Source organism: Shinella sp. GW821-FHT11G07 (genome assembly GCF_058808115.1).
In genome coordinates, this window is sequence record NZ_JBXARJ010000006.1 from 54,994 (window position 1) to 167,722 (window position 112,729).

Here is a 112,729-nt window from a genome sequence, read left to right on the forward strand (position 1 = left end):
GCCCGTCGTGTCGTCTTGTTGAAAGCATCGTGGCACTTGTTAAGAAATTATTCAAGCGTATAATAGGCCAATCGCTGACTTTTCCGGCAGCGCCCGCCCATGATCCATTTTCCAGCAGGAGCATTGAATGACCGCCTACGGTTCGCAGGAAATGTCGGCCCCCCTGATGCGCGTTCTCATGCGCCGCCCAGGCGCAAGCCTTAAGGCCGCCGATCCCGCCAAGTGGCACTATGGCCCGACCTTCGATGGCGCGCGCGCCGTTCACCAGTACAAGGCCTTCGCCGACCTGGTCGAAAAGTCCGGCAGCGAGATCATCTGGCTGGAGGATGAGGGCGATGGTCTCGCCGACGCCATGTTCACCCATGATCCGTCGCTGATGTCGGACTATGGCGCGATCCTCTTGCGCATGGGCAAGCCGCTGCGCGTCGCCGAGACCGCCCTGCACGAAAAGGCCTATGCCGAGCGCCAGATCCCGATCCTCGGGCGCATCGAGGGCGACGGCACGGTGGAAGGCGGCGATTGCATCTGGCTCGACGCCAAGACGCTGGTCATCGGCCGCGGCGTGCGCACCAACCAGGAAGGCATCGACCAGATCTCGAAAATCCTCGCGCCGCATGGCGTCACGGTACTTGCCTATGACCTGCCGCTCTGGCACGGCGAGGAAGCCTGCCTGCACCTGATGAGCGTGATGAGCCCGCTTGCCGACGATCTGGCGCTGGTCTTCGCACCGCTTCTGCCGGCCGCTTTCTACCAGCTGCTCAAGAAGCGCGGTATCCGCCTCATCGAGGCGCCGGCCGACGAATTCCATGCCAGCAACGGCCTGTCGCTAAACGTGTTGCCGACCCGGCCTTACGAGGTCATCATGGTGGAAGGTTTCCCGGCCACCAAAGCGGCGATGGAAGCGGCCGGCTGCACGGTCCAGACCTTCGAGGCCGACGCGCTCTGCATCGCCTGCGAGGGCGGCCCGACCTGCCTGACGCGACCGGTGCTGCGCCGCGCCGCCTGAGGCACCAACGAACGAGGGGGACCATGGCCCGCCGAACCTTCCACCGCGCCCCCGAGGCCGAACGCCGCCACGACCTGATCGAGGCGACGCTCGACTGCATCGCCGAATATGGCCTGCAGGGCGCGACGGTCCGGCAGATCGCCATCAAGGCGGGCGTCACGGCGGGGCTTATCCGGCATTATTTCCAGTCCAAGGAGCATATCCTCCAGGAGGCCTATCGCCTCGTCATCGCGCGGCTGACCGAAAAGGCCGAGCGGGTGACGGGCGATCCGGAAACGCGGCTGCGCGACTTCATCGTCATCAACCTGACGGAACCGGTCGCCAACAGCCGCAGCCTCTCGCTGTGGGCCTCGTTCATTAGCCGGGTCAGCGTCGATCCCGAACTCGCCGCGATCCACCGCGAAGGCTATCTGAGCTTTCGCGAAACGCTGGAAAGCCTGCTCGCCGATTTCCTCGCCGCCCGCGGCGAGGATGCCTCGCCGGAGCGCTGCCGAACGCTCGCCATCGCGGTCAACGGACTGCTCGATGGTCTGTGGCTGGAGGGTTGCCTCGCCGGCGAACTTTTCGGGGAAAGCGAACTTGTCGAGATCGCGCTGACATCCATCGAGGCGATTGTCGGAATACGTCTCAAGCCGGTCGACGCCGCGGGCGCCGATCGCTAAACCACACCCAAAATGAAATGCAGAGGACGGCCATGCGCTACGCATCCATCACAGACCGGCTTGCCAATCTTGGCTCAGAAAAATGGGCCATCCATGCCGAAGCCCGGCGGATGAAGAAAGAAGGCAAGGCCGTCATCGAACTCACCATCGGCGAGCCGGACGTGGCCCCTGACCCGATGCTGCTGAACGAAGCCGTACGCGCCATGCATGCCGGCCGCCACCGCTATTCCAACGGCCGGGGAGAGCCCTCCGTCGTGGATGCCCTTGTGCGGAAATACCGCAAGCGCCGCAGCGATGTGACGGCCGAAAACGTGCTGTGCTTCCCGGGAACCCAGACCGCTCTCTTTGCCGTCATGCTCGGCCTCGTCGAAGCGGGCGATGCCGTGCTCGTCGGCGATCCGCTTTATGCCACCTATGAAGGCGTCATCCGCTCCACCGGTGCGGACCGCATTGCCGTGCCGCTGCGCCCGGAAAACGGTTTTCACATGAAGGCCGCCGACCTTGAAGCCGCGATCACGCCGCAATGCCGCGTGCTGCTGCTCAACACACCGCACAACCCGACCGGTGCGGTGCTGAGCGCTGAAGAAATCGCCGAGATCGGCGCTGTCTGCCGCAAGCACGATCTCTGGATCGTCTGCGACGAGGTCTATGAACAGCTCGTCTTCGGCGCCACCTTCGCCTCGCCCTTTGACAATCCGGACCTCGCCGAGCGCACCATCGTCGTCTCCTCCATCTCGAAATCCCACGCCGCGCCGGGCTTCCGCAGCGGCTGGGCGATCGGGCCGGCCGAATTCTGCACCCGGCTGCTCTCGGTTTCCGAAACCATGCTGTTCGGTGGCCAACCCTTCATCGCCGACATGACAGCCTATGCGCTCGACAACCCGATCGCCACCGCCGCCACGATGCGCCGGACCTACCAGGCGCGCGCCACCCGGTTCGTCACGGCGCTCGCCAAGGCCCCCGGTCTGTTGCCGCTGCCGCCGGAAGCCGGCATGTTCATCGTCGTCGATGTCGCAGGAACCGGCTTGAGCGGCGAGGACTTCGCCTGGGCCCTGCTGCGCGAGGAACTGGTCGCCGTCATGCCGGGGTCGTCCTTCGGCGATGCGGCGGAAGACTATATCCGCCTGAGCCTGACCGTACCCGACGATCATATCGACGAGGCCTGCCGACGCATCGCTGCGCTCGCCGCCCGATCGGCAAGCCCCAAGGAGCGCCGTGCATGACCACGAAAACCGTAGGCGAAGTTCTCGTCGACCTGCTCGAAGCCAATGGCGTCGAGGTCGTGTTCGGCATTCCGGGTGTGCATACGGTCGAGCTCTATCGCGGGCTCGCCGCCTCGAAGATCCGCCACATCACGCCGCGCCACGAGCAGGGCGCCGGCTTCATGGCGGACGGTTACGCCCGTGTTTCCGGCAAGCCGGGCGTCGCCCTCGTCATCACCGGCCCCGGCCTCACCAACACCATCACGGCGATGGCACAGGCGCGGCAGGATTCCGTGCCGATGCTGGTCATCTCAGGCGTCAACCGGCGCGATTCGCTGGGTCACGGTCGCGGCCTGCTGCATGAACTGCCGGACCAGCAGGGCATGATGAAGACGCTGGCCCTCTACTCCCACACGCTGCTCAACCCCGCCGACCTGCCGCTTGTCGTGGAACGCGCCTTCGCGGTGCTGCTCTCCGGTCGCCCAGGCCCCGTGCATATCGAAATACCGACCGACGTGATGGCAAAACTAATCGAGACCGGCAGCTTCCCGGCTACCGTCGCGACCCGCCCGCGCGCCGATGCGGAAACGCTTCAGCGTGCCGCGATCCTCTGCACCAATGCCTCCCGCCCCGTCATTCTAGCGGGTGGCGGCGCGATCACGGCGGAAGAGGAAATTCGCGAACTCGCCGAACGGATCGGCGCACCGGTGGTCACCACAGTCAATGGCCGCGGCCTGCTTGGCGGCCATCCGCTGCGCATTCCGGCAAGCCCCAGCCTCAAGGCCGTGCGGCGGCTACTCTCCGATGCCGATCTCGTTGTCGCCTTCGGCACCGAATTCGGCCCGACCGACTACGACATCAATGTCGATGGCGGCTTTCCGCGCCTCAAGACGCTGATCCGCATCGATATCGACGCGGCCCAGCTCGCCCGCACGCCACAGTCCGGCCTGTCGATCTTCTCCAGCGCCAAGACGGCAGCGGCCGGCATGCTGGGTTTCCTGGAAGGCCACAAGCCGATCAGCAACGGTGCAGCACGCGCCGAGACTGTACGCAAAAATGCCTGGAACGAGTTGACTCCGAAGATGCAGACGGAAGTGCGCATCATCGATGCGATCTGGAAGACGCTCCCGAAGGCGATCATCGTTGGCGATTCCACGCAGGCCGTCTATGCCGGCAACTACTATTGCGATGCGCCGCGCGCGCGCAGCTGGTTCAATGCCGCGACGGGTTACGGCGCACTCGGCTTCGCGCCGCCGGCGGCCGTCGGCGCGGCACTTGCCGAACCCGATGCGCCGATCATCTGCCTGGTCGGCGATGGCGGCCTGCAATTCTCCCTGTCGGAAATCGGCTCGGCAGTGGATGCGGATGCCCGTGTCGTCTTCCTCGTCTGGAACAATGACGGCTACCAGGAAATCGAGAATTTCATGGTCGATGCCGGCATCACGCCGGAGGGCGTAAAACCCTCGGCGCCGGATTTCATCGCCATCGGCACCGCTTACGGCCTGCCCTCCGAACGCCTCGCCGACGTGCGCGATCTCCCGGCGTCACTGGAGCGGGCCGCGGCCCGAACGGGTCCGAGCCTCGTCGAAATCCACCAGACGAAAACAATCGGAGCGACGGCGTAATCTGCCCTCCTCCATGGACGGCAGCAGTGGGCAGCCGCCGTCCATGCGAGAGGACATGAACTCCTCAGGAGTGATCCGTGAAGGCGGGAAACCCTGTTGGTGGGTTCATCTGCGCCTTTGCAAACCGTGTTTTATTTGTCATGGATGCGGCACTGTCTGCCGCCCAACCGCGCGCGCGGTGATCGAAAGCAAGTCGGATACAGGGTTGGCCAACCAGTACACGTTTCCAGGACCCGTCTATCAACGGCTGCCGCCCGGCATGCGGCCGCCAGCGCCGGCGCTTGTCCGGCGTTTTCTCGACTGGATACCGGTGCATGATTTTCTGGCGGCGAAGTTCGGCTTTACCAGCCGCTTCAATCGAACCGTCGCGCACCTTGCCACGGAGGGCGGATCGGGGCTTTCCACCGCGCAGAGCCACTTCCATTTCGGCGATGCCCTGTTCCTGACGATCAATCCGAAAATTGTGCGCACGCGGCTGCGTGACAACTTTCTCGACCGCAATCGTCCACGGTGGATCGGCCGACATTTTCTCGATGGCGGCGACTGGAGACCGATCCTGCAGCCGATCGACAGATCCTTCTCCCATGGCGAGATCGTGGAAATCTGCCAGCTGCGGCGGCGTTTTCGCGAAGGTCGTCACTACCGTCACTACGCCGGCAGTATCAACAACGGCGTTGCGGTGCAGCGAAATCGCGTGGCTATCGATACGGTCGTCAAGCTGGACAGCTACTTCGAGTACTATCTCGCCCTTATCGAGAACATCGAGGAGAACGGGATCGTGTCGCGTGGCGATCTTGGCCTGAAGGACCAGACCGGGCAATGGCACCGCTGGACACGTTCGCTGTGGCAGGATCTGGCCGAACGCGATATCGGCGTTGCGATCAATGCCAGCGGGCGCCTTGTGCGCCACACGAGCGGCAAGCACCGCATGGCGGCAGCACTTGCCCTCGGCATCGATAGTGTTCCCGTCGAAATCCGCCTCGTTCACGCCGGCTGGTTGCTGCGGCGGTCCGAGCGCCTGGGACTTTCTCCGGAAGAAGCCCTGCTTGCAACAATCGAACGTGCCCGCCTGAAGGGCTGGGTGATAAAATAAAAGGCCCGACGAGCCGGGCCTTTCGTTCGAAGACAGGAGAGCAGCGCCTCAGACGGCTGGACGGCTCTTCAGCAAATCGCGAATTTCGGTGAGAAGCAGCACGTCTTCCGGCGGCGGTGCAGGTTCGGCGGCACCGGCAGCCTTTTCCTTCTCGAGCGACGCGCGCATGCGGTTCACACCCTTGATCATCAGGAAGATGATCCAGGCGAGGATCAGGAAGTTGATCAGGACGGTGATGAAGCTGCCATAGGCAAAGACCGCACCCTGTTCGCGAGCCGCCGCAAGCGACGTCGCCGTCACATTGCCCGACAGCGCAATGAAGTAGTTGGAAAAGTCGAAACCGCCGCCCGTCAGAGCACCGACAATCGGCATGACGAGGTCGTTGACGACCGATTCGACGATCTTGCTGAAGGCTGCACCAATGATGACACCCACGGCGAGGTCCATAACATTACCGCGGGCGATGAACGCCTTGAACTCATTGAGCATACGGGTCTCCTTTTGCTGCGACGCAGAAGCAACCTAGTTTAGTTTTTCGCGTTAGGAAACTGCGATCCATCAATATTTAGGGGTTTACACAGGGCGACTTTCACCCCCGACCTTAGCTGCAATTTCCTTCCGCAACGCTTTCGCCTATTCTGCCGAAAGACGGCCGAAGGACTGCGGGGGGAAGCATGCCGGGCTCACTGATATTCGCCTTGGCGCTCGCCTATCTGCTCCTGCTCTTCGCGGTAGCAAGTTACGGCGACCGGAAGGCCAAACGCGCCGGGCACACGTCGAAGGGCCGGCCGCTCGTCTATGCCTTGAGCCTGGCCATCTACTGCACCTCCTGGACCTATTTCGGCGGAGTCGGTCTCGCCACCACACATGGCCTTGAGTTTCTCGGCATCTATATCGGCCCGATCGTGATGTTCACGCTCGGCATGCCGCTCCTCCGCCGCATCGTCACGCTCGCCAAATCCGAACGCCTCACCTCGATTGCCGATTTCGTCGCCGCGCGCTACGGCAAGAATCCCGGCGTCGCCGCTGTCGTCGCCCTCATTTCGCTGATCGGCTACATTCCCTATATCGCGCTGCAATTGAAGGCGGTCTCCAGCTCCGTCTCGGCCATGGTCGACACGACGGGCTTCGGCATCGCCGCCTCGGGCGGGCTCATCGATCTACCACTCGTCGTGACGTTGTTCCTTGCCTGCTTCGCCATCGTCTTCGGCACACGCCACACCGACGCGACCGAGCACCAGGACGGTCTTATCCTCGCCATCTCGATGGAATCGCTGGTCAAGCTCATCGCCATCGCCTCGGTCGGCCTCTACGTCATCTATGTGATGTTCGACGGACCGGGCGACCTGTGGCAGCGCGCATCCGAAAACGAACGCATGATGCAGGCGCTGTCCTATGAGACGCCGATCGCGCGCTGGATCCTGCTGATCACGCTCTCCGCGTTCGCTATCGTCATGCTGCCGCGCCAGTTTCACGTCACGGTGGTGGAAAACCGCACGGCCGGCGAATTGCGCACAGCCGGCATTCTCTTTCCGCTTTATCTGATCGCCATCAACCTCTTCGTGCTGCCTGTCGCCATCGGTGGCGTGCTGACCTTCAACGGCACGGGCGATCCCGACCTTTACGTGCTGACCCTGCCCTTCGCGCTCGACCAGCCGCTATTGACGCTCATCGCCTTCATCGGCGGCTTCTCCGCCGCCACCGCCATGGTCATCGTCGCATCGGTGGCGCTTTCCATCATGGTGTCGAACGACATCGTCATTCCGGTGGTGCTGCGCCGCAACCTCATCGGCGGCGTCGAGCAGCAGGACGATCTTTCACGCATCCTGCTGCGCATCCGGCGCCTTGCCATCTTTTTCGTGCTGCTGCTCGGCTATGCCTACTATCGCGCGGCGACGGCGAATGCGGGGCTTGCCTCGATGGGCCTCCTGGCCTTTGCCGCCGTAGCGCAGGTGGCGCCTGCACTGCTCGGCGGCCTGTTCTGGCGCAATGCCAATGCGCGCGGCGCCATGGCCGGCATGATCTGCGGCCTCGTCATCTGGGCCTATCTGCTCTTCCTGCCGAGCATCGGCGTCGCGGACAATGCCTATGTCGCCGAAACCGTGCTCGGCTTCCTGTTTCCCGGCTCCACCATCTTTACCGGTGAGGCAGCCGATCCGCTGGTCAACGCGACGCTGCTTTCCATGATGGTCAATATCGGCGCCTATGTGATCGGCTCGCTGACGCGCAATCCGACCTCGCTGGAGCGCCTGCAGGCCGGCACCTTCATCCGCTCGAAACCACGCCTCGAACGCGCCTTTCGTGGTCGCCGCACGAAAGTGACCGTGCGCGACCTCAAGAGTACCATCGCCAAATATCTCGGGGAGGAGCGCATGCAGCGCTCCTTCCACACCTATGAGCGACAGGTCGGCCGCTGGCTGGAGGACAATGCGCCGGCGGATGCCGCCATCGTGCATTTTTCCGAACAGTTGCTCGGCAGCGCCATCGGCTCCTCTTCCGCTCGCCTCGTGCTCTCACTCGTGCTTCAGCGCATCGACGACACGCCGACGGATACGGACTGGCTGCTCGACCAGGCCAGCGAAGCCCTGCAGTACAATCAGGACATGCTGCAGACGGCACTTGGCCAGATGGACCAGGGCATCGCCGTCTTCGACAGCGCCGGCAACCTCACCGTCTGGAACCGCCGCTTCCGCCATCTGCTCGATTTGCCGGAATATGTCGGCCAGGTCGGCTTTCCGCTCTCCGATATCGTCGAAATCCTCGTGGAGCGCGGCGATATTGCGGATACCGATCGCGAGGCGGCGATCACCCGCACCATGACGTTTGACGAGCCTTTCGCGCTGGTGCTGGGCGGCGGCGAGCGCATCGTCGAAATCCGCACCAACGCCATGCCGGAAAAGGGTTTTGTTTCCACCTATACCGACATCACCGATCGGGTGGCCGCCGACCGGGCGCTAAAACAGGTCAACGAAACGCTGGAGCAGCGTGTCGCGCAGCGCACCGTCGAGCTTACCCGCGTCAACACCGAACTTGCCGAGGCCCGCGCGGCGGCAGAAGAGGCCAATATTGGCAAGACGCGTTTCTTCGCCGCTGCCGGCCACGACATTCTCCAGCCGCTCAACGCGGCGCGCCTCTACTCGTCCACGCTCGTGGAGCGGCTCGGCGAGACGGAGAACCGCGAGATGATCCACAACATCGATTCCTCGCTGGAATCGGTGGAAGCCATCCTCGGCGCAGTGCTCGATATTTCCCGCCTCGACACGGGCGCGATGAAGCCGCGCGTGCAGACGGTCCCGCTCAAGGATCTCCTGAAGCGCATCGAGACCGACTTCGCGCCGATGGCGCGCGCAAAGAACCTCAAGTTCACCGTGCTTCCGTCCTCGCTTGCCATCCGCACGGACCCGAACCTGCTGCGCCGTGTCGTGCAGAACCTGGTCTCCAACGCCATCAAATACACCAATTCCGGCAAGGTGCTGGTCGGTGTGCGGCGCAAGGGCGGCCATGCCATCATCCAGGTGCTCGATTCCGGCATCGGCATTCCTGCCTCGAAATTCCGCACCGTCTTCAAGGAGTTCGCCCGTCTCGACGAGGGCGCGCGCACCGCACCCGGCCTCGGGCTCGGCCTTTCGATCGTCGACCGCATCTCGCGCGTGCTGTCCCACCCGGTCGAACTGCAATCGACGCCCGGCCGTGGTACCAGTTTCAAGGTGCGCGCGCCGATCGACGCCGCCGCCAGCCGCCACGTGGCCGACAAACCCGCGGAGGTGCCGGCGAGCGACGAGCCGTTGAAGGGCCTGCGGGTGCTGTGCATCGACAACGAACCAAAAATCCTCGACGGCATGCGGCTGTTGCTCTCCGGCTGGGGCTGCACGGTCACGCTGGCCGAATCAATGGCGGCGGTCGAGGCGATGGTTGCGGGTGGCGCCCCCCCAGTCGATGCCGTCATTGCCGACTATCACCTCGGCGACGGCACCGGCATCGCGGCGATCGGGAAATTGCGCGCGGCGCGCGGCCGCGAGGTGCCGGCCCTGCTCGTCACCGCCGACCGCACACCAGATGTGCGCGCCGAAGCCGAACGCGACAATATCATCGTGCAGAACAAGCCCGTCCGCCCCGCCTCCATGCGGGCCTGGCTGACACAGCTTTCAACGATGCAGCGCGAGGCCGCGGAGTAGTCGAATCAGGCGGCCGCCTGTGCGGCGCCGATCTTGCCGAGCTGGATAACCGCCTGGGTGCGGCTGTCGACATTGAGTTTCAAGAGAATTGCCGAGACATGCGCCTTGATGGTCGCCTCGGAGACGCCGAGTTCGTAGGCGATCTGCTTGTTGAGCAGGCCCTCGGCGAGCATGGCAAGCACGCGGGACTGCTGCGGGGTCAACGTGCGCAGCCGCGCGATGAGGTCTGCCACCTCGCTGTCCTGCTCCGGCCCGCGTACATAGCCGCCGGGCGTATAGATATTGCCCTCCAGCACTCGGCTGATGCCTTCACGGATGTCCTCGATGGAGGCCGATTTGGAGATGAATCCGGACGCGCCGAGATCGAGCGCCCGGCGGATGGTGGCCGGATCGTCGCTTGCCGAAACGATGACGACCGGCAGGCTCTGGAACTCCGCCCTCAGCGAGATGAGGCCGGAAAGGCCGCTGACACCCGGCATGGCGAGGTCAAGCAGCAGCAGGTCGGCATTGGAATTGGCCTCGGCGGCCTTGCGCGCCGCCTCGAAATCCCCCGCCTCGACGATATCGGGATTGCCATCCATTCCGGTCAGCGCCTGTTTCAGCGCGCCGCGGAACAGCGGATGGTCATCCGCGATGATGATCGTGAGTGCCGATGCCATGCGCTCCCTCCCAAGAGTATATGGACCTCGTGACGGAGGCAGCACGGTCTCAGCCGGCGCGGAATACTCCGTCAGGTCTTCTGCGGGATCGTGTCTTTCCCGGGGGCGGTTTCCTCCTCGCCGTCCTCCAGGTTTTTCACGATGCCCATGAACCTTTGCATCATCTTTTCCATGATGCTCATCGTCCGGTCAATCTCTTCATCCGTCGGTAGTGCGGGTTTTGCATCGGTCAGTGCGGTTGCACCGCCTTTTTCCAAAGCTTCGACACGCTTGGTGAGCAGATCGAGTTCCTTCTCGAAGGCGGCACGCTCGTCTGCGGCCATCCGGCAGACGATCTGGCCATCCCGCTCGCGGCACAGCGAAACCTCGCCCGTCGCGGTGTCGAGACGGACAAAGCCGCCTTCGGTCTTGTCCATGCGATAGCGTCCCTCGCCCTCGGCCTGGGCAGAGCCCGCCAGGAAGGCAGCAATGACGATCAGGGGCAGAGCGTGAATTCGCATGCAAAATCCTCCAAGAGCCGGTTTCCGGGCCTGTCGCCGGTGGACATTCGCCGTTCTTTGCGGCAAGCGCTACCGTTGAATGCGGTAGCCATGGGAGAAACGGGCGAGATGGCCAAAACAATCTACAAGATCGTTCCGGCAAGTCTGTGGCAAAAAGCCAGGGAGACCGGAATTTTCGAGGGCGCCGCAATCGACCTGACCGATGGTTTCATCCATTTCTCCACCGCCCCGCAGGCGAAGGAAACCGCCGCCCGCCATTTCGCCGGCCAGAACGATCTCCTCCTCGTCGCCGTCGACGGAGAATCCCTCGGCGAAAAACTCGTCTACGAGACGTCACGCGGCGGTGATCTCTTCCCCCATCTTTATGGCGTCCTGCCGCTGTCCGCCGTACTCTGGGAAAAGCCCCTGCCGCTTGGCTCCGACGGCACCCACCAGTTTCCGGAGATGTCCCTCTGATGTCGCTGCTTTCGACGCTTGGCCGCAAGGGCCTCTTCCTCTTCGACCCGGAAACCGCGCACGGCATGTCGATCGCCGCGCTGAAGACCGGCATCGTACCGGCCTGCCCGGCAAAGCCCGATCCACGCCTTGCACAGACCATTGCCGGCCTCACATTTCCCAACCCGCTCGGCCTGGCCGCGGGATACGACAAGAATGCCGAGGTGCCGGAAGCGCTGCTGCGTCTCGGCTTCGGCTTCACGGAAATCGGCACGGTGACGCCGCGCGCCCAGGAGGGCAATCCGAAGCCGCGCATCTTCCGCCTCGTGGAGGACGACGCCGTCATCAACCGCCTCGGCTTCAACAATGCCGGCCATGCGGCAGCCCTCGAACGGCTGAAGGCCTGCCGGCGCGATGCGCTGATCGGCGTCAATATCGGCGCCAACAAGGACAGCACAGATCGCATCGCGGACTATGTTGCGGGCATCCGCACCTTCTACGACGTCGCCCGCTATTTCACCGCCAACATTTCCTCGCCTAACACACCGGGCCTGCGCGACCTTCAGGCAAAAGACAGTCTCCATGCGCTGTTGTCCGCCGTTCTGGCTGCCCGTGCGGAGGAGGCGGCCCGCAGTGGTCGCCATGTGCCGATCTTCCTGAAGATCGCACCGGATTTGACGGAAGAAGGCCTCGACGACATCGCCGAAGTGGCACTTGCCCATCCGCTCGACGGCCTCATCGTCTCCAACACGACGCTGTCGCGTGCCGGCCTTCGCAATACGAGCCATGCCGGCGAGGCGGGCGGCCTTTCCGGCAAGCCGCTGTTTGAAAAATCGACGATCGTGCTCGCCAAGATGCGCAGGCGCGTCGGCGAGAGCCTGCCGATCATCGGTGTCGGCGGCGTTTCCTCGGCCGAGACGGCAGCGGAAAAGATCCGCGCCGGTGCGAACCTCGTGCAGCTCTATTCCTGCATGGTCTATGCAGGCCCGACCTTGCCGGGCGAGATCGTGAGCGGCTTATCGCGCCTTTGTGATCGCGAGCAGATCGCCTCGATTTCCGTGCTTCGCGGCACGCGCTCCGCCCATTGGGCGGACCGTCCCCTCTGATCCCACGGGAACCAAAGGTCCCCCTCCGGGTTACCTCCCTGCGGGTGGAGTGTTCGGCAAAAGCCGATTCGCATCGACGGTAGCCTGCACCGATCCCGCCGAAACGGCCAAAAAGGCCGGGAAGGGACGATACGATGGATGATCACGACGAACGGATCCGGCAAAAAGCCCATGACATCTGGGAGGAAGAAGGCCGTCCAGAGGGCCGGGAATATTCGCATTGGCTGCGCGCCCGTGCGGAAATTCAAGAAGAGGACAGCAAGGTCAGCGGTCTTGTCCAGCGCCGGGACCAACCTTCGGGCGCGGCCATCGAGCGGACCAGCAAGGCTGATATCGCCCTCAATGCGCTTCCGCCAGGCACCGTGCCGGAAAATCCGACGGCGGAAAATCCCGACCGCATCGTCCGGCTGAAGCCGAAACAGGTGAAAAAGCCGCTGGATGCCCGGGACATCGACGCCCAGCTTGACGAGCCGTTCTGAATGGCAGGGGTCGGAGCCTAGCTCCGGCCCACCCCGGAAAACTGCCGCGCCGTCAGCACCGGCAGGCGCAGCGCAAGAAAAATCCCCCGAAACGCCAGGAACAGATTGAGCGCCAGCCAGAGCCCGTGATTGCCGAAGAGCGGCACGAAGACTGCAAGCGCGATCAGATAGCCGGCAAAGGCTGCGAGCATCATGTTGCGCATCGCCGACGACCAGGTCGCGCCGATGAACACGCCGTCCATCTGGAAGGCAAGTGCCCCGGTGATCGCCGTCAGCGCCGCCCAGGGCAGGTATTTTGCCGCCTCCGCCCTGACACTTTCCGTCGTCGTCAACAGGCCAATCACATCCGTACCGAAGGCGAGGAAGAGCGCCGTCGTGATCGCGCCGAGCCCGAACGACCAGAGCATGGTGAGCTTCACCGCGCGGTCAAAAGCCGGCCGGAAATTCGCGCCGAAGGCCCGGCCGACCAGCTGTTCGGCCGCATTGGCGATGCCGTCGAGATAGTAGCCGGCGACGAGAAAAATGTTCATCAGCACCGCATTGGCGGCAAGCACCAGCGGCCCCATCGACGAGCCGATGCGCGTCATGATGGCGAAGGCGCCGATCAGCACGAAGGTACGGATCATGATATCCCGGTTGAGCGAGAACAACGCCCGCAGCCGTTCGCGCGCGAAAATTTCGGCCCGCGCGGGACGATGGGCCCGGTCGAAGCGCGACACGACGATGAGGAGCCCCGCCAGCATGCCGATCGTTTCGCCGGCAAAGGTGCCCCAGGCGATGCCGTCAATGCCCCAGCCGAGCCCGAGGCCAAGGGTGATCGACAGCACGATGTTGATGCCGTTGATGATCGCCTGCAACATCAGCCCCGTCATGCCCTGCCCGCGGCCCAGCACGAAACCGAGCAGCGCATAGTTGGCGAGTGCCATGGGAGCGGCCAGAACGCGGATCGTGAAATAGGTGGACGTAACCTCCGCGACACCCGGCGACGGCGCCATCAGGAAGAGCCCCGCGGACAACAGCAGCGGGGAGAGCAGCGCGATGGCAAGCCCGCAACAGAGCGCGATGATCAGCGAGCGCCAGTAGACCGCCTGTTCCTCGCGCCGGTCGCCGCGGCCGAAGGCCTGCGCCACGAGGCCGGTGGTGGAGGCGCGCAGAAAATTGAAACTGCCGAGCAGAAGATCGAAGATCACCGCGCCGATGGCCATGCCGGCAAGCGCATCCGCCGAGCCGAGCCGACCGGCAACCGCCGTGTCGGTCAGCCCGATCAGCGGCGTCGTCAGAAAACCGAGCGTCATGGGAATGGCGATCGCCAGCACCAGCCGGTGTGTCACCTCGAAAGGGCCGGCGCCCTCGTTTTCGCCTGCTGCCGTCGCGCTCATGCCCTGCCCTCTACTTGGCACTGCTGCGCGGGATCGATTTCAAGCTCGGCAATCCGGACGATCTGCTGATCTCGATTTCGGTCCACGCGCCGCTCCAATTGCTACGAACATGGAAACTCAGCCCGAAAGCACCATCGCCCAGTAAGGCCGGTTGCCGGACGAGGGATTGGACACCACCGCGACGCCGAGGCCCTGAAAGCTTTTCCCCAACATGTTTTCCAGATGTTTTGGCGAACGATACCAGGCATCGAAGGCTTCTGTCGCACTATCCTGCCCCGCGGCGATGTTCTCCGCTGCCGGCAGCGCCACCTCCATGCCCCTCATGCGCTTGGCGAAATTGGCGCCGAAGCCGATATTGTGTTCCATCTTGCCGGCAGAGGCCATGCGGCTTGCCTGGTCCATCGCCGCACGCTGCGCCGCCTTGTCGATAGCGAGCGCCGGCAGGCCGCGGTCGGCCCTGAGCTTGTTGACGAGGGCAAGCGAGGTCGGCGTCTGGTCGCTGCCGGTGCCGGCGGACGGGCTCAGCACGCTGGTGGTGGAGCAGCCAGCGGCAAGCGCTGCGACGGCCGCGGCGGAGGCGGTGAGAAGAGAACGGCGGGACAGCATGATCAGCGGCGATAGCTCACGAGGCGGATGAGGATGAAGACCGGTATGACGATGACGGCACCGAGCAGCAGGTAATCACCGAGGCGCCCGAGCGTCTTGAAGCCGGTGTTCCACAGGTCGAGGAAGAAATCGCGCACGGCAAACAGAATATCGTCCGGGTAAAGCCCGAAGATCGACATCAGGAAGCCCACCGCCACCGACAGGATCAGGAGCTTGATGAGCACGCGCAGGGGGCTGTCGCCAAGAAACCCGTTTACGCCATTCGACATCCGCTGATTCTCCAAAAATTCGTGTCCTTCAGATAAGCGCTCAACCCTTGCGCCGCAAGCAACGGTCGCCGGTCCGAGAATTCGCTTGCCTTTTGCCGCGGCCCTGCCATGTAGCGTCGCAGTTCCCCGTTTCCGAGCCCCCCGACAAGCACCGATGACGAGCCCGCATTTCTCCTCCGGCGATCTCATCGCCGACCGTCGCGCCGACTATGCCCGCATGTTTGCGGAATCGGGCGAGTTCGCGGAGGCGTACGAGGTCATGGAACAGGCGCTCGAACAGGTACCGACCTGGGCCGCCGGCTGGTTCCGGCTCGCCGAATATGCCGAGAAATCGGGCCGCAAGGAGGCGGCGACCGCCGCACTCGAAAAAGTCGTGGCCCTCGACCCGACCGATATTTTCGGCGCCGGCCTGAAACTTGCCGTGCTGGGCGCCGCAGAAGCCCCCGCTACGCCCCCGAGCTCCTATGTCGAACGCCTCTTCGACGACTATGCCAACCGTTTCGACACGGCTCTCGTCGAGCGGCTGGACTACACCGTACCGCAGACGCTCGCTCGCCTCGTGCGCCAGCATGTCGGCGAAGATGCACGGTTCGGCCTCGTTTCGGATATCGGCTGCGGCACCGGCCTGTTCGGCGTGGAAATCCGTGCCCATGCCGGCCGCCTCGAAGGTTTCGACCTGTCCGCAGGCATGCTGGCGAAAGCAGGGGAAAAGGCGGTCTACGATCATCTGGCGCAGGCCGACCTGTCGCTGCCGGCGCAAACAAGCGGCCTCTTTGCCGCGGCAGGGGAAGCCCGCGCCGACCTCGTCAGCGCCGCCGACGTGCTGATGTATCTCGGCGATCTGGCAGAGGTTTTCCCGAGCGCTGCCCGGCTTGTCAAACCCGGCGGCCTCTTCGCCTTTTCGGTCGAGGATGGCGACGAGGGCGATGCGCCCCTGCTGCGCCCGTCGCTGCGCTATGCCCATCCGGAAGCCTTCATCCGCCGACGGATGGTGGAAAACGGCTTCGACCTCGTCGCGCTGGAAAAGAGCGTGATCCGGCGGGATGCCGGCCAGCCGGTGCATGGCCTGCTCTTCCTCGCACGGCGGCAGGGATAAGCTTGCACGGGCGGCGGCCCCCTATACAACACAAAGATCATCGGAGATCAGGCATGGACGTTGACAAGCGGCGTTACGGCTTCTGGAACCCCACCCCGACCCGCCATACCCCGCTGGAAGATGCGCAGGGCCTGTTTGCGAGCAGCATGATCGCCGCACTCGGCCTCGCCTTGATGAGCAGCGCCGGGCTGGTGGCAAGCGGCACGGCCGGCGTCGCCTTCATCCTGCACTATCTCACCGGCTACAGCTTCGGCCTCTTCTACACCGTCGTGAACATCCCCTTCTACGTGCTGGCGCTGAAGCGCCTCGGCTGGGCCTTTACGATCAAGACGATCATCGCCGTCTCACTCACCTCCGTCATCACCGAGTTGCAACCGCATTTCGTGCGCATCGAGAGCATCGACCCAATGTGGACGGCGGTGCTCGCCGGCATCCTGCTCGGCTTCGGCCTGCTCGGCCTCTACCGCCACCGCGCCAGCCTTGGCGGCGTCGGGGTGCTCGCGGTCTACCTGCAGGAGCGCTTCGGCATCCGCGCCGGCCTCGTGCAGCTTGGCTTCGATCTTTTCGTGCTGGCCGCCGCCTTCCTGGTCGCCCCGCCGTTCATCGTGCTCTGCTCGGTCGTCGGCGCCGTGGTGCTGAACCTCTTCCTCACCGTAAACCACCGCGCCGACCGCTACATCGCCATGTGAGCCTATTTTTACCGAAGCCGCTTCACATTCGGTTGGCCGTCACTAGCTTAGGCGCGTGAACACATTCGATTCTGCCGCCGGCCTTGCTCTTTTGCCAAAACCCTTCACCGAATGGTTTTCGGCCAAGGGCTGGCAGCCGCGTGCGCATCAGCTGGAGCTGCTCGCGCGGGCGGCGGGTGGCGAAAGCCTTCTTCTCATCGCTCCGACCGGCGCGGGCAAGACGCTGGCGGGTTTCCTCCCTGCCCTGACCGATCTCACGCGCCGCGGAAAAATCCCGCCAGGCAGTCCCTTCACCGGCATTCACACGCTCTACATCTCGCCTTTGAAGGCGCTTGCCGTCGATATCGAGCGCAACCTGATGAAGCCCGTTTCCGAGATGGGCCTGCCGATCTCGGTCGAGACCCGCACCGGCGACACGCCGCAGGCCAAGCGCCAGCGCCAGCGGCTCAGCCCGCCGGACATCTTGCTGACGACACCGGAACAGGTGGCGCTGCTGATCGCCAACGGCGAGGCGGAGCGGTTCTTTAAGGACCTGAAATACGTCATCTTCGATGAGCTGCATTCGCTCGTCACCTCCAAGCGCGGTCATCTGCTGTCGCTCGGCCTTGCCCGGCTGCGCCGTCTTGCACCGGGGCTGCGCACCATCGGGCTTTCCGCGACGGTCGCCGAGCCGATGGACCTTCGCCGCTGGCTGGTCGCGCAGCAACCGGACGGGGAAACCCATGCCGGCCTCGTCACCGCGCCCTCTGGCGCGAAGCCGATCATCACCATCCTCAAGAGCGAGGATCGCGTGCCGTGGTCCGGCCATTCGGCGAAGTACGCCATGCCGGAGGTCTACGAGGCGATCAAGGGGCACAAGACGTCGCTGCTCTTCGTCAACACGCGCAGCCAGGCGGAAATTCTCTTCCAGGCGCTTTGGAGTATCAACGAGGACACGCTGCCGATCGCGCTGCACCACGGCTCGCTGGATGTCGGCCAGCGCCGGAGGGTGGAGGCCGCCATGGCGGAAAATAAGCTGCGCGCCGTCGTCGCCACCTCGACGCTCGACCTCGGCATTGACTGGGGCGACGTCGATCTCGTCATCCATGTCGGCGCGCCGAAGGGTGCCTCGCGGTTGGCGCAGCGCATCGGCCGCGCCAACCACCGCATGGACGAGCCGAGCCGCGCGATCCTGGTTCCCGCCAACCGTTTCGAGGTGATGGAGTGCCAGGCGGCCCTCGACGCCAACTATCTCGGCGCGCAGGATACGCCGCCGGTCGGCCAGGGCACGCTCGACGTGCTCGCCCAGCACGTGCTCGGCATGGCCTGCGCCGCGCCCTTCGACGAAGACGCGCTGTTTGCCGAAATCACCTCCGCCTCGCCCTATGCCGATCTGCCCCGCGAAAAATTCGGCCGGATCGTGCAGTTCGTCGCGACCGGCGGCTATGCGCTGAAGACCTACGAGCGCTATGCCCGCATCCGCAAGACGGTGGACGGGCTCTGGCGCGTTTCCAATCCGGGCGTTGCCCAGCAATACCGCCTGAACCTCGGCACGATCGTCGAAATGCCGATGCTGAACGTGCGCATGGTCAAACGCAGCGCGCGCGGTGCCGTCGGCCGTGGCGGCGCCTCGCTCGGCAAGGTAGAAGAGTATTTTCTCGAAATGCTGGCGCCCGGCGACACGTTCCTGTTTTCCGGCAAGGTGCTGCGTTTCGAGGGTATTCGCGAGAACGAATGTCTCGTTTCCCAGGCCTTCTCGCTCGACCCGAAGGTGCCGGCCTATGCCGGCGGAAAGTTCCCGCTCTCCACCTACCTCGCCGATCAGGTGCGCAGCATGCTGGACGACCCGCAGCGCTGGGGCGCACTGCCCGAGCAGGTGCGCGACTGGCTTGCCCTGCAACGGGATGTTTCAGCCCTGCCGAAGCGCGACGAACTGCTCATCGAAACCTTCCCGCGCGGCAGCCGCCACTACATGGTCGCCTATCCTTTCGAGGGACGGCTGGCGCACCAAACGCTCGGCATGCTTTTGACCCGCCGGCTGGAGCGCGCCGGCCGCCGACCGCTTGGTTTCGTCGCGACCGACTATTCGCTCGCCATCTGGGCGCTCGACGATCTCGGCTACACATTCGCCGTCGAACGCCCGTCGCTCGAAAACCTCTTCGATGAGGACATGCTGGGCGACGACCTGGAGGCCTGGCTCGACGAAAGTTTCATGCTCAAGCGCACCTTCCGCAATTGCGCCGTGATTGCCGGCTTGATCGAGCAACGCCACCCCGGCAAGGAAAAGACCGGGCGGCAGGTCACCGTTTCCGCCGACCTGATCTACGACGTGCTGCGCAGCCATGAGCCGGACCATATCCTGCTTGAAGCTACACGCAGCGATGCAGCGGCGGGGCTTTTGGATATTCAGCGATTGGGCGATATGCTGATGCGAATCAAGGGCCACATCACGCACCGGCGGCTCGACCGCATTTCACCGCTCGCCGTGCCGATCATGCTGGAAATCGGCAAGGAACCGGTGGCGGGCGAGGCGCAGGATTCGCTGCTGGCAGAAGCAGCCGAAGACCTGATCGCCGAGGCGATGGGCGAGACACAGGTTTAGGAACAGGACGCGCATGCAGAGGTTGGCTCTGGCATCGATGGACATGCAGGATTTCGGCGCCGTCTCGGCGCGCACCGCCGTCGCGGGCGTGGAAGCCGTATGCGATCCGCTCGGCGCGCTCTACCTGCCGGAAACCCGGCTGCTGGTCGTCTCCGATCTGCACCTGGAAAAGGGCGCCGCCTTCGCGCGCCGCGGCATGATGCTGCCGCCCTACGATACGCTCGCCACGCTGACGGTTCTCGAAGCCGTCATCGCCCGGCACGATCCGGCAATCGTCGTCAGCCTCGGTGATAATTTCCATGACCGTGTCGGCTCCGCCCATCTTCCGGAGATTTTCCGCAGCAAGATCACGGACCTTGCACGCGGGCGCGACTGGATCTGGATCAACGGCAACCATGACCCGGATGGCACGGTGGACCTGCCCGGCCAATCCGCCGACGAACTGCACTATGCCGGCCTCGCTTTCCGCCACGAGCCGTCGCTGATTTCCCCCGCGGGCGAGATCGCCGGGCACCTGCATCCGGCCGCCACCGTCGTCCGCCGCGAGAAGGCGGTGCGCCGCCCCTGCTTTGCAACCGATGGGAAGCGGATGCTGATGCCTGCCTTCGGTCTCATGACCGGCGGCCTCGATCTACGCCACAAGGCGATGATCGGCCTCTTCGACCGACCAAACCTTATCGCCCACATGCTCGGCCGCGACCGCATCTATTCGGTGCGCTTCGCCAACCTGCGCGGTTGATTGCTTCCCGGCGCTAACTTGCCTTCACCAGCCTGAGGATCGTCGATTCCCCGCCACCTCGCCCTTCCGTCACCGCAAAGACGGTGCCGTCCGGCGCGACCTTCACGTCGCGGATGCGGGCGTCGAGCGGCACGCGTTCCTCGCGGGCCACCTTGTCGCCCTCCATGTGCAAGACGACGAGGCCCTGGCTGACGAGGCCGCCGATCAGGAAGGCGCCCTTCCATTCCGGAATGGCGTCGCCGTTATAGAAGGCCATGCCGGAGGGGCCGATTACCGGGTCCCAGTAATAGGCCGGCTGTTCCGTGCCCTGCAGCGTGGTGATGCCCTCGCCGACCGGGCTGCCGCTATATTCGATGCCATAGGTCACCTTCGGCCAGCCGTAGTTCTTACCGGCCTCCGGGCGGTTCAACTCGTCGCCACCCTTCGGCCCGTGCTCGACGGTCCACAGGCGGCCCTGGCCATCCAGCGTGGCGGCTTGCAGGTTACGGTGACCATAGCTCCAGATTTCCGGCAACGCGCCGTCCTGCTTGGCAAAGGGATTGTCGGAAAGCGCCTTGCCCTCCGCGTCGATACGGAAAACCTTGCCGAAGCCGCTGCCGAGATCCTGTGCGCCGACACGCGTCTCGCGGTCCGAGCGTTCGCCGACGGTCACGTAGAGCTGACCTTCCGGGCCGAAAACCAGCCGCGAGCCAAAGTGCTTGTCGCCGTCATAGGTCGGCATCTGCTGGAAGATCACCTTCACGTCCTGGAGTGCCAGCTTGCCATCCTCTTCGGTCAGCCGCGCTGAGGCGACCGAGGTGCCGTTGCCGCCCTCGCGCGGTTCGGAGAAGGAGACGTAGATGCGGTTGGAGCTTTCGAAATCGGGGGCCAGTGCCACGTCGAGCAGGCCGCCCTGCCCTTCGGACATGACCGCTGGAACGCCCTCGATCGGTGGGCTTGCCTCGCCGTTTTCCTGTGAGACGACATGCATGGCGCCATCCTTCGTCGTCACAAGGATGCGGCCGTCGGGCAGGAACTCCATGGCCCAGAGATGTGGCAGGCCTTCCGCCACGACATCGAAGCTGATCTCAGGCACCGCATCGGGAAGAGCCGCGCGGGTCTGGTTTTCGAAGGCCGGCTTCTGGTCAGGCGCGTTGGCATTTTCGGTTTCGGCCGTCTTTGCCGTCTGGGCGAAAGTCGGAGCAGCCAGAAGTGTGGCGGCGAGCATGGTTCCAGCGAGAAGTGCGTTCGTGCGCATGGTGGCTTCCCTTGTTCGATCGCAAACGAGACGACGGGCCGCGTCCGCAACCCACCCTAGCGCCGCAAGGGGTCAACACCGTGGTTTGTTTCAACACATCTCTTCAAGAAATGTTTATCAGACCGCAGCCGGCGCATAGCGCGCGAGAATTGCACCGTTCGAAAGCGGCTTGGCCTCGACCAGATCGAAATCGCGCCGCGCGCCTTCCTTGAAGAAGGGCGTGCCCTTGCCGAGCTGCACCGGCACGATCGCCAGCATCACCTCGTCGACGAGACTGGCCTTCAGGAGCGAATCCGTCAGGTCGGCGCTGCCGAAGACGTAGATCGTCTTGTCGAGCGCCTGCTTGCGCCTCGTGATCTCGCCGACAATGTCGGCCGTCATTTCGGTGTTGTTCCAGTCGGACGATGTGATCGTGCGCGAGGCAACAAGTTTCGGCAGGGCATTCATGTAGGCCTTCACCTCGCCCTCGCCCTCGTCCTCCGCCGTCGTCCAGTAGGCCTTCATGCCCTCATAGGTGACACGGCCGAAGACGAGCAGGCCGGCGGAAGCGCCGAAGTCGCTGCTGAGCTTTTCCAGCTCCGGTCCCCAGGCTCGGTTGTGAAAGTCGAGGTCCCATTTCTTCTCGCCCTCGAAGAAGCCGTCGAGCGTCACGAGGTTCCAGACGATTACCTTTGCCATCTCTATTTCCTCCGTGGTGGTGCCGCTTTTCTAACCAGTTGCGATTTGCAACTGGTTGATAGATAGCAAAACCGATTGTACTCTGCAAGCGGTTTTGGAGATCCTGATGAAAGACACCCACCGTTCCGGCTGCCCGATCAACCTGACGCTTGAAATTCTTGGCGACCGCTGGAGCCTGATCATTCTGCGCGACATGATGTTCGGCAACCGCCGCCATTTTCGCGAACTGCTGACGAAATCGGAAGAAGGCATTGCTTCGAACATCCTTGCGGACCGACTTCGCCGTCTTCTCGACGAAGGCCTGATCAGCAAGGCGGACGATCCGAGCCACAAGCAGAAGGCGCTCTACAGCCTCACCGAAATGGGCATCGCGCTGGTGCCGGTCTTCGCCATGATGGGCGCCTGGGGCCGGCGCTTCCTGCCGGTGACGGAGGACCTGTCGATCCGCGCGGAGCTGCTGGAGGATGGCGGCCCGGAGATGTGGGACGCCTTCATGGAGGAGCTGCGTGCCATCCATATGGGCAGCCCGCCGCCGGTCCGCTCGGTCTTCGGAGAATTGCAGGCCGCCTACGCGGCGACCGTCGCGCGCGGCGTCAAATCGACGGCGCCGGCTTGACGGATGCTCGCGTGTTGATTTCCATCAAGGCCACAACCGGTTCGCGCCCTAGATTGGGCAAAAAGGAGATCGCGTCATGTACAAGCATATTCTCGTTCCGACGGACGGTTCGGAACTGTCCTCGGCCGCCGTCGAGCAGGCGCTTCAACTTGCCAAGGCGCTTGGTGCGAAAGTGTCGGTCATGACGGTGGCCGAGCCGCTGCACATCCTGCCGATTACGCCCGACAAGGTGATCAACGTGCGGGCGGAATACGAGGAACAGGTGCGCCAGGAGGGCCTGCGCATTCTTGGCTCGGCGGAAGACAGGGCCGTCACGGCGGGCGTTTCGGCGGCGACGGTGCAGGTGACGGCGGGCGATGCCTGGCAGGCGATCATCGATACGGCCACGGAGCGCGGCTGCGACCTCATCGCCATGGCCTCGCACGGCCGGCGGGGCATCGGCGCCTTCCTGATGGGCAGCGTCACCACCAAGGTGCTCAGCCACTCGACCATCCCGGTGCTCGTCTACCGCTCCTGACCTCAATCCTTGCGGTAGACGACGCTGGCGAGCCAGCCTGTAAGAAGAGCGAGAAAGACGGAAAAGGCGCCATAGGCGAGCGAATTGTTGTAAGCGGCATTGGAGATCATCTGCTCGATGCCGGTCTTCATCACGCGCAGGGGCAGCGCCTTCTCGGCGATGAACACGCCATCACGGAAGAGATGCGCACGCACGACATGCGTACCGTTCGGCACGCTCGCCGGCAGCCGCACCGTCGCCTTGAACAGACTGGCGCTGATGAACTGCACGCCGCCCGGATCCTTCTGGTAGAACCCGCCGCTCTCCTTCAGCCGCCGGAACGCGTCGCGGAATTCGGTGAGGTTGCTGCCGTCGCCGAGATAGCCGACGGGCGACAGGCGGATATGCTGGATGCCGACACCGACGCCGTTCAGCATGGCAGGCTCGGCGATCGTCTCGACATCGCGCGTGCTCGACAGCGAATAGGATTCCGGCACCAGCTCGAAGGTCATCGAGCGGCGGTTGACCCAGATGCCGAAGATGCGCTCCTTCACACGCACCGTATTGTTGTCCTTCGGCCCTTCGAGCGCCACGACGATGTCGTACTTGCCTTGGGCCAGCAGGGCGGGATCATAGTTCTCGATCGCCCCGAAGATCGTCAGGTCGGCACCGCGGAAATCCGAGGAGATCGCGATCTCGTCCGTCGAAATGCCGATTTCGAGCTTTTCGGGAAACTCCACCGGCCTGTCTTCCAGCACCTGCGCGGCGGCGGGAAAGGCAAGACCAAGCGCCAGCAGGAGGGCTGCTATCGCTCTCATCGATAGACCCCCTCGCTGACGACGGAGTAGAGATCCCGCGGGGTGACGACGAGATCGACCGCCAGACGGGCGCCGACGGCAAGAACCAACAGCGCCAGCAGCGCGCGCAGCTGTTCGCCGCGCAGCCTCTGGCCGACCCGCACGCCATATTGCGCGCCGATCACGCCCGCCACCATCAGGATGAAGGCCAGGACGATGTCGACCGAATAGTTCGTCGTCGCCTGGACGATCGTCGTGTAGGCGGTGACGAAGATGATCTGGAACAGCGAGGTGCCGACGACGACGTTGGTCGGGATGCGCAGCAGATAGATCATCGCCGGCACCATGATGAAGCCGCCGCCGACACCCATGATGGAGGTGAGGATGCCGATGCCGAAGCCGAGGCCGATCACCGGAATGACGCTGAGATAGATCTTCGACTTCTTGAAGCGCATCTTCAGAGGCAGGCGGTGCACCCAGCTGTGCTGGCCGGGGCGGCGCAGCGAGACCGGCTGGTTGGTGGCCGCGCGGCGCAGCGCCCGGATGCTTTCGAGCAGCATCAGCGTGCCGACGGTGCCGAGCAGCACGACGTAGAGCAGCGAGATGACGAGGTCGAGCTGGCCGACGCTGCGCAAAGCCGCGAAGATCCATATGCCGACGGTCGCGCCCGCAAGACCGCCGGCAAGCAGCACCGTGCCGAGCTTGATGTCGAGCGTACCGCGCCGGAAATGCGAGAGCGCGCCGGATACCGACGAAGCGACGACCTGGTTGGCGCCGGTCGCAACCGCGACGATCGGGGGGATGTTGTAGAAGATCAGTAGCGGCGTGATCAGGAAGCCGCCGCCGACGCCGAACATGCCGGACAGAAAACCGACGGCCGCGCCCATGCCGAGAATAATGAAGATATTCACCGAGAGCTCTGCGATGGGCAGATAAACAGTCACAACGATACCCCGATCGGCAATTTTTCCCGCACGCGCGGGCTTATTCTCGCAGTCGCATTCACCTTCGTTACCTCCCGACGAGACACTCCATCGGCAAGCTGCGGATGCACGGAAGCGCCGCGCCGCGGGAAGGGAGCCCCCCTCCATCGGCCGGTCGCGCCTTGCATCGCGCAAGGATCGGTCCTGTCGGCGCAGCCAATGCGGCGTGCCGTTGCCGCCCTCTAGGATAAGACGTCTGACGGACGCGTATCATCTTGGAGCGACACATAATTTTTCTACTGCATAATTCCTGAAATCAGGGCCGATTTAAGGATAAGACGTGCAGCGCATACAAAATGCCACAGCGACCTTTGCGCATCATTAACGACGCGCGGTGCTGTGGTGAGCGTCATGCCCGTGAGGGTATGCTCAAGTCAACCGGAGAACCCGCTTGCGCGGGTTCCCGGCATGTGACCGATCAGCTCGGCTGCTTGTTGCGCTTCAGCAATTCCGTCACCAGCGCGTCGTCGATCTCGCCGGTTTCCTTCTGGCCGACCGACTTCTGGAAGGACTTGATCGCGGCAACCGTCTTCTTGCCCATTGCGCCATCCGGCGTGCCGGCATTGAAGCCATTGTTGTTGAGGATCGCCTGGATGTTGCGGATCGCCTTCTTCATATCGACGCTGGCGGTCTTCGTCGGCTTGCCGACCCATTCGTCCGGCAGGTCGGCGGAATTGGTCTTCTCGTCGAGCGGCTGCGGCTTCCAGAGTTCCATCTTCGCTTTGGCGCTCGTCAGCTGTTCCGGCCGCATGGCGTTCGCCACCTCGTCGCGCTTCTCGGCGGCATCCTTGTCGCCGTCACGGGCGGCGATGGCGAACCACTTGTAGGATTCTTCCAGATCCTGCTTCACGCCGTTGCCGCGCGCATAGAGGATGGCAAGGTTGAACTGGCTGTCGCGCACACCGAACTCGGATGCCTTCTGGAACCACTTTGCCGCGCCGTCGAAGTCGGGCTGCGCCGTGCCGATGCCGGTCGCGAGCAGAACCGCGAGGTTGTGCATGGCGCTCGCATTGCCCTTGTTGGCGGCGACTTCGTACAGTTCACGAGCGCGGGCAAGGTCGCGCTCGATGCCCTGGCCCTTTTCATAGAGGTTGGCAAGGCGGTATTCAGCCGGCGCAAAGCCGCGAGCGGCGGAAAGCTCGTACCAGCGGGCGGCTTCCGCGAGATCCGTGGCAACGCCACGGCCGTCCGTGTAGCGCGCGCCGATTTCGAACAGCGCCAGCGGGTCGCCCTCCGTCGCCGCCTTGGAGAGCGAGGCCGGGGTGATGACGTCGGGAACGACGATCGCCGCCGTCTGGGTCTGGTCGACCGGCGCGGTCTCCGTAGCAGCGCTGGTGTCCTTGGCGTCCGTAAGCGGCTCGGCTTCCGGCGTGGTGACCGGCTCGAAACCTGCGGTCGCATTGTCGTCGGTCGTGGCCGGAGCCGTCAGCGCGTCAGAGCCGGTCGCGGAGGTGTGCGTCGGCGGGGTCTCGATAACAGGGTCCGTGTCAGCGCTTTGCTCCATCTCGTTGCCAGCAAGGCCGCGCTCGTCGGCGCTCTCGACAGGTGCCGGATCGGTCACCGCCTCGTTGCCGACAACAGGTGCAGCGGCGGTGTTGGCCGTCACGGCTTCGCCCGAGCCCGTCGTGGTTTCGACCGGTGCAGCCTCGTTCGTGTTGATCGCGGTCTGCTCGACGACGACCGGTGCCTCGTCGCCCGTCACCAGCGTGCTGACCAGCGGATAGGACATGATCGCCAAAAGCACGGCGCCGACGGCAAGCAGGATCGGACGGCGGTGACGCGACAGGGCGGAGGCCGGCTTTTCGCCCTTTACCACCTTGTCGTCCTTCTTGGCCGGGGCAACGCGGGAGATCGCGTCGGTTTCCTCGGCGGCAACCTTTGCGGCACGGCGGGCGGCTGCGATCTGCTGGGCCGCCTTGTCGCCGTCGACGCCGGTTGCCGGGCGGTTGCCCGAAGCCTGGCCGGCACGCACGCGCTCCAGGATACGGCGGACGTCGGGCACGCCGGAGCCTGGCTCCAGCAGCTGGTTGGCTTCTTCAGGCGCCAGCTCGTCGGTGGGGTCGATCGACGGCGTCGGATCGATCTGGCGGCGCTCGGTCGGCGGCGTGGCGTCCTTGCGGCCCGGCACGAGACGGCGCTTCAGGCCGGCCAGCAGGCCGACCTTGGGCTGCACGTTTGCCGTCTCGTCACCGGTCGGCACAACAGCCTGTCCCGCGATTTCCTCGGCCGGTGCGGCGCGCTCGGGAACCGGGATGTTCTCGATCTCGATCTCGGCGTAGCGGCTTTCCTCGCGCGGCTCCTCGACTTCGGCCTGGCGGATCTCGCGCGTGCCGAAGCCGTCATCGTCAAAAGGGTAGTCGTTACCGTATAGGTTGGAGGCGCGCTCGTCGTCGCGGCCGAAATCCATGGCCGGCATTTCGGCGCGCGGCATTTCTGCACGGGGTTGGATGGCCTCTCGGCGGCCGAAGGTTTCGCGCGGCGCGTCGAGCTGTTCCAGGCGGCTGGCGATCTGCACCAGCGTGTCGTGCAGCGCATCGAACGTGCGGGCGGTGCGGTCCTCGCTCGACCGGGTCAGCTCTTCCAGAGCGCGCAGGTCGTCGGCAAGGCCGGCGATCGCGTCCATGTCGGTCGAAGCGGAGGCCGCGGGGCCGGCGTGACGGTAGGCTTCCATAACCGCTTCCGCGGCCTGGCGGGCGGCCTCGACGATATATTCGTCGTTGGTCGCCATATAGTCCTCGATCGTCGCAAGACGGTTCTCGACCTCGGCGGGCATGGCAGCAACCGTGGAAGACGGCGTGCTGATCAGCGTGGAGAGATGCGCGATCTGTGCTTCGAGGCCACGCAGCGCTTCATGATCGCCGACGGGGGCGACGCGGGTCGCATCCAGCCGGTCGGCGATTGCCGAGAGCCGGCCTTCGATATGCGAGAAGCGGTCTTCCTGGAACGGCGTGCCGACGGGCGTGTCGAGGCCATCGATGCGGCGGGCGAGTGCGTCCAGGCGCTCGGCCAGCAGGTCGTTGACGCTGCCCTGGTCGAGCGCATCGATCTTGCGGGAAATGTCGGAGAGATAGAAGGCGAGGTCTTCGTTCTCGCGAACCGGGGCAGCCTGCTGGCTCTGTTCCAGCATCAGCGAAAGCTGCTCGATGCGCTCTTCGAGACGCAGCGCCGCACGCTCGTTCGACAGCTCCTCAATACGGCCGGCGAGCGCATCCAGGCGCAGGCCAAGGCCCTGTTCCTGCACGGGCGCCGGGCGGTGCGCCATCACGTCGAGTTGGCTGGCGAGGTCGGCGATGCGGCTTTCGAGGCGTTGCATCATCGGGTTATCGGTAACCGACGACTGCTGCATGCGGCCTGCGGCGGCAATCGCGCGGCTGATCTCGTCGAGGCGCATATCCAGCCCCTCGAACTGCGTCGTGACGGCGGAGGCGAAACGGCCGTCGTCCGGCTTGGCCTGGCGCGCCAGCATGTCGATGGCGCGGGCGATGGTCTCCATCTTGCCTTCCAGCGCATGGATCGCCGGAGTGGCGCTGACCGCGCCGATCTGGTTCTTCAGCTCGTCGAGCCGATAGGCAAGCGCCACCAGTTCGTCGTCGCGGGTCTGGTCGAAAGCCGAGAGCTTCTTTTCGACGCCGGTCCAGCGATCCTCCATGCGGCGCACGGAATCCTCGCGGGCAAGCCCGTCGAGCACGGAGCGCAGTTCGTCGAATTCGACGCGTAGCCCTTCCGTCTGGCCCGACTGGCGGCCGAGCTGGTTGATGCCGGTGGAGAGCCTGAGCAGCTCCTCGCGCAGGTCGTCATTGTTGCCGCGGCCTTCTGCGCTCTGGCGAATACCGCGGATTTCCGAGCGCAGCGACTGCATCTCGCGCTCAAGGCCGTCGGCAATGTCCTTCTTCAGGTCCTGGCGCAGCGAAACGAGCGCCTTGGCGATGTCCTCGACAGAGCCTTCAGCGCGGGCGGGCGCGGCGGTCTGGTGGCCACCATAGGCGGCATGGGCCTGCTGGGCTGCGGCGTAGTGATCGCCGGAAACCGGGCGGCGCTCGACACGCTGGGCAACGCGCTCGCGGCCGCCTTCAATGGCGCGCTGGCGCTGCATGATTTCGGAGACCGGGTCTTCGCGTAGCGGAATGGTGCGCGAGGGTTCGTAACGCGCCGGTTCACCGCGCGGCGCAAGACGCTCCTCGCCCCGTCCGCGTGTGTCGCGGCCGTTTGCCATCAGTCCCTCGATGCGGGCCTCGAGCCCTTCGATCGTGCGATTGAGCGCATCCAGCGAGGATCTTTCGCCTGGGCGTTGCGGGTTTCGCGATCCGTTCATCTTTTGCCTCACTTTGGCGGCCGTCCGGCTGCCGGGAGATACCCTTGAAGGCACTGCCGCCCGGCTGCGCCCTTATTCCATTTTCAGCGGGAGGTTCGTCGCCGCCGTCAAACACCGCATGCGCAGTTGGAAACAGTATCGTCCCTGTCAAATCCGGACTTGCCGCCCGGGGTTCACAGAGGGAAACGAATGATTCCCGATCCCACGCCCTCAAGCGCCACAATTCATGAAACGTGGTAAACAAGGGGTTAACTATCCCGGAAATTTTTTAACGATTTACTCATAGAGTGCTCTTTGGAGGGGAAGACGGCCGGTTGCGGCACAGCAGCCGTCGTTGATGGGAGGTACATCCGGCGCGCTCGCGCCCGTCGCTCCCACCTCGCGTTTCGCGCTCCCGATGAAAAATTCGCCGCTCTTTGCGTTTTGACGTTTACGCAAACGTCAAAGTTTTATAGTATTCCTCGCCAAGGACCGGACTCATGTCCGTGGGATAGGTGAGGAACGCGAAAAATGCCGATCTACAAGGCCCCCGTGAATGACACGCTTTTCATCCTGAACGACGTTCTGGCGCTCGAGCGGTACAACAACCTGCCTGGCTTTGCCGACGCGACGGGAGACATGGTGGAGGCAATTGCCGGCGAGGCCGCGAAGGTCGCCGAGGAAGTGCTGTTCCCGGTCAATCTCTCGGGCGACCAGGAAGGCTGTGTGCGCAAGGACGACGCCACGGTGACGACGCCGAAGGGTTTCAAGGAGGCCTACGACCTCTACCGCCAGGGCGGCTGGATGGGTCTTGCCGTTCCGGAAGAATTCGGCGGCCAGGGCCTGCCCTATGTGCTGCACACCGCCGTCGGCGAATACATGTCGTCGGCCAACATGGCGCTCACCATGTATCCGGGCCTGACGCAGGGTGCCATCGCCGCGATCCTCGTGCACGGCTCCGACGAGCAGAAGGCCGCCTATCTGCCGAAGATGGTGGAAGGCACCTGGACCGGCACGATGAACCTGACGGAGCCCCATTGCGGCACCGACCTCGGCCTGCTCCGCACCAAGGCCGTGCCGCAGGGCGACGGTTCCTACAAGATTTCCGGCCAGAAGATCTTCATCTCCGCCGGCGACCACGACATGTCGGAAAACATCGTGCATCTCGTGCTTGCCCGCATCGAGGGTGCACCGGAGGGCACCAAGGGCATCTCCCTCTTCATCGTGCCAAAATTCATGCTCAAGGACGACGGCACGCCGGGCGACAAGAATGGCGTCTCCTGCGGCGCGATCGAACACAAGATGGGCATCCACGGTAACGCCACCTGCGTCATGAACTATGACGAGGCGACCGGCTTCCTCATCGGCGCGGAGAACAAGGGTCTCAACGCCATGTTCGTCATGATGAACGAGGCCCGCCTCGGCGTCGGCCTGCAGGGCCTGTCGATTGCCGAGGTCGCCTACCAGAACGCCGCGAGCTATGCCCGCGAGCGCCTGCAGGGCCGCTCGCTCTCCGGCGTGAAAAACCCCAACGGCAAGGCCGATCCGCTGATCGTGCACCCGGACATCCGCCGCACGCTGATGACCATCAAGGCCTGGACCGAGGGCGGCCGCGCCTTCACGCTGTGGACCGCGCTGAAATCCGACATCGCCCACCGCTCCGCCGACGAGACGGAACGCCAGGCCGCCGACGACATCCTCGGCCTGATGACCCCGATCCTCAAGGGCGTGCTCACCGACAAGGGCTTCGACCACGCCGTCATGGCCCAGCAGGTTTTTGGCGGCCACGGCTATATCGAAGAACACGGCATGAGCCAGTATGTGCGCGATGCGCGCATCGCCATGATCTACGAGGGCGCCAACGGCATCCAGGCGCTCGACCTCGTCGGCCGCAAGCTCGGCATGAACGGCGGGCGCGCCGTCATGACCCTCTTCAAGGAAATCGGCGATTTCTGCGAGGAGAACCGCAATGACGAAAAGCTCGCCACCTTCACCAAGAGCCTCAAGAAGGGCTTGAACGACCTGCAGGCCGGAACCATGTGGTTCATGCAGAACGCTATGGCCAAGCCCGACAATGCGGGCGCCGGCTCGACCGACTACATGCACCTCTTCGGCCTCGTCGTCGTCGGCTACATGTGGGCCAAGATCGCCAAGGCTGCCGAAGAAGGCCTTGCCAATGGTGCTGGCGAGCGCGAGGATTTCCTGAAGAACAAGCTGATCACGGCGAAGTTCTTCATGGAGCGCCTGATGCCGGAAACCACGCTGCGCAAGACCCGCATCGAGGCCGGCGCAGACACGACGATGGAACTGGCGGCAGAGGCATTCTGATGCTTCGCCCTCTCCCCCATTGCGGGGCGAGGGGCTAAAGTCGCAAGCCGCGAGCCACGAATTCTAAGGCGCTTCGCGCCGCTAGGGAGAAGAAATCAATGACCGAAGTCTTCATCTACGATCATGTGCGCACCCCGCGCGGGCGCGGCAAGAAGGACGGTTCGCTGCACGAAGTGCCGTCCGTCCGTCTCGCCGCCAAGGTTCTGGAAGCGGTGCGTGACCGCAACGGGCTCGATACGGCCAAGGTCGACGATATCGTGATGGGCTGCGTCGATCCCGTCATGGATGCGGGCTCCGTCATCCCCAAGGCTGCCGCCTTCGAGGCCGGCTATTCGACCAAGGCGCCGGGCATTCAGCTGTCGCGTTTCTGCGCCTCCGGCCTCGACGCCGTCAACCTTGGTGCGGCGAAGATCGCCCAGGGCGCTGATGATATCGTGATCGCCGGCGGTGTTGAAAGCATGTCCCGCGTCGGCCTCGGTATGTCGGGCGGCTCCTGGTTCATGGACCCCTCGGTCAACTTCCCGGCCTATTTCATGCCGCAGGGTGTCTCGGCCGACCTCATCGCCACAAAGTACGGTTTTTCCCGTGACGACGTCGACGCCTATGCCGTCGAGAGCCAGAAGCGGGCGGCGCACGCCTGGGAGAAAGGCTACTTCAAGAACGCCGTCGTGCCGGTGAAGGACATCAACGGCCTGACCATCCTTGCCCATGACGAGCACATGCGCCCTGGCACCGACATGCAGGCGCTCGCCTCGCTCACCCCCTCCTTCCAGATGCCCGGCGAGATGGGCGGCTTCGAAGCCGTCGCCATCCAGGCCCATCCCGAAATCGAAGGCATCAACTACGTCCACCATGCCGGCAACTCGTCCGGCATCGTGGATGGTGCCGCCGCCGTGCTGCTCGGCTCGAAGGAGGGTGGCAACATTCTCGGCAAGAAGGCCCGCGGCCGCATCAAGGCTTTCGCCAATATCGGCTCCGATCCGGCCCTCATGCTGACCGGCCCGGTCGACGTCACGGAAAAGCTGCTCGCCCGCGCTGGCATGACGCTTTCCGACATCGACCTCTTCGAACTCAACGAAGCCTTCGCCGCCGTGGTCCTGCGCTACATGCAGGCCTTCGACATCCCGCACGACAAGATCAACGTCAACGGCGGCGCCATCGCCATGGGCCATCCGCTCGGCGCCACGGGTGCGATGATCCTCGGCACGGTGCTCGACGAGCTGGAACGCCGCGACCTCAACACCGCCGTCGTCACGCTCTGCATCGGCGCCGGCATGGGCACCGCGACGATCATCGAACGGGTCTGAGCATGACGAACCCGACCCGCCGCAGCTTCCTCACCCTCATCGGGGCAGGTCTCATCGCGTCCTCCGCTGAGGCGAGCGATAGCTTCGTGCTGTCGGGCACCGTCACCAATGTGGCGAGCGGTCCGGTTCCGGTCGGCCGGCTGACGATCCGGCTCGAGGAGCAGGGCATCATGGATGTGGCCGCACGGCGCATCGCCCAGACCACGGTCATCAGCAAGGGCAACCGGCATTCCATCCGCTTTTCGATGCGGGTGAAGCGCTCGGCGCTCCGCAAGGCGGTCGCACCGGGCTTCACCATCCGCCTCGAGCGCGACGGCCGTCTCATTGCGATCAACACGACGAAACAGGCGTATGGCGGCAGAGGCAAGGCCTCGCTGCACATTGAACCCATTCTCTACTGAGCCCATTCTCTACCGAGGGGGAGAAAACCATGAGCGCATACAAGAATTTCACCATCGAGACCGACGCCGACGGCATTGCGCTGGTCACCTGGGACATGCCCGACAAGTCGATGAACGTCTTCACCATCGAGGTGATGGACGAGCTGGACAAGATCATCGACCAGGTGGTGGCAGACAGCACCGTCAAAGGCGTGGTCATCACCTCTGGAAAATCCTCCTTCTCCGGCGGTGCCGATCTCTCCATGATCAAGGCGAGCTTCGACCTCCTGAAGGACGCGAAAGCGACCGATCCGTCGACCGCCGTCGAAAAGCTGTTTGAAGCCACCGGCCGCATGACCTGGCTGTTCCGCAAGCTCGAAACCTGCGGCAAGCCGTGGGTTTCCGCCATCAACGGCACCTGCATGGGCGGCGCCTTCGAAATGTCGCTCGCCTGCCACGGCCGCGTCGCTTCGAATGCCAAGTCCGTCAAGATCGCGCTTCCGGAAGTCAAGGTCGGTATCTTCCCGGGCGCTGGCGGTACCCAGCGCGTGCCGCGCCTTGCCAATGCGCAGGACGCCCTCCAGATGATGACGACCGGCTCGTCGCTGACGGCCGCGCGCGCCAAGGCAATGAACCTCCTGCATCAGGTGGTCGAGCCCGACCAGCTCATCCCGGCTGCCAAGCAGCTCATCAAGGACGGCCTGAAGCCCGTCCAGCCGTGGGACGAAGAGGGTTTCAAGGCCCCCGGCGGCGGCATCTGGACGCCCGCTTCCGCCCAGCTCTGGCCGGCTGCCCCCGCCATCCTGCGCCGCGAAACCGCCGGCAATTATCCGGGCGCGCTCGCCATCCTCAAATGCGTCTATGAAGGCCTTCAGGTGCCCTTCGAGACGGGCCTGAAGATCGAGCAGCGCTACTTCACGCACATCCTCCAGACGACCGAAGCCTTCTCGATGATCCGGTCGCTGTTCATCTCCATGCAGGAGCTCGGCAAGGGTGCGCGCCGCCCGGCCGGCGTCCCGAAGTCGGAGATCAAGAAGGTCGCCGTCGTCGGCGCAGGCTTCATGGGCGCCTCCATCGCCTATGTCACTGCCGCTGCCGGCATTCCAGTCGTGCTTGTTGACCGCGACCAGGAGGCCGCCGACAAGGGCAAGGCCCATTCCGAGGGCCTCGTCACCGGCGCCATCGGCAAGGGCCGCCTATCGAAGGAGGACGGCGAGAAGCTGCTCTCCCTGATCACGCCGACGCCGGATTATGCCAACCTCGCCGATGCCGACCTCGTCATCGAGGCCGTCTTCGAGGACCGCAATGTCAAGAAGGAGGTCACCGAGAAGATCGAGGCCGTGCTGCGCGAAGACGCCATCTTCGCCTCCAACACCTCGACGCTACCGATCACCGGACTTGCGAAAAACTCGAAACGTCCGGAGCAGTTCATCGGCATCCACTTCTTCTCGCCGGTCGACAAGATGATGCTGGTGGAAGTCATTCTCGGCAAGGAGACCGGCGACAAGGCGCTTGCCACCGCGCTCGACTATGTCGCCGCCATCAAGAAGACGCCGATCGTCGTCAACGACACGCGTGGCTTCTACGTCAACCGCTGCGTCTTCCGCTACATGGCCGAAGCCTATGACATGCTGATCGAGGGCGTGCCGCCGGCAATGATCGAGAATGCCGCCAAGATGGCCGGCATGCCGGTCGGCCCGCTGTCACTCAACGACGAAGTGGCCGTCGATCTGTCCTACAAGATCTTCAAGGCCTCCATCGCCGACCTCGGTCCGGACTCCGTCGACCCACGCCATATGGAGCTGGTGACCAGGCTGGTGGAAGGCGAAGGTCGCCTTGGCCGCAAGGCCGGCAAGGGTTTTTACGACTACCCGCCGAAGCCGGCTAAGAAAAAGCTCTGGCCGGGCCTGAAGGACCTCTACCCGCAGCAGAAGGCGGACGATGTCGACATCAAGGTGATCAAGGAGCGCCTGCTCGTCACCATCGCGCTGGAAGCCGCCCGCACCATGGAAGAGGGCATCGTCACCGATCCGCGTGAGGCCGATGTCGGCTCCATCCTCGGCTTCGGCTTCGCGCCCTATACCGGCGGCACGCTGTCTTATATCGACGGCATGGGTGTCAAAACCTTCGTCGCGCTCTGCGAAAAGCTCGCCGCCAAATACGGCAGCCACTTCCAGCCGACGCCGCTGCTCAAGGACATGGCCGCCAAGGGCGAGACCTTCTACAGCCGCTTCGCCCCGCAGGAGAAGAAGGCGGCCTGAGCCGCCTTCCCGACACGATGACGCAGGACCTCTCGCCCCGGCTCCTGGAAATCGTCGATGCGCTGCCCCTTGAACCGGGGCAGCGCATCCTCGAAATCGGCTGCGGCCCGGGCGCCATGGCACGCGAGATCGCCCGCCGCATCGGCGACGGCCACGTCCTGGCGATCGACCGTTCCGAAACAGCCATCCGGCAGGCCGTTGCCGGATCGTCCGCCGAAATCGCCTCCGGCCGTCTCGCTTTTCGCTGTATCGCCGCCGAGGATTTCGTGCTCGAACCCGGCGAGATGCCGTTCGATCTTGCCGTTGCCATCCGCGTCGGTGCGCTTGACGGGCGCCACCCCGAGACCGGCCGTCGTGCCCGGGCTCGGATCGCAAAAGCCCTCGCGGCCGGCGGACAGCTCTTCATCGATGGCGGCAAGCCGCTGAAAACCGTTGCGCTCGACGACGCCTAGAAGGTGATCTTCACGGACGGCGCGCTGCGTTTTGCCTCGCCGTGATAGACCGCCTCTATATTGTTGCCGTCGGGATCGAGCAGGAAGGCGGCGAAGTAGCCGGGATGGTATGGCCGCTCGCCCGGTCCGCCATTGTCCTTGCCGCCGGCGGAGAGGCCGGCCTTGTAAAACGCCTTCACCATGGCTTGATCTCCTGCCTGAAAGGCCAGGTGATGCCGCCCGGTCAGCTTGCCGGCGGCCGCCTCGCTGTCGATGCTGGAGATGAACAACTCGTCCGCCCAGAAGTAGTCCTCGCCCGTGCCGCCGATTGGAATTTTCAGCGCGTCGAAGACCGCTTCGTAAAAGCGGCGGCTGGCGGCCAGATTGTGCACGACGAGTTGGATGTGGTCGATAAGGCGGCCGCGATGGAGTTCCTGCGTTTCCATGCCTGACGCTCCCTTGAAGATTAAAGCCTTCTAGCTAGGTCAGCCGCGCCGAGCGTCAACGGTGCCTGTTCCATGCGGAACAGCGCGGTGCGGGGCGATGTGGGAAAGTCTGATCACTGGATGAGAGAGGCTCATCCCCAACCAGAGATCAGGAGAGACCCCATGCGCAAGTTCATCGTTTCCGCCACCGTTGCCCTCGTCGCAGCCGTTTCCTTCGCTGCCCCCTCGCAGGCCGGCTATTACAGCTACGGCTACGAGCCCTACTGCTTTATCAAGAAGGTGAAGTCCTACGACTACTACGGCAACGTCGTCATCAAGCGGATCAAGGTCTGCAAATAAGCTGCATCCTTACTGACCTCCCTAAAGACCCGGATGTTCCTTGCATCCGGGTCTTTTGCTTGCAGGGCAAACAAACTCACGCCGCCCGGGAAGGCTCTCCCATGCGGACCAGCAATTCCGCCCGCGTGCCGGCAGGGCGATTGGCATATTCCAGCTTTGCGCCGAGGCTACCCGCCATCGCGCCGATGATCTTGGTGCCAAGACCGGTGCCGCGCACAGGCCCCTCGCCGCGCCAGCCGATGCCATCGTCCTCGACGAAGAGCAGCGCGTTTTGCGCATCGAGCCGGGTGAAGCCGACACGCACCTCGCCGCCCGTTTCGCCATAGGCATATTTGAAAGCATTGGTGACGAGTTCGGTGACGATCACGCCCAGCGAGACGGCGCGGTCGGTCGAAATATGCAACGGCTCCAGCATGCGGTTGAGGCGCACGTTGCGGCCCTGGCTCTTCATCGAGGTGTCGAGTTCGGACAGCAGCGTCGAGAGGTAGGCGCCCATGTCAACATTGCGCACATCCTCGGACGTGTAGAGCCGGCGGTGAATGCCGGCGATGGCGGTGATGCGAGCCTGCGTTTCGGCAAGCGCCTCCTTCACCGCCTCGTCGGACGCGCTCGACATCTGCAGCCGGATCAGGGCCGCGACGAGCGCCAGCGAATTGCCGACGCGGTGGTTCACTTCGGCGAGCAGCACTTCGGCCCGCTCCTTGGCGGTGCGGATTTCCTGCTCGGCCCTCAGCTTCGCACGCTTCAGTTCCGCATTCTCCAGCGCCTGGCCAAGCGCGTTGGCGAGCAACGGCATGAAGTCGTCGCCGACGGACTTGATGACATAATCCGCCGCACCCGCCTTCAGGGCCTCGACGGCGACCTGCGCATCGCTCGATCCCGTCACATAGACGACCGGAACCGCACCCGGCGCATCCGCAAGTTCCCGAAGAAAGGCAAGGCCGGTACCCGATTTCAGGAAATGGTCGAGCACGACCGTATCGAAACCGCCCTCGGCAAAAAGCGTGCGGCCGCGTTCCACATCCTCCGCATGCGACACCTCATAACCGAGGCGGCCGAGCGCGCGCTCCGCAAGCCGGGCAAGAATCGGGTCGTCGTCGATATAGAGGATGCGGACGGGGCCTTCCTTCATTTACTGCGTCTCGGGAATCTGGATCACGGAGAAGAACAGGCCGAGCTGGCGGATCGCATGCGCAAAGCTTTCGTATTCGACCGGCTTGGTGATGTAGACATTGGCGCCGAGATCGTAGCAGCGCTGAATTTCCCGCTCGTCGTCCGTCGTCGTCAGGATGACGACCGGCAGGCGCTTGGTGTGGGTGTTGGTCTTGATCTTCTGCAGGATGTCGATGCCCGACATGTCCGGCAGGTTGAGATCGAGCAGGATCAGTAGGAACCTGCCGGCGCTGGCGAGACCCGAGCGATCCTTGCCGAGCACGAAATCGAGCGCTTCCGTGCCGTTGGTGAAGGGCACGACCTCGTTGTGCACGCCTGCGCGGCGAATGTTCTTTTCGATGAGGCGCGCATGGCCCTCATCGTCCTCGATCATGACGATTGTGACTTCCTTGCCCAGTCCGTTCATGCCTGCATACTCCTGACAACTTTGCTGAGGTCGGGCGGCAGACGAAGCACGAAGGTCGTCCCCTGCCCGAGTTCGGATCTAACGACAATATCACCGCCAAGATTGCGCATCAGTGAACGCACATGCGCCAGGCCGATACCTTCGCCGGGCCTGTCCTGCGTGCCGGAGCGGCGGAACAGTTCGAAGACCCGCTCGTGATCTTCCGGCGCGATGCCGCGGCCATTGTCGGTGAACTCGATATAGAAGCCGGCCCGGCCCGCATTGCGCGCCTTGACGGAAATGCGCAGCGGCCGATCCGGCGCTTGATACTTGATGGCATTGTCGAACAGGTTGCCGAACACCTGCTCGAGCGACAGCCGGTCGGAAATGACGGTTGGCAGTTTTTCGTCGATGGTGATCTCGCCATCGGATTCGCTGACCTGATGGGTGAGCGCCGCAGCCCCCGTCTCGACGAGCGCCTTGATGTCCACGCGCTCGATCTTGAGTTCGCGCCGCCCGTCGCGCGAGATCTTCAGGATGGCATTGATCAGCCCGTCCATCTTCTTTGTGGAGGAGCGGATGAAGCCGATCGCCTCCGGCAGATCCTCGGAGACGGCCCGGCGCGCCTCGAGAATATCGTCCACGCTCGGCGGCTTTTCGTCGGCCAGCACGTAGCCCTGGATGGCGGAGAGCGAGGCCTGCAGCTCGCTGGTAAAGCCCATGATGTTGACGAGGGGCGCGCGCAAGTCGTGGGTGACGATATAGGCAAAGCGCTGGACTTCCTGGTTGGCGCGGATCAGCTCCTCCGTCCGCTCATCGACGCGCTTTTCCAGCGTGGCGTTCAGCGTCTCGACTTCACGGCGGGCGACGACGATGTCGCGCGTATACTGGGCGACAATGACGGCAGCGCCACCCAACACGCCGATGATGGCAATAGCGCCGATGACCGTCGTCCATTGCAGCGCGCCTGCGGACCACAGCGTATCGATGACGCCCTCCTGCAGGCGCCTGTCCGCATCGGCCATGATGTCGCCCAGCTGCGTGCGCAGCTCATCCATGATAAGGCGGCCGCGGTCCGTCTTGACCTGCGCCACGGCTTCGGCCGTGTCGCCTTGCGCGACCGCCTCGACCGTCTCGGCGAGTTCGACGAGCTTTTCCGAGACGAGACGCCTTATGTCAGGCGTGCGCTCGGCATAATGGGGGAAGCGCGACGCTTTTTCTTCAAGTGACCTCTGCCGCTCCGTAACGGCCTTCAGCGCATCATCGTAAGGCTTTCTGAAATTCGCCTCGCCGGTGATCACGAAGCCGCGCTGACCAGTTTCGGCGTCTTTAATGGTCGAAAGCAGGTCGGCAGCGGCGCTGCGAACTTCGCGCACCTCGATCAGTTCGGCAAAATAGGTCTGCACCTTGCTGACGAGCCAAAGCGACGTGCCGACAATGCCGAGCAACGAGATCATGCCTGCAATCAACAGGATGATAGTCGAGCGCACGAATGCGGCGTTCGATATCGGCATTCCACCCCCCGGTTAGCGCCGTCTACAGGACGGCGACAATATCGTTACAGTGCCCGCTTGCAACCGACGAAGCCGGAAAAGCAGGGAATCTTTTGGTTGTTTCACCCCTTAATGCTCATGTGCGAACCCGTAAACGCCCTGCGAACCGCTCAGTGGCGATGATGATCAAGCCGGCGGAAAAGATCAGCACCGCACCGGCGAAGACGTTCGAGCCGGGTACGTCGCTCCAGATGAGATAGCCGAGCGCGAAAGCCCAGACGAGCGAGGTGTATTCAAAGGGCGCCAGCACGGAAACCGGCGCGCGGCGCATGCCCTCGAACAGGGCAAACTGGCCGATGCCGGCAAGCACGCCCGTTCCAGCCATCAGCACGAGGTCAAGGCCCGACATCGGCTGCCAGACGAAGGGCACGACCAGGGCGGTGTAGAGGACGAACAGGCCGCTCGATATGGTCATCTGCACCTGCGTGCGCTCCTGCAGGGCCGTCTTGCGCAGAAGCACCGTCGCGATCGCCCAGAAGATGGCGGCCTGCAAGGCAAGATAGACGGGCAGCGACAGTTCGAGCCCCTTCACCGCGACCCCGCAGGCGACCACGACGCCGACGAAGCCGGTCGCGACGGCAAGCCAGCGGTAGCCCGGCACCTTCTCGCCGAGGATCGGCACGGAAAGGATCGTCATGACGATCGGCGAGGCATAATAGAGCGTCGTCAACTCGGCGAGCCCGAGATCGCGCGCCGCCGTATAGTAGGAAAGCCAGGCCGCCAGCAGCAGGAGATTGCGCAGGAAAAGCGGCTTCAGCACGGGCGAGTGGCGCGCAGCCGTGAGAATCGGGCGCCCGCCAAAGGCGAAACAGAGCGCAAAGATCGTGACGCTGCGCACGAAAAGGATCTGCCAGACCGGCAGGGCCACCACGAGCCATTTCACCGAAGCGTCCTGCACGGAAAACAGGAAATAGGCAAACAACGTCAGTAGAATGCCGGAAGAAACAGTCTTGTGCACGGGATGAACCTCGACGGCGCGGCAAAGGCGCGCCTCACCCTTGATAGCGCGCCGCTCGACGCCGCGAAAGTGGCAGGAAATCACGGGGAGGAAATTTTTCCCACCCACGGCGTCACGCCTCGTAAACCACCACGAAAAGTCCAGTGACGCGCAAGTTTACACGTGCAAGCACGGCGGGACGGGTATATGCGCGGACCATGGATTCCAAACGACTCGGCTACGCCTTCACCCTGCTTGCGATCCTGATCTTCAGCCTGCAGGACGCCATTTCGAAACATCTCGGCAGTGCCTATCCGCCTGTCTTTATCGCGATGCTGCGCTTCTGGGCTTTTGCCGCCTTCGCCATGGCGTTGGGCGCACGCAGTCCGGGTGGTTTGAAAGTCGTGGCGGCGACGAAGCGGCCGATCCTGCAAATCCTGCGCGGCATTCTTCTCGCCGTTCAGATCGTCATCACCATCACCGCCTTCACCACCGTTGGCCTTGCCCATTCGCAGGCGCTCCTGGCATCGGGGCCGATCTTCGTCGCGCTGCTGTCGATGCCGCTGCTCGGTGAACGCGTCGGCTGGCGGCGCTGGACGGCGATCGGCGTCGGCCTGTGCGGCGTGCTGGTCATCCTTAACCCCGCCGGCACCGACTTCGACCTCTCCGTGCTGCTGCCGCTCGCATCCGCGTTGATATTTGCGCTTTATGTAATCGCAACGCGCCTTGTCAGCCGGGATGATACGGCCTCGACAAGCTTCTTCTACACCGGCGTGGCGGGTGCCGCGGCGATCTCCCTCGTCGGGCCTTTCTTCTGGACCAATCTTGCCCCTGTCGACTGGCTCTGGATGGGGCTGCTCTGCATCACCGGCATGTCGAGCCACTACTTCCTGATCCGGGCCTACGACCTGCTCGACGCCGCGGCCGTCCAGCCGCTGACCTATCTCCAGGTCGTGCTGGCGGCGATCATCGGCGTCAGCATCTTCGGCGAAACGCTGAACATCAACATGGTTGCGGGCTCGGCCATCGTCGTGGCCGCCGGCATCTTCACCATCTGGCGCGAAAGCATCGTGGCGCGGAGGCGCGCAGCCGAAAATCAGGCGAAAAACGACACAGGAAAATAATCCTTTTTTCTTTACTCGCAAACTGTCCTTGGCTATGCTTCCGATCAATCGGACCGGCACTGGCCGGGCCGCCGCCTTGGCAGGGTTACACAACATGTTCTCCCATGACCGGATCTGGGCCGCGATCGACGCCCTTGCCGAACGCAACCGGCTCTCCCCGTCCGGGCTTGCCCGCCGTGCCGGGCTTGATCCGACATCCTTCAACAAATCGAAGCGGCAGGGCGCGGACGGCCGCCAGCGCTGGCCCTCGACGGAATCGATCGCCAAGGTGCTCGACGCGACGGGCGCCTCCATCGACGAGTTCTTTACCTATACCGATGCCGTGCGCGAGGCCGTCCTGCAGCAGGACAGTTTTCCTCCCCAGACCGGCACCATTCCCCTGCTCGGCTTCGCCCAAGCGGGTGCCGGCGGCTTTTTCGACGATGGCGGCTTTCCGGCCGGCCAGGGCTGGGACGTGGTGGAGTTTCCCGCCTCGCCGGCCCACAAGGCGGGCGTGTATGCGCTTGAAGTGCAGGGCGACAGCATGATGCCGCTCTATCGCGACGGCGACGTCTTGATCGTCGAGCCCGGCGCACAGGTGCGGCGCGGCGACCGCGTCGTCGTGAAGACCCGGGAGGGCGAGGTCATGGCCAAGGTGCTGCACCGCCAGAGCCCGCGCACGATCGAACTCGTCTCGCTGAACCCGGATCATCCCAACCGTAACTTCGACATGGACGATGTCGACTGGATCGCCCGTATCATCTGGGCGAGCCAGTAGCCGGCTGGAAATGCTCCAACTCAGCCGCCGTAGAGGTTGATCGGGAAATACCGCAAATAGATTTCCTGCAAACGTCCGTTGCGTGACAAGGCCAATAGCGCGTGATCAATCGCCTCGGCCAGCACGGCGTCTTCCTTGCGGACCATGATGGCCAACCCTTCGCCAAGAAACAGCTCGGACAGATAGGGGCCGTCGAAGAGGCGGCAGCAGCCGGCGGAATCCGTCCCGTTCGTCCAGAAGGCCAGTTGCAGGCCATCGCCGAACACCCCATCCACCTTGCCATCCTTCAAGGCCGCAAGCAGCGCCGCACGGTCGGGAAACGCCTCCGGCTGGATGCGTGGGAAGAACGTGCCCAGCATCGCCTGGTGCGCGCTGCCTGCGATGACACCCACCCGCTTGCCATACAGCGCCGCAGGGCTCTCCCCGGCTGGCGCCGTTTTCCTTGCCACGGCGAAGCGCGCGGGCAGGCGCATGAACGGCCGGGAGAAGACAAAACGCTCGCGCAGCTCTGCCGTGACGGCCACGCCCGCGGCAACCGCCTCGCCATTGCCGTCCACCAGCGCCTTCTCCAGTTCCGGAAAGGTCACGGCCTGGACCTGGCATTTGTCCGTCAGGGCAAGTTCGCGGCAGATTTCGCGAATGAGATCGACGTGAAAGCCGGCGAGCTTGCCTGTCTGGTCGATGAAATTGAAGGGTGGGAAATCCACGGTGGTCAAAAAGCGCAGGCGGACGATCCCCGAAAGGTCCGGGCGGGCGATGCGCTCGCGCGTGTCGAAGAGGATCGGCAGATCGACCGACGGCCGTTCCTGCGCAGCAGCGCTAGGCGGGCTCACCGCTATCAACAGACAAAGCGCAACAAGCCAGTGAAATTTAAAGGATGAAATTCCGCTATACACCATTACAATCAACTTGGGGTTTCAATGGGGCGCTGCCGTTCAAACGGCACCGGGGGCTGCATGCGACTGGCAGAATATCCCGATGACGTCGCTTTCGCCACTGCAATCGGCATTGCGCCGGCATGCCCGGCGCCGCAGGCCGAGTTGCACGTTCCCGCGTGCCTGATGTCGGAAGCCCGCCTTTTCCGTAGGCTGGGCCTCTCCAAAACCTTGATCTCGGCGATGCTGGTTCAGGCGGGCCGGCATGGCACGACCCTCGAGGCAGAGTTTCTCGCAAGCGGTGTGGTTTGCGAGGCGACATATTATGAAGCCCTTGCCGAAATCCTGGGCCTGCCCTTCCTGCCGCAACTGGACCCGGACCAGATCGAGGATATCCCCGACGCCGACACGCAGTTGATCGAGCCGACGATTATCAGGATTCGCCATCCTACCCAGGCTCCCCTCACGGTGATCGTGCCGAGCGCCGAAAGGCTCGCTTATCTGGGCGAAAGCTTGCATTTCTCTCCCGCCCTTCGCACGATGCTGGCTGCCACCACGCCCACCGCCCTTCGTGCAGCCTTGTGGGAGGCCGGCGGTTCGCGGCGCCTTCGCGAAACGGTCGACCAGCTTTTTCGCGGCATGCCCGAGGCCAGCGCCCGCATTACATTGTGGGGACAGCAGGGTTTTTATACCGGAGCGGCGGTATCGATCATGGTCGTGCTGACCATCGCCGCGCCGGAGATCACGCTGCTCCTGCTGCATATCGTGCTGAGCTGCTTCTTCTTCGCTTCGTTTTCCATACGCCTTGCGGCAATGCGCACCGGTGAACGCGCCGGAAACCGGCCGCTGCCCCGCCCCCCGGCGGTTCGGCGCCCCGTCTACTCCGTCTTCATCGCGCTCTATCGGGAAGCTGCCATTGTCCCGCAACTCATCGACACGCTGAACCGGCTGGAATGGCCGGTCGCTTGCCTCGACATCAAACTGATCTGCGAGGCCGACGACGAGGAAACCCTCGATGCGCTTGCCGCCGTCCGCCTCGGCCGGCAATACGAAGTGGTCAAGGTCCCACCCGGTCAGCCCCGCACCAAGCCGAAAGCGCTTTCCTATGCGCTTGGCGCGGCGCGCGGCGAATACCTGGTGATCTACGATGCGGAGGATCGGATCGATCCCCTGCAACTCGAGGAGGCCTGGCGCACATTCGAGGCGGGCTCACCGGATGTCGTCTGTCTTCAGGCGCCCCTCGTCATCACCAATGCGCGCGAGAGCTGGCTGAGCGCGCTCTTCGCCCTGGAATATGCCGGCCTGTTCCGCGTACTACTGCCGCGCCTAGCCGCCGCCCGTCTTCCGATGCCGCTTGGCGGCACGTCGAACCACTTTCGCACCCGCGTTCTAAAGCAGGTCCGCGGGTGGGATCCCTACAATGTGACGGAGGATGCCGATCTGGGCCTGCGGCTCTATCGGCTGGGATATCGGTGCGGCACGATCACCAGGCCGACCTATGAGGAGGCGCCCACCACGATGCAGGCCTGGCTCGGCCAGCGCACGCGCTGGTTCAAAGGGTGGCTGCAAACCTGGCTGGTGCTGATGCGCCAACCTGCGCAGCTGGTGCAGGACATGGGGCTCGGGCCGAGCCTCGTCTTCCAGGTGCTGATCGGCGGGCTTATTCTGTCGTCGCTGGCCCACCCGCTCATCGTCGGCTATCTCGGCCTCATCGCCTGGCAGCTTGCCTTCCAGCAGGCCTACATTGTCGGGCCGCTTCACCTGACCCTCTTTGCGATCGACATCGTCAACATTTTCGGAAGCTACGCCGTCTTCATCGCGCTCGGCCGCAGGGGCATGACGCCGCAGCAACGGGCTGCAGTCGGCTGGCGCTGGACGATGACACCCGTCTACTGGCTGCTCGTGTCCCGGGCAGCCTGGCGCGCCGTGGGCGAATTGCGCAGCAACCCCTTCTTCTGGAACAAGACGGCCCATCGCCCTACGCAAACGGTGCCGGAGCACCCATCCGCACCCGAAACCGTTTGAGAATGCAGACAGGATCGCGAACGGCAGGTGTAAAACACGCTGCAAAACCGTCCGAAAAACGATTGGCTTGAATGTCGCGCAACACCCTGACAAACCGCGCTGGAGCGGGTAGCGGGAATCGAACCCGCGCATTCAGCTTGGGAAGCTGACAGGCTACCATTACATCATACCCGCAAGGCAGCGCGACGGCGCAGTCATTCAACAGTTCGCCGGGCGTGTCAAGGCGAGGGACGATTCGTGAAAACACTTCCGAATTCCCGCGCGAGCTCTGTCGCATCAATCGCCCTGAAAGCTTGACGATGACGTCCTGTTCCATGCCTTCAAGCTTTTCGTAGATCGCCAAGGCAGTATCGATTTTGGATTTTCCAGCGTCGATCATTTTCCGTCCTTCCGCGATCGCTACTGCGATGACAGCCTTGTCGGTCGGGACGGTTGCTGGTTTTGCCTTGCTCATCTCGCCTCTCCTTGTTCGATGAGGCGAGGGTCCATTCTGTCACCGGCTTAGACAACGCGGATCGAGATGCGGGAGGGCAGGAATAAATCTCAAATCAGACCGCACTTGAACACGACCGCAGGCATTTTCAAAAACGCGATTTAAATCGCTCTGGAAAATCGAGGAAATTGGTCAGCACCCTCGCCTGGGAATTGGTCTCGAATGACGACTGTTCCTTTGGAAGACCATGCTGGAACGAGGTGGGCTATTCCTGGTGCCACTGGGGCGCACTGCAATTCATCACGACCAAGCGCAAGACCGTTTCGTAAACTTCGGCTTACAAGAGGTCCGTTCCTATCGAGAACTGGTGCGATTTCTGTGCCGCTCGCTCGCAAAAATTCCGAGGAAATTCGCGAGCAGGAACGCTCTTGAATCACTGATTATATTTGTAAATGAGTGATTACAACCAGCTTATGCAACCATTGCGAGCAGTCTTGGGAAGCTGACAGGCTACCGTTACATCATACCCGCAAGGCAGCGCGACGGCGGAGTCATTCAACAGTTCGCCGGGCGTGTCAAGGCGAGGCGCGCGGCATCGTTTAACAGAGGCGCAGGCGCGTCGCGCTCCGACAGTATTCGGAATTCCGCCGGGTGGCCTGGGCATGTCCCGAAGCTTTGTTGCGCGAATACAGGTAGGGGTATTGCTGTATGCTGCGGGAAACATCTTCGCGAACAGCTTTATCCGACGCGGAAATGCTTGGAGAGTTTTAGGCCTTGTGCCTGATAGTTCGATCCGAGACCGGAGCCGTAGAGGCCTTCCGGCGTATCGAGCATGTGCTCATAGACGAGGCGGCCGACGATCTGGCCGTGTTCTAGGATGAAAGGCACTTCATGGCTGCGCACTTCGAGCACAGCACGGCTGCCGGAGCCGCCGGCCGGGGCGTGGCCGAAGCCGGGATCGAAGAAGCCGGCATAGTGCACGCGAAACTCGCCGACGAGCGGGTCGAAGGGCGTCATCTCGGCGGCATAGAGCGGCGGGACGTGCACGGCCTCGCGCGAGACAAGAATATAGAACTCATCCGGATCGAGGATCAGTTCGTTGCGGCCGCGGCTGAACAGCGGCTCCCAGAAATCGAAGATATCGTGCTGGTTCTTGCGATCGACATCGACGACGGAGGTGTGGTGCTTGCCGCGGTAGCCGATCAGGCCCTCCGGGCCGGTGCCCTTGAGGTCGATCGACAGCGCGATGCCGCCGCCGGAAACGTTTGGCGTTTCGCTGGCGACCAGCGTATCGCTCACGTGCAGCGCCAGCAGTGCGCTCTCGCCGAGCAGGGCCTTGCCCTTGCGGAAGCGGATCTGCGACAGGCGCGAGCCGCGACGCACGACAATCGGGAAGGTGCGCGGCGAGATTTCGAGATAGAGCGGGCCGGAATAACCGGCCGGGATCTTGTCGAATTCCTGGGCGCGATCGGTGATGACGCGGGTGAAGATATCGAGGCGGCCGGTCGAGCTTTTCGGGTTCGCCGACGCGGCGAGTTCCGCCGGCAGGTCGAGGCTTTCCATCAGCGGCACGATATAGACGCAGCCGGTCTCAAGCACCGCGCCCTCGGACAGATCGATGACGTGCAGCTTCAGCCGGTCGAGCTTGTCGGCAACGAGATGGGACGGGCCGGGCAGGAAGCTGGCGCGCACGCGAAAGGCGATCGCGCCGAGGCGCAGGTCCAGGCTCGCCGGCTGGATCTGGTCGTCGTCGAGGGGCGATTCACTCGTCAGCCGTCCGCTGTCGAACAAGCCGCGAATGGCGTTGTCCGCCAGAATGCCCGTGCTGCGCACCGCAGAAGCCATCATCTTATCGTCCCATCAGAAGGTCCGCACAAAACCAAATGCCGGCAATTGACGCAAGCGCGGCCAGGCAGTATTAGCAAGGTTATCCCGTGGTGATTTGGCCGGCCGGCTTGCAGCCACGTAAAACAAGTAGCTAAAAAGGCCGGGTTTAAAACCGGCCTGCTTTTGCGGCCGGTTTTTTTGTTTGAAGGCGACGATCACATGAGCAAGTCCTGGCGCCCGGCCACCCAACTCGTTCACGGCGGAACCACCCGCTCCCAGCACGGCGAAACCGCAGAAGCAATCTTCCTCACGCAGGGTTTCGTCTATGACACGTCGGCTGCGGCCGAAGCCCGCTTCAAGGGCGAGACGGATGGTTTCATCTACGCCCGCTATGGCAGCCCGACCAACGACATGTTCGAAAAGCGCATGTGCCTACTGGAAGGCGCCGAGGATGCCCGCGCCACGGCCTCCGGCATGGCTGCCGTGACGGCTGCAATCCTCTGCCAGCTGAAGGCCGGCGACCATATCGTCGCCGCCCGCGCGCTGTTCGGTTCGTGCCGCTGGGTCGTCGAGACGCTCGCGCCGAAATACGGCATCGAATGCACGCTGGTCGATGGACGCGACCTTTCCAACTGGGAAAAGGCCATTCAGAAAAACACGAAAGTGTTCTTCCTGGAAAGCCCGACCAATCCGACGCTGGAAGTCATCGACATTGCCGGCGTTGCCAAGCTTGCCAACCAGATCGGCGCCAAGGTCGTCGTCGACAACGTGTTTGCAACGCCGCTCTTCCAGAAGCCGCTGGAACTCGGCGCGCATGTCGTCGTCTATTCCGCGACCAAGCATATCGACGGCCAGGGCCGCTGCCTCGGCGGCGTCGTGTTGTCCGACAAGGAATGGATCAACGAGCATCTGCACGACTATTTCCGCCACACCGGCCCGGCCATGTCGCCGTTCAACGCCTGGACATTGCTGAAGGGCATCGAGACGCTGCCGCTTCGCGTCAAGCAGCAGACGGAAAATGCCAGCCGCATCGCCGATTTCCTCGCCGAGCAGAGCCAGGTCGCCAGCGTTATCTATCCGGGCCGCAAAGACCATCCGCAGGCCGACATCATCGCCAAGCAGATGACCGGCGGCTCGACGCTCGTCTGCTTCGAGCTGAAGGGCGGCAAGGAAGCGGCCTTCGCGCTGCAGGATGCGCTGCAGGTCGCGAAGATCTCCAACAATCTCGGCGACGCCAAGAGCCTGATCACCCATCCGGCGACGACGACGCACAAGAACCTGACGGACGAGGCGCGTGCCGAACTCGGCATGTCGGCCGGCACGGTCCGTTTTTCCGCCGGTATCGAGGACAGCGAAGACCTGCTCGAGGATTTTGCCCGCGCGCTCTCCAAGGTCAAAGCCTGACCTTCAGCAACAGATGGACAAATACGGAGGCACCGGCCGATGCGGCCGGTGCCTCTTTGCTTATCCTTGACGAAACCACATTCCTGTAGAATAGCAGGAGCTAATCAGTTCAAGGCTTGCCCATGTATCGTGCGCTAACCCGCGACATCGAAGTGACCGTAGAGCCGTACTATCTGGCCGACCAGTCCGACCCCGATGATAGCCGCTATGTCTGGGGTTACCGCGTCGTCATATCCAACCATTCCGACATCGCCGTACGGCTGATGACACGCTACTGGCACATCACCGACCAGAACGGCCAGGTCGACGAGGTCAACGGTCCCGGCGTCATCGGCGAACAACCGACGCTGCGCCCCGGCGATACCTACGAGTACTCTTCCGGCTGCCCGCTCGAAACACCGTCCGGCATCATGTTCGGCCGCTACCGTATGGAGGCGGAGAACGGCGAAGCCTTCGACGTCGCCATTCCTGCCTTCTCGCTGGATACGCCGGGACAACCGCGCACCCTCAACTGAGGATGCGCTTGGGGGCCTACTGCGGCAGGACTTCCGTCGCGTCGAAGCGGTAGGTCGTCGAGCAGAACTCGCAAGTGACCGAGATATCACCCTTGTCGTCCGCCGTGTGCGCAATATCGTCGGCGCTGAAGCCGACCAGCACGCCCTTCAGCTTCTCGCGCGAGCACGAGCAGCGGTCAAAGACCTGTTGCGGCTGGTAGACGCGCACGCCGCGCTCGTGGAACAGCCGGAACAGCAGCCGTTCGGTGCCGACAGTCGGGTCCGTCAGCTCATCGGCGTCGATCGTCTCGACCATCGCCTTGGCTTCGGCCCAGTTGTCGTCGTCATCGATCTTGTGGCCGACATCGTCGCCATCGCCGCCGGGCAAATCCGGCTGGCGCATGCGTTCCGGCGCCTGCGGCAGGAACTGTGCGACCATGCCGCCGGCCCGCCAGCGGTGGCGCACCTTGCCGGCCTCGTCACGATCGAAGAGTTCGGCAACGCCGAGGCGCACCCTGGTTGGAATCTGCTCCGACTGGCGGAAATAGACGCCGGCAATCTGCTCCAGCGTCTCGCCGTCGAGCGGAACGATGCCCTGATAGCGCTGCGTGTGCGTGCCCTGATCGATCGTGAAGGCCAGAATGCCCTTGCCGAGCAACTCATGCGGCTCCGTCGTACCGGCGGCGATGGCAGCATCGAGGGCTGCCTGGTCGAAACGGGCATAGGCGCGCACGTTCTCCGGTGCTGAGAAATCGGCAACGAGCAGGTCGACCGGGCCGTCGCCCTTGGTCTGGACGATCAGCTTGCCTTCGAACTTCAACGAGGTGCCGAGCAGCACGGTAAGCGTTATCGCCTCAGCGAGCAGCCGAGCGACGGGGGCAGGATAATTGTGCCGGCCCAGAATGGTATCGAGCATGGGACCGAGCTGCACGGCACGACCGCGCACGTCGAGCCCTTCCACCTGAAACGGCAGGATATGGTCGTCGCCGGAATAACCGAGCTCACCGAGTTTCAAGGCATTGTCAGCCATCATCATTCTGCTCCTTGCACACCGGGAAGCCACCGGGCCATGGGCCCGGCTGCTTGCGACCGGCATTCTACCGTGATTCAGCGCGCTATCACCCGGATCATTCCATACCGGACGGGCATGCGCCAGAGAGGGCGCCTTCCAGCGCCCTGTGATGGCCCCTAGATCGTATCGGCCGGCGTGTTTTTCAAGACGCGCGTCAGACGGCGCCGAGGCACCAGGCGAGGATCGACTTCTGCGCATGCAGGCGGTTTTCCGCCTCGTCGAAGACCACCGACTGCGGGCCGTCGATCACCTCGTCGGTGACCTCCTCGCCGCGATGCGCCGGCAGGCAATGCATGAAGAGCGCATCGTCGTTCGCCCGCGCCATCAGCTGCTTGTTGACCTGATAGGGCTGGAAGATGTTGTGGCCGCGGGCGCGGTGTTCCTGGTTCATCGAGACCCAGCAATCGGTGACGACCAGATCGACGCCGTCGATGATCGCCTCGGGATCATGGCCGAGCAGGATATTGCCGCCATTGTCGCGCGCCCAATTCAGGATCTTGTCGTCCGGCTCGGAGCCCATCGGCACGGCCATCCTCATCGTGTAGCCGAAGCGGGCCGAGCCCTCGACGAAGGAATGCAGCACATTGTTGCCGTCGCCCGTCCAGGCAAAGGTCTTGCCCTTCGTCGAGCCGCGATGCTCCTCGAAGGTCATGATGTCGGCCATGATCTGGCAGGGATGCGTCAGGTCCGTCAGCGCGTTGATGACAGGCACGGTGGCATGTTCGGCAAGCTCCAGCAGACGGTTATGGTCGGTCGTGCGGATCATGATGGCATCGACGTAGCGCGACAGGACCTTGGCGGTGTCGCCGATCGTCTCGGCGCGGCCAAGCTGCATCTCGGTGCCGGACAGGAACAGCGTCTCGCCGCCGAGCTGGCGCATGCCGACATCGAAGGAGACGCGGGTTCGGGTGGACGGCTTCTCGAAGATCATCGCGAGCATCTTGCCGGCGAGCGGCTTTTCTTCCGTGCCGGCCTTGCGGGCGGCCTTGCGCGTGTGCGCATCGTCCATGATGACGCGGAGATCGCTTTCCGAAACGGCGGAAAGGTCGAGAAAATGCTTGGCCATGATGTGTCCTGTCTGTCTCGGTCCTGCTTATGCGGCTTTGGCCGCCGTCAGCTTTTCGGCTGCGCGCTCGATGCGGGCGAGCCCCTCGCGCGCCTCTTCCGCCGTGACGGTAAGCGGCGGCAGAAGCCGCAGCACATTGTCGCCGGCGGGCACGCCGAGCAGCTTTTCCGCACGCACGGCCTTTAGAAGGTCGGCGACCGGAATCTTTGCCTTGATGCCGAGCATCAGGCCTTCGCCGCGGACATCCTCAATGATCTCCGGGAAACGGTCCTTGAGGGCCGCAAGGCCCTGGCGGAAGACGAGGGCGACGTCACGGACATGATCGAGGAACCCGTCTTCCAGCACGACGTCGAGCACCGCATTGCCGACGGCCATGGCGAGCGGGTTGCCGCCATAGGTGGAGCCATGTGTGCCGGCGACCATGCCGGCAGCCGCTTCGTTCGTGGCAAGGCAGGCGCCGAGCGGGAAGCCGCCGCCGATGCCCTTGGCAACCGCCATGATATCCGGCGCAATACCGGACCATTCATAGGCGAAGAGGCGACCGGTGCGGCCGACGCCGGACTGCACCTCGTCGAGGATCAGCAACAGTCCATATTCGTCGCAGAGCTGGCGAAGCTCCTGCATGAATTCCTTCGGTACCGGGCGGATACCGCCTTCGCCCTGCACCGGCTCGATCAGGATGGCCGCCGTTTCCTCGGTGATCGAATCCTTGACGGCTGTGATGTCGCCGAAGGGGACCTTGAGGAAGCCCGGCGCCTTGGGGCCGAAACCCTCGATGTACTTTTCCTGTCCGCCGGCCGCGATGGTGGCGATCGTGCGGCCGTGGAAGGCGCCGTCGAAGGTGATGATGTGGAACTTGCCGGGGTGGCCCTTGGCGAAATGATAGCGACGCGCGGTCTTGATCGCGCATTCCAGCGCTTCCGCCCCGGAATTGGTGAAGAACACCTTGTCGGCGAAGGTCGCCTCCGTCAGCCGGCGGCCGAGGCTTTCCTGGCCCGGAACCTCATAGAGGTTGGACAGGTGCCAGACCTTCTCGGCCTGATCCTTCAGCGCGGCAACGAGATGGGGATGCGCATGGCCCAGCGAATTGACGGCGACGCCAGCGGCGAAATCGAGATATCGCTCGCCATTTTCGGCGATCAGCCAGACGCCCTCCCCGCGCGTGAACCGGAGCGGTGCACGCATATAGGTTTCATAGAGCGGCGCGGCATCGGCCATGGCGCAGGTCCCCCGAAAAGAGATGCGGAAAGATTCGTTTACGGCTTGACTTTTCCAGGCTTTAGAAAAATCAAAAACCGCCTTTCGGCGGCATGCGGCACTATCAGCATTTCTCCCTGCAATGTCAATGAAATGCACGTCTGAAATGCCGCTGAACCTACCGCAACGTGAGGATTCACGATACGCGCGCAAGGTGTCGCTCTTGAGTCACACCAGGGCAGCAAGTTGGGGAAAACTCCGAAATCGATTCGCACCGATTCCCGCGACTCTTGTCACAGAGTCCCCCGAACTCTAGGTTAAAGACCAATTACTAGACTGCAAGCGGCGGAACTAGTCACCAAAAGAGTTAGGGCGTTCAAGTTCCGGACCCATCCGGAACGCGATGAGGGATTCCCGCATCGCGAGCGTCGAACGGAGACGAGAAGATGAACTGGACAGACGAGCGGGTCGAGAAACTCAAGAAGCTCTGGAGCGAAGGTCTGAGCGCGAGCCAGATCGCAGCGCAGCTCGGCGGCGTCAGCCGTAACGCCGTCATCGGCAAGGTGCACCGCCTGAACCTGCCGGGCCGCGCGAAAGCCGGCGGCACGCCGACCGCCGCCCGCCCGAAGCGTCCGGCCGTTGCAACGCCGCGGCCGTCGAACTTCGCGGCCCGTCCGGTCCCCGCTCGCGTAGCGGCACGTCCGACCGGCGCGATCCTCGCCAAGGAAGACATCGACGCCGATTTCGACGCACAGACGGAGCAGCTTCCGGTCCCCGCCAACGGCAACAAAGTGGTTGTGCCGATGTCGCGGAAGCTGGAACTGACCGAGCTGACCGAGCGCACCTGCAAGTGGCCGATCGGCGACCCGCTGAACGACGACTTCCACTTCTGCGGCAACGAATCCCCGGACAACTCGCCCTACTGCACCTACCACCAGCGCCTCGCCTACCAGCCCTCGGCTGAACGGCGCCGGATGCGCTAGCAGAAACGAAGAGCTGAATGCGATAAGGGCCCGGAAGGGCCCTTTTCTTTTGTGCTGACGAGAGACGCGCAGCCCCCAAAACGCAAACAGGCCCCAAAGGGCCCATTTCCGTCCTTGGGAGGAAACGCTTGGCTCAGGTTTCCAGCGAGTAGCCGGCGCCGCGGACGGTGCGGATGACGTCCTGCATGTTGGCGAAGTTGAGCGCCTTGCGCAGGCGCCCGACATGCACGTCGACGGTGCGCTCGTCGACATAGATGTCATGGCCCCAGACGCCGTCGAGAAGCTGCGAGCGCGAGAAGACGCGGCCGGGCGAGGTCATCAGGAACTCCAGGAGGCGGAACTCCGTCGGGCCGAGGCGGACCTCGCGGGTGCGGCGGTGCACGCGATGCGTCTCGCGGTCGAGTTCGATATCGCCGCAGCGCAGCACCGTCGAGACGACCTCGGGTTTTGCACGGCGCAGCATGGCGCGAACGCGCGCGACGAGCTCCGGCGTCGAGAACGGCTTGACGACATAGTCGTCGGCGCCGGTGGCGAGCCCGCGCACGCGCTCGCTTTCCTCGCCGCGTGCCGTCAGCATGATGATCGGCAGGCGCTCGGTTTCCGGACGCTGGCGCAACCGCCGGCACAGCTCGATGCCCGAAACGCCCGGCAGCATCCAGTCGAGGATGAGAAGGTCCGGCAGGCGCTCCTGCAGGCGCATCTCGGCCTCGTCACCGTTCAGGATCGTATCGACCTCAAAACCTTCGGCCTCGAGATTGTAGCGCAGGAGGACGCTGAGCGCCTCCTCGTCTTCGACGACGGCAATTCTGGGCACCATGGAGGTGAAACTCCTTACTCGGAGGCGTCGGTAACGTCGGCAGTGACCACCGACGTCGTGGTGTCGTCCTTCGGGCGTTCACCCTCGGGCTGCGAGCCGGTCGCCATGTAGTAGATGGTTTCCGCAATGTTGGTCGCGTGGTCGCCGATGCGCTCGATGTTCTTGGCGCAAAACAGGAGATGCGTGCAGGGCGTGATGTTGCGCGGATCTTCCATCATGTAGGTCAGGAGTTCGCGGAACAGCGACGTGTAGATCGCGTCGATCTCGTCGTCGCGCTCGCGGATGGCCTTGGCCTTCTCGATCGAGCGGGTCGCGTAGACGTCGAGGACTTCTTTCAGCTGCATCAGCGCGAGTTCCGCGAGATGCTCGAGACCGCGGGTAAGCTTGCGCGGCATGCCCGAGCTCTGCACGGCGATGACGCGCTTGGCGGTGTTCTTGCCAAGGTCGCCGACGCGCTCCAGTTCGGCCGCGATGCGGATGGCGCCCATGATTTCGCGCAGGTCCGCCGCCATCGGCTGGCGCTTGGCGATCGTGACGATCGCCTTCTCGTTGATCTGACGCTCGGCAGTGTCGAGGATGACGTCCTCGGAAATGACCTTCTGCGCCAGAGCGCCATCGGTGGCAACCAGGGCGCGGACGGCATCCGCAACCATCTGCTCGGCCGTGCCGCCCATCTCGGAGATGCGGCGGGAGAGGTACTTCAGTTCTTCGTCGTAAATCGAGACGATATGGGTCGATGACATGGTTCTGTCCTTAATGCGCTCGGGTTTTCAGGGCTTTGGCGACGATCGCGTCAGCCGAAGCGGCCCATGATGTAGTCCTGCGTGCGCTGGTCGTCCGGGTTGGTGAACATCTTGTCGGTGTCGTTCTCCTCGACGAGATTGCCGAGGTGGAACATGGCGGTACGCTGCGAGACGCGGGCCGCCTGCTGCATCGAGTGCGTCACGATGACGATCGTGAAGTTGGCGCGCAGCTCGTGGATCAGTTCCTCGACCTTGGCGGTCGCGATCGGGTCGAGCGCCGAGCACGGCTCATCCATCAGGATGACTTCCGGGCTGACGGCGACGGCGCGCGCGATGCAGAGGCGCTGCTGCTGGCCGCCGGAGAGGCCGGTGCCGCCCTCCTGCAGACGGTCCTTCACCTCGTTCCAGAGGCCGGCCTTCTGCAGGCTCTTTTCGACGATGGCATCCATGTCCGCCTTCGTCTTGGCGAGGCCGTGGATGCGCGGGCCGTAGGCAACGTTTTCATAGATCGACTTCGGGAAGGGGTTCGGCTTCTGGAACACCATGCCGACGCGGGCGCGCAGTTCCACGACGTCGATGCTCGGATCATAGATGTCATCCGTATCGAGCGTGATCCGGCCGGTGACGCGGCAGCCTTCGATCGTGTCGTTCATGCGGTTCAGCGTGCGCAGGAACGTCGACTTGCCGCAACCCGACGGGCCGATGAGCGCAGTCACGGTGTTTTCGCGGACGTTCAGGTTGACGTCGTAGAGGGCGCGCTTGTCGCTGTAGTAGACCGAAACGTCCTTGCCGATCATCTTGTAGGAAATGTCGTTCATTTTCTTGTCCAGCGCTTTCTCGACTGCTGCTTCTGACATGATGTTCATCTGTCTATAACCTTCTACCAGCGCCGTTCAAAACGGCGGCGCAACAGGATTGCACCCACATTCATGAGGATGAGGAAGATGAGGAGGATGATGATCGCTCCCGACGTGCGCTCCACGAAGGCGCGTTCCGCCTCGTTCGCCCACATGTAGATCTGCACCGGAAGGGCCGTTGCGGGCTCAAGCGGCGTTGACGGAATGTCCGCGACGAAGGCGACCATGCCGATCAAGAGCAGCGGTGCGGTTTCGCCGAGCGCATGCGCCAGGCCGATGATCGTGCCCGTCAGGATGCCCGGCATGGCGAGCGGCAGGACGTGGTGGAACACGGTCTGCATCTTCGAGGCGCCGAGGCCGAGGGCCGCTGCACGGATCGACGGCGGCACGGCCTTGAGAGCGGCGCGGGTCGCGATGATGATCGTCGGCAGCGTCATCAGGGTCAGCACCAGACCGCCGACGAGGGCTGCCGAGCGCGGGAAACCGGCGAAGTTGACGAAGACGGCGAGGCCGAGCAGACCGTAGACGATCGACGGCACCGCGGCGAGATTGTTGATGTTGACTTCGATGAGGTCGGTGAAGCGGTTCTTCGGGGCGAACTCCTCGAGATAGATCGAGGCGGCCACACCGATCGGCAGCGACAGCGCGAGCACGATCAGCATCATGAAGAGCGAACCGACGGCCGCGACGCCGACACCGGCGGCTTCCGGACGGCTCGATGCGCCGTTGATGAAGATGCCGGTATTGAAGTGCTTGGCGAGCGCGCCGGTTTCAGCAAGCTGGTTCATCCAGCCGAGCTGCTTGTCGGAGATCTTGCGGTTGCTCTCCGCGACGGAGAGATCGATCTGCCCCTTGAACGCCGAATCGAGATCGCCGTGGGCGAGGAAGGTCACCGTCTGCGTGGTGCCGATGAGCGCCGGATTGGCCGTGATGAGGTCACGGAGCTGAACGCGGACGCTGTCCGAGATCATACCGTTGACCGCCTTGAGGCCGGCGCGGTCGTCTTCACTGACGCCGAGCACCTTGGCAAGCGCATTGCGGGCAACGACCGGATAGTTGGCCGAGACCAGCTTCTGCGGATTGGTGGCGCGCTCATTGTTCTTGTCGATGATCTGTTCCGAGAATTCGACCGGAATGGTGATCATCGACTGCTGGAAGGCGGTATAGCCCTTGGAGACAACCGAAAACAGCAGGAGGAACAGGAACAGCAGGCCAAAGCTGATTGCGGCCATGCCGTAGAGACGGAAGCGCCGTTCGGCGGCGTAGCGGCCACGCAGACCGATATCGCGGCGTTGAGGCTTGGCGGCAGCACCTAGGGCGGCCATCGAGGGGCTCGTAGAGACCTGGCTCATTCGTACTGCTCCCGGTATTTGCGCACGATATAGAGGGCGTAGATGTTAAGGCAAAGCGTGATGACAAACAGCGTGATGCCAAGCGCGAAGGCCACCAGCGTCTGAGGCGAGGTGAACTCGAGGTCCCCCGTCAGCTGGTTGACGATCTTGACCGTCACCGTCGTCATCGGCTCGAACGGGTTGAGCTGCATGCGGGCGGCAACACCGGCGGCCAGCACCACGATCATGGTTTCGCCGACGGCGCGCGATGCGGTCATCAGGAGTGCGCCGACGATGCCGGGCAGTGCCGCCGGCAGGATGACGCGCTTGATGGTTTCCGAGCGGGTGGCACCGAGGCCGAGCGAGCCGTCACGTAGCGCCCGCGGCACGGCAGTGATGATGTCGTCCGACAGCGAGGAGACGTAGGGGATCAGCATGATACCCATGACGAAACCGGCGGTCAGAACGCTCTGCGCCTGGATGAAGTTCGAATAGTTGCCGGTGACGAGACCGTTGAGCTGGGCGGAGATGTCGCGCAGGAACGGGCCAACCGTCACCAGGGCAAAGAAGCCGTAGACGATCGTCGGAATGCCGGCGAGCACTTCAAGCAAGGGCTTGGCAACCGAACGGACCGTGCGCGAGGCGTATTCGGACATGTAGATCGCCGCGAAGAGGCCGACGGGCACGGCGACCAGCATGGCGACAAAGCCGATATAGAGCGTGCCGGCGAGCAGCGGAATCAGGCCGAACTGACCGGACGAGTCCGTCGCACCGGCGGCGGCAAAGCGCGGATCCCAGGTCGTGCCGAAGAAGAATTCCCAGGCAGGCACCATGTTGAAGAAGTGGATGGCTTCCGTCGCCATGGACGCAACGATGCCAATCGTCGTCAGAATGGCGATCGAGGAGGCCGCGATAAGGCCGACCAGCATCACCCCTTCGACGCGGTTGCGGGCGCGGAACCTTGGCGCGATCGACCGATAGGCAAAGAGGGAACCACCGACTGCCGCGAGGACGACAAGGATCGACAGCATCATGCTGCTCGTGCCCGTCATGCGGTTATAATCGTCCGCAGAGGTCAGCATGTAGGGCGCCGGATCGGCTGCCAGCGGCACACCCTTGCCGGCCAGAACGGTGCGCGCGGTGGCGCCATCCGCAAACACCCCAGCCCGCTCTTCGGGCGAAAGAAGCCGCAGGCCGCGGGCGATGGCGCCGATCATGTTGTAGTTGAGGTTCTGCGTCGCCTGCGGTTCGGCCTTCACCTCATCAGGGAAGCCGGCGCGCACGGTAGAGCTGATATAGAACGGGCTCGCGATGATCCAGACGAGGAGCACGGCGATTGCCGGAAGCATGGCCCAGATGGCAACGAAGGAGCCATAGTAACCCGGCCGGGAATGCAGGTTGGAAAGTTTACCGCCGGAGAGCGCGTTGGCGCGCCAGCTGCCGACCAAATAGCCCGCCACGCCGATGACGGCGATGATGAGCAGAAGAAAGGAAATACTCATTTAGGAAACTCTCCCGGCGAGATCATCCGCGCTGTCATTTTGTTTGTCGCAACCCCAGACGCAAAACCGCTCATGCACTTTTGCTGGTGTTGCTCCGAGCGTGCCCAATCGCCCGCCCCGACCGTTCGACAAGGCGTCCCATTCCCGGCCGAAGAACATGACGTGGGCGAAAACTGCCCGAAAGGGAGCGGCCGGTGCGGCGCTCCTCGAGGAGCGCCGCACCGGCCCAAGTCAATTACATGATCTTGCCGTCAGCGAAGGCCTTGCGGATCTCTTCGCGCTCTGCATCCGGAGCAGCGACGAGGCCGTATTCAGCCAGCGGGGAGTCTGCACCGATCATGTCGTCGCTCGTGAAGAACTCGACATATTCCTTCAGGCCCGGGATAACGCCGAGATGTGCCTTCTTGACGTAGAAGAACAGCGGGCGGGAAACCGGGTACTCGCCGGAAGCGATCGTCTCGGTCGACGGAACGATACCGTTGACGGTGGCGACCTTCAGCTTGTCGGCATTGTTTTCGTAGAAGGAAAGGCCGAACACGCCAACGCCGGACTTGTTGGCGGCGATGCGGGCGAGCGTTTCGGTGTAGTCGCCGTCGATGTCGACAGCCAGACCGTCCTTACGAACGGCTACGCACTTGGAGAGCTGCTCCTTGGCGTCGGCAATAGCAGCCTTGATGACGTCCTGAGCGCCCGAGTCCTTGCAGCCGTGAGCGAGGATCTTCTCTTCGAAGACTTCGCGCGTGCCGTGCTTTTCGCCCGGGATGTAGGCGGCGATTTCAGCGTCCGGCAGGTCCTTGTTGACTTCCGACCACTTCTTGTAGGGGTTGGCGACGAGCTTGCCGTCGACGACGACTTCAGCGGCGAGCGCCAGGTAGAGGTCCTTCGGCTCGAGCTTCAGGTCGGCATTGCCGGCGTCGGTTGCGAAGACGATGCCGTCGTAGCCGATCTTGACTTCCTGGATTTCCGTTACGCCGGCAGCCTTGCAGGCTTCAACTTCGCTGTCCTTGATCGGACGCGAGGAGTTGGCAATGTCGATGGTTTCCGGGCCGACGCCCTTGCAGAATTCCTTCAGGCCGCCCGACGAACCGCCGGACTCGACGATCGGGGTCTTGAAGTCCGGGAAGGTCTCGCCGAACGTCTCAGCGACGATCTTGGCGTAGGGAAGAACGGTGGAGGAGCCTGCGATCTGGACCTGGTCGCGCGCAACGGCAACGCCTGCGAAAGCGGCGGAAGCAACGAGCGCCGCAACAGTGAGCTTAAGAGATTTCATCTGGGTTCTCCCGAAGAGGACATATGTGGGAAGCGCTGTTCTTGCGCTCTCTGCCGTTGACCGGCGGCTCTTCTCTAAACCCCGATCGCCCTCTCTTTTATGTCAGTTTGACGAAACATTTGTGACACGCTAAGAATATGAAATTATTAAGTAATTTTAATTTACGCCAAACTAGTACGACTTTTTATGTCAGAACTTGACGGTAAACACCGTTCCCTTGCCCACTTCGGACTTCACCACGAGGCGCGCCCGGTGGCGGGTCAGGATGTGCTTGACGATGGCAAGACCGAGACCTGTGCCTTTCTTGGAACGGCTCGCCTCCACGTTAACCCGATAGAAACGTTCGGTTATCCGCGGCACGTGCTCTGGCGGGATGCCGGGACCGTAGTCGGTGACGCTGAGTTCGACGGGCGTGTCGCCGCCGCCGGACAGCACGACGTCCACCCGCTTGCCCTCCTGGCCATATTTGCAGGCGTTTTCGATGAGGTTTTCGAAAACTTCGACCAGTTCATCGCGGTCACCCGGAACGGATACGGGATGTTTGGGCAGATCGAGCTTGATTTCGACACCAAGATCCGATGCCAGCGGCTGCAGGCTGTCGCGCACATGGCCGAGCAGCGGCACCAGATCGACGGTCTGGTCCGGCGTGAGGTTCGAGCGCAGTTCAAGGCGGGAGAGCGAGAGCAGGTCATCCACAAGGCGGCTCATGCGCGTCGCCTGCTCATGCATGATGACAAGGAACCGTTCATGCGCCTTGGCATCGTTCTTGGCCGGGCCCTGGAGGGTCTCGATAAAGCCGCGCAGCGATGCGAGCGGCGTGCGCAGCTCATGGCTGGCATTGGCGATGAAATCCGAGCGCATGCGGTCGATACGACGGGCCTGGGATATGTCGCGGAAGGTCAGCAGCCAGAGCGGTTCCGTCGTCGGACCGGCGAGCGGGGCAATACGCACGACATAGACCGTCTCGGACGGCAGGCGCTCGGCGTGCTCGGTTTCGCGCGGCTGTCCGGAGCCGATGGCATCCCGCACCATGTCGAGAATGCCGGGCGCGCGGATCCGGCCGGCAAAGTCACTGCCTTGCGGGATCGGGCCGAAGATGGCTTCTGCCGCACGGTTCTGGAGCTTTACCGTTTCGCGCGCCGACAGGAGAAGCGCCGGTGCATCGAGCGCGCCAAGAACGGCCGCTATCGCCGTAAGGTCATCGGCGACCGGAGCAGGCTCGACGGTCGGCTGTATGGAAACGGGTGCGGCGGCCCCAGCCATGGCCGTGCTGCCAGCCTCAGCCGCACGGCGCTCCAGGCGCAGAAGGCCCGCGATGACAAGCAGGAGGACGGCGAACGACACCCACCCGAGATGAAGCCCGGCGAGCCACATCATGAAGCCGACGAAAACGGCCGACGCAATGAGAACACGCTCGCCCCACAGTTGCGCCGCCAGCCAGCCGAGGCCCGTCCGCTGATCCGTCACCGCCACCCATTCCCTTGCAAGCATCGTATCCTCCGCACCTCCATCGATTCTCCATGGATAGCGCAGCTTCATGACATGTTTTTCACGGTGCGCTTGAATTCGCAATCCGGTTGTGGCCACCTCTCAGCGTCGCGGTATGCGCCGCAGCTGTTTCTGAAGGAGTGGACGATGGCGGAAAAGGTCGAAAGCCGGGCTGTGGAGCTGGATATCGACGGCAAGAAACGGGTGTTCGATATCGACGATCCAAAACTTCCCGACTGGATCGACAAGAAGGCGTACCAATCGGACGACTACCCCTACGACAAGAAGCTCGATGAAGACGAGTATGAAGAGACGCTCGAACGTCTGCAGGTCGAACTGGTCAAGGTGCAGTTCTGGCAACAGAAGACCGGCAAGCGCATCATGGCGATCTTCGAGGGACGCGACGCCGCCGGCAAGGGCGGCGCCATTCACGCCACAATGTCCAACATGAACCCGCGCTCCGCCCGCATCGTCGCGCTGACCAAGCCGACCGAGACGGAACGCGGCCAATGGTATTTCCAGCGCTATGTCGCGACCTTCCCGACATCAGGCGAATTCGTGCTGTTCGACCGTTCCTGGTACAACCGCGCCGGCGTCGAGCCGGTCATGGGCTTCTGCACGCCGGAGGAGCACGAGAAGTTCCTGAAGGAGACGCCGCGCATCGAGAAGATGATCGCCTCCGAAGGCATCCATTTCTTCAAGTTCTGGCTGAATATCGGCCGCGAGATGCAGCTCAAGCGCTTTCACGATCGCCGGCACGATCCGCTGAAGGTCTGGAAGCTCTCGTCGATGGACATCGCCGCACTCAACAAGTGGGACGACTACACGGAAAAGCGCGATCGCATGCTGAAGGCGACCCATACGGACCGGGCGCCGTGGACGGTGATCCGCGCCAACGACAAGCGCCGCGCGCGCATCAACCTGATCCGCCACATCCTGACGACGCTCGACTACGAGGGCAAGGATGAAAAGGCCATCGGCGAGATCGACAACAAGATCGTCGGCTCCGGCCCAGGCTTCGTCAAATAGGGGCCTGACGGCTCACTCCCCCGGTAGGATGCGGACGGCGTAGAGGTTCACGGCCGCATCCCCGCCGGTCATGTCGCTGTTCAGCACCAGATGACCCGCGCCGCTCGGCGAGAGCGAGCGGTCGAATTCCACCTGGAACAGGATATCGGTGCGCTCCGACACCGTGAAGCGATGGCGGCCGCAGCCGCCCATCGTCGCGAAGTCGCATTCGACCGAGACCTGAATCGGCTTGCCGTTGACGGATTGCAGCGTCAGCGCGACCGTCGAGGTCTTGCCGCCCATTTCGCCCAGAACGTCGGGGGACACCTCGATCTGCACCGAACCGTCGCGCTCGGGATTGGTGGAGGTGACGCGCACCGCCGGACCATCATTGGTGCTGACAGCCTCGAAACGGCCGGCCGCGCCTGAGGAAAGCTTGGCGGTCTCCGCCGGCGAAAAGACGTTCCGCCAGTCGGAAGAGAAGCGGCTCTGCGTATCGAGTGCCTTCTTGATCGGGTCTTCGCCGGAAAAATCCTCGCCGGAAACGGTGGCCGGCGGCGTCGAGCCATCGGCGCCATTCTGCAAGTCGTCGAGAAGCCCGCTCGTCTGCACCCACCAGGCCAACGCGCCGAAAGCCGCAATCAGCGTTGCGACGACGAGCAGGAAGGAAAACACGCGGCCGCGCCGCTTGCGCGCCTTGGCGACCCGTTCCGGGCGGAAATCGGACGCTTCGCTTGTTGCGGCGGCACTCGCGGATGCCGTCGCCTTGGTGCTTTTGGCAAAGCCGTCCGCGCGCTCGGGACGAATGGCGCCGAAATCGCCTGCCGCTGCAGGCTGACGCGCATCGACACGCGGCTCGGCGTCGAGCTTCGGTTCGGGGCGCACCTCACGCTCGGCGCGCAGCGCCGGTTCCGCCCGCGTCTCGATGATGGGTTCTACACGAACATCATGTGCGGGCACTGTCGCGAGCTGCGCTCGTTCTTCCGCCTCGATCTCGTGAATCGTCGCTTCCAGCCGGTGGCGCTGCGTGGCAATCGTCTCGGGATCGTTGATCTCCTGCTTGCGCAGGCCGGCTTCCAGCGCATTGCGCGCCGACTGGTAGATGCGCGCCCGAACTTCGGCATTGGCACGTTCGGAGCGCGCCAGCGCGTTTCTGATTGCCGTTTCCAGTCCGCTCACATCCACCCCTTCTGCGGGAGCCGCCTGACGCGGCCGTCACGATACATCTGTAGAAAGAGCCCTACATTCCAGTCTTTGTTAGCTTTTGCGTAACGTTTGCCGGGGCTTTGCGCAAGTCTTCCGGCCGAAACTGCCCCAGTGCAGCCGGGGATAAGCGTTTTGGGAGGACGATGGATTCCGTGCTTCACAGGGAAAGCACCAAGCCGGATTTCGGGGCTTTGACGGGGTTTTTCCGCGGCATTGCATTAAAACGTGCCGCCGAATCGACCCGTCCGGCATTTGCAGGCCTGCGTTCAGCACCAAAATCGTTCGTCTCGCGCAGTCCAACCCCGTCCCCTTACGCCACAAGCCTCCAGTCTTGACCGCAATCTCCCGGCTCACAGCCACATGCTCCTGCGTTCACCGCACCACCCCTTTTCAGAAAGAAATCCCGCTGCTATGATTTTGACGTTTTCGTAAACGTCAAAACTGGACTGGACTTCCACCATGGCCCTGCCCGCGATCCTCAAGGACAAGCTGCGCCTGCCCGTCGTCGGCGCGCCGCTCTTTATCGTCTCGCATCCCGCATTGACCCTCGCACAGTGCAAGGCCGGCGTCATCGGCGCCTTCCCGGCACTGAATGCGCGCCCGGAAGCGCAACTCGACGAGTGGCTGGCGGAAATCACCGAAGGCCTTGCCGCGCACGACGCGCAAAATCCCGACCGCCCCGCCGCCCCCTTCGCCGTCAACCAGATCGTCCACCGCTCCAACAAGCGGCTGGAGCACGATCTGATGATGTGCGTAAAATACAAGGTGCCGGTGGTGATCTCGTCGCTCGGTGCCGTGCCGGAGGTCAATGCCGCGATCCACTCCTATGGCGGCATCGTGCTGCACGACGTGATCAACAACCGGCATGCCAATTCGGCGATCCGCAAGGGCGCGGACGGCTTGATCGCCGTTGCAGCCGGCGCCGGCGGCCATGCCGGCCCACTCTCGCCCTTCGCGCTGATCCAGGAGATCCGCGAATGGTTCGACGGCCCCCTCCTCCTCTCCGGCGCGATCGCGACGGGCGGCGCAATCCTCGCCGCCCAGGCGATGGGCGCCGACATGGCCTATATCGGCTCGCCCTTTGTCGCCACGACGGAGGCGCGCGCAAGCGACGCCTACAAGCAGATGATCGTCGACAGTGCCGCCGCCGACATCGTCTACTCCAACTACTTCACAGGCATCCACGGCAACTACCTGAAACCCTCCATCACTGCCGCCGGCATGGATCCGGATCATCTGCCGGAAGCCGACCCGACGAAGATGGACTTCGAAGCGGCAACGACCGGCGCCAAAGCCTGGAAAGACATCTGGGGCTGTGGCCAGGGCATCGGCGCCATCAAGGAAATCGCCCCCGTCGAAAATCTCGTCGCCCGGCTGGAGCGCGAATACATCGCCGCAAAGCACCGCATTTGCGCCGCCTGACCGCGGCGCGCTGGAAAATCGCACAGAGAAATATGCGGAAGTTGAAACTCCCCGCTTGAAATCTCTCCCCATTGCGGTTATCAGCGCTCCAATTCCGGTCCCGACACGCTTCGGGATCGTTTGAAGGCCGCTTTAGCTCAGTTGGTAGAGCACGTCATTCGTAATGACGGGGTCAGCAGTTCGAGTCTGCTAAGCGGCACCATTTCTCCTGAAAATTTAGAGCAATGAAAACGCGAGCTGTTTTGCGGCTTGCTTGCGCCTTCATAGAAACCGATGCAGCCGACAAGCCGTGTATTGATGACTCGCGCATCGAGCACGAGCGCCATCAGCCCTCATCAAGCGTCTTAAAGTCCCTCTTCGAAACGTCATCCGTTCGATGCGCCGGAAAGGGGCTGACGGTTAGAAGGCTGAAGTCGAAGGTGCCGCGCTTGTCGCCGTGAAGCACGTATTGGCGATGGACACGGAGAAAATCGCGTTTGATTCGCTTGTAGCGCTCGGGTTCGAGCAGTTTCTTCACGCGGATGTACATTTGCTCCGCCTGGGGGGCGTCCGGGTGCCCGCACAGCGAGACGACGGGGCATTTGTAGAAATGGATCACGTCGGTCAGGCAGTGTACCTCGACGAAGGACACTTCGGGTATGCGCGCTATCGCCCCCACTCTTTCACGCAACTTGGCGGCCGGCCGGAGAAGAGCGCATTGCAAGATCGCCCCTCCGAGGGTGAGGAAGACGACCTTTTTTCCAACCAGTGCGGCAGGATTGTTTTCCAGCACCATCCCGAGGACATGGGCTGCAAGCGTCGAGCCCATGCTGTGGGAGCTGATGACATGCTCGTCCGCGGGCTCATCGAGCGCTTTGGCGAGTCGCGCGGCGCACTGCTCCAACCATTTGATCAGGTTCGGATCGTCGAGGCGGGCGGCTGACACCGCCAGTTGCCAGTCGGCAAAAAGATGGAGCGTGAGAAAACGCTCGGTAAACGGAAAAAGCACGTATTGAAAGCAAAACCAGGCGAGCGGAACGCTCCAGACATAGTGCCAGGGGCGCAAATCCAGCCAGAAAGGGGCTGCTGCCATGAAAAGGCAGGTCCCGAGCACCAAGGTCATCAACAGGTACGGAAAGACAAAGAACAGCCCGAACCGCCATGCGTGCCGGAAGTAGCCGGCCGCCGCGCCATAAAACACGACCTGCGCGGCGCCGAAAAAGCCCGCCACAATACGGTGCAGGATCGGCTTTTCAGTCAGCTTTTCGAGCAATCCGTTGTGATCGCACAGGTGTACGGTCGTGGATGTATTCCAGCCCGCGACGTCGCTCGAGACCGTGAAATTCGGGCCGACGTCCTCGTCGGCGAGCGGAGATACGATTGCGGAGTAGTCCCAGACCTTGGATGAGAATTGGACGGAGCGCTTGAAGCGGCCGTGGTGCGCCGAAGCAGTCATTGGCTCGAACCCGGGAAAATGCACCACAACGCGTCGTTCTATTGCTTTTGTCATGTCGTCCTGCAGCAGCTCCGCGCCGAAAGCATGGTTGGTTGGCTGATCGCGTTCGCCAAATGCCGCCGACGAGGGTGGAGCCGGTGATCAGTGGATGGTGCGTCTCATAGTCAAGTTTGCAGTCGTCGAAAACCGGCACGCCCTTCAGCGTCGCGATCTCGGCGCCGGTCCCCGACATGCGGTCGGGATCGAACAGGTTTTTTGGTCGGAATTGCGGCTGCCGGTTTCACAGAAAAGGGTGGACGACGGAGTTCTACCCTTTTTTGTCCTCGGCGTGCGCAGCACCACTAGTGCAGATTTGCTACGACCCTCTGCATTATCAAGTCGAGATAGATTGCACGGTTACGCGTCACTCCGAACATGCCAGAAAACAGGCCTGTTCTTGCTCCGGGATTGTCATATATGAGATTTCTAATGCTTCGATCTGCGCTGGCGGCATTGGCGCTTGGTACGTCCATGGCGCATGCAGGCGATATGACTGCACGATCTGCTGACGGCAGTTTCTGGCTGTCCGGCGGCGTCGGCCTCATGAACATCGAAGCCCACGAATATGTCTATCTGGGCAACGACAAAGCGAGCCAGCTCGACTGGGACACCGACGGGGTCACCCTCTATACGGTAGCGGCAGGCGCTGACCTCGGCAGCGACTGGCACGTCAAAGGCAAGCTCGACTTCGGCTTTGGCGGCGATGGCCACATGGTCGATTATGACTGGGTGCCGGGTTTTGCCATCGACCAGAGCATGGACGGCTGGAGCGATCGCTCCATCCATCCCGATACGCGCCTCGACTACTATTTCAGCGGCACGTTTGAGATCGGCAAAAACGTCTTCGCTGACGAACGCAGCACTGTCAGCGTTGGCGGCGGGGTGAAATATACCCAGGTGCGCTGGGACGCCTTCGGCGGTTCGTACATCTACAGCGAGGGGGGCATCCGCAACGACATTGGCGAGATCCCGGATGGTCTGCGCGGCATCACCTACCAGCAGAACATACCCACGCTCTTCCTCGGCTTCGATGGGTCGACCAGCTTCGACCGCCTGACCCTGTCCGGCGGCGTCAAGGGCGGCATGACCGTCGGAATCGATGATACCGACGACCACTGGCTCACCGCCACCCGGTCTTTCGGTGACATGAAGGCGGCACCTGTCCTTATGCTCAATGCAGCCGTCGACTATCGGCTGACAGAGACGGCATCGATCTATCTCGCCGGCAACTTCGAGAATGTCTTCCACAGAAAGGGCGACCTGAACTCGACGGACACATCGACCGGCGCCGCGACGCTCTACAGGAATGCTGCCGGCGCATCCTTCAAGACGATGTCCTTGCAGTTTGGTGTTCGGGGCCGGTTCTAACCCACGCCGCTGGGCTCAGCGGTGGAAAGCCTACCGGTTCGGCAGGCTTTCCAGGCGCAATTTTTCTTAGTCGTTTTCGTCGCACTCGGTGATCTCGCACACGGATTCTTCCGTGGTGCGGTTTGCGCATTCGGTCAGCGCCTTTTCGCGCGCATCGCCCTCGTCGTCATAGCTGTAGCTGTAGCCGTAGCTGCCCTCCTCGGAGACTGCGATGCAGCCCCAGGCCAGCGCCGAAGTGGTGGATGCGGTGAAAGCGGTCGCAAGAACGAGGGCAGCAAGCCCTGTCCGCATGGTCGTCGTCATGTTTAGTCCCCCAAAAAGTGCGCAAATGCGCGGGGCAACCTATGGCACGCATGCTAATTTTAGCAAGTAGCGGCGGCGATCCCGCGCGGCCAACTCTGGCGGCGTTCTCGGACGGTTTTACTTCTGGCCGTGGGCATGAGGCGCCGGTGAACGCGGCTAATCGCGCTCCAGTTGGATCGTGCAGTTTCTGCTGGTGGACTTGCCCGACATCCTGTTCGCGTCGATTTTAACGACATAATCGTACGTATCCGCCTTCGCGGTGACGATGATGTAGGAATCGGGCGCATCCTCCGTCGGCATGGGGCTTATCTGCGCCTCGTCGGTTCCCGTTCCCGCACCGCTGAAGGCAAACGAGCCTTTGGCCACCCTGCCGAACTGCTCGCCGACCGACAAGGTGACCGAGAACTGCCGGCGGCCGCAGGAAACGCCGCCGAGCCAAGTGCCAATGAGGCTACCCTTCTGAGGCTCGTTCTCCACCGGGGATGCATTTTCGCGAAGCCGGGAAATCTCGCGTTCCAGTTCGCGGATAACGGCCTTGAGGCGGTCGATTTCAGCCTGCGCCTCATTCTGGCTGACGCGTGGCCCGGTCGGCCCGCTCGCATCGAACTCCTGCGCCTCGACCTGCGTGGCCATGGCGAGAGTGGATATTGCCGCGATAACGCCGAAGATGCGCATTGACTGTCCCCTTGTCTGAGACAATCGCTCATCCAAAGCCCCGAGTCGAGGGGCGCCGGCTCAGCCGACATTGCGCTCCTGGTCGGCCTGGCTTGGCGGTGACGAGTGGGGATCGAGAATGAGCGGCGAGGGCGATTCCGCCGTGTCGACTTCGCGGATCCATTCACGCCAGATGGCGACGAGGAGCGCCATCAACACGGGACCGATGAAAAGACCGAGGAAACCCATGGTCTTCACGCCGCCGATAAGACCGAAGAAGGTGGGGAGGAATGGCAACTTGATCGGGCCGCCGACGAGGCGGGGGCGCAGCGTCTTGTCGACGATGAAGAGTTCGACCGAGCCCCAGATGAAGAGCGCGAGGCCCGCCACGGGCGAGCCGCTGGAAACGAGATAGATCGAGACGAGCGAGAAGGACAGCGGCGCACCGCCGGGGAAGAGCGCCATGATGCCGGTCAGCACGCCGAGCGTGACGGCTGACGGCACGCCGGCAACCCAGTAGGCGACGCCGAGCACGATGCCTTCGCCGATGGCGATCAGCGTCATGCCCGTGACGGTGGAACTGATCGTTGCCGGCACGATGCGGGAAATGCGCTCCCAACGCATCGGCAGGATGCGCTCGCCGAGGCGATCGACCTGGCCGGCGAAGGACTGACCGTCGCGGTAGATGAAGAACAGCGCGATCAGCATGAACAGCATGGCGAGCAGTAGGCCGAAGGCCTTGCCGCCGGCTGCGAGTGCCACGCGATAGATATTGCCGATATTGGCGCCGCTGACGATCTGCGTCAGTTCGCCGATGGCGCCCGGATGATCGATGAAGCGCGTCCACTGCATGTCGAGCCAACCGCCGATGATCGGCAGCGCACGGATCCAGTCCGGCGTCACTGCCCCGGTGCGATTGGTCTCCACCGCCCAACCGATCCACTCACGGATTTCGTGAAAGGCATAGGTCGAGGCGATCATGATCGGGCCGATGATGAAGGCCAGGATGAGGAGAATGGCGATGGAGGCGGCAAGTGTACGGTTGCCGTTCACCTGCGCCAGCAGGCGCGCATAGAGCGGCCAGCTGGCAAAGGCGATGACGAGGGCCGCAAGCACCGGCACGACGAAGCCATGGAAGAAATAGATGCCGGCGAAGGCGACAAGGACAAGGAGCCAGCGCGCCGCCGAGATGGGCGATATGAGCGCGACGCTGCTCGGGCGGGCAGCGCCGAGAAACCGGGGCTCATTTCTGCGATGTTCCGAATGCAGCAAGCGCGTTCACTCCAATGCGGCGTCGTCCAGGCCAGACTGCCTAGATAAGCTGTACCCCAAGATTGTTAAACATATACGTGATATTTTAGGCCAAAGCGCGATGAGACGCCGCAGGGCCAGCGATTGCCGCGGCTTACAGAAAAGCTATGTTGGACAAGCCGGTGAATTGTTGACGTTTACGTCAATGTAATATAGCGATGACTCTTGATGGCGCCCGCTAAAAGCATCATCTTGTCCGCATCGAACGGTTGGAGGACCTTCGGTGCCGGCGGGACGGACGATGCCCGCGCCCAACGAGGAGGAGCACGCATGTCGGCCACAGTTCAGGACCCTTCCACGCAGCCGTCCGGCCGCTTCTGGCTTGCCTCGTATCCCGAGGGCATGGCCGGTGATATCGCGCCGCTCGGTTATCCGTCCATCGGCACGCTGGTCGAAAGCTGCTGCGCCCAGTTCGCCGATCGCCCCGCCTTCACCAGCATGGGCAAGACGCTGACCTTCCGGGATTTCGAGGGCGCATCGCGCAGCATCGCCGCCTGGCTCCAGGCGCGCGGCCTTGAAAAGGGCGATCGCGTGGCGGTGATGATGCCGAACATTCTGCAGAACCCGGTGATCATCTTCGGCATCCTGCGTGCCGGTCTCGTCGTGGTGAACGTCAACCCGCTCTATACGCCGCGCGAACTCGAACACCAGTTGAAGGATGCCGGCGCCAAGGCGCTGTTCGTTCTGGAGAATTTTGCCAGCACCGTCGCGCAGGTCGTCTCGCGCACGGCCGTCAAGCACGTGGTCGTCACCACGATGGGCGACATGCTCGGCCTCAAGGGCCTGATCGTCAATCTCGTCGTACGCAAGGTGAAGAAGCTGGTGCCCGCCTGGTCGCTGCCGGGCCATATTCCCTTCAAGCAGGTGATGGCGGAAGGCGCGCACGGCACGTTGAAGCCCGTCAGCATTGCGCCGGATGATACGGCCTTCCTGCAATATACCGGCGGCACGACGGGCGTCTCGAAGGGCGCGACGCTGACCCATGCCAACCTGCTCTCCAACATGGAGCAGATCAAGCTGTGGATCGAGCCGATCTTCCACCTGAAGAAGCGGCCGGACCAGCTCGTCTTCATCTGCGCGCTGCCGCTCTATCACATCTTCGCCCTGACGGTGAACGGGCTGATGGGCATCGCGCTCGGCGGCCACAATGTGCTGATCGCCAATCCGCGCGATATTCCCGCCTTCGTCAAGGAACTCGGAAAGTACCGCGTCCACATCTTCCCGGGCCTCAACACGCTGTTCAACGCGCTGATGAACAATCCGGACTTTGCCAAGCTCGACCTGTCCGACCTGCTGCTGACGCTCGGCGGCGGCATGGCGGTGCAGCGGCCGGTCGCCGAACGCTGGCAGAAGATGACCGGCTGCGCCGTCATCGAGGGCTATGGCCTGTCGGAAACCTCGCCGGTCGCGACCGCCAACCGTTTCGATCGTGCGGAATTCACCGGCACGATCGGCCTGCCCTTGCCCTCGACGGACATCGAAATCCGCGACGACGACGGCAGGACGCTGGGGCTCGGCGAAGTGGGCGAGATCTGCATCCGCGGCCCGCAGGTCATGGCCGGTTACTGGCAGCGGCCGGACGAGACGGCCAAGGTGATGACCCCCGACGGCTTCTTCCGCTCCGGCGATATCGGCTTCATGTCGTCGGAAGGCTTTACCAAGATCGTCGACCGCAAGAAGGACATGATCCTCGTCTCCGGCTTCAACGTCTTCCCCAACGAGATCGAGGAAGTGGCGATGTCACATCCCGGCATTCTCGAATGCGCGGCGATCGGCGTTCCGGACGAACATTCCGGCGAGGCGGTAAAACTGTTCGTGGTGAAGAAGGATCCGGCACTCACCGAAGCGGATGTGAAGGCGCATTGCGCGGCGAACCTCACCAACTACAAGCGGCCGAAATTCATCGAATTCCGCACTGAACTGCCGAAATCGAATGTCGGCAAGATTCTCCGAAAGGACCTCCGGGGCTGACACCCGCCCCGGTTAAACCGATTTAATTTTTTCGGACAAGTCGCGTTTGCGGTCTTGATTTGCACATGCCAAAGCGACTAGCTAGCCGGCATCGTCCAAAGCCAAGGAAGACGCCGATGAACGCGCTTGTCGAAAAGCTGAAATCCATCGCCCGCGATACCAACGCCACAGACATCAGAGCCGCCTTCGCGGCCGACCCCAAGCGATTTTCCCGCTACAACGCCAAACTCGACGATTTCCTGTTCGACTATTCGAAATGTGCGGTGAACGACGCCGTGCTCGACGGGCTGGAAGCACTCGCAAAGGACGCCGGCGTCGAGACTAAGCGCGATGCGATGTTCGCAGGCGCGATCATCAACATTACCGAAGAGCGTGCCGTACTGCACACGGCACTGCGCAACCGCGCCAACACACCCGTGCTGGTCGACGGCAGGGATGTGATGCCTGATGTCAACGGGGTGCTCGATGCCATGGGCGTGTTTGCCGACGGTATCCGTTCCGGCACCCTGAAGGGCGCGACCGGCAAGAAAATCACCGACGTCGTCAATATCGGCATCGGCGGGTCGGATCTCGGCCCGGTCATGGCAACGCTGGCGCTCGCACCGTTCCATGACGGCCCGCGGCTGCATTTCGTTTCGAACATCGACGGCGCGCATATCGCCGATGCGCTGAAATTGCTCGACGCCGAAACCACGCTGTTCATCGTCGCCTCGAAGACCTTCACGACCATCGAGACGATGACGAACGCCGCGACGGCGCGCAAATTCATCGCCGACGCGTTGGGCGATGCGGCTGTCGGCAGCCATTTCTGCGCCGTCTCGACAGCACTCGACAAGGTTTCGGCCTTCGGCATCGGGGCCGAGCGCGTCTTCGGCTTCTGGGACTGGGTCGGCGGGCGTTATTCGATCTGGTCGGCCATCGGCCTGCCGCTGATGATCGCCATCGGCAGGCAAAACTTTGCCGAATTCCTGGCCGGCGGCCATGCCGTCGACAACCATTTCCGCGAGGCTCCGGTCCGCGAAAACATTCCGATGCTGCTCGGCCTCATCGGCTATTATCACCGCAACGTGCTCGGCTACCCGTCGCGCGCGATCCTGCCCTATGACCAGCGCCTGTCGCGGTTCCCGGCCTACCTCCAGCAGCTCGACATGGAATCGAACGGCAAGTCCGTCACCATGGATTCGACACCGGTCGAGGGCCAGACCGGGCCGGTCGTCTGGGGCGAACCCGGCACTAACGGCCAGCACGCCTTCTATCAGCTCATCCACCAGGGCACGACGATCATTCCGGCCGAGTTCATGATCGCGGCGAACGGCCACGAGAAGAACCTGCGCCACCAGCACCAGTTGCTGATCGCCAACTGCCTGGCGCAGTCGGAAGCCTTGATGAAGGGCCGCACGCTGGCGGAAGCCAAGGCGCAACTGACCGCGAAGGGCATGGACGAGGCAAAGGCCGACAAGATCGCGCCGCACCGCGTGTTTTCCGGCAACCGCCCGTCGATCACCATGGTCTATGATAGCCTGACGCCGTTTTCGTTCGGCCGGCTGGTCGCGCTCTACGAGCATCGCGTCTTCGTCGAGGGCGTGCTCTTCAACATCAACTCGTTTGACCAGTGGGGCGTGGAGCTCGGCAAGGAGCTGGCAACAGGCCTGCTTCCTGTCGTTGAGGGCAAGGAAAGTGCGGCCGGCCACGATTCATCGACCGCCGGCCTCGTCGCCGCGCTGCTGAAGGCCGCGAAATAAGCTCAGCGCAGGCTGAGACGGCGTGCCGCGAAAGCACCGCGCGGCACGCGGGTGAGGTTTCCGAGGAATTCGCGCGCGCAGGCGCGCCAGCTATAGGTCATGGCACGGTCGCGGGCGACATCCTTCGGAATGTCGAGCGCGGCAAGCGCGGCCTCCCGCAGGTTTTCCGATAGCGCACCGGCATCGCCGAGCACATCGCGTGGTGCAGTCACCGGAAAGGCAGCAACCGGAACGCCGCTTGCGAGCGCCTCCAACATGACATTGCCAAACGTATCCGTGCGGCTCGGGAAGACGAAGACATCCGCCGAGGCGTAGACGGCAGCGAGTTCCTCGCCGAGCTTGCGACCCAGGAAATGCACATCCGGATAGCGCTGGCGCAACGTGGCGAGGTCCGGCCCGTCGCCAACGACGACCTTGCTGCCCGGCAGGTCAAGGCCGAGGAAGGCGGGCAGGTTCTTTTCCACCGCGACGCGGCCGACATTCAGGAAGATCGGGCGCGGCAGGCCGAGATCACGGCGCTTGGCCGGGTCGAACAGCTTGGTATCGACCCCACGCGACCAGCGCTTGATACGAACGAAACCACGCGCCGCCATCTCGGCACCCAGCGACTTGGTCGCCACCATCATGCCATTGCCGGAATTGTGGAAGCGGCGCAGCCACCAGTAGCTGACACTTTCGGGAATCGGCAGGCGGGCGCTGATGAACTCCGGAAAACGCGTGTGATAGGCCGTGGTGAAGGGCAGCCGGCGCTCCAGGCAGGCGCTGCGTGCCGCCATGCCGAGCGGCCCTTCCGTGGCGATGTGGATGTAATCCGGCGCGATCTTCTCCATTTCGGCCAGCACCCGGCGCTTCGAGGTGATGGCGAGCCGGATTTCCGGATAGGATGGCAACGGCACGGTCGTGAATTCCTGCGGCGTCAGGAAGACCACGTCGATGCCCTCCTCCGCCATCGAGCGGGCGAGTTCTTCAAGCGTATGCACGACCCCGTTCAACTGCGGGCGCCAGGCATCCGTCACGACAAGAATGGTGGGAGCCCGTCCATCGGAACGGGCGGTGATGAGCGAATCTGGGGCGGTGTGATCGAGCATGGCCCCTTTGACCATGCGGCGATGACAGGCGAATGAAGGCGACTTTAGCTGGTTTGCACCCCTCCGCTCCCCCCTCCGCCTGCATGGACGGTCGGGTCAGGCCCGACCATGACGAAAAAAAGGTTTGCGGCTCTTTGCCAGCAATCTGACTTTGTAATCGGGACTCTTTGAGCACTGACACAACTAGGTGTAGTGTCGTTTATCCGCTATAGCCCCGGGGGAATTAATCACATGATCGATGAAAGCCACCAGAACATCAGCCAAGAGGTGCGCGCCGCCATCAAAAAAGAGGCCGTGCAGCAAACAGCGAAATGGGCAATCGGCGCCATTGTCGCTCTTGTTGGGTTTGCCCTTACCGGTTGGTGGTTCTTCTTAGAACCCAAGGTTCGCGACTATATCGCAAACGCAGCAGGGGGAGTTCCGGCAGGAGCGGTGGTTGCATCAACCAAAGAATGTAAAGACCTGTCAGGCAAGTGGGCGACCTTCACCGAAGGCACCGGGCGCTTTCTAGTGGGCGCTGGAGATGAAACACACCGAGCCTATGGCATGTGGGATATGACATTGCCTCAAGGCGGCGTTCAGCCTACTCCCATCTCTACCTATGTTGTTCTAGCGAAGGGTGGCGAGGAAAAACATATTCTGGCGATCCCTGAAATGCCGAGCCACACTCACCAATATCAGACTGAGATTGGTACGGATGGAAATAGGAGCGGCCACCAGGATGCCACTTTCGCAAGAATTGACGCTCAAACGTCGCCAGCCGGCGGAAATGAAGCACATAATACAATGCCGCCCTTTGTTGCATTGTTTTTTTGCAAAAAGAGCTAGCCGAAAAGACCGTCCCTCCACTTTCGAGCGCAAAGTGAGTAGTTTCATGCCACCTGCTCCTCACGGATCGAACTGGCTGGAGTCTCCGCTAGCATATCTCAGCGCCAGACTTAACGCTGCTTGCAAACTCTAAAATATCGCAGAAACGAACGATCGAGGCCCGGCAGCTGACGCTGTTTATCTCGGACTACGAGTATCAGGCTTGCACACGAGATCACTCTGATTTTTGTCAGGCGAGCCCGATTTCCTTCGCCCAGGGTGGATTCGCGCCGGCGCGCGAGACGGTGACGGCGGCGGCCTTGGCGCCGAGTGCCAGTACCTTGGCGATCTGGTCCTCGTCGAGCTTCGCCACCTGCTGCTTGGTCAGCAGGTTCTGCATCTTCAGCGAGGCGAGCACGCCGGCATCGAACGTGTCGCCGGCGCCGACCGTATCGACAACCGTCACGCGCTCGCTCGGCACCACGACCTTGTGGTCAGCGGTGTAGCCGACGGCACCTTCCGCGCCGCGCGTCACGACGACGAGTTTTGCACCGTGGTGCAGCCAGTGGCGGGCAAGCGTGTCCTCGTCGCCTTCGAGGCCGAACCAGGCGAGGTCCTCGTCGGAGAATTTCACAATATCTGCCATCGCGGCCATCCGGCGGATACGGCCCATATGGGCGTCCTTGTCCTTGATGAAGCCGGGGCGGATGTTCGGGTCGAGTGAGATCACGCGTTTTTCGTGCTCGCGCTTCAGCAGCGCCTCGTATGTCGAGCCGCAAGGCTCGGGGATGAGGCTGATCGCGCCGAAATGCAGTGCCTCGCAATCATCGCCCAAAGCCGGAAGCTCAGCTTCGGTGATCATGCGGCCGGCGGTGCCCTCATCGTAGAAGGCATAGGTCGCATGGCCGTGCACGAGCTTGACGAAGGCGACGGTGGTCGGGCGCGAGAGGGTTGCGCAGTAGCTGTAATCAACGCCGCTTTCGCCGAGCGTCTTGCGCAGGATGTCGCCCATCATGTCGTCGGAAAGGCCGGTGAAGAAGCCGGTCGGCACGCCGAGGCGGCCGAGTGCGATCGCCGTGTTGAAGATCGCCCCGCCGGCATAGGGGGCGTAGGCATCCTCGCCGAGTGTCGACGTGCGCGGCAGCATGTCGATCAGGGCTTCACCACAACACAGGATCATGAGCATTTCCTCCCAAGCGGACTTTCAATCGATTTAAACGATCACACGAGAAAGCGCCAGAGCCTTTTACGACGTCGGCAGCTCCGCAACGCCGCCATGGGCAGCCGACCAGACGAGGGGTGCGTCGAAGAAGGATTCGACCGAGGCGAGTGTCGCATCATCGAAGAGTTTTTCTGCCTTCGCAACCGCCAGCACATTCCGCCAGGTGGCGATGTGGTGCAGCTTCACGCCACCGTTGGCATAGCGCGCCTCGGCTTCCTTGAAGATGCCGTAGTAGAACAGCGACATGCCGTGATCGACCACGCCGCCGGCCGCGCGGATCGCATCGATGAAGGTGAACATGGAACCGCCGACCGTCACGAGGTCCTCGATGACGAGCACACGCGCGCCTTCCTGCATCACGCCCTCGATCTGCGAATTGCGGCCATGGCCCTTCGGCTTCTTGCGCACGTAGATCATCGGCAGGCCAAGACGATCAGCGAGCAGGGCGGCGAAGGGAATGCCGGCCGTTTCGCCGCCGGCAATCACGTCGAAGCGCTCGAAGCCGGCCTCACGGGTGAGGGTCGCGGCGGCGAAATCCATGATCGCCGAGCGGATGCGCGGATAGGAGAGCAGTTTGCGGCAATCCATATAGACCGGAGAGGCCATGCCCGACGCGAGCTTGTAGGGTTCTTCCGGGCGGAAATGCACCGCCTTGATCTCCCACAGCATGCGGGCCATCAGCTCCGCCATCACGTCTCGGTCCGGAAAGGAATTGGAAAACATCGGCATCTCCCCACGTCACTGTCTTACCCGTGCGCATAGCAGCAAGAGAGGCGGCTTTCCAGCAGGCCGGAAACGAAAAACCCTCCCCGGAGGCCGGGAAGGGTTTCTGGAGGATCAGAGTATTGGTCGCTTACGCGGTGACGGCCTTGCCGGCAGCGGAGCGGGCATCGAGCGAGTAGGCGCCCGGGCCGAAGGCGGCGAGCACGAGGAAGCCACCAGCAATCGTGATGTTCTTCCACATCATCAGGCCGTTGAAGAGGGTCAACAGGCCGTTTGCGCCTTCCGGAAAGTCCGGAACGTTGATCGCGCCGCTATGGAACACGAGAGCGGTAAAGACGCTGAAGGCAGCGAGAAGGTAGGCAGCGATCTTCGTCTGGAAGCCGACGAGGATGAAGAGGCCGGCAACGACTTCGAAGAGACCGGCAAGATAGGCAAGCGCGGTCGCGGCCGGAAGGCCGGCACCGGCGATCATGCCGGCCGTGCCCGACGGATCGATGAGCTTCGGATAACCGGCAGTGATGAACATGAGGGCGAGAAGGATGCGTCCGAGAAGGACGACGGCGTTCTGTTGCATGATAAGCTCCTGAGGCTTGGCTGTTTGCGTTGGCAAAGAGATATCAGCTTTCCGTCGTCAAACTAGACGGGCGATCGGAATACAGATCGTTCGCTTTTTGTGAACGATACCCTGTTCCCGGCGGAACAGAGGGGCGGTTCAGGCCATGCGACAAGAGGGTCATTGCAGCCCGCCGCCCTCCTCTTTCCCTCCCGGACCCATCATGCGCCACTATCTTCTCGCCCTTGCGCTCGCCGCCGCCTCCCTCGCCTTCACCGCAACCGGCCATGCCGGCCCATCCTATGCGGACGGCACCTACGGCCATTACCAGCAGACCTGCATCACCAAGCGCGTCCAGACGCAGGATCAGCACGGCAAGGCGGTCAACAAGCGCGTGCGGATCTGCCAGTAACGAAGAGACCGGCCCAAAGCTCTCCGTTCTTTTCTGTTGCAAGCGCACGACGGGTGGGCGAAAGTTTCGGCGAGCGGCGCGTGTTTTGTTTTCGTCAGCGGCGGTCGGGGGAAACCGGATATGAACGAGATCAACAAGAGTGCCGCATTCTGGCGTTCTTTCCCGATTTTCGAGGGATTCAACAAGGAAACGCTGATCGAGATCGCCGGAATCGCGACCTGGCGCAAATGGTCGCCCGGCACGGTGATCTTCCAGCGCGGCGACGAAGGCACCTATCTCATCGTGCTCGTCTCCGGCCGCATCAAGCTTTCGCTGATCACGCCGCAGGGCAAGGAACTGTCGCTGCGCCAGCTCGAAGCCGGCTCGATCCTCGGTGAAATGGCGCTGCTCGACGGCCAGCCACGCTCGGCGGACGCCACCGCCGTGACGGCGACCGAAGGCTATGTGATTTCCAAGCGCGATTTCATCGACATCCTGACGCGGAATCCCACGGCGGCACAGGCGATCATCCACTATCTCTGCACCAAGCTGCGCGAAACGACGGAGCAGCTCGAAACCATCGCGCTCTACGATCTCGATGCCCGCGTCGCCCGCTTCTTCCTCGCGACGTTGCGCAACATCCACGGCGAGGAACTGCCGGACAGCGCAAACCTCCAACTCTCGCTCAGCCAGACCGAGATCGCCAGCATCGTCGGCGCCAGCCGGCCCAAGATCAACCGCTCGATCCTCGCGCTGGAAGAGGCCGGCGCCATCCGGCGCAATGATGGTATCATCCACTGCCATATCGGCCGGCTCTACGGCATCGCCGAGCCGGATGACGACTAGGCCGACTGCGGCTTACACTTCAACGGAAGCGGCCGATCATGTTCGCCAAGAGATATAGACCGCTCGTCGCCGGCCTTGTGGCCAGCCTTGCCGGTGCGCTGGCGCTGTTTTCGCTCGGCGAAACGGCGCTGGAGCAGCAGCGTGAATACTATTTCGACGCGCTGACCCAGGCGGTGCCGGCTCGCCAGAGCGATAGCATCATCGTGGTCGACATCGACCGCAAGGCCTTCCAAAGCTTGCCGGACAAGGAGTGGACGCGCACGCAGACGGCAGGGCTGATCGAGCGGCTTGCCGCTGCAAAACCGACGGCGATCGCCTTCGACTTCATCTTCTCAACCGATTGCGCAGCGGAAGAGCCCGCCAATGCCGCGCTGGCAAACGCCATCGGCCAGACGCCGACCATTCTCGGCTTCCTCATCGGCGAGGCGACGGACGGCGCGCCGCACCCGATCCCCGCGCTTGCCCTGCAACGGCCGGTGACTATTCCGGACCTCTGGTTCATCGACGGCGCGGAAAGCTCCTGCGCCTTCCTGCAGGACAAGGCGGCGGCAGCAGCAGCGGCCTTCCTGGTCGGCGACGAGGACGCGGTGGTACGCCGCGTGCAGGCTTATGCGATCCTCGGCAATGCGGCCTATCCGTCGCTCGGCGTGGAAGCGGCGCGGCTGGCGGCCGGCGCGGGCACGCCGGTGCTCGGCGGCAACCCCGCCTGGGTGCGGCAGGATTCGCGCATCCTGCGGCTCGACGAGGATGGCAGCCTGCGCTTTGTGGCAAGCCGGGCCGACACGGTGGGCGCGCGCACCTTCTCCGCGGCGGATATCGTGGCGGGCCTGGTGCCGGCCGAAAGGATCGCCGGCAAGGTCGTACTGATCGGCAGCAGCCTGCCCAATCTCGGCGGGCTCAGGACCAGCGCCTCCATGACGCTCGAACCCTCCGTGCAGATCCATGCGGACGTCGCAAACTCCATCCTGACCGATCACATCCCGATGCGCGATACCGGCCTCTTGCCGATCGAGGCGGCCCTGGCCTTCGTTGCCGGTGCGGCGGCGGCGCTGGCGGCGGCGCGGCTTCGCCCGCTCTGGGCGGCATTGGCCGGTCTCGGGCTTGTCGGCCTCGTGTTCGGCGCATCGGTCCTCGTCTATATGCAGACAGCGCTTCTGTCCGACGCGGTCGGCGTTTCGCTGATCGTGGCGACGGCGGCGCTTGTCACCGGCCTGCTGCAGTTCGCCCATGTGCGCCGGGCGGAAGCCACCGCCCGCCAGCGTTTTGCCCAGTACCTGCCACAATCCGTCGTCTCGCGCTATATCGACAACCCGGATCTCGGACGCGTCGCCGGCGAGGAGCGGCAGGTGACGGCGGTGTTTACCGATATCGAGGGCTTTTCCTCGCTCTCCAAGAAGCTCGGCCCGCATGATTTGGTCAAGCTGCTGGACATCTACTACACCGAGGTGAACGCGCTCGTCGCCCGCCATGGCGGTATGGTGGACAAGGTGGTGGGCGACGCCGTGCACGCGCTCTTCAACGCGCCTGACGATCTCGACCATCATGTCGACAAGGCACTCGCCTGCGCCGATGACATCCGCACGCTGACCGAGGAGATGCGCCGCCGCCCCGGCTTCCTCGAACAGGAGTTCGGCCGCACGCGCATCGGTATCGAAACAGGCATGGTGGTGCTGGGGGAAGTGGGCGTCGGCGGCAAGCTCGACTACACGGCGCACGGCAATTCGATGAACCTGGCGGCCCGCCTGCAGGATGCCAACAAGTTCCTCGGTACCCACATCTGCGTCGGCCCGCAGGCGGCGAGCGAAACGACCCGGCCACTGCGCCCCATCGGCAGCCACGAAATCCGTGGCTTCGGCCAGATCGAACTGTTTACCTTCGACTAGCGAATACCAACGCTGGCATAGGCCTCGCGGATGCGGGCATCACCCCATTGCGCGACCTCGCTGGGTGCAGCACCCGGCGTCGCGATATCGACGCCCTGGCCGCGGCCGACCTGGCGTGTCACGCCGCCGCCGGTGACCTCGACGAGGCCGTGCTCCACGAAGACGCCGAAGACGCCGCGGCTGGGACCGGCGAAGAATTTCGTGCCGCGCACGCCGATCATGCCGAAGGCGGTGCGCATGGTGAGGTCGATCTTGGCAAGGCCCTCCGGCCGGTCGAAGACCATCTGCCCGGTGCCGAGCTCGATTGTGCCGCCCTGCCCCGCGATGAAGGTATCGATCAGCAGCTCCGTGTCGCTGCCGAGCAGCAGGCTGGTGTCATCGCCGAGTTCGAGCGAGGCAAAACTCTTGGCACCGGTCTTGACGAAATCGTGGTCCATCAGGCTGGCGCCGGCCTTCAGACCCTCCAGGAGGTTTTCCTGCTTGCGGGTGACGTCGCCGGTGATTTCCACCGCCTTGCCGATGATCGCGTTGGCCTGTGTTGCGCGAACGCCGATACCCGTCAACGCCAAGGCGCCGCCAGCAATGAAAAGCCTGCGGCTGAGGGTGATCGGTTCAAAAGCCTTGAGCGTTCGCATGACACACCTTTCGGACGGGACAAGCCGTCGGATGGAATTGAACTGATAGGGCCGGCCCGTCAATCGCACAAGCCGCCTGTGCTGCATCCGTTATGCGCCGCTCTTCCCGTTCCCTCTGTTCCCGTGGAAACAGCCGCCGCCCACCAGTCGTCTAAGGTGCGGTCATCCAACGAAGGGAGACGGATCATGATCACACGATCCACAGGTATGAAGACGGCTGGCCGCGCCCTTTTCTTCGCGGCCCTTCTTGTCGGTGCCGCAAGCGGCGCTGAGGCAAACACGCTTTCCATCGAAGCCCGCTGCGACCAGAGTGCCGGCAGCCGGTATGACAGCACGCGCAACAAGGCCTTCGCGCCGGTCGCGCTGGAAGACATCCAGATCGGCGCGGCCCTTTCGGCCTGCCGCGAGGCCTACAATGCCGGCGGCGGCGCGCGCATGGCCTTCCAGCTTGCCCGGGCGCTGGAGCGTGCCGGCCAGAATCTCGACGCCATGAAGCTCTATGCGGAGGCAGCGGCGCTGGGCCACACCGTGGCCATGGTCAATTACGGCGCGATGCTCGGCAAGCGCGGCGACCCTGCCGCCGAATTCAGCCACTACAAGAAGGCCGCGGAAATGGGCGACGTGCTGGGCGCCTACAATCTCGGCGTCGCCTATCGCGACGGCATCGGCACGGCGATCAACGGCGCGGAAGCGGCCCGCTGGTTCGACAAGGCGGCGGCGGCCGGCGACGAAACAGCGGCCTTCAATCTCGGCGTTCTGCTCGACGACGGCAGCCTCGTGGGCGAGGACAACGCGCGGGCCGTGGCCTTCTACACGCTTGCGGCGAAAGGCGGCAGCGTCGACGCGATGATCAACCTTGGCCTCATGCTGGAATCCGGCGAAGGCATCGAGCAGGATCTCGCAGCCGCAGCCGGCTACTTCAAGCAGGCCGCCGACCAGGGCGACAGCTACGGAAAGCTGAAATTCGGCCTGATGCAACAGAGTGGCACCGGCATCGTCAAGAACATCGAGCAGGCGGTCAACAGCCTCGTCGCTGCCTTCGAGATGCGCGATGTCGATCTCGAAGTCATCCTGCGCGACCAGCCGGAGCAGCTGAGCGCCGATGCCCGCCTCGCCATCAAGCAGGTTCTGGCCAAGCGCGACCTGATCGACGACGCCGGCAATGCAGAGATCGACCCGATCACGCTTGGCGCCATTGAGAAGCACTACGCCAAAAAATAAGGCTGCGCGGCCCGGAGAGGTGATCCACTCCGGGCCGAACTTTGTGCCTTAGCTGATCTCACCGGCCTGCGGACCCCAGGTATCCGTCATCGCAAAACCGTTCGCCAGCGGGTCCGTCGGATCAAGCGCGATCTGGTGCAGGCCGAACGTCCAGCCGCGGCCGGTGATGGTAGGGATGATGGCCGTGCGGCCGGCAACCACGGTTTCGGCCTGCAGCCCGACCTCAAATTCCGAGCCGATGATGGAGCGCGAGCGGAACGTATCGCCCACCTTGGCAAGGCCGCGCGCATGCAGCGTCGCGAGGTTGGCGGAGTTGCCGGTGCCGCAGGGCGAACGGTCGACGCGGCCGGGCCACATCGTTGTCGCCGTGCGCACCATGCCGTCCGGATCGCGGTCACGGAACATGACGTAGGCAACGCCGTTGATTTCCGGGATTTCCGGGTGCACGACCTTCATCGACTTGTTGATCAGGTCCTTCAGCGCCATGCCGGCATCGACGAGCGCGCGGGCATTGGCCTTCTCGATCTTCGTGCCGATCTGGTCGACGTCGACGAGCGCATAGAAGATGCCGCCATAGGAGATGTCAAAGCGCACACGGCCCCAGTGCGGCGTGTCGATTTCGACATCGAGCGCTTCGACGAAGGACGGCACCATGGTGAGCTTGACCTTTTCACAGCGTCCGTCGTGGCAGGTCGCCGTCGCCTTGACGAGACCCGCGGCCGTGTCGAGCACGACGATGGTTTCCGGCTCCTTCATCTCGACGATGCCGGATTCGAGCAGCGCCGTGGTGACGCAGATCGAGTTGGAGCCCGAGGAGGCGTGCGCCTGATCGGCCTGGAGGATGATGAAGCCGGCATCGGCTTCCGGGCGCTTGGCCGGCACCAGCAGGTTGACCGAGCCGGTCGCCGCCGCACGGGGTTCCAGGCAGAGGAAGCGGCGCAGGCTGTCATCGACCGTGTTGATGTGGTTAAGCTGCTCGGCGATCGTGTTGCCGGGAATCTTCGGCACGCCGCCGATCGCCACCTTGCCGATCTCACCTTCGCAATGAACGTCCAGCAGCTGGATCGTGCGCTTCCATCTCATGTCGTCGTGCTCCGTCTTCGCCGGTCCGCCGGCTATTTCTGTCCCGCACGGCACGTGCCAGGGATCGATTGGCTTCGTCTCTCTGATATATCAGATTGTCATGCGTTCCAACTGCTTTTCATGCGACAGGATTGCGCGCTACGACTGGCTTCCGGCCCAAATGTTCCTTGGGGCGCCGAGCATCATCCCGCCAAGAGACCTTTCCATGACCAAACTCATTGTCTTTACCGATTTGCACATGGTGCCCGAGGGTTCGACGATCATCGGCCTCGATCCCTATCAAAGGCTGCTCGCCGGCATCGAACACGTCAACCGCTATCATGCCGATGCCGACCGGGTGATCTTTACCGGCGACCTGACGCATCGCGCCGACACCCAGTCTTACGAACGCCTGCGCGACCTGCTCTCTCTGCTCGTGCCACCGGCGGCGATCACCATCGGCAACCACGACTATCGCGACCGCTTCCTCGAGACCTTCTCGCATGTGACACCGGACGAGGACGGCTTCGTGCAGCAGGCGATCGACTTCGATGATTGCCGCGTCGTGCTGCTCGATACGCTGTTTGCGCCGCCCTACGACTACCCGATGAGCCATGCCGGCTATCTCTGCGAAAAGCGCCTCGCCTGGCTCGACCGCACGCTTGCGGGCGCCAATGGCCTGCCGGTCCTCCTCTTCATGCACCACCCGCCGCACAAGACGGGTTTTACCGGCATGGATGCGATCCGGCTCGGCAACGAAGACGCCTTCTACGATCTCGTGCTGAAACACGGCAATGTCCGCCACATCTTCGCCGGCCATGTGCACCGCACGATCGGCGGCTCGCATCGCGGCATTCCCTTCTCGATCTTCAAGAGCCCGGTGCATCAGCAGCCGATGCCCTTCGACATGCCGAACGCCTCGCTTTCGGTCGACGAACCGGCCGCCTATGGCATCGTCGTGGTGACGGAGGAAGGGTTGCAGGTGCACCATGAGGATTATGAAATCGCAAGGCGCGAAGCGGAAATCGCCTGATAGCGCCGGTTAACGCGCGTTACACAACGTGACAGGCCGCGCCGCTGGTCCGGGGGAACAGAGCAAAGCATGTCACGTTGTCTCCGCCGAAGGGGTGGGAAACCCAACTTTCGAAGGAGAAAGACATGCGCAAGATTCTCATGGCTGGTGCGGCCCTCGCACTCATCGGCGCGACTGTTGCCCATGCCGACGACGCCGATAAGGAAGTTCTCGGCGGCGCTGCCGGCGGGGCCGCCGGTGCGACCGTAGGCGCCGTCGTCGGCGGCCCGGTCGGCGCGATCGTCGGCGGCGTAGCCGGTTTCGCCATCGGCGCTGAAGCCGCCGTGCCGGATGACGCCCGCGTCTATGTGCTGGAAAACCCGACGCCGCCGGTCGTTCTGCAAGGTCAGGTGACGGCCGACACGCGCTTCGACGACACCGTCACGCTGACGCCGATCCCGGATCACCCGGACCTCGCCTATATCTATGTCGACAACCGCCCGGTCATCGTGCGGATCGACAGCCGCCAGGTGATCTACGCGCCGGAAATCGAGACGACGGCGAGCATTTCTGCCGACATCCCGGAAACCACCATCACCTATGTCGAACGTAACCGGCTTGAGCCGGTCATGCTGGAAGGCCCGGTCGAAGCCGGTGCGCTGATCCCGGAAACCGTGCAGATCGTCGAAGTGCCGGAAAGCCCCAGCTACGGCTACATCTATGTCGATGACCGACCGGTTCTCGTCGACCGCAACACCCGCGAAGTGATCTGGGTCCGGTAATCGCCTGACACGATTGAGCAGAAGGGCGGCCCGAAGGGGCCGCCTTTTTACTGCCCGACGGCGGTCGTGGTGGTGTCTTCGACGGCGTTGCCGAAGCGTCGCCATTGATCATCGTAGTTCTTGCGCGTCACAGGATCGAAGACGGCGATCGGCGTGGACACCACGATGCTCGCCGCACTCCCCACCGTCTGGGCCGTACCCAGCGCAACGGCACCGAGCCGTTCGCCCAAACCAATTTGTGAGTCCGAGACCGCCTGCCCATCGATCAGGCGATTGCCGATGAGGCGCACGACATCGGGGCTTTCGGCAAATTTTCCATGGTTGAGGCGATCACCGGATTTCAGCGCCGTCAGGTCGAGCACGGTTATGCCCTGCTTTTCCAGCATCGAACGATAAGGCTCTTCAGCCGGATTGATCTGGCCGAGCCGATCGACATTGCCGGAGATGCGGCGCGAGAGCGTCAGCGCCCGGTCGTCGCGCGAGACGAACAGGGTAAACTTCGGCTTGTCCTTGCCAAGCGCGCGAAGCTGCTGGCCGAAGACATCGACGTCAAGGTCGGGCGAGGCCAGGATGACCTGCTGGATCTTCTTCGGCACATGCCCATCACGGATCGCCATCTGGCGCAGCGTCTCGACGGCAAGCCACGTCCCCATGGAATGGGCCATGATGGTGATTTCGCCGACCTTTGGTGAATTGACGGCGGCCCGCAGCAATTCCTCCAGCGCATCGCGCGAATAGTTCGTGCTTTCCTTGTCGTAGGAATAATCGAAGATGCTGGCACGCGACGGCCAGGTGAAGATCACCGGTGCGGCGTCCGTCTTGGAATCGTGTACGATCTGCGCGAAGCGGTAGACCGCATCCTCATAACGATTGTTGAAACCGTGTACGAAGATCAGCACGCGCCGGCTCTTCGGCAGGTTCTGGTCAAGCCACGCACCACCGGCCTTCGCGCCATCGACCGGCGTCACGCTGACCGTCGAAAAGCTCTTCATGGGGTCGGCCGGCAGCTTTTCCGGCCACTGCACCTGTCCGACCTCGCGTTTGTCTTCCGGCGGGATGGAGACGACGATGTCGTTCATCAGGAGATCGGAGCCGCGTTCACCGGAAAACAGCACGCCCGGCTGGCTGGATCGCGCGCGCGTCGTGGCGACAAGAAGATTGACCGTCGACACGCCCGCCGGTGTTTCACCGCTCGGCACCAGAACACCTTCCGGCCGGCCGGCGCAGCCCGCCAGCACCAGCAATCCGGCGAGTATCACGCAACGCAATACGCGCGGTATTTCACGGTTCGTCATGTCCCGCTTCCTTCCGCTATTCCTGTTTCGCCGGCGCTACGCAGACACCGTTGCTGCCTGCTTAGCCGAGTGAGGGATGGTTTTGAAGGGACGCGAGGCGGCGGAGCCTCAAGGCCAGGATCAGAGGCGGCAGCGCGTGTCATATCGGCCACGCCCACCCCGCTTAAGCGTCGGCGCGACCAACCATGTATGCCGCGAGATTGTCGAGGCTGGAACGCAAACCGACGTCATGATCCTCCGGCCGAGTGCCAAGCGGCACGTTTTCGCAGGCAATAGCGACAAGCGTACCGTCCGGATGCGGCTCGAAAGACCAGGTCATGCGCATGGTCCCGGCAAAAGCCGGATCGCCTGAAACGAAGTCGATATCCTGAACGACACGCTCACCGGGCACGAGCGTGACAAACCGCCCCTCGACGATGTCGCTGTCTGCCGAGCTTTTGCCCGCACCCGGCGCGGAATAGAAGAGCACCAGATGAAAGCGCCCGCCTTCACGTGCGTCAAACGCCTCAACCCGCGCCGTCATGCCCTCCGGCGGCAGCCAGACGGCAAGGGCGACGGGATCGACGAGGCCTTCATAGAGAGCAAGCGCCGGCGCAGCGATGACCCGCGAGGCACGATCAACCCGTGTTTGCGCAGTTGAAGCCAATTCGCTCTCCACATGGACGGCGCAGCAACAAACCAAGCGCACGATCGGCGCATGCTAACAAATGAAGTACATGACTGGAAAAGAAATGGCGCACCCGAAGAGATTCGAACTCCTGACCCCCAGATTCGTAGTCTGGTGCTCTATCCAGCTGAGCTACGGGTGCGCTGGCAACGGGGTGTGTATTGCCCGGCTGCGAGGCGGTTCCTAAAGGGTGCGCCGGCTTATTGCAAGCGCCTTTCTGAGAAAAAATGTACTTTTTTCATCGTGCCGTCACATCCCGCCCGGAACACCGGGCTTTATGCGCGGTGGCGGAAGGCGTCGAGGGGGACGGGGCGGTCCGGCAGTTCGATGCGGAAGAGCGTGCCGGGCGTTACCTTCTCGACCAGCGCGATCGTGCCGCCATGGGCGAGCACGAGTTCGCGGGCAATGGCCAGGCCAAGCCCGGTGCCGCCGGAGCGCGCGGAGCCACGGAAGGCGGCAAACAGGTTTTCGCGGGCCTTGGCCGGCATGCCGGGGCCGTTGTCATCGATGGCGATCGACACCACGCTGCCGGTGCGCAGGCCCGTGACGAGCACGGTGCGCCGCTCGACGCTGTTGGCCTGCGACAGCGCCTCGACGGCGTTGCGGCAGAGATTGTGGATGACGCGAAAGAGTTGCTCGCTGTCGGCGTCGACCTGAAGGCCAGGCTCGACCTGGAGCGTAAATTCGATATCGCCGCGCGAATCGAGTGCCAGCACCTCCGAGACCTCCTGCACCAGCGGGCGCAGCGCTACGAAGCGACGACGCGGCTCCGGCTCGCGCATGCGGCCATAGGAAAGCACCTCATTGGTATAGCCGACGGCCCGGTCGATGCTGCGCAGCAGTTTTGGCGCGACGCGCTTGACCACCGGGTCGTCGACATCCGACAGGCGGTCGGACATGAGCTGGGCGGAAGACAGGATGTTGCGCATGTCGTGGTTGATCTTCGACACGGCGAGGCCGAGATCGGCGAGGTTCTTCTGTTCCTTCAGCGTGCGTTGCAGCGTCTGCTGCATGGCGGCGAGGTGGACGCCGGCGACGGCAATCTCGTCGCGCCCGCCGGAAGGCTCCAGCACGCGGCTCGGATTGGACGGGTCGGCGGTGAATTCCTGGATGTTCGCCGTCATGCGGCGGATCGGGCGGATCAGCAGGCGATTGAGCGCGAAGAAAATCGGGCTCGCCGTAACCAGCGAGATGATCATCGACAGGATGAAGACGTTGCGCGCATAGCCGAGCATGGCGCGGCGAAGCTTGTATTCATCGAGCAGCAGTTCGATGCGCGTGCTCGATTCGCCAACCGGCCCAAAGACGCGGATGATGCGGTCGCCGCCGAAGACCAGCGTATCGAAGGCGTCGTAGATGGAGGTGAGCGTCGAGACGTCGGAGAGGTCGTATTGCGCATCGATGCTCGGCGGAATGTCGACGGCGGCGACGATGCGCGAGGCATCCTGCTTCTTCAGCACGATCGCCTTGGCGCCGGTCGCCATCAGGGTCTCTGCCTGCACCGCACGCGGCAATTCCTGGTCCGGCAGGCCTTCGATGACGACGCTGGCGGCAGCGGCCGTGTTCAGCCGGTCACGCAGCCATTGCAGGCGCATGTTGGCAACCGAGGGCACGAAGATCAGCACCTCGGCGATCAGCACGAACACAGCGGTCAGCAGGAGAAGCCTGCCCGACAGGCCGGACAGGAAGCTGACCGCCGGTACCGGCTTCTCGGTCAAGGACGGTACCCCGTCTCTGTCCACCATCTGCAAAACTCCAGGACAGGCCGCAGCGCGGCTCACAGATCGTGACGAAGGATCGACGCACCTTCAGTTCACGTCCGACAGCCAATTATAGGAGATTGCGGCAATTTTTCCAACGCAGTGGCCGCAAAAGCAAAAGCGCGGCGATCTTGCGACCGCCGCGCCCGTTTTGCGGGAATCCGGCTACCGATCAGAACTCTTCCCAGTTCTCCTGGGCAACGGCCGCCGTCGCGGTCGAACGGTTGCCACCGAAGGCGCGGGCGACATTGCCCATCATGCGGCGGGCCGGCGATTCGACCGGGCGGGTTTCGGCCCGCACGGCGGCCACCCGCTGAACGGCATCGCCGGTGCGGAAGCGCGCGACGAGATCGGCCAGGCTGTCCGCCTCGCCTTTCAGCTTGTGCGTGGCGGCCGAGGTTTCCTCGACCATCGCGGCATTGTGCTGGGTGACCTGATCCATCTGGTTGATGGCGGTGCTGATCTCCTGGAGACCCGTCGCCTGTTCGCGCGCCGCGGTGGCGATCGCATGGATGCGCTCGTTGATGGTGACGACGCGGGTCTCGATGTCGGAGAGGGCGGAGCCGGTCTCCTGCACATATTTCACGCCGACCGACACTTCGGAACCCGACTTGGTGATGAGGCCCTTGATGTCCTTGGCGGCACTGGCGGCACGCTGGGCGAGTTCGCGCACTTCCTGGGCGACGACGGCAAAGCCTTTGCCAGCTTCACCGGCGCGTGCGGCCTCGACGCCGGCGTTCAGCGCCAGCAGGTTGGTCTGGAAGGCGATCTCGTCGATGACAGAGATGATCTGGCTGATCTCGCTCGAGGCCTGCTCGATGCGGCCCATGGCGTCGATGGCGTTGCGCACGATGGCGCCGGACTGCTTGGCGCTCTGCGTCGCCTCGCCGACCATCGTGCTTGCTTCGTTTGCCCGTTCCGTCGAATTCTTGACGGCTGCGGTGATTTCCTCGAGCGCGGCGGAGGTTTCCTCAAGCGCTGCGGCCTGCTGCTCGGTGCGCTTGGACAGGTCGTCGGAGGCCGTGCGCAATTCGCCGGAATTGGCGTTGATCGCGTCGGTCGAACCGCGCACCTCGCGCATGGTGCGCTGGAGGGTGGCGAGCGTCGTGTTGACGTTCTGCTGCAACTCGGCGAAGGCGCCGCGGAACGAGCCGTCCATGGTCTGCGTCAGGTCGCCATCGGCGAGTGCGCCAATGACGCGGCGGGTTTCGGCAATGCCCTCTTCCACGCCGGAGACGAGTTCGTTGACGCTGCGGGCGAAGCGGTTGAGGTCCTCGTTCTGGTAGTCCTTGCTGATGCGCGAGCTGAAATCGCCAGCTGCGGCAGCATGCACGACGGTCGCGATGGAGGACTGGAGGTCGGCGCTCTTCTCGCGCAGGATCTGCTCCTGGGCATTGAGATCACGCACGGTGATGGCGTTCTGCCGGAAGATCGCAACGGCGCCGGCCATTTCACCGATCTCGTCCTGACGGCCAGCATAGGGCACCTCGGTGTCGAGGTCGCCGCCAGCGAGGCGCTTCATCGTCTCGGTGACGTTCTGGATCGGGCGGCTAAGCTGGTTGGTCGCGATGTAGAAGGCGACGCCGCCGCCGAGCACGAGGCCGGCACCAACCGTACCGAGCACGAGCGTCAGCATGAGGGTTTCGAAGGCCGAAATCTCGGCCTTGATCGTCGTCAGGTTCTCGCTGTCCGTCTGCACGACGGCATCGATTTCCTTCTGGAAAGCCTTGCGGTTGGCGCGGTTGAGCTCGTTGTTGCCCTGCTCGTTGGCAGCGGCAATCGAGACGGTCGTGCCGAGACGGGCGGTTTCCGTGCGGAAGGTGCGGAATTCCGCAGCACGCGCCACGACGGCGTCGAAGGCGGCCTTCTGTGCATCCGGCACGCTCGGACGCCACTTGCTCAGCGTCTCGTCGATACCGTCGAGTTCCTTGGTGATACCATCGGCGAACTTCTTCGCACCATCCGTATCCTTGGACGCGTAGACGCCGCGGGCTTCCATGACGACGGCCGTGACCTGTCGGTTCAGGTGCTCCCCGAGGAAGGCGCGGTCGGCGGCGTTCTCATACTGATGGAGCTTGTCGCTGTATTCCGAAACCACATGGACGGCTATGCCACCGATGAGGACCGAGATGAGCCCCATCAAACCCACGATGAGGTAAATCCTGCCGCGTATCTTCACGTCAAACTCCAAAGCCGTGCTTGAGAACTGACAAGACCGCACAGCCGCCTCGCCCTTTGATAGGGACGATAAACGCTAAAAGTTAACTAGACTTTGATGCAACCGCCCGGACCGGCCACGATTAACCGACCCCTAATATTGCGATGCAAATATTTCTTGAAGAAAATCAAATACCTCGCCACACTTAACGTAAGGGAAGTCTGAATTTCATTAAGGGAATACAATCTTGAGTTGCCGTCATCTTAACGATTATGACAATCCGGCAGGCCACAGAGCCGCAATTGACTTTCCGCCGGTTTTGCCTTTATAAGCCGCGCACGTCTGGAAAGATGCCTTCCCGCGAGGGACTGGCTATGCCGGACTTTCAACACTGCTTGCGTAATGCAAACCAAGAAGGGCCGCACACCGCGGTATTAAATAAATGACAAAGCGTACCTACCAACCCTCCAAGCTTGTTCGCAAGCGTCGTCACGGCTTCCGTGCCCGCATGGCTACCAAGGGCGGCCGCAAGGTCCTGTCCGCACGCCGTGCACGTGGCCGCGCAAGCCTCTCGGCCTAAGGCCGTGCCTGCCCGGAACAGAGGCGACGGGCAATGACGAAGACTGTTAGACAATCTGCTGTCGGACGGCTGAAAAGCCGTCCGCAGTTTCTTTTTGTGCGCGAAGGCGAGAAACGCAGGGGACCCTTGTTCCTTCTCGAAGTGCGCGACCGGCAAGCGCCGGACGAACAGCCCCGCGTCGGCTTCACCGTTACCAAGAAACACGGCAATGCCGTGGAACGCAATCGCATGCGGCGGCGCCTGAAAGAGGCGGTGCGGCTATCCGCCGGGTTTGCAATGGAGCCCGGACACGACTATGTGGTTGTCGCCAGACGGGACGTGTTGAACGCGCCCTTCAAAACCCTTGAAGCCGGTCTCAAGGAGAGGATCGCGACAAGGCAGAAACAGAAGCAGCAGCAGCGCCCTGCTGCTCCCGGGAAAGAGTGATGGAAAACAACCGCAATTATTTCGTGGCGATCGCGCTGTCCGTCGTGATCCTCATTGCCTGGCAGTTCCTCTATGTGAACCCCAAGCTGGAGAAGGACCGCGTCGCACTCGAGGCACAGCAGGCCCAGATCCAGCAGACGACGACGACGGCCGGCGGCACCACGACCACCGCCACGGGAACCAGCGGCACGCTGCCGGGCGGCGCGGCAACCGGCACGACGACCGAGACGCGCGAGGCTGCCCTTGCCAGGTCCGCCCGCGTCGAGATCGACACGCCTTCGCTTTCCGGTTCGATCAACCTGACGGGCGCCCGCTTCGACGACCTGAAGCTCAAGGACTTCCACGAGACCGTCGACAAGACGAGCCCGATCATCACGCTGCTCAGCCCGGCCGAGACCGAACACGGCTATTTCGCCGAAATCGGCTATGTCGGCAGCGATGCGACCGGCCAGGTTCCGAACCCGCAGACCGTCTGGACGCAGGACGGCACCGGCAAGCTGACGCAGACGACCCCGGTGAAGCTGACCTTCACCAACGACAAGGGCGTCACCTTCACCCGCACCATCTCGGTCGATGAGCATTACATGTTCACCGTCGCCGACAGCATCGAGAACCGTACGGACGCCGCAATCGCCCTTTCGCCCTACGGCCGCACGACACGCTTCTTCAAGCCGAAGGATCCGTCCGTCTACGTGCTGCACGAAGGCTTTATCGGCGTGCTCGGCGCGCTCGGCCTGCACGAAGTGAAGTACACCGCGGCCGAGGAAGACACGACGGTCGCGCCCGGCAAGGCGACTGGCGGCTGGCTCGGCATCACCGACAAGTACTGGGCGACCGCGCTCGTGCCGCCGCAGGCGACGCCCTACGAGACGCGCTTCTCCTACTTCACGGATGGCCGCCCGCGTTACCAGGCGGATTACCGCCAGGACGACATCACCATCGCGCCCGGCCAGAAGGTCGACGTCAAGAACCTGTTCTTCGGCGGCGCCAAGGAAGTGCCGATCATCGATCAGTACGAGACGTCCTACTCGATCCCGCAGTTCGACCTGATGATCGACTGGGGCTGGTTCTGGTTCTTCACCAAGCCGATGTTCCAGCTGATGGACTTCATCTACCGCTACTTCGGCAATTTCGGCGTGGCGATCCTGATCACCACGATCATCGTCAAGGCCCTGTTCTTCCCGCTCGCCAACAAGCAGTACGCTTCCATGGCGAACATGAAGAAGATGCAGCCGAAGATGGAAGAGCTGAAGGCCAAGCACGGCGACGACCGCATGGCGTTGCAGCAGGCGATGATGCAGCTCTACAAGGAGGAGAAGATCAATCCGCTGGCGGGTTGCTGGCCGATCCTCCTGCAGATTCCGGTCTTCTTCGCACTCTACAAGGTGATCTACGTCACGATCGAAATGCGCCATGCGCCGTTCTTCGGCTGGATCCAGGACCTCTCCGCGCCCGATCCGACGTCGCTGTTCAACCTGTTCGGCCTGCTGCCCTACGACGTGCCGCACTTCCTGATGATCGGCGTCTGGCCGCTTATCATGGGTGTCACTATGTTCCTGCAGATGCGCATGAACCCGACGCCGCCGGATCCGACCCAGGCGATGATCTTCACCTGGATGCCGCTGATCTTCACCTTCATGCTGGCGACCTTCCCGGCCGGTCTCGTGATCTACTGGGCCTGGAACAACACACTGTCGATCATCCAGCAGGCGATCATCATGAAGCGCCAGGGCGTGAAGATCGAACTCTTCGACAATCTCAAGGGATTGTTCGGAAAGAAGGCCGGATCATCCTGACGACGCTTTCAGCGAACCTCATGCAAACCCCGGCCTTCGCGCCGGGGTTTTCTTTTGCCTGATTTTTCAGCACGGCCCGCTTGCGACACGCCCCCGTCGCTGGCATGGAAGCATGGCGAACAGGCTGCTGGCATGTTCGCGACAATGTCTTTGTCTTTCACGCAATTCCGGACGCAAAACCGCTTTACACTTTTGCCGGAACTGCTCTAGCGAGCGCCCCATGTCCGCTTCATCGCTTCCGGTTACCCCCACCCTCCCGGACAGCCGAGGGCAAGGGTATGGCGCGGCGCTCGTGCTCGGCTCCGCCTTCGTCTGGAGCTTTGGCGGCACGCTGGCACGCTTTCTCCATATCGAGGACGGCTGGACGGTCGTTTTCTGGCGTTCGCTCTTTGCCGCCCTCTTCCTGCTCGGCTTCATGCTGGTGCGGGACGGGCCGCGCGGCACGGTGCAGCTCTTCAAGGGCATGGGCCTTGCCGGTGTCGCCGTCGGCGTTTGTTTCGCGACGGCTTCCACCTCGTTCATTCTTGCGCTCGCCTACACGACCGTCGCCAATGTTGTGCTGATCCAGGCCGGCGTGCCGCTCATCGCCGCGCTGATGGCCTGGCTGCTCTTCCGCGAGCGGATCGCGGCCCATACCTGGCTCGCCATCGCGGCCGTCATCGGTGGCGTCGCCATCATGGTCTCGGAATCGCTCGGTGGCAGCGTGTCGATGATGGGCGATGCACTCGCCATCCTGATTGCCTTTGCCTTTGCCACGGCGACGATCATCACCCGCCGCTTCGCCCATGTGCGCATGACGCCGGCCGTTTTCCTCGGCACGGTGATCGCCTGCGCCACGGCGGCAAGCCAGACCTCCGGCTTCGCCGTCACCGGGCAGGAGCTTGGCGTCCTCATCGTCTTCGGCGCGCTCAATTTCGGCCTTGGCCTCGCGCTTTTCGTCACCGGCGCGCGCCTCATTCCCTCGGCGCTCGCCGCGCTGCTCGGCACGGCCGAGACGGTGCTTGCGCCGCTCTGGGTCGCCGTCATCCACGGCGAGGTACCGGGCGCCCGCACGGTCATCGGAGGCTTCATCGTGCTTGCGGCGCTGCTCTGTTACCTTGGCGTAGAACTCTGGCGGCAGCGGCGCGCTTGACTTTCGCGGCCAAAACCGGGAAGCCGGGGGCCAGACAACAAAGGCCAGACTTATGACCGAGACGACGTCACCGGGCGACAAGCCGCTGTTCGGCAGGCCGTGGATCTTCATCCGCGGCGTGCCGGCCATGAAATTCCTGCCGCCGGAAGGCCCGCCGGAGGTTGCCTTCGCCGGGCGCTCGAATGTCGGAAAGTCGTCGCTGATCAACGCGCTCGTCGGGCACAAGGGCCTGGCGCGCACTTCGAATACGCCGGGCCGCACGCAGGAACTGAACTACTTCGTTCCGGACGGATACACCGGCGCCGAGGACGACCTGCCGCCGATGGCGCTGGTCGACATGCCCGGCTACGGCTACGCCCAGGCGCCGAAGGAACAGGTCGATGCCTGGACCAAGCTCGTCTTCGATTACCTGCGCGGCCGTTCCACGCTGAAACGCGTCTATGTGCTGATCGATAGCCGTCACGGCATCAAACCCAATGACGACGAGGTCTTTGCGCTGCTCGACAAGGCGGCCGTCTCCTATCAGGTCATTCTGACAAAGACCGACAAGATCAAGGACGTCGCGGTGCCGCGGCTCGTCGAGGAAACCCGGCTGAAGATCATCAAGCGTCCGGCGGCCTATCCTGAAGTGCTGTCCACCTCGTCGGAAAAGGGCCGTGGGCTCGACGACGTGCGCAACGCCATCCTCACCGCGATTACGCGCTAAAAAGGCCGCCGGCGGAACCGGCGGCCCAAGGCTGACGAAGGCTGACCCGCGCTGGGTTTCGAGGCGGGCGCGGGTTTAGAGGTCAGGCCTTCGGCAGCAGAACCTTGTCGATGACGTGAATGACGCCGTTCGACTGCTTGACGTCGGCGATCGTCACGGTCGCCACACCGCCCGTCTCATCCGTCAACGTGATCTTGTCGCCATCCATCTTGGCCGACAGCATGCAGCCACCAACGGTCTTGACCGGGTGATTACCGCCGTCATCGGCAATCATCTTGCCGATTGCCTCGGACAGCGCGTTTGCCGCGACCACATGGCAGGTCAGCACCTTGGTGAGCTGGTCCTTGTTTTCCGGCTTCAGCAGCGTATCGACCGTGCCGGCCGGCAGCGCCTCGAAGGCGGCATTCGTCGGCGCGAAGACGGTGAACGGGCCGGCGCCCGAAAGGGTCTCCACCAGGCCGGCAGCCTTCACCGCGGCGACCAGCGTCGTATGGTCCTTCGAATTGACGGCGTTTTCGACGATGTTCTTGTCTTCGAACATCGCCGCGCCGCCGACCTTCGGATTTTCGGCATGGGCAGCAAAAGCGCCGAGCGCGAAGACGGAGGCGAGGGCGGCGGTGCGAAGGGTGAAACGGCTCATGGGGTGGATCCTTCCTTTTCGGCCCGCATTATGCGGGTCCTCCCGTTTGCGATGCCCAACGGGCGATCATTGTGAGCAACGGGAGCTTTGGAAAAAGAGTTTCAGGACGGCCAATCTTTTTTATAAATCCTTGATCGGAAAATAAAAAAGCCGCGCAAAGCGCGGCTTGTGGCATTGACCGATCGGGATCAATCGAAGCGCGCGGCACCGGATGCGATGACCGGGCCGGTCGCGCTGCCGGTTGGCGAGCCGCCGAAAGGCTCGACGCTGACCGCCAGCACCGCGCCCTGCACGAGGCGGCCGCGCATGACCGCCGGCACCGCCAGTTCCCCCTCACCCGTCTGCGGCAACACGCCGAGCGAGACCGGCGCCTTGCCCTCCTCGACGAGCCAGAGTTCGAGCGACTTTTCCTTTTCCTTGCCGGCTGCAACAGGGGTGACGCGCAGCGCACCGTTCGCCTCGTCGTAACGGGCCACCAGATTGATCGTGGCGCCCTCGCCGGAAAGATCGGCGACCAGCCTTCCGCCGCTCATCGGGCGCGGCGCCAGTAGCGCACTCATCGAGAAGGCGAGCCCGGCGGCGACCGCGAGCGAAGCAAAGGCGAGCGAGCGCCAGAGCGCCAGCGAATTCCAGAAACCACCGGAAACCTTGCCGGAAAAAGCCGCGTCGGGCGGTGTCGTGCCGAGAATGCGCTGCTCGATGGCGGAATAGGCGCGCGGCGGCGGTTGCATCGCCTCGTAGTCGTCGTTGAAGGTCGAGAGGTTTTCCTCCCAGCGGTTCACCATGGCGGCGAACTGACGATCCTGCGCAAGCCGCGCCTCCACCTTGCGGCGGTCTTCGGCGGAAAGCACCCCGAGCACATATTCGCCGGCGATCACCTCGTCGCGGCGGGGGTCTCTCATGTCTTTGTCTGACGCCGTCATCGGCTCATGCACTCTCTCAGTTTCAACAGGCTTCGGCGAAGCCAGGTTCTCATCGTGTTCAGCGGCACGCCATGGATTTCGGCGAGTTCCTCATAGCTCAGGCCCTCTATATAGGCATGCCGGACGGCCGATGCCCGGTCGGGCTCCAGCTCTTCCATACAAATATCGATTCGTCGGCCCTCCGACCTGAGCACGACCGCCTCCTCCGGCGACATGAGCGGGTCGGCGATATCATAAGCTTCATCGATGTCCGTTGCCACCGGTCTTCGTGCGCGAATGACGTCGATCGCGTGGTTGCGCGCGACCGCGGCGAGCCAGGCCATCGGGTGCACATTTCCAGCCACGTAACGATCGGCGCGCTGCCAGATCTTGACGTAGACCTCCTGCAGCGCTTCTTCGGCTTCGCTTCTGTCTCTGAGGATACGCAAGCAGACGCCGAAAAGTTTCGCGGCGCTCGCATCGTACAGCGCGGCGAAGGCCTTGCGGTCCTTCAGGGACACGCGGCCGATGAGGTAGGAGATGTCATTGCCGGTCACGCGCCGCTCCTTGCCTGTCGCGCCCGCAACCTAGTCTTTTTGCCCGGCCATGCGCAATCTCGTATGCGAATCATTCCATCGTCACAAAACATGCGTTAAACAGGCCGCCACCAAAGTCCCAAGAGGCCGCCATGTCCCTATCCGAAAGCGAAACCCAAGCCCGCCTTCTCGCCCAGGCCCTGCCCTACATGCAGCGCTATGAGAACAAGACCATCGTGGTGAAATATGGCGGCCACGCCATGGGCAATGCGGAACTCGGCAAGGCCTTTGCAAGCGACGTCGCGCTGCTCAAGCAGTCGGGCGTCAATCCGATCGTCGTGCACGGCGGCGGCCCGCAGATCGGCGCCATGCTGACCAAGATGGGCATCGAATCGAAATTCGAAGGCGGCCTTCGCGTCACCGACCAGAAGACGGTCGAGATCGTCGAGATGGTGCTGGCCGGCTCGATCAACAAGGAAATCGTCGCGCTCATCAACCAGACCGGCGAATGGGCGATCGGGCTGTGCGGCAAGGACGGCAACATGGTCTTTGCCGAAAAGGCCAAGAAGACCGTCGTCGACCCGGACAGCAATATCGAGCGTATCCTCGATCTCGGCTTCGTCGGCGAAGTGGTCGAGGTCGACCGCACACTGATCGACCTGCTCGCCAAATCCGAGATGATCCCGGTCATCGCGCCGGTGGCACCGGGTCGTGACGGCCATACATACAACATCAATGCCGACACCTTTGCGGGTGCCATCGCCGGCGCCCTGAACGCCACGCGCCTGCTGTTCCTCACCGACGTACCGGGCGTGCTCGACAAGGACGGTCAGCTCATCAAGGAGCTTTCGGTCGCGCAGGCCCGCGAACTCATCAAGGACGGCACGATCTCCGGCGGCATGATCCCCAAGGTCGAGACCTGCATCGACGCCATCAAGGCCGGCGTGCAGGGCGTCGTCATCCTCAATGGCAAGACCGCGCACTCCGTCCTGCTCGAAATCTTTACGGAGCACGGCGCGGGCACGCTGATCGTGCCCTGATGCTCTCGCCGGCGGTCTCGGCCGCCGGCTCCGCTACCAGAACAGCAGGCCCAAGATTCCGCAGACGATGAGCAGGCATCCCGCCACTTCCGTGCGGTTCACCCGCTCGTGGAAGAGGAAGTAGGAGGCCATGAAGGTGAAGACCAGTTCGATCTGGCCGAGTGCGCGCACATAAGCGACCTGCTGGAGGCTCATGGCGGTGAACCAGCAGGCGGAGCCCAACACGCCGGCAATGCCCACCAGCGATGACGACCGCCAGCTTTTCAGCACCTGCACGATTTCGTTCTTGTCCTTCCACAGCATCCAGACCAGCATGAAAGCCGTCTGGAAGGTGGTGACGCAGGCCAGCGTGACGGCGGCGTTCATGATCGGGCCGGGGCCATCGAGCGACAGCGACGCACTGCGATAGGCGACTGCCGAAACGCCGAAGACGGCACCCGACGCGATGCCGATCAGGGCGGTGCGGCTGGTCAGCGCAGCGAACGTGTTGCGCCACGAGAGCGGTGCGCGGGCGACCGAAATCAGCATCACCCCGATGACGCCGACGATGATGGCGATGACGGCGCCGAAAGTGATGCGTTCGCCGAGCAGCACGAAGCCGAAGATCGCCGCCTGCACCGGTTCCGTCTTGGAATAGGCGGTGCCGACCGCGAAATTCCGAAGCGAGAACAGGTAGACCAGCAGCATGGTCGCATAGATCTGCGCGAGACCGCCGATCACCGCCCAGAAGGCAAAGGCGCCGTTAAACGTCGGAAAGGGAAGGCCGACGAGCCAGTGCAGGACCACCACATAGAGGATCGCCAGCGGAAAGCCGTAGCCGAAGCGCACGAAGCTCGCACCGCGCGTGCCGAGCTTGCCCTGCAGATGCTTTTGCAGGGCCGAGCGCAGGTTTTGCATGAAGGCGGCGGCAATGGTGATGGGGATCCAGAGTTCCATGTCCTGCCGCTAGCATGCGGGCCAGGTCAAATCCATCGTCCGCAAAGACGTGCGCTGAAAATTCCATTTCCCTCGGCAATCGGCCATGTCATAAGACGCTCCATGACCGATCTTCCGAACAAAGCCGATTTCGCAAATGTGCGTGACTGGGTCTTCGACCTCGACAACACGCTCTATCCGCATCACATCGATCTCTTCGCCCAGATCGACAAGAACATGACGGCTTATGTCTCGGCGCTGCTGGGTCTCTCGCGCGAGGACGCGCGGACCTTGCAGAAGCAGTATTATTACGATCACGGCACGACGCTGAACGGGCTGATGATCCACCACAAGATCGATCCGGCCGATTTCCTCGAAAAAGCGCACGCCATCAATTACGACGTGCTGTCGCCCGACCTCTCGCTCGGCGATGCGATCCAGGCTTTGCCCGGCCGCAAGTTCATCTTCACCAATGGCAGCGTGAAACATGCCGAGATGGCCGCCAAGGCGCTCGGTATCTTCCACCATTTCGACGACGTCTTCGATATCGTCGCGGCGGAATATGTACCGAAGCCGGCGGGTGCGACCTATGACAAGTTCATGGCGCTGCACCGGGTGGATACGGGCCATGCCGTGATGTTCGAGGACCTGCCGCGCAATCTTCTCGTGCCCAAAACACTCGGCATGAAGACGGTGCTGCTTGTTCCCCGCGACGAAGGCCACGAATTCGTCGACGCCTGGGAAAAGCGGACGGACGATGACAAGCATATCGACTACATGACGTCGGATCTTGTCGGCTTCCTCAACGCCCTGCTCTAGCCGAACACAATCCTGACACGGAAAAAACCGTTTCTTGTCAAAAGGTTAAATTACCAATTTGTAACTGGTGAAAGCCGGCGTTCTCCCTATCCTGCCCTCAGGGACAAGATGGATACAAGGAAACGACCATGGCTAGAAAAGACCCTCTTCTCGGCGCCGTAGCAGCCAGCCTTCTTCTTTCGGGTATTGCCGCCCCCGCTTTCGCCGCCAAGGGCGAGGGCAAACATGGCGAGCGTGGTGCTGCGATGATCGAGCGCCTCGATGCCGACAAGGACGGCAAGGTCTCGCTCGACGAGTTCAAGACCAATATCTCCGCGACCTTCAAGACCTTCGACGCCGATGGCAACGGCCAGGTGACGAAGGACGAGATCAAGGCGCGCCGTGACGCCTTCAAGGATGCCCGCAAGGCTGTTCGCAATGCGGCCGATGCCGATAAGGACGCCGCGCGCGAAGCGCTCCAGGCGGCCGGCCCCTTCATGCTGCCGGGTGCCGGTAAGATGTTCGACCGTACCGATACGGACAAGAACGGCACGCTTTCGGAAGCCGAAGTGCTCGCCTCGGCGGAGAAGATTTTTGCGCGCCACGACAGCAACAACGACGGCGCCATCGACACGGCGGATGCCCGCCCGATGAAGGGCAAGGGCCACCACGGCAAGGGTGGCGAAGAACGCGCCGAACGCATGCTGGAGCGCCTCGACACCAACAAGGATGGCAAGGTCTCGAAGGACGAAATGCTGGCTCAGGCCGCCGCAACCTTCCAGCGCTTCGACGCGGACAAGAATGGCGAGGTGACGAAGGCGGAAGTCGATGCCAAGCGCGACGCCTTCCGTGACGCCCGCAAGGCGTTCCGCGAGGTGAAGGCGACTGATGGCGAAGCCAGAGAGGCCGCCCGTGAGGCGCTGCGCGATGCGCGTATGGACCGCATGGGTACCCGCATGTTCGAGCGGGCAGACGCCGACAAGAACGGCACGCTGACCAAGGCAGAAATGGAAACCGCCGCCGCCGCGATGTTCAAGCAGCGCGACAGCAACGGCGATGGCTTCATCACCACCGACGAGGTCGGCAAGCGCCACAAGAAGTAAGTATTCCTAGCAGCACGTCCGACTGAAACGCCCCGGTTCGCCGGGGCGTTTTTTTGATGGTTTCGCCGACGCAGTGTCGCCTCAGCCGTGCGCCACAGCGGCGGCAGCATTTTCCGCTTCCATCGTCTCATAAAACTTCACGATAATGTCCCAGGCCTCGTCCGCGGTCTCGACGAACTGCATCAGCTCGACATCCCCCGGCGCGATCGTGCCGAAGGCGGCGAGGGCGTCGAAATCGATGATCTTGTGCCAGAAGGCCTTGCCGAACAGGATGAGCGGCACCAGTGCCATGCGCCCGGTCTGCATCAGCGTCACCGTCTCGAACAGCTCGTCCAGCGTGCCGAAGCCGCCCGGGAACACCGTGACGGCCTTGGCGCGCAGCAGGAAGTGCATCTTGCGGATCGCGAAATAGTGGAAGTTGAAGCTCAGCTCCGGCGTGACATAGGGGTTCGGCGCCTGCTCATGCGGCAGCACGATGTTGAGGCCGATCGACGGCGCGCCGACATCGGCCGCCCCGCGGTTGCCCGCTTCCATCACGCCCGGGCCACCACCGGTGACGACGACATATTCCTTGTAGTCGAGTTCGGCGGACCGCTCGGAGCACATGCGCGCGAATTTCCGCGCTTCCTCGTAGTAGACCGAGGCCGCTTCGAGATTGGCACGCTGCGTCTCATTGCGCGCCGCCCAGGCGTCCATGCCGGGAGCTGGAATGCGCGCGCCGCCGAACATGACGACGGTCGACTTGATGCCGCGCTCGGCGAGCATCATCTCGACCTTCAAGAGTTCGAGCTGGAGGCGCACCGGGCGCAGCTCTTCACGGCAGAGGAAATCGTCGTCGACATAGGCCAGGCGATAGGCGGGGTGTGCCGATTGCGGCGTCTGCGGCACCACGGCGGCGCGGTGCTTGTCCTGCGCGCTGTCGGCCAACGGGTCCCATACGCCATCCTTGCGGCGCAGGCTCTTCTTCTTCAGTCTTGCCATGTCACTTCCTGCTTTCAAGTCTCACGGGATTACCATTTCGCCCGTGCGACAGTATCTGCCGGAAAGGGGCTTCATCTTTCCCGGCACTTGCTCTAGAGCATTTTGCTGATTGATGAAATCGACCTTCCGGCATCCCGACCATCGAAAATAAGCGTCGAAGTTTAAGGAATTCCGATGAACACGTCCAACCTGTCCGCCCTTTCCGCAACCATCGACCGCGCCTTCGAGGAACGGGACAGCATCTCGACCTCCACGCGCGGCGAAATCCGCGATGCGGTCGAGACATCGCTGAACCTGCTCGACACCGGCAAGGTGCGCGTCGCCGAACGCGGCGAAGACGGTAACTGGACGGTGAACCAGTGGCTGAAGAAGGCCGTGCTGCTCTCCTTCCGCCTCAACCCGATGGAAATCATCAAGGGTGGCCCGGGCGAATCCGCCTGGTGGGACAAGGTGCCCTCCAAGTTCGATGGCTGGAGCGTCAACGAATTCGAAAAGGCCGGCTTCCGCGCCGTGCCGAACTGCATTGTGCGCCGTTCGGCCTATATCGCCCCGAACGCCATCCTGATGCCCTCCTTCGTCAATCTCGGCGCCTATGTCGGCGAAGGCACAATGGTCGATACCTGGGCGACGGTCGGCTCCTGTGCGCAGATCGGCAAGCATGTGCATCTCTCCGGCGGCGTCGGCATTGGCGGCGTGCTGGAGCCGATGCAGGCCGGCCCGACGATCATCGAGGACAATTGCTTCATCGGCGCCCGCTCGGAAGTCGTCGAAGGCTGCATCGTGCGTGAAGGCTCCGTGCTCGGCATGGGCGTCTTCATCGGCAAGTCGACCAAAATCGTCGACCGCGCGACCGGCGAAGTGACCTATGGCGAAGTGCCGCCCTATTCCGTCGTCGTCGCCGGCTCCATGCCTTCCGACAAGACCATGCCGAACGGCCTGCCGGCCCCCGGCCTCTACTGCGCGGTCATCGTCAAGCGCGTCGATGCGCAGACGCGCTCCAAGACCGGCATCAACGAACTGTTGCGAGACTAAGCCATGACAGCCGTGGAAGAGCAGAGGCCAAACCTCACCTGGTTCTTCTTCGGCTGGTCCGGCCGGCTGAGCCGCGTGCCCTTCGCGCTCGGCTGGGCCTTCTGGCTGATGCTGCTTTCGGCGGCACTCACCCGCATCCTCATCGTGCCGAAGGAGGATCCGTCCTTCCTCCTCTGGTCCTTCGTTTTCGTCGGCGTGGCCATCGTCTCCACCGTTTCCTCCGTCCTGCTGACGGTGAAGCGGCTGCACGACATGAACCTGCCTGTGCCGCTGATCATCTGTCTCTTCGTGCCGGCCATTTCCTTCTTCGCACTGATCGTCTTCCTGGTCTGGCCGGGAACGAACGGCCCGAACCAATATGGCGAGTTGCCCAATCGCCCGAAAGACTGAGGGCCGCGGCCACGCGCCGCTCGTGACAGGCCCCGGGCGATCGGCTAAACCTCGATTCCATACCTCCCTCTCGTCGCAGTGACCGCATGCTTATGACCTCTGCCGATCCGATCGAAAATCTCACAACGCTCATCCGCTGCCCCTCCGTGACGCCGGCCGAAGGTGGCGCGCTGACCGCACTTGTCGCCATGCTCGATCCGCTCGGGTTCACGGTGGAGCGCGTGACGGCCAGCGAGCCCGGCATGCCGGATATCGAAAATCTCTATGCCCGCATCGGCACGGAGGGTCCGCACCTGATGTTTGCCGGCCATACGGATGTCGTGCCCGTCGGCAACGAGGCTGCCTGGACGCATGCGCCCTTCGGCGCCGAGATTGCCAATGGCGAGATGTTCGGCCGCGGCGCTGTCGACATGAAGGGCGGCATTGCCTGCTTCGTCGCGGCCGTTGCGCGCCAGATCGCAAAGAACGGTCCGCCGAAAGGCTCCATCTCCTTCCTGATCACCGGCGACGAGGAAGGCCCGGCCGTCAACGGCACGATCAAGCTGCTGCAATGGGCAGCCGAGCGCGGCGAACGCTGGGATGCCTGCCTCGTCGGCGAGCCGACCAACCCGGACCAGCTCGGCGACATGATCAAGATCGGCCGGCGCGGCTCCGTTTCCGGGGCCATCACGGTGCACGGCGTGCAGGGCCATGCGGCCTATCCGCACCTTGCCGACAATGCCGTGCGCGGGATCATTGCGCTGACCGATGCGCTGATGCATCCGCCCTTCGATACCGGCACGGAAAGCTTCCAGCCGTCGAACCTGGAAGTGACGACGATCGACGTCGGCAATCCTGCCACCAATGTCGTGCCCGCCGAAGCCCGCGCCGCCTTCAACATCCGCTTCAACGATACATGGACGGCCGAGACCGTGATGGCCGAGATCGTGCGCCGGCTCGATGAGGCCGCTGCCGACGAGAAGCTGCGGCCCGGCCGCGCGGCCCTCCGCTACGACATCAAATGGGCCGAGCGGCCGAGCCATGTCTTCCTGACGCGCAACAACAACCTGATCGCCTCGCTGTCGGGCGCCATCGAGGCCGTCACCGGCCGGGCGTCAAAACTGTCGACGACCGGCGGCACGTCGGACGCACGTTTCATCAAGGATTATTGCCCAGTGGTGGAATTCGGCCTTGTCGGCCAGACCATGCACATGGTGGACGAGCGGGTGGCGGTCGCTGACCTCGAAACGCTCACGGTGATCTACCAGACCTTCATCGAACGCTGGTTCGGCGATGCCCAGGCTTGATGAGGTCCTCTACTACCTGACCGGTGTCTTCCTGCTGCTCCGGCAAAAGCAGGAAGGGTTCGGCTGGCTGGATTTGACGCTGCGCGGGCTTGTCCGCTCGTTCTGGGCCTTCGTCTGGTGCCTGCCGGCCTTCGCCGTCATCTGGGCGTCCTGGCGGCTCTATTATCTCAGCAGCATGCCGGCGGATACACCGGCGGGCATCGCCTTCTTCGTCAAGCTCCTGGTGATCGACGTGACCGGCTGGCTGCTGCCGTTGGTGCTGCTTGTCGCGCTGGCGCGCCCGCTCGGCTATGGCAAGTATCTCGCGACCGTGGTGACGGCGAGCAACTGGGTTGCCGTGCCGTTCTCCTATGCAGCGGCGGTTCCCTTCGCGCTGACGCTCGTCTTGCCGACAAGCGCGCCCTTTGCCGGTCTTCTGCTCTATGCCGTGTTCGGCGCGAGCGTCGTGCTACAGTTCCGCCTCGTCTGGATGTGCGTCGGTAAGCAGACGCTTCTGGCCGCGGCCATGACGGCGATCTTCGTGCTGCCGCCGATGATCGTCGGACAGGAATTGCAGCGCATCCTCGGCACGCTGCCGGCTTGATGCTCTTTTTGCATTTCGCGATTCTGGGCGCTTAAAGCATTTCCAGCCGAAGCGGCATCGCTTTGGCGTCGGATAATGCGGGAAAAACAAGAATCGAGAGCAATTCCGGTGAACCGGAATTGCTCTAGTAGTCGACCGCCATGAAATAAAGCCCGTCCGGCGGCGCCACCGGGCCGCAGGCCTTGCGATCGCGCGCTTCAAGCGCGGCTTGCACGTCTTCAACCGTCCACTTGCCTTCCCCCACCAGCTTCAGCGTGCCGGCAAAGGAGCGGATCTGGTTGTGCAGGAAACTCTGCGCCGAGACACGCATCTCGATGAGGTCGCCGCTACGCGTCACCTCCAGCCGATCGATGGTGCGCACCGGACTGTTCGCCTGACATTTGACCGCGCGGAAGGTGGTGAAGTCGTGCCGTCCGACCAGCATCTGCCCGGCCGCATGCATGGCCGCATGGTCGAGTTCCCTGGTGACGAACCATGCCCGGTTCGCCTCCAGCGCCAACGGTGCGCGCCGTGAGATGATGCGGTACATATAGTGCCGCTTGACGGCCGAGAAGCGGGCGTTGAAATCATCCGGCACTACCGCGGCATCGAGGATCACCACCCGCTCGCGGGCCGTGCCCAGATACGCGTTGAGGGCATTTCTCAGCGTATGCTCCGGCCACGCACGTGAAAGGTCGGTATGGGCGACCTGCCCCATGGCATGGACACCGGAATCCGTGCGTCCCGCGCCATTGACGGAGACGGTCTCGCCGGTCAGCGAGAAGATCGCCGCTTCGATGGCGCCCTGTACGGAATGACCGTTCGTCTGCCGCTGCCAGCCGACATAGGGCGTACCGTCATATTCGATCAGGAGGCGGTAGCGTGGCATCAGGCGATGACCTGGCCGACCGCGACCGGCGTGCCGCGCAGGAAATCGGCCGCATCAAGCGACTTGCCACCGGCCTTCTGCAGCCGCGTGAACCGCACCGCGCCGCTATTGCCGCAGGCGATCGCCAGCCGATCGTCGAGAACCGTGCCGGCAGGCTCGGTCGAGGCCTCGTCCGCCCGCTCGCTTGCCAGCACCTTCACCCGTTCCGGCTTGCCGGCGATCGAAAGCTCGAACCAGGCGCCGGGAAACGGCGAGAGGCCGCGGACATGGTTGTGCACGTCCGTGGCCGGGCGGGAGAAGTCAATGCGTGTCTCTGCCTTGTCGATCTTCGCGGCATAGAGCACGCCCTCTTGCGCCTGCTCCGTCAACGGCAGGTCGCCGGCTTCGAGCATCGCCATGGCCTCCACCATCAGCGCACCGCCCGCCTGCATCAATGCATCATGCAACTCGCCGGCGGTCATGGTCTCGCCGATCGCTACGCGGGCGGTCAGCGCGACGGGGCCGGTATCGAGGCCCTTGTCCATCTTCATGACCATCATGCCGGTTTCCGTGTCGCCCGCCATGATCGCCCGCTGGATGGGGGCCGCACCGCGCCAGCGCGGCAAAAGCGAGGCATGCCCATTGTAGCATCCGAGCCGCGTGCCGGCGAGGATGGCCTCCGGCAGAAGCAGGCCATAGGCGACGACGACGGCCACATCCGCCTTCAGCGCACGGAAGGCGTCACGATCGGCCTCTTCACGAAAATTGACCGGCGTGAAGGCGGGAATGCCGAGCTGCTCGGCTTTCTGGTGTACTGGTGATTTCACCAGTTCGAGGCCGCGGCGGCCGGCCGGGCGCGGCGGTTGCGAATAGACGGCGACGATCTCGTGACCGGCCTCGGCAAGCGCCGCCAGCGTCGGGACGGAGAAATCCGGCGTGCCCATGAAGATGATGCGAAGGGCCATCGGTCAGCCTCCGTAAGAGGAATGGAAGCGGACGTTGCCCGCTCAGAGCGCCTTGCTGCCGCGCATCTTGGCCGCCTTGGTGAACTTGCGGATCACCATCTCGCGCTTCAGCTTGGAAATATGGTCGATGAACAGCACGCCGTTGAGGTGGTCGATCTCGTGCTGCAGGCAGGTCGCGAGCAGGCCTTCGGCCTGCGTCAGCTGTTCCTTGCCGTCACGGTCGAGGTGCTTCACCGTGATGATGGCGGGACGTTCGACTTCTGCATAATAATCCGGGATCGACAGGCAGCCTTCCTCATAGACCGAGCGCGCATCCGACGCGGAGACGACTTCCGGATTGATGAAGACGAGCGGTGTCTTGTCTTCGCCGTCCTTCGAGACGTCCAGAACGAGCATGCGGCGCGCGACGCCAATCTGGATGGCGGCAAGCCCGATGCCTGGCGCATCGTACATGGTTTCCAGCATGTCGTCGGCGAGCTTCTTCACCTCGCTGTCGATGGTCTCGATAGGCTTCGAGACCTCGCGGAGGATCGGATCGGGAAGGATAATCAGCGGCTTGATGGTCATGCGCCTCCTTAGCGCGGTTTTTTTGCGCTTTCAATCGGATTTGGCTGCGAACATACCACCCTGGCCGGTGATTTGTTCACGTTATGATCTAGTTTCCGCCGCAAACCGTGATATGGTCGCGGCATGATCGACCCGACCTTCGATGCCCTGCTCGCCTCTCTCCTTGCCCGACTGGGCGGCCCCGGCCCCGCGCTGGTGCTGCTTGCCGCGGTTTTCCTGGCCGTCTACAGCCTCATCTCGGCCCGCCGCAGCCAGGCCCGCCAGCAGGAAGCAGGCAGGGTGGCGGAGCTGCACTTCGCCGAACTCCTGAAGGCACAAACCGAGATGCAGGGCCGCGTCGCCGCCATGGCAGAAGTGTTCGGCAGCAAACAATCCGAAACGAACCAGGCGCTCAATACGCGTCTCGACGGGCTGACGCAGCGGCTTGGCCAGTCGATCTCCGAGCAGACACGCTCGACGCATGAAAACCTGCGGCGCCTGCAGGAGAGGCTCGCCGTCATCGACACGGCACAGACCAACATCCAGTCGCTGGCGAAGGATGTCGTCGGCCTCCAGGCGATCCTTTCCAACAAGCAGACGCGCGGCGCCTTCGGGCAATCACGCATGGAGACGATCATCGCCGACGCGCTGCCGCACGGCGCCTACCAGTTCCAGGCGCAGCTTTCCAGTGGCGTGCGCCCCGACTGCACCATCCGCATGCCGAACGGCCAGCCGCCGCTGGTGGTCGACGCCAAGTTCCCGCTGGAGGCCTGGAACGCCATGTCGGACGGGCGACCGCCGGAGGCCGCTAAGGTTGCCGCCCAGCAATTCCGCCGCGACATGGAAACCCATATCCGCGATATCGCCGAAAAATACCTGGTTGCCGGCGAGACGCAGGACACCGCCTTCCTCTTCGTGCCGTCGGAATCGATCTTCGCCAGCATCCACGAACATTTCGAGGCCGTCGTGCAGCGCGCGCACCGGGCCCGCATCGTCATCGTCTCGCCTTCGCTGTTGATGCTCTCCGTGCAGGTGCTGCAGGCGCTACTAAAAGACCAGCGCATGCGCGAGCAGGCCCATGTCATCCAGGGCGAGGTCGCGCGCCTGATGGACGATTTGACGCGGCTCGACGACCGGGTGCGAAAACTGCATGGTCACTTCACGTCCGCGCAGAAGGATGTCGACCTGATTCTCACCTCTACGGAGAAGCTGACACGGCGCGGCGCGCGCATCGGCGACATGGAATTCGAGACGGTTACAGCCCCTTCCGAGCCATTGGAGAAGGCTGTCGAGAGCCGAAGCGGGCCGTTACGCCTGAGAGTAGTTGACGAAGACTGACCGCCTCGGGCAGTGTCCGGCGGAAACGACAAGGGGCACTCTCATGATCACCGTCTTCGGCTCCATCAACATGGACCTCATCGCCACGCCAGACCGCCTGCCGAAGCCGGGTGAAACCGTGGTCGGCAGCAGCTTCACCACGGCCGCCGGCGGCAAGGGCGCCAACCAGGCGCTCGCGGCGCGGCGCGCAGGCTCCATGGTTCGCATGGCGGGTGCCGTCGGCGATGACCGGCTGGCGAGCCAGGCGCTGGCGCTGCTTGCCGATGCCGCCGTCGACCTCAACTCCGTGCGCTCCGCAGCCGAAGCGACCGGCACCGCGCATATCCTCGTTGCCGACGATGGCGAAAATGTCATCGTCGTCGTGCCCGGCGCTAATGGCACGGTCACGGATGAGGACGCCAAGCGCACCGTTGGCGCTATGTCGCGCGGCGACTATCTGATGCTGCAGTTCGAAATCCCCAACGCCGCCATCGAGGCGGCCCTTGTCAGCGCAAAGCAGAAGGGCGTCACCTCGATCATCAACATCGCGCCCTTCGGCGCCGATGCGAAGCGCCTCGGCGCGATGGCGGATATTCTCGTTGCCAACGAGACGGAATTCGACCTTTTCGTCGGCAAGGGGGAACTCTCCGATGAGGCGCGCGAGGCGACCATGCGCGCGCTGCATGCCGAAAGCGGCCAGACAATCATCGTGACGCTCGGCGCCGACGGCGTCATCGCCATCCGCAAGAATGATATTTTTCGCGCGGCGGGCCTTGCCATCGAACCGGTCGATACGGTCGGTGCCGGTGACACGTTCTGCGGCTACCTTGCCGCCTCGCTCGATGCCGGGCTCGGTTTCAAGGAGGCGTTGCGCCGTGCGGCGGTCGCGGGCTCCCTCGCCTGCCTCAAGCCGGGCGCCCAGCCCTCCATCCCCTTCGCTGCCGCTGTCGACGCCAAGGTCTAGAACGCGACACAGCAGCGACCAGCCGCCGTTTCGCAAATGGCATATCAGGCGTCGCTTTGCTTGCGATGCCTGATAATTCAGTCTGTTGAGACTGATATGTCGCCGCAAAACTTGGTTCTTTATTAATATTTTATCGGTTACTGAAATCTCAGACACCGGCCTGTTCAGGGCCGGGCCGTCTCTGGCGCTGGTCGCGCGCCCCGCCCTCCATGATGGAGATCCCGCAAATGAATCTGCCCTATCGCGGCCGGTCGCCGCGGACGTTTCTCATCGTGAGGATTTCATGTTCAAGTTCCAGGCCAAGTCACTCGCGACGAAGCTCATCGCTGTAACCGGCGGCACGATCGCCCTGGTGATGCTCGCGTCCAACACCGTTCTGATCTCCGAGACCCAGACCCGCGTCTCCGATCTCGTCTATACCGCTGCCGACACGGAGGCGAAGGCGATTGCATCCGATATCGCCGCCGATATCGGCG

Annotated in this window: 105 protein-coding genes, 3 tRNA genes and 1 riboswitch (1 of these 109 cut by a window edge); of the genes, 55 read left to right on the plus strand and 53 right to left on the minus strand. The window is 63.2% G+C overall.

Annotated elements, in window-relative coordinates; genetic code table 11:
- The first annotated feature begins 127 nt into the window (after positions 1-127).
- Genes AC1RT2_RS13255 through AC1RT2_RS13275 form a run of 5 tightly spaced genes read left to right on the plus strand, consistent with a single transcriptional unit; the run spans position 128 to position 5,588 of the window.
- Entirely contained in the window at positions 128-1,006 is an 879-nt protein-coding gene (locus tag AC1RT2_RS13255) for a dimethylarginine dimethylaminohydrolase family protein (protein ID WP_069060083.1), read from the plus strand.
- Positions 1,007-1,029: 23 nt separating this feature from the next.
- Positions 1,030-1,668 (plus strand): TetR family transcriptional regulator C-terminal domain-containing protein, encoded by a 639-nt coding sequence (locus AC1RT2_RS13260; protein WP_069060084.1) that lies wholly within the window; start codon positions 1,030-1,032, stop codon positions 1,666-1,668.
- 32 nt (positions 1,669-1,700) lie between these two features.
- Positions 1,701-2,891 carry a pyridoxal phosphate-dependent aminotransferase gene (locus tag AC1RT2_RS13265; RefSeq protein ID WP_493102480.1) on the plus strand — a complete coding sequence of 397 codons (1,191 nt, stop codon included), beginning with the start codon at positions 1,701-1,703 and terminating at the stop codon, positions 2,889-2,891.
- Entirely contained in the window at positions 2,888-4,495 is a 1,608-nt protein-coding gene (locus AC1RT2_RS13270) for a 5-guanidino-2-oxopentanoate decarboxylase (RefSeq protein ID WP_493102482.1), read from the plus strand. Before AC1RT2_RS13265 ends, AC1RT2_RS13270 begins: the two co-directional genes overlap by 4 nt.
- Positions 4,496-4,538: 43 nt before the next feature.
- The gene (locus AC1RT2_RS13275; RefSeq protein ID WP_493102484.1) at positions 4,539-5,588 is read left to right on the plus strand and encodes a hypothetical protein; all 1,050 of its coding nucleotides are present in this window, start codon (positions 4,539-4,541) and stop codon (positions 5,586-5,588) included.
- A 48-nt stretch (positions 5,589-5,636) separates the two neighbouring features.
- On the opposite strand, the gene mscL is transcribed toward AC1RT2_RS13275, so the two are convergent.
- Positions 5,637-6,077, minus strand: a complete 441-nt coding sequence (mscL, locus tag AC1RT2_RS13280) for a large conductance mechanosensitive channel protein MscL (RefSeq protein ID WP_493102485.1) — start codon at positions 6,075-6,077, stop codon at positions 5,637-5,639.
- 185 nt (positions 6,078-6,262) lie between these two features.
- On the opposite strand from mscL, the gene AC1RT2_RS13285 reads away from it, so the two are divergent.
- Positions 6,263-9,763: a hybrid sensor histidine kinase/response regulator gene (locus tag AC1RT2_RS13285; RefSeq protein WP_493102487.1), complete on the plus strand. Its 3,501-nt coding sequence runs from the start codon at positions 6,263-6,265 to the stop codon at positions 9,761-9,763.
- A 5-nt stretch (positions 9,764-9,768) separates the two neighbouring features.
- Here AC1RT2_RS13285 and AC1RT2_RS13290 read toward each other — a convergent pair whose 3' ends face one another.
- Together AC1RT2_RS13290 and AC1RT2_RS13295 are read right to left on the minus strand one after the other, a co-directional pair.
- The gene (locus AC1RT2_RS13290; RefSeq protein WP_493102489.1) at positions 9,769-10,422 is read right to left on the minus strand and encodes a response regulator; all 654 of its coding nucleotides are present in this window, start codon (positions 10,420-10,422) and stop codon (positions 9,769-9,771) included.
- Between the two features lie 71 nt (positions 10,423-10,493).
- Positions 10,494-10,922, minus strand: coding sequence for a hypothetical protein (locus AC1RT2_RS13295; protein WP_493102491.1), 429 nt, complete (start codon positions 10,920-10,922; stop codon positions 10,494-10,496).
- Between the two features lie 90 nt (positions 10,923-11,012).
- Here AC1RT2_RS13295 and AC1RT2_RS13300 point away from each other — a divergent pair, with 90 nt between their 5' ends.
- From AC1RT2_RS13300 to AC1RT2_RS13310, 3 genes are all read left to right on the plus strand, one after another.
- Positions 11,013-11,378, plus strand: a complete 366-nt coding sequence (locus tag AC1RT2_RS13300; RefSeq protein ID WP_493102923.1) for a DUF952 domain-containing protein — start codon at positions 11,013-11,015, stop codon at positions 11,376-11,378.
- Positions 11,378-12,463, plus strand: a complete 1,086-nt coding sequence (locus tag AC1RT2_RS13305) for a quinone-dependent dihydroorotate dehydrogenase (RefSeq protein WP_493102493.1) — start codon at positions 11,378-11,380, stop codon at positions 12,461-12,463. Before AC1RT2_RS13300 ends, AC1RT2_RS13305 begins: the two co-directional genes overlap by 1 nt.
- Positions 12,464-12,597: 134 nt before the next feature.
- On the plus strand, positions 12,598-12,942 hold the full coding sequence (locus tag AC1RT2_RS13310; protein WP_493102495.1) for a DUF2934 domain-containing protein: 345 nt from the start codon (positions 12,598-12,600) through the stop codon (positions 12,940-12,942).
- 17 nt (positions 12,943-12,959) lie between these two features.
- On the opposite strand, the gene AC1RT2_RS13315 is transcribed toward AC1RT2_RS13310, so the two are convergent.
- The 3 genes from AC1RT2_RS13315 to AC1RT2_RS13325 form a co-directional block, all read right to left on the minus strand.
- A complete protein-coding gene (locus tag AC1RT2_RS13315; RefSeq protein ID WP_493102497.1) occupies positions 12,960-14,321 on the minus strand; it encodes an MATE family efflux transporter in 1,362 nt (453 codons plus the stop codon).
- Between the two features lie 117 nt (positions 14,322-14,438).
- Positions 14,439-14,927 carry a CAP domain-containing protein gene (locus AC1RT2_RS13320; protein WP_493102499.1) on the minus strand — a complete coding sequence of 163 codons (489 nt, stop codon included), beginning with the start codon at positions 14,925-14,927 and terminating at the stop codon, positions 14,439-14,441.
- A gap of 2 nt (positions 14,928-14,929) precedes the next feature.
- The gene (locus AC1RT2_RS13325) at positions 14,930-15,196 is read right to left on the minus strand and encodes a DUF6460 domain-containing protein (protein ID WP_069060097.1); all 267 of its coding nucleotides are present in this window, start codon (positions 15,194-15,196) and stop codon (positions 14,930-14,932) included.
- 154 nt (positions 15,197-15,350) lie between these two features.
- Here AC1RT2_RS13325 and AC1RT2_RS13330 point away from each other — a divergent pair, with 154 nt between their 5' ends.
- From AC1RT2_RS13330 to pdeM, 4 genes are read left to right on the plus strand one after another with little or no spacing between them, the layout of a single operon-like run.
- Positions 15,351-16,292, plus strand: coding sequence for a class I SAM-dependent methyltransferase (locus AC1RT2_RS13330; RefSeq protein ID WP_493102502.1), 942 nt, complete (start codon positions 15,351-15,353; stop codon positions 16,290-16,292).
- 53 nt (positions 16,293-16,345) lie between these two features.
- Positions 16,346-16,981, plus strand: a complete 636-nt coding sequence (locus tag AC1RT2_RS13335) for a YitT family protein (RefSeq protein ID WP_493102504.1) — start codon at positions 16,346-16,348, stop codon at positions 16,979-16,981.
- Positions 16,982-17,036: 55 nt separating this feature from the next.
- On the plus strand, positions 17,037-19,562 hold the full coding sequence (locus AC1RT2_RS13340) for a ligase-associated DNA damage response DEXH box helicase (RefSeq protein ID WP_493102506.1): 2,526 nt from the start codon (positions 17,037-17,039) through the stop codon (positions 19,560-19,562).
- A 13-nt stretch (positions 19,563-19,575) separates the two neighbouring features.
- Positions 19,576-20,301 carry a ligase-associated DNA damage response endonuclease PdeM gene (gene pdeM / locus AC1RT2_RS13345; protein WP_493102508.1) on the plus strand — a complete coding sequence of 242 codons (726 nt, stop codon included), beginning with the start codon at positions 19,576-19,578 and terminating at the stop codon, positions 20,299-20,301.
- 13 nt (positions 20,302-20,314) lie between these two features.
- On the opposite strand, the gene AC1RT2_RS13350 is transcribed toward pdeM, so the two are convergent.
- Entirely contained in the window at positions 20,315-21,538 is a 1,224-nt protein-coding gene (locus tag AC1RT2_RS13350; protein WP_493102510.1) for a PQQ-dependent sugar dehydrogenase, read from the minus strand.
- 117 nt (positions 21,539-21,655) lie between these two features.
- Positions 21,656-22,216, minus strand: a complete 561-nt coding sequence (locus AC1RT2_RS13355; protein WP_493102512.1) for a dihydrofolate reductase family protein — start codon at positions 22,214-22,216, stop codon at positions 21,656-21,658.
- Between the two features lie 106 nt (positions 22,217-22,322).
- On the opposite strand from AC1RT2_RS13355, the gene AC1RT2_RS13360 reads away from it, so the two are divergent.
- Positions 22,323-22,832 (plus strand): winged helix-turn-helix transcriptional regulator, encoded by a 510-nt coding sequence (locus tag AC1RT2_RS13360; RefSeq protein ID WP_493102514.1) that lies wholly within the window; start codon positions 22,323-22,325, stop codon positions 22,830-22,832.
- 76 nt (positions 22,833-22,908) lie between these two features.
- Positions 22,909-23,349 (plus strand): universal stress protein, encoded by a 441-nt coding sequence (locus tag AC1RT2_RS13365; RefSeq protein ID WP_444800985.1) that lies wholly within the window; start codon positions 22,909-22,911, stop codon positions 23,347-23,349.
- A gap of 2 nt (positions 23,350-23,351) precedes the next feature.
- Here AC1RT2_RS13365 and AC1RT2_RS13370 read toward each other — a convergent pair whose 3' ends face one another.
- From AC1RT2_RS13370 to AC1RT2_RS13380, 3 genes are all read right to left on the minus strand, one after another.
- Positions 23,352-24,146, minus strand: a complete 795-nt coding sequence (locus AC1RT2_RS13370; protein ID WP_069060106.1) for a TIGR02186 family protein — start codon at positions 24,144-24,146, stop codon at positions 23,352-23,354.
- Complete coding sequence (locus tag AC1RT2_RS13375; RefSeq protein WP_069060107.1) at positions 24,143-25,069, minus strand: sulfite exporter TauE/SafE family protein; 927 nt, start codon at positions 25,067-25,069, stop codon at positions 24,143-24,145. Before AC1RT2_RS13375 ends, AC1RT2_RS13370 begins: the two co-directional genes overlap by 4 nt.
- Before the next feature lie 457 nt (positions 25,070-25,526).
- Positions 25,527-29,420, minus strand: coding sequence for a peptidoglycan-binding protein (locus AC1RT2_RS13380; protein WP_493102520.1), 3,894 nt, complete (start codon positions 29,418-29,420; stop codon positions 25,527-25,529).
- A gap of 510 nt (positions 29,421-29,930) precedes the next feature.
- Here AC1RT2_RS13380 and AC1RT2_RS13385 point away from each other — a divergent pair.
- From AC1RT2_RS13385 to AC1RT2_RS13405, 5 genes are all read left to right on the plus strand, one after another.
- Positions 29,931-31,727, plus strand: coding sequence for an acyl-CoA dehydrogenase C-terminal domain-containing protein (locus AC1RT2_RS13385; RefSeq protein WP_493102522.1), 1,797 nt, complete (start codon positions 29,931-29,933; stop codon positions 31,725-31,727).
- A 98-nt stretch (positions 31,728-31,825) separates the two neighbouring features.
- A complete protein-coding gene (locus AC1RT2_RS13390) occupies positions 31,826-33,034 on the plus strand; it encodes an acetyl-CoA C-acetyltransferase (protein WP_493102524.1) in 1,209 nt (402 codons plus the stop codon).
- A 2-nt stretch (positions 33,035-33,036) separates the two neighbouring features.
- On the plus strand, positions 33,037-33,435 hold the full coding sequence (locus tag AC1RT2_RS13395; RefSeq protein ID WP_493102527.1) for a YbaY family lipoprotein: 399 nt from the start codon (positions 33,037-33,039) through the stop codon (positions 33,433-33,435).
- A gap of 29 nt (positions 33,436-33,464) precedes the next feature.
- The gene (locus AC1RT2_RS13400; protein WP_493102529.1) at positions 33,465-35,675 is read left to right on the plus strand and encodes an FAD-dependent oxidoreductase; all 2,211 of its coding nucleotides are present in this window, start codon (positions 33,465-33,467) and stop codon (positions 35,673-35,675) included.
- A 17-nt stretch (positions 35,676-35,692) separates the two neighbouring features.
- A complete protein-coding gene (locus tag AC1RT2_RS13405; RefSeq protein ID WP_493102531.1) occupies positions 35,693-36,127 on the plus strand; it encodes an SAM-dependent methyltransferase in 435 nt (144 codons plus the stop codon).
- On the opposite strand, the gene AC1RT2_RS13410 is transcribed toward AC1RT2_RS13405, so the two are convergent.
- Positions 36,124-36,552: a VOC family protein gene (locus AC1RT2_RS13410; protein WP_493102533.1), complete on the minus strand. Its 429-nt coding sequence runs from the start codon at positions 36,550-36,552 to the stop codon at positions 36,124-36,126. The genes AC1RT2_RS13405 and AC1RT2_RS13410 overlap by 4 nt on opposite strands.
- A 162-nt stretch (positions 36,553-36,714) precedes the next feature.
- Here AC1RT2_RS13410 and AC1RT2_RS13415 point away from each other — a divergent pair, with 162 nt between their 5' ends.
- Positions 36,715-36,891 carry a hypothetical protein gene (locus AC1RT2_RS13415; protein WP_493102535.1) on the plus strand — a complete coding sequence of 59 codons (177 nt, stop codon included), beginning with the start codon at positions 36,715-36,717 and terminating at the stop codon, positions 36,889-36,891.
- 76 nt (positions 36,892-36,967) lie between these two features.
- Here AC1RT2_RS13415 and AC1RT2_RS13420 read toward each other — a convergent pair whose 3' ends face one another.
- The 4 genes from AC1RT2_RS13420 to AC1RT2_RS13435 form a co-directional block, all read right to left on the minus strand.
- Complete coding sequence (locus tag AC1RT2_RS13420; protein WP_493102537.1) at positions 36,968-38,023, minus strand: sensor histidine kinase; 1,056 nt, start codon at positions 38,021-38,023, stop codon at positions 36,968-36,970.
- Positions 38,024-38,470 (minus strand): response regulator, encoded by a 447-nt coding sequence (locus tag AC1RT2_RS13425; RefSeq protein WP_069060116.1) that lies wholly within the window; start codon positions 38,468-38,470, stop codon positions 38,024-38,026.
- The gene (locus tag AC1RT2_RS13430; RefSeq protein ID WP_493102539.1) at positions 38,467-39,963 is read right to left on the minus strand and encodes a sensor histidine kinase; all 1,497 of its coding nucleotides are present in this window, start codon (positions 39,961-39,963) and stop codon (positions 38,467-38,469) included. The genes AC1RT2_RS13425 and AC1RT2_RS13430 overlap by 4 nt, the downstream gene beginning before the upstream one ends.
- Before the next feature lie 115 nt (positions 39,964-40,078).
- On the minus strand, positions 40,079-41,068 hold the full coding sequence (locus tag AC1RT2_RS13435; RefSeq protein WP_493102541.1) for a DMT family transporter: 990 nt from the start codon (positions 41,066-41,068) through the stop codon (positions 40,079-40,081).
- Positions 41,069-41,157: 89 nt separating this feature from the next.
- Between AC1RT2_RS13435 and AC1RT2_RS13440 the strand changes: the two genes are divergently transcribed.
- Both AC1RT2_RS13440 and AC1RT2_RS13445 read left to right on the plus strand, forming a co-directional pair.
- Positions 41,158-42,063 (plus strand): DMT family transporter, encoded by a 906-nt coding sequence (locus tag AC1RT2_RS13440; protein WP_493102543.1) that lies wholly within the window; start codon positions 41,158-41,160, stop codon positions 42,061-42,063.
- 94 nt (positions 42,064-42,157) lie between these two features.
- Positions 42,158-42,820 (plus strand): S24 family peptidase, encoded by a 663-nt coding sequence (locus tag AC1RT2_RS13445; RefSeq protein ID WP_493102545.1) that lies wholly within the window; start codon positions 42,158-42,160, stop codon positions 42,818-42,820.
- A 20-nt stretch (positions 42,821-42,840) separates the two neighbouring features.
- Here the strand turns inward: AC1RT2_RS13445 and AC1RT2_RS13450 are convergent, their stop codons facing one another.
- Positions 42,841-43,719 (minus strand): transporter substrate-binding domain-containing protein, encoded by an 879-nt coding sequence (locus AC1RT2_RS13450; protein WP_493102547.1) that lies wholly within the window; start codon positions 43,717-43,719, stop codon positions 42,841-42,843.
- A 57-nt stretch (positions 43,720-43,776) separates the two neighbouring features.
- On the opposite strand from AC1RT2_RS13450, the gene AC1RT2_RS13455 reads away from it, so the two are divergent.
- Complete coding sequence (locus tag AC1RT2_RS13455; RefSeq protein ID WP_493102549.1) at positions 43,777-45,720, plus strand: glycosyltransferase family 2 protein; 1,944 nt, start codon at positions 43,777-43,779, stop codon at positions 45,718-45,720.
- A gap of 100 nt (positions 45,721-45,820) precedes the next feature.
- Here the strand turns inward: AC1RT2_RS13455 and AC1RT2_RS13460 are convergent.
- Both AC1RT2_RS13460 and AC1RT2_RS13465 read right to left on the minus strand, forming a co-directional pair.
- A tRNA-Gly gene (locus tag AC1RT2_RS13460) sits at positions 45,821-45,894 on the minus strand.
- Positions 45,895-46,891: 997 nt separating this feature from the next.
- The gene (locus AC1RT2_RS13465; RefSeq protein ID WP_493102925.1) at positions 46,892-47,998 is read right to left on the minus strand and encodes a 2'-deoxycytidine 5'-triphosphate deaminase; all 1,107 of its coding nucleotides are present in this window, start codon (positions 47,996-47,998) and stop codon (positions 46,892-46,894) included.
- A 79-nt stretch (positions 47,999-48,077) separates the two neighbouring features.
- A riboswitch (SAM riboswitch) is annotated at positions 48,078-48,156 on the plus strand.
- Positions 48,157-48,199: 43 nt separating this feature from the next.
- Here AC1RT2_RS13465 and AC1RT2_RS13470 point away from each other — a divergent pair.
- Together AC1RT2_RS13470 and apaG are read left to right on the plus strand one after the other, a co-directional pair.
- Positions 48,200-49,384, plus strand: a complete 1,185-nt coding sequence (locus AC1RT2_RS13470; RefSeq protein WP_069060124.1) for an O-succinylhomoserine sulfhydrylase — start codon at positions 48,200-48,202, stop codon at positions 49,382-49,384.
- A gap of 122 nt (positions 49,385-49,506) precedes the next feature.
- A complete protein-coding gene (gene apaG, locus AC1RT2_RS13475) occupies positions 49,507-49,899 on the plus strand; it encodes a Co2+/Mg2+ efflux protein ApaG (protein WP_493102552.1) in 393 nt (130 codons plus the stop codon).
- Between the two features lie 16 nt (positions 49,900-49,915).
- Here apaG and AC1RT2_RS13480 read toward each other — a convergent pair whose 3' ends face one another.
- The 3 genes from AC1RT2_RS13480 to AC1RT2_RS13490 form a co-directional block, all read right to left on the minus strand.
- A complete protein-coding gene (locus AC1RT2_RS13480) occupies positions 49,916-50,908 on the minus strand; it encodes an Hsp33 family molecular chaperone (RefSeq protein ID WP_493102927.1) in 993 nt (330 codons plus the stop codon).
- 196 nt (positions 50,909-51,104) lie between these two features.
- Positions 51,105-52,016: an ornithine carbamoyltransferase gene (gene argF / locus AC1RT2_RS13485; RefSeq protein ID WP_069060126.1), complete on the minus strand. Its 912-nt coding sequence runs from the start codon at positions 52,014-52,016 to the stop codon at positions 51,105-51,107.
- 27 nt (positions 52,017-52,043) lie between these two features.
- Complete coding sequence (locus tag AC1RT2_RS13490) at positions 52,044-53,234, minus strand: aspartate aminotransferase family protein (protein WP_069060127.1); 1,191 nt, start codon at positions 53,232-53,234, stop codon at positions 52,044-52,046.
- A 425-nt stretch (positions 53,235-53,659) separates the two neighbouring features.
- Here AC1RT2_RS13490 and AC1RT2_RS13495 point away from each other — a divergent pair, with 425 nt between their 5' ends.
- A complete protein-coding gene (locus AC1RT2_RS13495) occupies positions 53,660-54,196 on the plus strand; it encodes a GcrA family cell cycle regulator (protein WP_069060128.1) in 537 nt (178 codons plus the stop codon).
- Positions 54,197-54,329: 133 nt separating this feature from the next.
- Here the strand turns inward: AC1RT2_RS13495 and phoB are convergent, their stop codons facing one another.
- The 7 genes from phoB to phoR form a co-directional block, all read right to left on the minus strand.
- A complete protein-coding gene (phoB, locus tag AC1RT2_RS13500; RefSeq protein ID WP_069060129.1) occupies positions 54,330-55,013 on the minus strand; it encodes a phosphate regulon transcriptional regulator PhoB in 684 nt (227 codons plus the stop codon).
- A 14-nt stretch (positions 55,014-55,027) separates the two neighbouring features.
- Positions 55,028-55,756 carry a phosphate signaling complex protein PhoU gene (phoU, locus tag AC1RT2_RS13505; RefSeq protein ID WP_069060130.1) on the minus strand — a complete coding sequence of 243 codons (729 nt, stop codon included), beginning with the start codon at positions 55,754-55,756 and terminating at the stop codon, positions 55,028-55,030.
- 50 nt (positions 55,757-55,806) lie between these two features.
- Positions 55,807-56,622 carry a phosphate ABC transporter ATP-binding protein PstB gene (gene pstB / locus AC1RT2_RS13510; RefSeq protein ID WP_493102556.1) on the minus strand — a complete coding sequence of 272 codons (816 nt, stop codon included), beginning with the start codon at positions 56,620-56,622 and terminating at the stop codon, positions 55,807-55,809.
- Positions 56,623-56,636: 14 nt separating this feature from the next.
- Positions 56,637-57,965, minus strand: a complete 1,329-nt coding sequence (gene pstA / locus AC1RT2_RS13515) for a phosphate ABC transporter permease PstA (RefSeq protein ID WP_069060132.1) — start codon at positions 57,963-57,965, stop codon at positions 56,637-56,639.
- The gene (gene pstC, locus AC1RT2_RS13520; RefSeq protein ID WP_069060133.1) at positions 57,962-59,446 is read right to left on the minus strand and encodes a phosphate ABC transporter permease subunit PstC; all 1,485 of its coding nucleotides are present in this window, start codon (positions 59,444-59,446) and stop codon (positions 57,962-57,964) included. The genes pstA and pstC overlap by 4 nt, the downstream gene beginning before the upstream one ends.
- 235 nt (positions 59,447-59,681) lie before the next feature.
- Entirely contained in the window at positions 59,682-60,716 is a 1,035-nt protein-coding gene (locus tag AC1RT2_RS13525; protein ID WP_069060134.1) for a substrate-binding domain-containing protein, read from the minus strand.
- Positions 60,717-60,905: 189 nt separating this feature from the next.
- Positions 60,906-62,207, minus strand: a complete 1,302-nt coding sequence (gene phoR, locus AC1RT2_RS13530; RefSeq protein ID WP_493102559.1) for a phosphate regulon sensor histidine kinase PhoR — start codon at positions 62,205-62,207, stop codon at positions 60,906-60,908.
- 144 nt (positions 62,208-62,351) lie between these two features.
- Between phoR and ppk2 the strand changes: the two genes are divergently transcribed.
- Positions 62,352-63,233, plus strand: coding sequence for a polyphosphate kinase 2 (ppk2, locus tag AC1RT2_RS13535; RefSeq protein ID WP_493102561.1), 882 nt, complete (start codon positions 62,352-62,354; stop codon positions 63,231-63,233).
- A gap of 12 nt (positions 63,234-63,245) precedes the next feature.
- Here ppk2 and AC1RT2_RS13540 read toward each other — a convergent pair whose 3' ends face one another.
- A complete protein-coding gene (locus AC1RT2_RS13540; protein WP_493102563.1) occupies positions 63,246-64,391 on the minus strand; it encodes a biotin transporter BioY in 1,146 nt (381 codons plus the stop codon).
- A 486-nt stretch (positions 64,392-64,877) separates the two neighbouring features.
- Here AC1RT2_RS13540 and AC1RT2_RS13545 point away from each other — a divergent pair, with 486 nt between their 5' ends.
- Together AC1RT2_RS13545 and AC1RT2_RS13550 are read left to right on the plus strand one after the other, a co-directional pair.
- Positions 64,878-65,840: an NAD(P)H-dependent flavin oxidoreductase gene (locus AC1RT2_RS13545; RefSeq protein ID WP_493102565.1), complete on the plus strand. Its 963-nt coding sequence runs from the start codon at positions 64,878-64,880 to the stop codon at positions 65,838-65,840.
- Between the two features lie 126 nt (positions 65,841-65,966).
- Positions 65,967-66,042: transfer RNA gene (locus AC1RT2_RS13550), tRNA-Thr, on the plus strand.
- Between the two features lie 123 nt (positions 66,043-66,165).
- On the opposite strand, the gene AC1RT2_RS13555 is transcribed toward AC1RT2_RS13550, so the two are convergent.
- Positions 66,166-67,329: a hypothetical protein gene (locus AC1RT2_RS13555; protein WP_493102567.1), complete on the minus strand. Its 1,164-nt coding sequence runs from the start codon at positions 67,327-67,329 to the stop codon at positions 66,166-66,168.
- A 414-nt stretch (positions 67,330-67,743) separates the two neighbouring features.
- Here AC1RT2_RS13555 and AC1RT2_RS13560 point away from each other — a divergent pair, with 414 nt between their 5' ends.
- Positions 67,744-68,682: an omptin family outer membrane protease gene (locus tag AC1RT2_RS13560; RefSeq protein ID WP_493102569.1), complete on the plus strand. Its 939-nt coding sequence runs from the start codon at positions 67,744-67,746 to the stop codon at positions 68,680-68,682.
- 66 nt (positions 68,683-68,748) lie between these two features.
- Here AC1RT2_RS13560 and AC1RT2_RS13565 read toward each other — a convergent pair whose 3' ends face one another.
- From AC1RT2_RS13565 to AC1RT2_RS13575, 3 genes are all read right to left on the minus strand, one after another.
- Complete coding sequence (locus AC1RT2_RS13565; protein ID WP_150129962.1) at positions 68,749-68,985, minus strand: DUF4189 domain-containing protein; 237 nt, start codon at positions 68,983-68,985, stop codon at positions 68,749-68,751.
- A gap of 156 nt (positions 68,986-69,141) precedes the next feature.
- The gene (locus AC1RT2_RS13570) at positions 69,142-69,660 is read right to left on the minus strand and encodes a hypothetical protein (RefSeq protein ID WP_069060139.1); all 519 of its coding nucleotides are present in this window, start codon (positions 69,658-69,660) and stop codon (positions 69,142-69,144) included.
- Between the two features lie 60 nt (positions 69,661-69,720).
- Complete coding sequence (locus AC1RT2_RS13575) at positions 69,721-70,911, minus strand: AI-2E family transporter (protein WP_493102571.1); 1,191 nt, start codon at positions 70,909-70,911, stop codon at positions 69,721-69,723.
- 309 nt (positions 70,912-71,220) lie between these two features.
- Here AC1RT2_RS13575 and AC1RT2_RS13580 point away from each other — a divergent pair, with 309 nt between their 5' ends.
- Positions 71,221-72,921 (plus strand): long-chain-fatty-acid--CoA ligase, encoded by a 1,701-nt coding sequence (locus tag AC1RT2_RS13580; RefSeq protein ID WP_493102573.1) that lies wholly within the window; start codon positions 71,221-71,223, stop codon positions 72,919-72,921.
- Between the two features lie 116 nt (positions 72,922-73,037).
- Positions 73,038-74,663 (plus strand): glucose-6-phosphate isomerase, encoded by a 1,626-nt coding sequence (gene pgi / locus AC1RT2_RS13585; protein WP_493102575.1) that lies wholly within the window; start codon positions 73,038-73,040, stop codon positions 74,661-74,663.
- A 2-nt stretch (positions 74,664-74,665) separates the two neighbouring features.
- Here the strand turns inward: pgi and AC1RT2_RS13590 are convergent, their stop codons facing one another.
- Positions 74,666-75,751: a glycosyltransferase family 4 protein gene (locus tag AC1RT2_RS13590; protein WP_493102577.1), complete on the minus strand. Its 1,086-nt coding sequence runs from the start codon at positions 75,749-75,751 to the stop codon at positions 74,666-74,668.
- A 231-nt stretch (positions 75,752-75,982) separates the two neighbouring features.
- On the opposite strand from AC1RT2_RS13590, the gene AC1RT2_RS13595 reads away from it, so the two are divergent.
- Positions 75,983-76,579: a hypothetical protein gene (locus AC1RT2_RS13595; RefSeq protein WP_493102579.1), complete on the plus strand. Its 597-nt coding sequence runs from the start codon at positions 75,983-75,985 to the stop codon at positions 76,577-76,579.
- 229 nt (positions 76,580-76,808) lie between these two features.
- Here the strand turns inward: AC1RT2_RS13595 and AC1RT2_RS13600 are convergent, their stop codons facing one another.
- The 3 genes from AC1RT2_RS13600 to AC1RT2_RS13610 all read right to left on the minus strand — a co-directional run bounded on the left by AC1RT2_RS13600 (position 76,809) and on the right by AC1RT2_RS13610 (position 79,077).
- Positions 76,809-77,738 (minus strand): carbohydrate kinase family protein, encoded by a 930-nt coding sequence (locus AC1RT2_RS13600; RefSeq protein ID WP_493102581.1) that lies wholly within the window; start codon positions 77,736-77,738, stop codon positions 76,809-76,811.
- Between the two features lie 66 nt (positions 77,739-77,804).
- The gene (locus AC1RT2_RS13605; protein ID WP_069060143.1) at positions 77,805-78,503 is read right to left on the minus strand and encodes an orotate phosphoribosyltransferase; all 699 of its coding nucleotides are present in this window, start codon (positions 78,501-78,503) and stop codon (positions 77,805-77,807) included.
- A 130-nt stretch (positions 78,504-78,633) separates the two neighbouring features.
- Positions 78,634-79,077, minus strand: coding sequence for a DoxX family protein (locus AC1RT2_RS13610; protein WP_493102584.1), 444 nt, complete (start codon positions 79,075-79,077; stop codon positions 78,634-78,636).
- 202 nt (positions 79,078-79,279) lie between these two features.
- On the opposite strand from AC1RT2_RS13610, the gene AC1RT2_RS13615 reads away from it, so the two are divergent.
- The 3 genes from AC1RT2_RS13615 (at position 79,280) to AC1RT2_RS13625 (ending at position 82,176) form a co-directional block, all read left to right on the plus strand.
- On the plus strand, positions 79,280-79,468 hold the full coding sequence (locus AC1RT2_RS13615) for a hypothetical protein (RefSeq protein WP_493102586.1): 189 nt from the start codon (positions 79,280-79,282) through the stop codon (positions 79,466-79,468).
- 120 nt (positions 79,469-79,588) lie between these two features.
- Complete coding sequence (locus AC1RT2_RS13620) at positions 79,589-80,293, plus strand: Crp/Fnr family transcriptional regulator (protein ID WP_069060146.1); 705 nt, start codon at positions 79,589-79,591, stop codon at positions 80,291-80,293.
- A gap of 38 nt (positions 80,294-80,331) precedes the next feature.
- Positions 80,332-82,176, plus strand: coding sequence for a CHASE2 domain-containing protein (locus AC1RT2_RS13625; protein WP_493102589.1), 1,845 nt, complete (start codon positions 80,332-80,334; stop codon positions 82,174-82,176).
- Here AC1RT2_RS13625 and AC1RT2_RS13630 read toward each other — a convergent pair.
- Positions 82,173-82,811 (minus strand): FecR family protein, encoded by a 639-nt coding sequence (locus tag AC1RT2_RS13630; protein WP_493102590.1) that lies wholly within the window; start codon positions 82,809-82,811, stop codon positions 82,173-82,175. The two genes, AC1RT2_RS13625 and AC1RT2_RS13630, sit on opposite strands and share 4 nt — an antisense overlap.
- A gap of 186 nt (positions 82,812-82,997) precedes the next feature.
- On the opposite strand from AC1RT2_RS13630, the gene AC1RT2_RS13635 reads away from it, so the two are divergent.
- Positions 82,998-84,032 carry a tetratricopeptide repeat protein gene (locus tag AC1RT2_RS13635; RefSeq protein WP_493102592.1) on the plus strand — a complete coding sequence of 345 codons (1,035 nt, stop codon included), beginning with the start codon at positions 82,998-83,000 and terminating at the stop codon, positions 84,030-84,032.
- Positions 84,033-84,080: 48 nt separating this feature from the next.
- On the opposite strand, the gene AC1RT2_RS13640 is transcribed toward AC1RT2_RS13635, so the two are convergent.
- A complete protein-coding gene (locus AC1RT2_RS13640; protein WP_493102594.1) occupies positions 84,081-85,115 on the minus strand; it encodes a proline racemase family protein in 1,035 nt (344 codons plus the stop codon).
- A gap of 205 nt (positions 85,116-85,320) precedes the next feature.
- Between AC1RT2_RS13640 and spdA the strand changes: the two genes are divergently transcribed.
- Together spdA and AC1RT2_RS13650 are read left to right on the plus strand one after the other, a co-directional pair.
- Positions 85,321-86,127 carry a 2', 3'cyclic nucleotide phosphodiesterase SpdA gene (spdA, locus tag AC1RT2_RS13645; RefSeq protein WP_493102596.1) on the plus strand — a complete coding sequence of 269 codons (807 nt, stop codon included), beginning with the start codon at positions 85,321-85,323 and terminating at the stop codon, positions 86,125-86,127.
- A gap of 125 nt (positions 86,128-86,252) precedes the next feature.
- Complete coding sequence (locus AC1RT2_RS13650) at positions 86,253-86,888, plus strand: DUF1236 domain-containing protein (RefSeq protein ID WP_493102598.1); 636 nt, start codon at positions 86,253-86,255, stop codon at positions 86,886-86,888.
- Between the two features lie 47 nt (positions 86,889-86,935).
- Here the strand turns inward: AC1RT2_RS13650 and AC1RT2_RS13655 are convergent, their stop codons facing one another.
- The 5 genes from AC1RT2_RS13655 to AC1RT2_RS13675 all read right to left on the minus strand — a co-directional run bounded on the left by AC1RT2_RS13655 (position 86,936) and on the right by AC1RT2_RS13675 (position 92,789).
- Positions 86,936-88,183, minus strand: a complete 1,248-nt coding sequence (locus tag AC1RT2_RS13655; protein WP_493102600.1) for an alpha/beta hydrolase — start codon at positions 88,181-88,183, stop codon at positions 86,936-86,938.
- Between the two features lie 163 nt (positions 88,184-88,346).
- Complete coding sequence (locus AC1RT2_RS13660) at positions 88,347-88,829, minus strand: SRPBCC domain-containing protein (protein ID WP_493102602.1); 483 nt, start codon at positions 88,827-88,829, stop codon at positions 88,347-88,349.
- Between the two features lie 86 nt (positions 88,830-88,915).
- Positions 88,916-88,992: transfer RNA gene (locus tag AC1RT2_RS13665), tRNA-Arg, on the minus strand.
- 133 nt (positions 88,993-89,125) lie between these two features.
- Positions 89,126-90,595, minus strand: coding sequence for a sensor histidine kinase (locus tag AC1RT2_RS13670; RefSeq protein ID WP_493102604.1), 1,470 nt, complete (start codon positions 90,593-90,595; stop codon positions 89,126-89,128).
- Between the two features lie 187 nt (positions 90,596-90,782).
- Positions 90,783-92,789 (minus strand): methyl-accepting chemotaxis protein, encoded by a 2,007-nt coding sequence (locus AC1RT2_RS13675; RefSeq protein ID WP_493102606.1) that lies wholly within the window; start codon positions 92,787-92,789, stop codon positions 90,783-90,785.
- A gap of 421 nt (positions 92,790-93,210) precedes the next feature.
- Between AC1RT2_RS13675 and rpmH the strand changes: the two genes are divergently transcribed.
- From rpmH to yihA, 5 genes are all read left to right on the plus strand, one after another.
- A complete protein-coding gene (gene rpmH / locus AC1RT2_RS13680; RefSeq protein WP_083242913.1) occupies positions 93,211-93,348 on the plus strand; it encodes a 50S ribosomal protein L34 in 138 nt (45 codons plus the stop codon).
- A gap of 33 nt (positions 93,349-93,381) precedes the next feature.
- Complete coding sequence (rnpA, locus tag AC1RT2_RS13685; RefSeq protein ID WP_069060155.1) at positions 93,382-93,774, plus strand: ribonuclease P protein component; 393 nt, start codon at positions 93,382-93,384, stop codon at positions 93,772-93,774.
- On the plus strand, positions 93,774-95,570 hold the full coding sequence (gene yidC / locus AC1RT2_RS13690; RefSeq protein ID WP_493102608.1) for a membrane protein insertase YidC: 1,797 nt from the start codon (positions 93,774-93,776) through the stop codon (positions 95,568-95,570). Before rnpA ends, yidC begins: the two co-directional genes overlap by 1 nt.
- A gap of 220 nt (positions 95,571-95,790) precedes the next feature.
- Entirely contained in the window at positions 95,791-96,702 is a 912-nt protein-coding gene (locus tag AC1RT2_RS13695) for a DMT family transporter (protein WP_493102610.1), read from the plus strand.
- 52 nt (positions 96,703-96,754) lie between these two features.
- Positions 96,755-97,408 carry a ribosome biogenesis GTP-binding protein YihA/YsxC gene (yihA, locus tag AC1RT2_RS13700; RefSeq protein WP_493102612.1) on the plus strand — a complete coding sequence of 218 codons (654 nt, stop codon included), beginning with the start codon at positions 96,755-96,757 and terminating at the stop codon, positions 97,406-97,408.
- 82 nt (positions 97,409-97,490) lie between these two features.
- On the opposite strand, the gene AC1RT2_RS13705 is transcribed toward yihA, so the two are convergent.
- From AC1RT2_RS13705 to AC1RT2_RS13715, 3 genes are all read right to left on the minus strand, one after another.
- On the minus strand, positions 97,491-98,048 hold the full coding sequence (locus AC1RT2_RS13705; RefSeq protein WP_069060159.1) for a fasciclin domain-containing protein: 558 nt from the start codon (positions 98,046-98,048) through the stop codon (positions 97,491-97,493).
- Between the two features lie 188 nt (positions 98,049-98,236).
- Positions 98,237-98,971 carry an anti-sigma factor gene (locus tag AC1RT2_RS13710; protein WP_069060160.1) on the minus strand — a complete coding sequence of 245 codons (735 nt, stop codon included), beginning with the start codon at positions 98,969-98,971 and terminating at the stop codon, positions 98,237-98,239.
- Entirely contained in the window at positions 98,968-99,507 is a 540-nt protein-coding gene (locus AC1RT2_RS13715; RefSeq protein ID WP_069060161.1) for a sigma-70 family RNA polymerase sigma factor, read from the minus strand. Before AC1RT2_RS13715 ends, AC1RT2_RS13710 begins: the two co-directional genes overlap by 4 nt.
- Positions 99,508-99,638: 131 nt before the next feature.
- Here AC1RT2_RS13715 and argB point away from each other — a divergent pair, with 131 nt between their 5' ends.
- Positions 99,639-100,526, plus strand: coding sequence for an acetylglutamate kinase (gene argB, locus AC1RT2_RS13720; protein WP_069060162.1), 888 nt, complete (start codon positions 99,639-99,641; stop codon positions 100,524-100,526).
- Positions 100,527-100,559: 33 nt separating this feature from the next.
- Here the strand turns inward: argB and AC1RT2_RS13725 are convergent, their stop codons facing one another.
- On the minus strand, positions 100,560-101,462 hold the full coding sequence (locus tag AC1RT2_RS13725; RefSeq protein WP_493102616.1) for a DMT family transporter: 903 nt from the start codon (positions 101,460-101,462) through the stop codon (positions 100,560-100,562).
- A 102-nt stretch (positions 101,463-101,564) separates the two neighbouring features.
- On the opposite strand from AC1RT2_RS13725, the gene AC1RT2_RS13730 reads away from it, so the two are divergent.
- Both AC1RT2_RS13730 and AC1RT2_RS13735 read left to right on the plus strand, forming a co-directional pair.
- A complete protein-coding gene (locus AC1RT2_RS13730; protein WP_069060164.1) occupies positions 101,565-102,260 on the plus strand; it encodes a pyrimidine 5'-nucleotidase in 696 nt (231 codons plus the stop codon).
- 128 nt (positions 102,261-102,388) lie between these two features.
- Positions 102,389-103,342, plus strand: a complete 954-nt coding sequence (locus AC1RT2_RS13735) for an EF-hand domain-containing protein (RefSeq protein ID WP_493102618.1) — start codon at positions 102,389-102,391, stop codon at positions 103,340-103,342.
- Between the two features lie 81 nt (positions 103,343-103,423).
- On the opposite strand, the gene AC1RT2_RS13740 is transcribed toward AC1RT2_RS13735, so the two are convergent.
- Positions 103,424-104,323, minus strand: a complete 900-nt coding sequence (locus tag AC1RT2_RS13740) for an LOG family protein (RefSeq protein WP_493102620.1) — start codon at positions 104,321-104,323, stop codon at positions 103,424-103,426.
- A gap of 174 nt (positions 104,324-104,497) precedes the next feature.
- Between AC1RT2_RS13740 and dapD the strand changes: the two genes are divergently transcribed.
- The 4 genes from dapD (at position 104,498) to AC1RT2_RS13760 (ending at position 107,614) form a co-directional block, all read left to right on the plus strand.
- Positions 104,498-105,355 carry a 2,3,4,5-tetrahydropyridine-2,6-dicarboxylate N-succinyltransferase gene (gene dapD, locus AC1RT2_RS13745; RefSeq protein WP_493102622.1) on the plus strand — a complete coding sequence of 286 codons (858 nt, stop codon included), beginning with the start codon at positions 104,498-104,500 and terminating at the stop codon, positions 105,353-105,355.
- Between the two features lie 3 nt (positions 105,356-105,358).
- Positions 105,359-105,745 (plus strand): DUF805 domain-containing protein, encoded by a 387-nt coding sequence (locus tag AC1RT2_RS13750; protein WP_069060168.1) that lies wholly within the window; start codon positions 105,359-105,361, stop codon positions 105,743-105,745.
- Positions 105,746-105,837: 92 nt separating this feature from the next.
- Complete coding sequence (dapE, locus tag AC1RT2_RS13755; RefSeq protein ID WP_493102929.1) at positions 105,838-107,031, plus strand: succinyl-diaminopimelate desuccinylase; 1,194 nt, start codon at positions 105,838-105,840, stop codon at positions 107,029-107,031.
- The gene (locus AC1RT2_RS13760) at positions 107,018-107,614 is read left to right on the plus strand and encodes a hypothetical protein (RefSeq protein WP_493102625.1); all 597 of its coding nucleotides are present in this window, start codon (positions 107,018-107,020) and stop codon (positions 107,612-107,614) included. Before dapE ends, AC1RT2_RS13760 begins: the two co-directional genes overlap by 14 nt.
- A 124-nt stretch (positions 107,615-107,738) precedes the next feature.
- Here AC1RT2_RS13760 and truA read toward each other — a convergent pair whose 3' ends face one another.
- Genes truA through def form a run of 3 tightly spaced genes read right to left on the minus strand, consistent with a single transcriptional unit; the run spans position 107,739 to position 109,993 of the window.
- Positions 107,739-108,482 carry a tRNA pseudouridine(38-40) synthase TruA gene (gene truA / locus AC1RT2_RS13765; RefSeq protein ID WP_493102627.1) on the minus strand — a complete coding sequence of 248 codons (744 nt, stop codon included), beginning with the start codon at positions 108,480-108,482 and terminating at the stop codon, positions 107,739-107,741.
- Positions 108,482-109,426, minus strand: a complete 945-nt coding sequence (gene fmt, locus AC1RT2_RS13770; RefSeq protein ID WP_493102629.1) for a methionyl-tRNA formyltransferase — start codon at positions 109,424-109,426, stop codon at positions 108,482-108,484. The genes truA and fmt overlap by 1 nt, the downstream gene beginning before the upstream one ends.
- Positions 109,427-109,468: 42 nt before the next feature.
- A complete protein-coding gene (def, locus tag AC1RT2_RS13775; protein ID WP_069060172.1) occupies positions 109,469-109,993 on the minus strand; it encodes a peptide deformylase in 525 nt (174 codons plus the stop codon).
- A 123-nt stretch (positions 109,994-110,116) separates the two neighbouring features.
- Here def and AC1RT2_RS13780 point away from each other — a divergent pair, with 123 nt between their 5' ends.
- From AC1RT2_RS13780 to AC1RT2_RS13790, 3 genes are all read left to right on the plus strand, one after another.
- On the plus strand, positions 110,117-111,310 hold the full coding sequence (locus AC1RT2_RS13780; protein WP_493102631.1) for a DNA recombination protein RmuC: 1,194 nt from the start codon (positions 110,117-110,119) through the stop codon (positions 111,308-111,310).
- Between the two features lie 43 nt (positions 111,311-111,353).
- Complete coding sequence (locus AC1RT2_RS13785) at positions 111,354-112,253, plus strand: ribokinase (protein WP_069060174.1); 900 nt, start codon at positions 111,354-111,356, stop codon at positions 112,251-112,253.
- A 283-nt stretch (positions 112,254-112,536) separates the two neighbouring features.
- Positions 112,537-112,729, plus strand: the start of a protein-coding gene (locus tag AC1RT2_RS13790; protein WP_493102634.1) for a methyl-accepting chemotaxis protein. Its footprint extends 2,138 nt past the window's final position; the window shows 193 of its 2,331 coding nt (coding positions 1-193); its start codon is at positions 112,537-112,539; its stop codon lies off the right edge, out of view.

Bases quoted from the DNA above. Each gene is read 5' to 3' on its own strand.
- AC1RT2_RS13255 (WP_069060083.1), top strand. From the start codon at position 128: ATGACCGCCTACGGTTCGCAGGAAATGTCGGCCCCCCTGATGCGCGTT.
- AC1RT2_RS13260 (WP_069060084.1), top strand. From the start codon at position 1,030: ATGGCCCGCCGAACCTTCCACCGCGCCCCCGAGGCCGAACGCCGCCAC.
- AC1RT2_RS13265 (WP_493102480.1), top strand. From the start codon at position 1,701: ATGCGCTACGCATCCATCACAGACCGGCTTGCCAATCTTGGCTCAGAA.
- AC1RT2_RS13270 (WP_493102482.1), top strand. From the start codon at position 2,888: ATGACCACGAAAACCGTAGGCGAAGTTCTCGTCGACCTGCTCGAAGCC.
- AC1RT2_RS13275 (WP_493102484.1), top strand. From the start codon at position 4,539: ATGCGAGAGGACATGAACTCCTCAGGAGTGATCCGTGAAGGCGGGAAA.
- mscL (WP_493102485.1), bottom strand. From the start codon at position 6,077: ATGCTCAATGAGTTCAAGGCGTTCATCGCCCGCGGTAATGTTATGGAC.
- AC1RT2_RS13285 (WP_493102487.1), top strand. From the start codon at position 6,263: ATGCCGGGCTCACTGATATTCGCCTTGGCGCTCGCCTATCTGCTCCTG.
- AC1RT2_RS13290 (WP_493102489.1), bottom strand. From the start codon at position 10,422: ATGGCATCGGCACTCACGATCATCATCGCGGATGACCATCCGCTGTTC.
- AC1RT2_RS13295 (WP_493102491.1), bottom strand. From the start codon at position 10,922: ATGCGAATTCACGCTCTGCCCCTGATCGTCATTGCTGCCTTCCTGGCG.
- AC1RT2_RS13300 (WP_493102923.1), top strand. From the start codon at position 11,013: ATGGGAGAAACGGGCGAGATGGCCAAAACAATCTACAAGATCGTTCCG.
- AC1RT2_RS13305 (WP_493102493.1), top strand. From the start codon at position 11,378: ATGTCGCTGCTTTCGACGCTTGGCCGCAAGGGCCTCTTCCTCTTCGAC.
- AC1RT2_RS13310 (WP_493102495.1), top strand. From the start codon at position 12,598: ATGGATGATCACGACGAACGGATCCGGCAAAAAGCCCATGACATCTGG.
- AC1RT2_RS13315 (WP_493102497.1), bottom strand. From the start codon at position 14,321: ATGAGCGCGACGGCAGCAGGCGAAAACGAGGGCGCCGGCCCTTTCGAG.
- AC1RT2_RS13320 (WP_493102499.1), bottom strand. From the start codon at position 14,927: ATGCTGTCCCGCCGTTCTCTTCTCACCGCCTCCGCCGCGGCCGTCGCA.
- AC1RT2_RS13325 (WP_069060097.1), bottom strand. From the start codon at position 15,196: ATGTCGAATGGCGTAAACGGGTTTCTTGGCGACAGCCCCCTGCGCGTG.
- AC1RT2_RS13330 (WP_493102502.1), top strand. From the start codon at position 15,351: ATGACGAGCCCGCATTTCTCCTCCGGCGATCTCATCGCCGACCGTCGC.
- AC1RT2_RS13335 (WP_493102504.1), top strand. From the start codon at position 16,346: ATGGACGTTGACAAGCGGCGTTACGGCTTCTGGAACCCCACCCCGACC.
- pdeM (WP_493102508.1), top strand. From the start codon at position 19,576: ATGCAGAGGTTGGCTCTGGCATCGATGGACATGCAGGATTTCGGCGCC.
- AC1RT2_RS13350 (WP_493102510.1), bottom strand. From the start codon at position 21,538: ATGCGCACGAACGCACTTCTCGCTGGAACCATGCTCGCCGCCACACTT.
- AC1RT2_RS13355 (WP_493102512.1), bottom strand. From the start codon at position 22,216: ATGGCAAAGGTAATCGTCTGGAACCTCGTGACGCTCGACGGCTTCTTC.
- AC1RT2_RS13360 (WP_493102514.1), top strand. From the start codon at position 22,323: ATGAAAGACACCCACCGTTCCGGCTGCCCGATCAACCTGACGCTTGAA.
- AC1RT2_RS13365 (WP_444800985.1), top strand. From the start codon at position 22,909: ATGTACAAGCATATTCTCGTTCCGACGGACGGTTCGGAACTGTCCTCG.
- AC1RT2_RS13370 (WP_069060106.1), bottom strand. From the start codon at position 24,146: ATGAGAGCGATAGCAGCCCTCCTGCTGGCGCTTGGTCTTGCCTTTCCC.
- AC1RT2_RS13380 (WP_493102520.1), bottom strand. From the start codon at position 29,420: ATGAACGGATCGCGAAACCCGCAACGCCCAGGCGAAAGATCCTCGCTG.
- AC1RT2_RS13385 (WP_493102522.1), top strand. From the start codon at position 29,931: ATGCCGATCTACAAGGCCCCCGTGAATGACACGCTTTTCATCCTGAAC.
- AC1RT2_RS13390 (WP_493102524.1), top strand. From the start codon at position 31,826: ATGACCGAAGTCTTCATCTACGATCATGTGCGCACCCCGCGCGGGCGC.
- AC1RT2_RS13395 (WP_493102527.1), top strand. From the start codon at position 33,037: ATGACGAACCCGACCCGCCGCAGCTTCCTCACCCTCATCGGGGCAGGT.
- AC1RT2_RS13400 (WP_493102529.1), top strand. From the start codon at position 33,465: ATGAGCGCATACAAGAATTTCACCATCGAGACCGACGCCGACGGCATT.
- AC1RT2_RS13405 (WP_493102531.1), top strand. From the start codon at position 35,693: ATGACGCAGGACCTCTCGCCCCGGCTCCTGGAAATCGTCGATGCGCTG.
- AC1RT2_RS13410 (WP_493102533.1), bottom strand. From the start codon at position 36,552: ATGGAAACGCAGGAACTCCATCGCGGCCGCCTTATCGACCACATCCAA.
- AC1RT2_RS13415 (WP_493102535.1), top strand. From the start codon at position 36,715: ATGCGCAAGTTCATCGTTTCCGCCACCGTTGCCCTCGTCGCAGCCGTT.
- AC1RT2_RS13420 (WP_493102537.1), bottom strand. From the start codon at position 38,023: ATGAAGGAAGGCCCCGTCCGCATCCTCTATATCGACGACGACCCGATT.
- AC1RT2_RS13425 (WP_069060116.1), bottom strand. From the start codon at position 38,470: ATGAACGGACTGGGCAAGGAAGTCACAATCGTCATGATCGAGGACGAT.
- AC1RT2_RS13430 (WP_493102539.1), bottom strand. From the start codon at position 39,963: ATGCCGATATCGAACGCCGCATTCGTGCGCTCGACTATCATCCTGTTG.
- AC1RT2_RS13440 (WP_493102543.1), top strand. From the start codon at position 41,158: ATGGATTCCAAACGACTCGGCTACGCCTTCACCCTGCTTGCGATCCTG.
- AC1RT2_RS13445 (WP_493102545.1), top strand. From the start codon at position 42,158: ATGTTCTCCCATGACCGGATCTGGGCCGCGATCGACGCCCTTGCCGAA.
- AC1RT2_RS13450 (WP_493102547.1), bottom strand. From the start codon at position 43,719: ATGGTGTATAGCGGAATTTCATCCTTTAAATTTCACTGGCTTGTTGCG.
- AC1RT2_RS13455 (WP_493102549.1), top strand. From the start codon at position 43,777: ATGCGACTGGCAGAATATCCCGATGACGTCGCTTTCGCCACTGCAATC.
- AC1RT2_RS13465 (WP_493102925.1), bottom strand. From the start codon at position 47,998: ATGGCTTCTGCGGTGCGCAGCACGGGCATTCTGGCGGACAACGCCATT.
- AC1RT2_RS13470 (WP_069060124.1), top strand. From the start codon at position 48,200: ATGAGCAAGTCCTGGCGCCCGGCCACCCAACTCGTTCACGGCGGAACC.
- apaG (WP_493102552.1), top strand. From the start codon at position 49,507: ATGTATCGTGCGCTAACCCGCGACATCGAAGTGACCGTAGAGCCGTAC.
- AC1RT2_RS13480 (WP_493102927.1), bottom strand. From the start codon at position 50,908: ATGGCTGACAATGCCTTGAAACTCGGTGAGCTCGGTTATTCCGGCGAC.
- argF (WP_069060126.1), bottom strand. From the start codon at position 52,016: ATGGCCAAGCATTTTCTCGACCTTTCCGCCGTTTCGGAAAGCGATCTC.
- AC1RT2_RS13490 (WP_069060127.1), bottom strand. From the start codon at position 53,234: ATGGCCGATGCCGCGCCGCTCTATGAAACCTATATGCGTGCACCGCTC.
- AC1RT2_RS13495 (WP_069060128.1), top strand. From the start codon at position 53,660: ATGAACTGGACAGACGAGCGGGTCGAGAAACTCAAGAAGCTCTGGAGC.
- phoB (WP_069060129.1), bottom strand. From the start codon at position 55,013: ATGGTGCCCAGAATTGCCGTCGTCGAAGACGAGGAGGCGCTCAGCGTC.
- phoU (WP_069060130.1), bottom strand. From the start codon at position 55,756: ATGTCATCGACCCATATCGTCTCGATTTACGACGAAGAACTGAAGTAC.
- pstB (WP_493102556.1), bottom strand. From the start codon at position 56,622: ATGAACATCATGTCAGAAGCAGCAGTCGAGAAAGCGCTGGACAAGAAA.
- pstA (WP_069060132.1), bottom strand. From the start codon at position 57,965: ATGAGCCAGGTCTCTACGAGCCCCTCGATGGCCGCCCTAGGTGCTGCC.
- pstC (WP_069060133.1), bottom strand. From the start codon at position 59,446: ATGAGTATTTCCTTTCTTCTGCTCATCATCGCCGTCATCGGCGTGGCG.
- AC1RT2_RS13525 (WP_069060134.1), bottom strand. From the start codon at position 60,716: ATGAAATCTCTTAAGCTCACTGTTGCGGCGCTCGTTGCTTCCGCCGCT.
- phoR (WP_493102559.1), bottom strand. From the start codon at position 62,207: ATGCTTGCAAGGGAATGGGTGGCGGTGACGGATCAGCGGACGGGCCTC.
- ppk2 (WP_493102561.1), top strand. From the start codon at position 62,352: ATGGCGGAAAAGGTCGAAAGCCGGGCTGTGGAGCTGGATATCGACGGC.
- AC1RT2_RS13545 (WP_493102565.1), top strand. From the start codon at position 64,878: ATGGCCCTGCCCGCGATCCTCAAGGACAAGCTGCGCCTGCCCGTCGTC.
- AC1RT2_RS13555 (WP_493102567.1), bottom strand. From the start codon at position 67,329: ATGACAAAAGCAATAGAACGACGCGTTGTGGTGCATTTTCCCGGGTTC.
- AC1RT2_RS13560 (WP_493102569.1), top strand. From the start codon at position 67,744: ATGCTTCGATCTGCGCTGGCGGCATTGGCGCTTGGTACGTCCATGGCG.
- AC1RT2_RS13565 (WP_150129962.1), bottom strand. From the start codon at position 68,985: ATGACGACGACCATGCGGACAGGGCTTGCTGCCCTCGTTCTTGCGACC.
- AC1RT2_RS13570 (WP_069060139.1), bottom strand. From the start codon at position 69,660: ATGCGCATCTTCGGCGTTATCGCGGCAATATCCACTCTCGCCATGGCC.
- AC1RT2_RS13580 (WP_493102573.1), top strand. From the start codon at position 71,221: ATGTCGGCCACAGTTCAGGACCCTTCCACGCAGCCGTCCGGCCGCTTC.
- pgi (WP_493102575.1), top strand. From the start codon at position 73,038: ATGAACGCGCTTGTCGAAAAGCTGAAATCCATCGCCCGCGATACCAAC.
- AC1RT2_RS13590 (WP_493102577.1), bottom strand. From the start codon at position 75,751: ATGCTCGATCACACCGCCCCAGATTCGCTCATCACCGCCCGTTCCGAT.
- AC1RT2_RS13595 (WP_493102579.1), top strand. From the start codon at position 75,983: ATGATCGATGAAAGCCACCAGAACATCAGCCAAGAGGTGCGCGCCGCC.
- AC1RT2_RS13600 (WP_493102581.1), bottom strand. From the start codon at position 77,738: ATGATCCTGTGTTGTGGTGAAGCCCTGATCGACATGCTGCCGCGCACG.
- AC1RT2_RS13605 (WP_069060143.1), bottom strand. From the start codon at position 78,503: ATGTTTTCCAATTCCTTTCCGGACCGAGACGTGATGGCGGAGCTGATG.
- AC1RT2_RS13610 (WP_493102584.1), bottom strand. From the start codon at position 79,077: ATGCAACAGAACGCCGTCGTCCTTCTCGGACGCATCCTTCTCGCCCTC.
- AC1RT2_RS13615 (WP_493102586.1), top strand. From the start codon at position 79,280: ATGCGCCACTATCTTCTCGCCCTTGCGCTCGCCGCCGCCTCCCTCGCC.
- AC1RT2_RS13620 (WP_069060146.1), top strand. From the start codon at position 79,589: ATGAACGAGATCAACAAGAGTGCCGCATTCTGGCGTTCTTTCCCGATT.
- AC1RT2_RS13625 (WP_493102589.1), top strand. From the start codon at position 80,332: ATGTTCGCCAAGAGATATAGACCGCTCGTCGCCGGCCTTGTGGCCAGC.
- AC1RT2_RS13630 (WP_493102590.1), bottom strand. From the start codon at position 82,811: ATGCGAACGCTCAAGGCTTTTGAACCGATCACCCTCAGCCGCAGGCTT.
- AC1RT2_RS13635 (WP_493102592.1), top strand. From the start codon at position 82,998: ATGATCACACGATCCACAGGTATGAAGACGGCTGGCCGCGCCCTTTTC.
- AC1RT2_RS13640 (WP_493102594.1), bottom strand. From the start codon at position 85,115: ATGAGATGGAAGCGCACGATCCAGCTGCTGGACGTTCATTGCGAAGGT.
- spdA (WP_493102596.1), top strand. From the start codon at position 85,321: ATGACCAAACTCATTGTCTTTACCGATTTGCACATGGTGCCCGAGGGT.
- AC1RT2_RS13650 (WP_493102598.1), top strand. From the start codon at position 86,253: ATGCGCAAGATTCTCATGGCTGGTGCGGCCCTCGCACTCATCGGCGCG.
- AC1RT2_RS13655 (WP_493102600.1), bottom strand. From the start codon at position 88,183: ATGACGAACCGTGAAATACCGCGCGTATTGCGTTGCGTGATACTCGCC.
- AC1RT2_RS13670 (WP_493102604.1), bottom strand. From the start codon at position 90,595: ATGGTGGACAGAGACGGGGTACCGTCCTTGACCGAGAAGCCGGTACCG.
- rpmH (WP_083242913.1), top strand. From the start codon at position 93,211: ATGACAAAGCGTACCTACCAACCCTCCAAGCTTGTTCGCAAGCGTCGT.
- rnpA (WP_069060155.1), top strand. From the start codon at position 93,382: ATGACGAAGACTGTTAGACAATCTGCTGTCGGACGGCTGAAAAGCCGT.
- yidC (WP_493102608.1), top strand. From the start codon at position 93,774: ATGGAAAACAACCGCAATTATTTCGTGGCGATCGCGCTGTCCGTCGTG.
- AC1RT2_RS13695 (WP_493102610.1), top strand. From the start codon at position 95,791: ATGTCCGCTTCATCGCTTCCGGTTACCCCCACCCTCCCGGACAGCCGA.
- yihA (WP_493102612.1), top strand. From the start codon at position 96,755: ATGACCGAGACGACGTCACCGGGCGACAAGCCGCTGTTCGGCAGGCCG.
- AC1RT2_RS13705 (WP_069060159.1), bottom strand. From the start codon at position 98,048: ATGAGCCGTTTCACCCTTCGCACCGCCGCCCTCGCCTCCGTCTTCGCG.
- AC1RT2_RS13710 (WP_069060160.1), bottom strand. From the start codon at position 98,971: ATGACGGCGTCAGACAAAGACATGAGAGACCCCCGCCGCGACGAGGTG.
- argB (WP_069060162.1), top strand. From the start codon at position 99,639: ATGTCCCTATCCGAAAGCGAAACCCAAGCCCGCCTTCTCGCCCAGGCC.
- AC1RT2_RS13725 (WP_493102616.1), bottom strand. From the start codon at position 101,462: ATGGAACTCTGGATCCCCATCACCATTGCCGCCGCCTTCATGCAAAAC.
- AC1RT2_RS13730 (WP_069060164.1), top strand. From the start codon at position 101,565: ATGACCGATCTTCCGAACAAAGCCGATTTCGCAAATGTGCGTGACTGG.
- AC1RT2_RS13735 (WP_493102618.1), top strand. From the start codon at position 102,389: ATGGCTAGAAAAGACCCTCTTCTCGGCGCCGTAGCAGCCAGCCTTCTT.
- AC1RT2_RS13740 (WP_493102620.1), bottom strand. From the start codon at position 104,323: ATGGCAAGACTGAAGAAGAAGAGCCTGCGCCGCAAGGATGGCGTATGG.
- dapD (WP_493102622.1), top strand. From the start codon at position 104,498: ATGAACACGTCCAACCTGTCCGCCCTTTCCGCAACCATCGACCGCGCC.
- AC1RT2_RS13750 (WP_069060168.1), top strand. From the start codon at position 105,359: ATGACAGCCGTGGAAGAGCAGAGGCCAAACCTCACCTGGTTCTTCTTC.
- dapE (WP_493102929.1), top strand. From the start codon at position 105,838: ATGACCTCTGCCGATCCGATCGAAAATCTCACAACGCTCATCCGCTGC.
- AC1RT2_RS13760 (WP_493102625.1), top strand. From the start codon at position 107,018: ATGCCCAGGCTTGATGAGGTCCTCTACTACCTGACCGGTGTCTTCCTG.
- truA (WP_493102627.1), bottom strand. From the start codon at position 108,482: ATGCCACGCTACCGCCTCCTGATCGAATATGACGGTACGCCCTATGTC.
- fmt (WP_493102629.1), bottom strand. From the start codon at position 109,426: ATGGCCCTTCGCATCATCTTCATGGGCACGCCGGATTTCTCCGTCCCG.
- def (WP_069060172.1), bottom strand. From the start codon at position 109,993: ATGACCATCAAGCCGCTGATTATCCTTCCCGATCCGATCCTCCGCGAG.
- AC1RT2_RS13780 (WP_493102631.1), top strand. From the start codon at position 110,117: ATGATCGACCCGACCTTCGATGCCCTGCTCGCCTCTCTCCTTGCCCGA.
- AC1RT2_RS13785 (WP_069060174.1), top strand. From the start codon at position 111,354: ATGATCACCGTCTTCGGCTCCATCAACATGGACCTCATCGCCACGCCA.